We start from the raw sequence: 88,060 nt of genomic DNA on the forward strand, positions 1-88,060 counted from the left end.
GGCATGCCGCTGACCTATGGCAAGGACATGCAGGAAGACAAGGAATCCGTCTTCGACGCGGCAGAGACGCTCGACCTGATGCTGGCGGCGATGACCGGCATGGTGCGCGACATGACGGTGAACACTGCCGCGATGAAAAAGGCGGCCGGCGCCGGCTATTCGACTGCGACCGACCTCGCCGACTGGCTGGTACGCACGCTCGGCCTGCCGTTCCGCGAGGCGCACCATATCACTGGCCGGGCGGTGGCGCTGGCCGAGGACAAGAAGGTCGGGCTCGACAGGCTTTCGCTGCAGGATTTGCAGTCCATTCACCTCGGTATCAGCGCCGACGTGTTTTCGGTTCTGGCCGTGCAGAATTCTGTAAAGAGCCGCACAAGCTTCGGCGGCACCGCGCCGTCCGAGGTGCGCAAGCAGATCCGCTACTGGAAAAAGCGGCTCGCCAAGGCGTAAGACGCGGGGTGCAATGGCCGCAAAACTCGGCTAGAAGCGCTGCGGGCAACAGTTTCGGACGGATGACGCGATGACCGGAAGCAGGATTTTGGTGACGCTGACGCTGCTAGCGGCGATGGCGACCGTTGCGGCCTGCGGCAGGAAGGCTGCGCTCGATACGCCCTACGCGGCAGCCGTGCAGGCGCGCAAGGACGCCGAGAAGGCCAAGCAATCTTTGCCGCCGGAGCCGGAAAAACCTGTCGAGGACAAGAAATTCATCCTCGACCCGCTGCTCTGATTTTCGGACCGATCTCGTGAACCATTTCGACTACCGCGACGGCGTACTGCATGCCGAGGACGTGGCAATATCAGATATCGCCGCCAGTGTTGGCACGCCGTTTTATTGCTATTCGACGGCGACGCTGACCAGGCATTTTCGCGTCTTTGCCGAAGCTTTTGCCGGGCTCGACGCCCTCGTCTGCTATGCCATGAAGGCGAATTCCAACCAAGCTGTGTTGAAGGTGCTGACAAGGCTCGGCGCCGGCGCCGACGTTGTCTCGGAAGGCGAACTGCGCCGCGCTTTGGCCGCCGGCATTCCGGCAAGCAAGATCCTGTTTTCAGGCGTCGGCAAGACCGCGCGCGAAATGGATTTTGCGCTCTCGGCCGGCATTCTCTGTTTCAACGTCGAATCCGAACCGGAGCTGGAGCTGCTGTCGGCCCGCGCCACCGCGCTGGGCAAGATCGCGCCGATCTCGCTGCGCATCAACCCGGATGTCGACGCCCGGACGCACAAGAAGATTTCGACTGGGAAGGCCGAGAACAAGTTCGGCATTCCCTGGCAGCAGGCGCGGAAGGTTTATGCCCGCGCGGCTGAGTTGCCGGGCATCAAGATCACCGGCATAGATACCCATATCGGCAGCCAGATCACCGAATTGCAGCCCTTCGACGACGCCTTCGCGCTGCTGGTGGAACTGGTCGGCGCGTTGCGTGCCGACGGGCATGCCATTGAGCATATCGATGTCGGTGGTGGCCTCGGCATTCCCTACCGCGTCGACAACAACCCGCCGCCTTTGCCCGAAGCCTATGCCCAGATCGTCAGGAAGCATGTCGCCAAGCTCGGGCTGAAAGTGATGTTCGAGCCGGGCCGGCTGATCGTCGGCAATGCCGGTATCCTGGTCTCGGAGGTCATCTTCGTGAAAGAGGGCGACGCCAAGAACTTCCTCGTCGTCGACGCCGCGATGAACGATCTGATCCGGCCGACCCTTTACGACGCCTTCCACGACATCAGGCCGGTGGTGCAGCAGCCGGTCGCAGCACCGCGCATGAGGGTCGACGTCGTCGGCCCGGTCTGCGAGACCGGCGACTATCTCGGGCTCGACCGTGACCTGCCCAGGCTGAAAGCCGGCGACCTGATCGCTGTCGCCACCGCCGGCGCCTATGGCGCCGTCCAGGCCGGCACCTACAACACCAGGCCGCTGGTGCCGGAAGTGCTGGTCGACGGCGACCGCTTCCACATCGTGCGCCCGCGCCAGACCTATGACGAATTGATCGGGCTGGATTCGGTGCCTGATTGGTTGACCTGAGAGATACCTTGCAGCGCTACAGCCGGTGCTGGATGAGCGCCCTGGCCTCGGCGATCCTGTCCTCGTTCCGGCGATAGAATATCCACTGCTTGATACGCTTGCTGCGCAAAAGCCCTGCCTGGGTGAGCACGCGCATATGCTCGCTGAGCGTCGCCTGCGTGATCCCCAGCTTTTCCGCGATCAGCAGCGCGCAGACCCCGTCCTCGACCAGATCACCGTCCGCCTGCGGCGGAAAATGCGCGCGCGGGTCCTTGAGCCAATCGAGGATCTGCAGTCTGCGCTCGCTGGCAATCGCTTTGAAGACGTCGACCTCTTGCATTTAGGCACTTTGCCAAGTTACTAAGTAATGTCAACTCTGAATGTCAACTCTGGGAGTGAAGCATGCTGCATGGCCACACGATCACCCGCGAGCGCATTGCGGCGATGGAACCCCGCATCCGGCCCTTCGTGCGCCACACGCCGGTGCTGCGCGTCGACATGGCCGATTTCGGCCGCCCGCCTCTGCCTGTCGACCTGAAGCTCGAATGCCTGCAGCATTCCGGCTCGTTCAAGGCGCGTGGCGCGTTCACCAATCTCCTCGAACGGCCGGTTCCCGCAGTTGGCGTCGTCGCCGCATCGGGCGGCAACCACGGCGCCGCGGTCGCCTATGCCGCCATGCGGCTCGGCCATAAGGCGACCATCTTTGTTCCCGAAGTGAGCCCGCCGGCCAAGCTGGACCGCATCCGCGGCTACGGCGCCGAGTTGATCGTCGGCGGCGCCCGTTATGCCGAGGCGCTGGCCGCCAGCGAGAGCTTCGCCGAAAAATCCGGCGCGCTGCAGATCCACGCCTTCAACCAGGAGGAGACGCTGGTCGGGCAAGGCACGCTGGGCCTCGAGATCGAGGCCGACCTGCCGAAGCTCGACACGCTGCTGGTCGCTGTCGGCGGCGGCGGCTTGATCGGCGGCATCGCCGCCTGGTTTTCCGGCCGCATCAGGATCATTGCCGTTGAGCCGGAGGGTGCGCCGACGCTACACCGCGCTTTCGAGGCTGGCCGGCCTGTCGATGCCCCGACCGAGGGCATCGCCGCCGATTCGCTCGCGCCGAAGCGTGTCGGCGAAATGATGTTTCCTATCGCCGAGGCGTTCGTCGAGCGCTCGATCCTCGTCGGCGACGACGACATTATCGCCGCCCAGGCGGCGCTGTGGGACCGGGTGCGAATCATCTCCGAGCCGGGCGGTGCGGCGGCCTTCGCGGCGCTCCTGTCCGGCCGCTACAGGCCGGCTGTGGGCGAGCGCGTTGCCGTTCTGGTCTGCGGCGCAAACGCCAATCCAGCGAAATTTTGACAATATCCGGGGCATTATTGTTCACGTTTTGGGGAACCGCCTCGCCTTCGCCGTGTTTGTTGGTATCCTTAGGGCGACGTGCAGCCGCCTGAATGCACGACGTATGCGCTAAGATTTTGGGTCTTCGCATCGTGCTTCCCGAAAATCGACTTTTCGGGCCCATGCGATAGACTCGTGAGGTCCGGGCTATCCCGCCCGGCCAGGAAGGGCCGATGACGCAACGACCCGTCTTTACCAGCGATCGCAGCCTGGCCGGGCGCCTTGCCTTGAGCCGGCTGGCGACGCAGGTCTCGATAATCGTCGAGCGCGGCTGGCCGTTGCTGCTGCCGCTGATCATCGTCGCCAGCCTGTTTCTCAGTATCTCGTGGCTCGGTCTGTTCCCGCTTTTGCCCGATTTAGCGCGATTCGGTCTCATCACGGCATTCGGCGTCGCAGCGCTTGCCGCACTCTATCCATTGCGTTTCTTCCGCACGCCATCCAGTGCCGAGGTCGACCGCCGCATCGAGGCGGCCAACCGGTTGCTGCACAGCCCGGTGCAGGTCCAGACCGATCGCCCGAGCGGCAAGGAAAGCATTTTTTCGCGAGCCCTGTGGCGCGAGCATCAGCGGCGCATGGCGGACCGGCTGGGCGAGCTTGGCGGCGACGTGCCGCGCACGCGCGTCCCCGAGCATGACCCGTGGGCGTTGCGCGCCGTTGCGGCGCTTTTGTTGGTCACCGCCTTTGCCTTCTCCTTCGGGCCGTCGGGCGGCAAGCTGAGTGACGGGTTTGTTGCCCGTGCCGCGCGCGACGTCGTGCCGCCGCGCATTGATGCCTGGGTGACGCCACCGGCCTATACCGGCAGGCCACCAGTATTCCTCAACGCCCCTGTCCTTGCCAACAATGCCAATCAAGCGGCGCCGACCTTCACCGTTCCGGAGGGCAGCGACGTGTCGCTGCGCGTCACGGGCGGTTCGGGCGAGGAAACGCTGAGCTACGCCGACGCCGGCGGCAACACCCGCGCCATCGATCCGACCGGGCCGCAAGCCAAGCCAGAGGCAAATACTGCAACGCCTTCCACCGTGCGCCAGTTCAGCGGCAAGTTGACGGCCGACGGCATGCTGACGCTGCAATCCGGCGACGGCGAGCTCGGCCGCTGGGCCTTCGCCATAATCCCCGACAAGCCGCCGCAGATCCGCTTTGTCGGTGAGCCGAAACGCGCCGTCAACGGCGCCTTCGAGCTCAACTACCAGATCGACGACGACTATGGCGCGGCCTCCGCCAAGGCGGTTTTCGCATTGGCCGATCCGCAGGTGCCCAACGCGCATCCGCTCTATGGCCCGCCGGATATGCCGCTGACGTTGCCGCGCCGCGGCGGCAAGGCCAATGCCGCCAAAACGACGAAGGATCTGACCGACCATGTCTGGGCCGGTGGCAACGTCAAGCTGTCGCTTGTCGCCACCGACGGCGCCGGACACACGGCGACCAGCGAAACCAAGACGCTGGTGATGCCGGAGCGGCCATTCTCCAACCCCTTGGCGCGGGCCGTGGTCGAGCAGCGCCGCATGCTGGCGCTCGACGCCTATGCCAAGGACCGCGTCCTCGACCTGATGGATGCGATCACGCTCAGGCCCGAAGACACGTTCGACAATATGGCGCACTACCTCGCCATCATGAGCGCCCGCACCCGGCTGAAGATGGCCGACAGCGACGACCAGTTGCGCGACGAGGTCGCTTACCTCTGGGAGATCGCGCTCGGCATCGAGGAAGGCAATCTGTCGGCGGCGGAGAAGCGGCTGCGCCAGGCGCAGCAGGCGCTGCAGGATGCGATCAAGAACGGCGCTAGCGACCAAGAGATCGAGAAGGCGATGAAGGAACTGCGCGAGGCGATGAACCAGTTCCTGCAGGAATTCGCGGCGCGGGCGCAGCAGAATCCGAATGCGCCACAGATGCAGCAAAACGGCCAGGAACTGCGCCAGAGCGACATCGACCGCATGATGGACCAAATCGAGAACCTGGCGAAATCCGGCAATCGCGACCAGGCGCAGCAATTGCTGTCGGAGCTGCAGGACATGATGAACAATCTGCAGGCAGGCCGCCAGCAGCAAGGCGGCCAGCAGGACAGCGAGATGCGCCAGCAGATGGACAAGCTGGGCGAGATCATGCGGCGCCAGCAGGAGATGATGAACGACACCTTCCGTATGGACCAGATGCAGCGCGGCCAGCAACAGCGCGGGCAGAACCGCGACGAGCAACTCGGCGAGAACGGTGAGCAAGGCCCGATGGGCGAAGAGGGCAAGCCCAGCCCGGGCGACGACCGCGATCCGCTCGGCCGGCCGAAGCCGATGACGCCGCAGGAATTTGCCGATGCGCTGAAGCAATTGCAGGAAGGCCAGGGCAAGCTGCAGAGCGAGCTCGATCAATTGAGGAAGGGCCTCGAAGGCATGGGCCTCGACCCCAATGAGGGGTTTGGCGAAGCCGGCAAATCCATGGGCAATGCCGAACAGGCGCTCGGCGAGGGCGAGGGCGACCAAGCCGTCGGCCACCAGGGCCGCGCATTGGAAGCCTTGCGCAGGGGCGCCAAGGATATGATGAAGCAATTGCAAGCGATGCAAGGCGACCAGGGCGGCAACGGGCAGGGCGGACGCCAGCAGAATGCCGACCGTGACCCGCTCGGGCGGCCCCGCACCAGCGAGGGTCCCGATGACGGAAGTTCGGTGAGAGTGCCTGACGAGATCGACGTGCAGCGCGCGCGCCAGATCCTCGAGGCAATCCGCAAGCGGCTCGGCAACGCGCTCAGCCCCGATATCGAGCGCAGCTATCTGGAGCGGTTGCTGGAGCTGAAGTAAGGCTGCACTCTACATTTTTGGAAGATCGCCGTGCGCGGTCCTCCGTGGTGGCAGCTGTCGCCGGACCGAGCGACATGCTCTAACGGTTGGTGAACGCCTCGCGGATCGCCTCTTCCATGCCGTCGATCGCCTCGCCGGAAGCGTTCGGATTGCGCCGCAGCACTACGTTCGAGGAATCGATGTCGCCGAAGCCGTCGGCGGCCGTAAGTTCGCGGCAGCCGGCCGGAATGTTGCTGCGCGAGATCGGGGCAATCGCCAGCCCGGAGGTGACGGCGAGCCGCAGGCCGCCATTGGTATCGCTGGTGTAGGCGACACGATAGGCGAGACCGCGCTGTTCCAGCGACTTTATCGCGAAATCCTTGCACCAGCCGGCGCGGTTGTAGAGCGCGATCGGCACCGGCCGGTCCTCATGCATGTGATGCAGCTCCGACGTCACCCATACGGTCGGATCATGCATCAGCACCTCACCGCCCGAGAGATCCTGCCATTCGAACACCACCGCCAGATCGAGCTCGCCGGCGGCGAGCGCCGCGATCTGCGCACCGGAATGCGCGTAGCGGACGGTGATGTCGACCTGAGGATGGCGCTTGGCAAAGGCACCGAGCGCGCGCGACAGGATCGCGTGGCCATATTCCTCCGGGATGCCGATGCGCACCGGCCCGCCAAGCGGCGCCGCGACCATCGATGCCGCCGTCTCGTCGAGCAGCGAAACGATGCGCCTGGCGTTGGCGATGAGCTCGCCGCCGCGCCGCGTCAGCGCCACACCACGCGAGCCGCGCTCGAACAGGCTGTCGCCGACCATGCTTTCGAGCTTCTTCATCTGCATCGAGACCGCCGACTGGGTGCGGCCGGCCCGCTCCGCCGCCTTGGTGAAATTGCCGGTGTCGGCGACCGCGACGAAGGTGCGCAAGAGGTCGCTGTCGAGATTGGGTCGCATGTGCCCGCCATAAGAAAATCTGATTGCTGGCATCATTCCAATTCGTTTGCAACATGTCAAACGGCGGACGATAGTCGCCTCACCCATTGGATATGCGGCCGCGAAATCGGCCGCGGACCAATCAAAAGTCCTCACTCGTACCCGCTGCCCGAAACGGTGGCGGGTTCTTTTTACCCGGATGCAGGCCTGCTTCCGGCCGGCGCGCAGGAGACCGGAGCGCCCATGCAGAATCGGCTTGTGCTCGGCATCCTCAGCCTCTGTCTCGGCGTGTTGGTCTTTTCACTGCAGGACCCGCTGGTCAAGGCGGTGTCGAGCCGCTATCCCGTCACCGAGGTGATGGCGATCCGCTCGATCGTCGCCCTGCCGATCCTGGTTTTCCTCGTCCACGCCGACGTCGGATTGCAGGCGATCCAGTCGAAGCGGTTCGGCATGTTGACGATGCGCGCCTTCATCCAGTTCACCTCCTACACGGCCTACTATCTGGCAATCGCCGCCCTGCCGCTGGCCGACGCGGTGGCGCTCTATTTCATGGCGCCACTGTTCATCATGGCGCTGGCCGGCCCGTATCTCGGCGAACGCGTGTCCTGGCAGGCGCTCGCCACCGTCCTGGTCGGCATGCTCGGCGTGCTGGTGATGGCGCGCCCGGGTGCCGGCGTGTTCGACTGGGCGGCGCTGCTGTCGCTAGGCTCGGCTCTGCTCTACGGTTTTTCGCAACTGATGGCACGCAAGATCGGCGACACCGAATCCTCGACCGTTATGGCGTTTTACCAGAACGGCGCCTATCTGGCCGGTGCTGCCCTGGTGGCGGGGCTGTTTTGGCTGGCAGACATCGACCATGCCGTGCATCCGAGCCTCGAATTCCTAGTCCGGCCATGGGTCTGGCCGACGACGTCGGATCTGCTGAAGATGGGGGCATGCGGCTTCGTTGCCTCGGCCGGCATGATCCTGTTGTCGCAGGCCTACCGGTTGGCGCCCGCCAACAGTGTCGCCACCTTCGAATACACCGGCATCATCTGGTCGCCGCTATGGGGTTTTCTGTTCTTTGCCGAAGTGCCGCGACCGGCGACGGCGGCCGGCGCAGCCCTCATCATCGGCGCCGGCCTGTTTGCGCTCAATGCCAGCCGGCGCCGGAGCGGCGCGCCAGCCATCGCTGCGACCTGCGACCCTGCGTGAAGGCGGTCGGCCTTGGGCTTTAGGCGAAACAGGCGAGCGCCTGTTCGACGCGGGCGCGAATTTCAGCCAGCGTGAACGGCTTTTGCACGACATCGAGAATAACGCCGTCCAATTCCTCGGCGCGCTCGCGCTGATCGGCAAAGCCGGTCATCAGCATAATCTTCATCGCCGGGAACAGCGCCGCTGCCGCCTTGGCCATCTCGATGCCGTCCATCTCCGGCATGCGGATGTCGGACAGCACAAGGTCGTAGCCCCCTTGCGCCGCCCGGATCAGAGAAAGACCGTGCGCGCCGTCGGCGGCAATAGTGACATTATGCCCGGCGCGTTCGAGCGCACGGGCGGCGAGGGTGCGGACGGATTCATCGTCCTCGACGATCAAGAGCTTTGCCATGGGCAGGATATTTGGCGAGGAAAAGTTGATGTTTCCTGAAGGCGCTGAGTGTCGATGAGGCCTTTTCAGAATTCGCTCCGGCGAGTCAGATGGCGTGGTTTTCGAGAACCGGAGCGGAGCGGACGTTCGAGTCCGGGAGCTTCGCGCTTGATCCCGAACTCGGTTTCGATTTCGGAAAGCATCATGCGCAAAATCAAAAGTGCCACAGCGTCCTTTGCGCGTCCAAAGGACGCGCTGCGCTGCAGGAAGCGCAGAACACTGCGTCAGGTGGCCGCCGGAGTAGAATTATCAAAAAGGCCTCAAGCGTCGCCCTTGACCATGCCGACGAACGGCAATTCGCGAAACGCGTGGGCGACGTCCATGCCATAACCGACGACGAAATAATCGGGGCAGTCGAAGCCGACATAGTCGGCGTTGAGCGTGGTCTGGCGGCGCATGCGCTTGTCGAGCAGCACGGCGATGGCACAGCTCCTCGCGCCGCGCGACAGCATGAGGTCGCGGGTGAAGCTCAGCGTCTTGCCGGATTCGAGAATGTCGTCGATGAGAAGCACATCGCGGCCGGCGACCTCGTTGTCGATGTCGCGCAGCACCCTCACCTCACCGCTGGTTGTCCCGGCGCCATAGCTCGAGATGAAGATGAACTCGACCTCCGGCGACAGGCCGACATCGTGCATGGCACGGATAAGATCGGCGGCGAAGATGAATGATCCCTTCAGCACCGAGATTACCAGAAGGTCGTGGTAGTCGTGCCCGGCGATCTCCTTGGCAAGTTCCAGATTCCGCCGCGCGATGGCGGACGCCGAAAACAGGACTTCGATGTCCTTGCCGCGCACAACTGGCATTGGCCGCCTTTCCAGAAATGATCGCCTTGTAGGCGAAGCTGACCGAAAACGGTCTTCAACCCGTTTCTAGGCATGTCGAGCCGTCTGGCAAGGCCAAATCTTTGGCAGGGCGCCCGCGAACCGTCCCCTGCGCGTCGCAAATCGTTTATCTGGTGACCTGTTGATTTTCTGGCGCCGTTCTAACGAACCAGCGCATGGCCGCCCGAAATCCAGAAGGCGGCCAAGGCGGCACCGACGCCGGCAATCCAGAAGATCGGCCCACCGTGCACCCATAACGGCCGTTCGACGGCGGTTTCCGGCTTGCGCAACATGTCCATGCCTTCGATCGAAGGGGCGGAAATCGTGCGCGCAGGCGGCGGCGCAAAGTCTGGACGCGTAAAATGGCGGGGCAGCACCTCATAATCGGCATCGATGACGTCGGCGGTCACGTCGCGCATGATGCGTTCCGGCTCGGCGGCCGCATCGGTCATGATTTCGCCGGAAACCGGGCGCGCGGTTCGATCCTCAGCCATCGTGGCCCAACACTACGGCACCTGTTCGCTGTTCGTTTCTTTGGGTAAACGGAAATGGTTAACGCTTCCCCACCGGAACCCCTGTGACTCGTTTGAAAAGCCCCCAAATTAACCGTCGGTTAACCATGCCGGCCGATGGTCTTTCCACAGAAAGGGCTGGCATCTTGCCGCCGAGAATTTCAGGTCGTCGAAAGTGATCCGCTTCGAAAATGTCGGCCTCCGCTATGGCATGGGTCCGGAGATCCTCCGCGACATCTCCTTGCACATTCCGGAGCGCTCCTTTCAGTTCCTGAGCGGACCTTCAGGCGCCGGCAAGACGACGTTGCTGCGGCTTTTGTTCATGTCGCTGAAGCCGACGCGCGGCCTGATCACCATCTTCGGCAAGGACCGCTCGCGCATCTCGCGCACCGAATTGCCGCATCTGAGGCGCCGCATCGGGGTGGTGTTCCAGGATTTTCGCCTGCTCGACCATATGACCACCTACGAGAACGTGGCCTTGCCGCTGCGCGTGCGCGGCCGCGAGGAGGCGACCTACCGCACCGACGTCACCGAGCTGCTGAAATGGGTCGGCCTCGGCGAACGCATGCATGTGCTGCCGCCGGTGCTGTCTGGCGGCGAGAAGCAGCGCGCCGCGATCGCCCGTGCGTTGATCGAGCAGCCCGAGATCCTGCTCGCCGATGAGCCGACCGGCAATGTCGATCCACCGCTGGCACGACGCTTGCTGCGGCTGTTCATCGAGCTCAACCGGCTGGGCACTGCCGTGGTGATCGCCACGCACGACCTCGGCCTGATGGAACAGGTCGACGCACGGCGCATGATCCTGGCCGGCGGAAGGCTGGACATCTATGACTGAGCTCTCCGTCGAACACTTCGAGGGTCACGACGCCGCGGCGGCCAAGCCCCGCGTCCAGCGCAAGATGGCGCCGATCGTGCCGGCGCAGAACATCGCCGGCCGGGCGCTGGTGCTGGTCATCGCCATCATGACCTTTCTGTCCTGCCTGACGTTTGGCGCAGTCACGCTGGTGCGTGACACCGCCTCGGTCTGGGAGAACCAGATCTCGCGCGAGGCGACCATCCAGATCAAGCCGGTCGACGGCCTCGACATGGAGGCCGCACTTGCGCTGGCCTCGCAGATCGCCGGCGAATTCCCCGGCGTGAAAAGCGCCAGGATCGTCGACCGCGAAGCGACGGCCCGGCTGCTCGAGCCTTGGTTGGGCTCGGGCCTGAACATCGATGAGCTGCCGGTGCCGCGTCTGATCATCATCACCATCGACGAGAACAGTCCGCCCGATTTCGCCGCACTGCGCGCGGCGATCACGCCGAAGCTGCCGAGCGCCTCGCTCGACGATCATCGCACCTGGGTCGACCGGCTGGTTGCCATGGCCCGCACCACGGTAACGATCGGTATCGCAGTGCTGGCGCTGATGCTGTCGGCGACGGTGCTGACCGTGGTGTTCGCGACACGCGGCGCCATGGCCGGCAACGGCCACATCATCGAGGTGCTGCATTTCGTCGGCGCCGAGGCGCGCTTCATCGCGCGCGAATTCCGCCGGCATTTTCTGGTCACCGGCATGAAGGGCGCCGCGGCAGGCGGCGCCGCGGCAATACTCGTCTTCATCGTCTTCTCCTGGTGGTCGTCACGCAATATGGCGACGCCGCAGGCCGACCAGGCGACCGCCCTGTTCGGCAATTTCGCCATCGGCTCCGCAGGCTATCTCGGGGTCGCTGTCATGGTGCTGGTGATCGGCGCGCTGACCGCGGCAACCTCCCATTTCACCGTGGTTACCTATCTCAGCGACATCGACATTCGCCAGCCGGACGCCGGCTAAAGGATCGATCACGGATGAAAACGCATCGTCACGAAAATTGCATTTTTTTCCTACCAAAGGCCGTATTTCGGGATTAACCATTTCATGATGGACGTTCGGGACTCGACCGATACCGCTGGGTGCATGCCAGTGCTGGTTGCGCGTCCGCATGAATTCGCCGGGCCTGATGAATTTGCCAAGCCGGATCAATTCGCCACACACGGGCGGCTGCTGGCAGCCCGCTCCTTGCGACTTTCGGCCCTCGTTCTGCTCGCCCTTGTGGCGCTGTTTGTCGCCGGCTTCGGCTGGTTCGCCAACACCGTCAGCCGTCTGACGACGCCCGCCAATCCGGCAAGGGCCGACGCTATCATCGTGCTGACCGGCGGTCAGTCGCGCCTCGACGCCGCGATGGGCCTGCTTGCGTCCGGCAAGGGCGAGCGGCTTCTGATCAGCGGCGTCCATCCTTCCGCCAGCCGCCGCCAGCTTCAAGCCGCGACCGGCGGCGACAAGAGGCTGTTTTCCTGCTGCGTAGACATCGACCGCGCCGCGCTCGACACGATCGGCAATGCCGAGGAAAGCGCCAAATGGGTCGAGGACCATGCCTACGGCACGGTCATCCTCGTCACCAACAATTATCACATGCCGCGCAGCCTGCTGGAAATGGGCCGGCTGCTACGCGGCGCCAGGCTTGAACCTTATCCGGTGGTCAACACCAACCTCGGGAATGGCGGCTGGCTGACCAAGCCGGAAGCGCTGCGCGTGCTGTTCACCGAATACAGCAAATACCTGCTGGCGCTGGCGCGTGGCATCATGCCGGTGAAGCAACCGCCCAACAGCGTCACGCTGGCCGACGCCGCGGGCGGAAACTGAACGGCACCGGCAGTTTTTATTCCCTGGCTGTTGCACCCGAGCGCAAGCGCGCGATCTCCTGCTCAAGCCGTTCTATACGCCTGTCGCGTTCGGCCAGAGCCGCCGCCACATCGGCCGCTTCGAAACGCTGCGGGATGTGCTGTGAGCAATTGGAATCCCAGGCAGAAACGGTAAACAGGATGACCTGTTCGGGTCGCGCTTTGTAGTCTTGCGGCATCAGCTTTGCCATCAGTTCGGCATCGCCCTCGACGACCTGCGCTGTGCCCCAGATCTTGATGCGCTGCCGGTGGGCATAATCGATGAGGAACAGGAAAGCCTGTGGGTTGTCGCTGAGATTGCCTTGGGTGATGAACTGCCTGTTGCCGGAAAAATCGGCAAAGCCGATCGTCCGTTCGTCGAGCACCTTGAGGAAACCGGCAGGCCCGCCGCGATGCTGGATGTAAGGCTGCCCGTCAGCATTGGCGGTCGACAGGAAGACGCTGGTCTGCGCCTCGATGAAGGCGGCGAGATCGGGCGTGATTGCCGCCTGCCAGCCACCACGCTCCTCAACACGGGCATAGGCCTGGCGCGAGCCCTTGCGGGCTTGGATCGCCTTCACCGTCGGTGTGAAGGCAACATCGCTGGTGTGAGCGTTCATGAAGACCCTCCTCAACTTCCGAGCTGCGCTGCATTACTCACCAAAAGTAGATACTTCCATCTTCGAGAAGCAGATGCCATATCTGCGATGCGTCCTTCCATTCTTCGGAAGGGTCAATTTTTTCGGGAAAGTTATGGATCGCCTCCACTCCATGTCGCTTTTCGTTGCCGCGGTGGAGACAGGCAGCCTTTCGGCTGCCGGGCGTCGCTTCGGCATTCCGCTGACGACGGTCAGCCGCAAGGTTTCGGACCTGGAAAGGCACCTGAAGACACGGCTGTTCAACCGCTCGGCGCGGCAGCTGTCGCTGACCGATGCCGGCCACGCCTATCTCGCCGCCTGTCGTCGCATTCTCGACGAGGTCGGCGAGGCCGGGCGAATAGCCGCCGGCGAGTACAGCGCCCCGACCGGCGAACTGATCGTCACCGCGCCGATCGTCTTCGGCCGCCTGCATGTGCTGCCGGTCGTCACCGCCTTTCTCGCCGCCTACCCCGACGTGAGTGTGCGGCTGACACTCGCCGACCGGATAACCCAGTTGGTCGAAGAGCACATCGATCTCGCCATCCGCATCGGCGCCCTTGCCGATTCGAGCCTGGTCGCCGTCCGCCTGGGTTCGATCCGCCGCGTCGTTTGCGCGAGCCCGGCCTATCTCGCCGAGCACGGCACGCCGAAAACGCCGCAAGAGCTTGCAGCACACAGTGCGATCACCTTCGAAGGGCTCAACGCCTCCGCCTGGAGTTTCGCCACCGGCAAGGCCGAATTCACCGTACCGGTCCGCTCCAGGTTACGGGTCAACACCGCTGAGGCGGCAATCGATGCGGCGATTGCTGGCGTCGGCGTGACGAGGCTGCTTTCCTACCAGATCGCCGCCGCGGTTCGGTCGGGTACGCTGCGCCCCGTGCTGCAGGAGTTCGAGCCCGAGCCATGGCCGGTGAGCCTCGTCCACGCCGGCCAAGGGCTGCTGCCGGTGAAGCTGCGCGCGTTCCTCGACTTCGCGGCCCCACGCCTGAAGCAGCGCCTGCTGCAGGCGGCGTGGCAGGCGTGACGAAGGACGGCCTACCGCAAAACCGGGCCGATCGCCCGCCTCGCACCGTTTCCTTTTTGCCGGCGCTTGGTGTAACCAACGCACACCTCCTCACCGGGCACTTGCTGTATGCTCTATTTCCGCTCGCTGGCGTTCAATCTCGCCTTTTACCTCAATCTGATCGTCCAGATGATCCTCTGGACCCCGTATTATTTCCTGTCGCCGCGCCACCGCGCCTGGTTCGTGCCGAAATTCTGGTCGCGCACCAGCATGTGGCTCTACGACAAGATCGCCGGCACCAGAAGCGAGATCACCGGCCAGGAGAACCTGCCTGAAGGCTCCTTCATCCTGGCGCCGAAGCACCAGTCCTTCTGGGACACGATCGCTTTCCTGCCGTTCCTCGACGATCCCGTTTACATATTGAAGCGGGAGCTGACCTGGATCCCGTTCTTCGGCTGGTACATCTTGAAGATGCGGATGATTCCGGTCGACCGCGGCAGCCGCTCGAAGGCATTGAAGATGGTGATCGCCGCGACCAAACAGGAATTGGCGCGCAATCCCCGCCAGCTCATCATCTATCCCGAGGGCACGCGCCGGGCGCCGGGCGACGAGCCGGTCTACAAATACGGCATCGTCGAACTCTACGCGCAACTTGGCATTCCGGTGGTGCCGGTCGCTCACGTCGCCGGCCTCTATTGGCCGCGCCGCAAATTCCTGCGCTATCCCGGCACGATCAAGGCGCGCTTCCTGTCGCCGATCCCGCCCGGCCTCGGCAAGGACGAATTCATGCAACGGCTGATCGGCGAGACGGAGGCCGCCTGCGACCAGCTCCTCGTCGAGGCGTCGCAAACGCCGAACCCGCCGCCGATGCCGCCGACTGCGGTGAAAAGGCTTGGTGAGCTGGACGCGAAACCTGAATTGAAAGGCTGAGGCAACGGCCTCAGATGCCACAAGGGCTCACGGCAGGGCAGCCAGGGCGGCTGTTGCAACCAGCGTCACGGCAAACACCAGATTGATGATCCGCGAAGCCAGCGGTTTGCGCAGCAAACGTGCAAAGGCTGCGCCGGCGAGAAGCCACAAGAGATGAATGGCAACGATCATCAAGGTGAGAACCCCCAGCTTGGCTGAAATACCGAGACCGCCGGCGCCGGAAGACGCGCCGGCGAACACGGCGGCAATCGCCACATAGGCTTTCGGGTTGGCAACAGCCAGAAGAAACCCGCCAAGGAAAGTGGGAAGCGCCGCTCCACGGACGCGTGCCGTCAGTGGCGGCGCCGTCGCTATCTTGAACGCCAGGTAAAGGATGTAGGCTGCCGAGGCGACCGCCAGCAGCGCCGCGAGCGTCGGCAACGCGGCGAGAACGGCCATGATGCCCGTCGCCACCACCACGAGCACGAGGATCGTGCCAACAACGATCCCCGAGGCATAGCGGAGCGAATCCCGCAGGCCGAACGCGGCGCCGACCGCGGTGACGCTTATCGTCGCCGGCCCCGGGCTGCCCATGACGATGGCCGATGCCAGCACAAGCGCCAGCAATTGCTGCCATAGCTGCTGATCGAGAAGAACCTGTCCGGCCATGCGGCGTCCCTGCATCCTGTGACGATGTAGGACGGTAGGCAAGGCAGCGGTGCGGGTCTTGAACGATCGTGCGCGGCTATGCGCTGGCCTTGTCGAGCTCGGCGATATCGTCCGGACTGAGCTGCAACGACGCCGCACGCACCAGGCTGTCGAGCTGGCCGAGCGTCGTCGCGCTGGCGATCGGAGCGGTGACGCCGGGGCGCGCCATGACCCAGGCCAGCGCCGCTTCCGCCGGCTTGGCCGAATGTCTGGCCGACACGGCGTCGAGCGCTGAGAGAATGCGCATGCCACGCGCGTTGAGATACCCTTTCACACCGCCGCCGCGCGGGCTTTTGCCGAGATCGGCTTCGCTGCGGTACTTGCCGCTCAAAAACCCTTTGGCGAGGCTGAAATAGGTGATGACGCCGATGTCCTCGGCCACGCACAGATCACGCAGCGGACCATCGAAGAACGAGCGGTCGTAGAGGTTGTATTCCGGCTGCAGCACCTCGTAGCGCGGCAGGCCGCGCAGGCTTGCTACGTCGAATGCGGCGCGCAATTGGGCGGCGTCGAGGTTGGAAGCGCCGGCATAGCGGATTTTGCCCTTGTCGAGCAGTTTCTGGTAAGCACCGAGCGTTTCCTCATACGGGGTCGCAGGGTCGGGCCAGTGCGACAGATAGAGATCGACGGTATCGACCTGCAGCCGCTTCAGCGAGGCATCAATGGCCTTTTCGATATAGGCGGCGGACAGATCCCTTTTGCCCTGCCCCATGTCCGAACCGACCTTGGTGATGACGACAACCCTGTCGCGGTTGCCGCGGCTCTTCATCCATTTGCCGATGATGGTTTCGGATTCGCCGCCCTGGTGGCCGGCAATCCAGCGCGAATAGGAATCGGCCGTGTCGATGGCGTTGAGACCGGCGTCGACAAAGCGGTCGAGCAAGTCGAACGAGGTTTTCTCATCGGCGGTCCAGCCGAACACATTGCCGCCCAGAACCAATGGCGCGATGGATAGGTCGGTGCGACCGAGACGACGTTTCTGCAAGGCTGATCTCCATGGTGATTCATGCTGAGGCGGGTGGGAGCCGCCGACCGGGCTAACCTATGTCGCGCCATGGCAACGTCAAACGCATAGCCTCTTTTCCAACCCGCTGGCGCTTCACAAAACCGCGACCCGCCGCGCCGTGTCCGGCTTCCAAACCAGCCCCTCTGAGGAAATTGGCAAGTTTAGCACATAGATTGTCAAATCTGCCAATTCTGGCCTTTGCCGGCCGGCCATAAGTTCCGCGGCGCCGACGCAAATTTCGGCACGGTCTGGCCAAGCCCAGACTGTTTGCCCCGGATCGTTTGTTATGGAGACCGGCATGAAAGCAATTGTATTTGACGCCATCGGCTCGCCGCGCGACGTGCTCTACGTTGACGACCTGCCGATGCCGCGGATCGGCGATGGCGAGGTGCTGGTCAGGATGGTCTCGGCCTCGATCAATCCGGGCGACTTCCTGTTTATCCAGAACCTCTATCCCGAACCGAAGAAGCCGCATTTTCCCCAGCAGATCGCGGGAAACCATGGCGCCGGCATCGTCGAAGCCGTTGGCGCGAACGTTTTGCTGGAACCGGGCACGCTCGTCGCGTTCAGCTATTATGGCAGTTGGGCCGAGTACGCGGCCATTCCCGCCGAATGGCTGATCCCGTTGCCTGCCGGCTATCCGGTCGAACGCGCCGGGCAGATGGTGAACCCCATTACCGCGTGGGATCTGATGGTGGATTCCCGTGTGCGGCCTGGCCAGTGGCTGGCTGTCACGGCCGGCTATTCGTCGATTTCGACAATGGTGATGCAGTTCGCCCAACGACGCGGCATCAACGTCATCGCTCTGGTGCGGCGCTCGCACCAAAGCTTCGATCTGAAGACGCTTGGCGTCGCCGCCATTCTTGACCTTTCGGACTTGAAGGCAGGTATCCGGGAAGCTGTGATGGATATCACCGGTGGCGCCGGATTGAACGGGATTATCGACAATGTCGGCGGACCTGTCAGCGGCGAATTGATCCGCACCCTGGCGCTCGGCGGGCAGATGGTGATCAATGGCGGCATGAGTGCCGAGCGCTTCGAACTTCACAATTTCGATGTGTTGCTGAGCGGCGTCGAGATCAGGGCGAATATCTATCGCTACTTCTTTTCGCCGCCGGTCGAAGCCGAACGACCTGTGCTACGCGAGATCATCGACATCTTCGGCCAGCCCGGCTTCCACGTTCCTGTCGGCGGTCTCCGCCCGTTGACCGAGTTCAAGCTCGCCGTGGCAAACAGCCTGGATCGCGCCGATCTTGGCAAACAGATTTTCAGGATGTAGCCCGGACCACGACGCCGCAAGCATCATGGTCAACGACCAAAGAAGCTACGTCGCGACCCGTCTTGTCACCTCTTCCAGCCAGCGATCGCTTATACCCAGTGCTTCGAGGTGCTCCAGCGTGCTGAGCACGTAATCCTCATTCCTCCCCGACTGGCCGACGGCGCCGCGAACGACGGCTGCTGCCTCGGCGGCGTCGAGCGCACCGGCATATTGCTCATGGCTGCGGTCCACGACATAGGCGATGGCTTCGACCGTCTCGCCCCCATCCGTTTCACGCTTGTCGAGGCGAACGCTGAGCACACGCTCGAGATAGACGTTGGTGACCAGCTCGCGTTCGCGCAGATAGGTGATGACCTCGTTGCGCAGCTCGCCTGGAACCCGGAACGCCAGCCCGATGCAGGAGCCGCCGCGGTCGAGGCCGAGCACCAGGCCCGGCCGTTCGCGCGAGCCGCGATGCACGAAAGAATAGACGCAGAGCGAACGGCGATAGCCATGCAGGCGGGCACGCCGCGTCTCGACATGTGCGAATCCCGGCCGCCAGATCAGTGAGCCGTAGCCAAAAACCCAAAAATCGCCCATATCGCCAAGCCTGATTGTGACGAACCACCCCACCGGTGGTGTTTCAGTCCGTCTACCTGTTGTTGCCGAAAGCGACAGCCCGCCCGTGTCACCCGCGTTAACGAAAGCCGCAGCATGACGTCAAGTGACGAGCGCCCGCCGCCCAGCCAACGTCGCCGCCTGTTGTGGCTTGCCGCTTTCATCCTCGTGCTGTTCGGCATCTACAGCGCCGGCTGGTTCTACCTGGCGGATCTGGTCGAGAGCGCAACCGAAAGGGCGGTCGCCGATCTCGACGACAACGGCATCAAGGCCGACTGCGCCAATCTTGCGGTCAGCGGCTATCCCTTCACCTTCACCCTTTCCTGCGACAGTCTGGCTTACGAGGACGACAGCCGCAACGTCGCTGCATCGACAGGCAAAATCAACGCCGCCACGCAGATCACGCGGCTTCTGTCGCCTGCCGCCGAGTTCAGGGGGCCGCTCAGGACCTCTGTTCCCGGCATGACGCCGCTGTGGATCGACTGGGATGATCTGCGGGCCGACATGAAGCTGTCCTGGCCGCTGCCGGGGCGCCTCTCGCTGCAGGCAGAAGGCCTGTCCGGCCAGACCGATCCGGCGGACGACACCGATCCTGTCTCGCTGTTCAGCGCCGGAACCGCCACCGGACAATTGCGCCCAAACGGCCAGGACATCGACTATGCCGGCAATTTCACCGATCTCGAAATCGACGCAGAGGCCATCGGCGGGCGCGTCTTGCCGCCACTCGACGGCAGCGGCGACGTGACATTGAAGAACGGTGTGACGCTGATCAAGGCAAATCCGAAGAGCCTGCGCGGCCAGGCGGTCGAAATCCGCGAGCTCGATCTGTCGTCCGGAACTGCGCGCATCACCGTTTCCGGACCGCTGTCGGTCGACAATGATGGTCTCATAAATGCCGACCTGATGATCAAGCTCAATGATCCGAAGGCCGTGGCGGCAATCCTCGCCACCGCCATCCCCGAGCAGAAGAAAGAAATCCAGACCGGCTTCGCCGGACTGGCGCTGCTCGGCAACGCACCGTCGATGCCGCTGAAGATCGTCAAGGGCAAGGCCTCGCTCGGCTTCATCCCGCTCGGCAAGATCAAGCCGCTCGACTAGAGCAATTCCAGGAAATTGTGAACGGTTTTCCGTCCGGATTGCGTCAAACAAAAAGATAGACCGGTTCGGCGTTTCCGTGAAACGATGAACCGTTCTGGGGCGGTACGGCCTGCGATCGGCTTGCCGCGGCTTATCCCTTCGGCGGGTGTTCGACTGCCTGGCGGCCGAAATCCGGTACGTCGATGTCCTGGCCGGCCTCGATAATCGAGCGGCGGACAGCGCGGGTGCGGGTGAACAGGTCGAACAGCTTTTCGCCGTCGCCCCAGCGGATCGCCCGCTGCAGCGAGGATAGATCTTCCGAGAACCGCGCCAGCATTTCGAGGATGGCGTCCTTGTTGTGCAGGCAGACGTCGCGCCACATGGTCGGGTCGGACGCCGCGAGACGGGTGAAGTCGCGAAAGCCGGAAGCCGAGTATTTGATGACCTCGGACTTGGTCACCGACTCCAAATCGTCGGCGGTACCGACGATGTTATAGGCGATGATGTGCGGCAGGTGCGAAACGATGGCCAGCGTCATGTCGTGATGCTGCGGGTCCATCGTGTCGATGTTGGAGCCGCAGCGGCGCCAGAATTCCGAGAGCTTTTCCAGCGCCACGGGATCGGTGCCGGCCAGCGGCGTGAAAATGCACCAGCGGTTCTCGAACAGTTCGGCAAAACCGGCATCCGGTCCCGATTTTTCGGTGCCGGCCAAAGGATGGCCGGGGATGAAGTGCACGCCATCAGGCACATGCGGCTGCATCTGCGCGATCACCGATGCCTTGGTCGAGCCGACATCGGTGAGGATGGCGCCCTTCTTCAGCGCCGGTGCGATCTCCTGGGCGACCGTGCCTGAAGAGCCGACCGGCACCGAAACGATGACCAGATCGGCATCGCGAACCGCTTCTTTCGCATCTGTCGTGTAGGTGTCGCCAAGGCCGAGTTGGCTCGCCCGCTCCAGCGTCGCTTCGCTGCGCGTCGAAATGGCGACTTGACCGGCAAGTCCCTCGCGGCGGATGACGCGGGCCAGCGACGAACCGATCAGGCCGATGCCGACCAGCGCGATCTTTTCGAACATCGGTGAGGTCATGGTGCCCTAGCTTTTCAGGAATGTCGCGAGTGCTGCGACAACGCCGCGATTGGCCTCTTCGGTGCCGATGCTCATGCGCAGCGCGTTGGGAAAACCGTAGCCGGAAACGCGCCGCAATATGTAGCCGCGCGCACTGAGGTAGTCGTCGGCGGCCGCCGCCGAATGCTTTTTGTCTTCGGGAAAGTGGATCAGGATGAAATTGCCGACGCTCGGGGTCACCCGCAGCCCGAGCCCGGTCAATTGCTCGCTCAGCCAGGCCAGCCAGGTCTCGTTATGCGCGACGCTGCGCTCGATATGAGCGCGGTCGCGGATCGCCGCGATGCCGGCCTCGATCGCCGTCGCATTGACGTTGAAAGGCCCGCGCACGCGGTTGATCGCGTCGATGACGTGCATTGGCGCATAGATCCAGCCGATCCGCGCGCCACCGAGGCCCAATTTCGAGAAGGTGCGGGTCATGACCACGTTTTCCGCGCTGCCCACCAACTCGACGCCGGCTTCATAGTCGTTGCGCCGGACATATTCGGCGTAGGCGGCATCCAGCACCAGAAGCACGTTTCGCGGCAGGCCGGCATGCAGGCGGCGCACCTCCTGGAACGGCACGTAAGTGCCGGTCGGGTTGTTCGGATTGGCAAGGAAGATGATCCTGGTACGCGGCGTCACCGCGGCGAGGATCGCATCGATGTCGGCGCGTTCATCGGTCTCCTTGACCGTTACCGGGACGGCACCGGCCGACTGTATGTAGATCTTGTAGACCATGAAGCCGTGTTCGGTGATGATGGCTTCATCGCCGGGCGCGAGGTAGGTCTGCGCAAGCAGGCCCAGGATCTCGTCGGAACCGTTGGAGCAGACGATGTTCGCCGGATTGAGCCCATGCACCTCGGCGATCGCCTCCCGCAGGCGCCTGGCGCTGCCGTCGGGATAGACCGCGAGCTTGTCGGCGACCGCGCGCGCGGCCTCTATCGCCTTTGGCGAAGGACCGAGCGGGTTCTCGTTCGCCGACAGTTTGTAGACTTTGGCGACACCTTCCGGCGCCGCGCTCTTGCCGGGCACATAGGCTTCGATGTCCATGATGCCGGCGCGGGGCGTTGGACGTGTCTGATCCGGTGTCTGGCTCATTCCATGAAATCCGTCGAGGATGCCTCCATCCGGAGGCCGCAGCGGAAATACAAGCCGTGGCCAGGAATGTCGAGGGGCGGCAATTCGGGATCAAGAACTTGCCGTTGACGAAGCCATGCGTCAGTCCTAGAAGAGCATCGACAGTTCCGTGGTGATTTGGCCGGTCGGCTTGCAGCCACGTTAAACAACTTGCTAAAGGGCCGTTTGCATCTTGTAACCGGCTTTGCGAAGGCATGGCCGGTTTTTGTTGCCCAGACCGGTGGACAACTAAAGCCCGGGCAAGGAGATGTGATGGTCGCTTTGCGCGCTCGAAAAACCAACAACGAGGCCGACCAGCCGTCGAGCCCAGTGTTGCGTTTCGGCGCCGACAAGCCGCTCAAGCTCGACGCCGGCACGCTGCTGTCGCCGTTCCAGATCGCCTACCAAACCTATGGCACGCTCAACGACGCGCGCTCCAACGCCATCCTCGTCTGCCATGCGCTGACCGGCGACCAGCATGTCGCCAACACCAATCCGGTGACCGGCAAGCCGGGCTGGTGGGAAGTGCTGATCGGCCCCGGCAAGATCATCGATACCGACCGTTTCTTCGTCATCTCGTCCAACGTCATCGGCGGCTGCCTCGGTTCCACCGGCCCCGCCTCGACAAATCCCGCAACCGCCAAGCCTTACGGACTCGACCTGCCGATCATCACCATCCGCGACATGGTGCGGGCGCAGCTGATGCTGGTCGAGCATTTCGGCATCGAACAGCTGTTCAGCGTGCTGGGCGGCTCGATGGGCGGCATGCAGGTGCTGCAATGGGCCTCCAGCTATCCCGAGCGCGTCTTCTCGGCCCTGCCGATCGCCACCGGCGCCCGCCATTCCTCGCAGAACATCGCTTTCCACGAGGTCGGCAGGCAAGCGGTGATGGCCGACCCCGACTGGCATGGCGGCAAATATTTCGAGCACGGCAAGCGACCGGAAAAGGGGCTGGCGGTGGCGCGCATGGCCGCCCACATCACTTATCTGTCGGAAGCAGCGCTGCACCGCAAGTTCGGCCGCAACCTGCAGGACCGCGAAGCGTTGACCTTCGGCTTCGATGCCGACTTCCAGATCGAGAGCTATCTGCGCCATCAGGGCATGACCTTCGTCGATCGCTTCGATGCCAACTCCTATCTCTACATGACCCGGGCGATGGACTATTTCGATCTCGCCGCCGACCATGGCGGCCGGCTGGCCGATGCCTTCGCCGGCACCAAGACCCGTTTTTGCCTGGTCTCCTTCACCAGCGACTGGCTGTTCCCGACCGAGGAGAGCCGCTCGGTCGTTCACGCGCTGAACGCGGCCGGCGCCTCGGTATCGTTCGTCGAAATCGAGACCGACCGCGGCCACGACGCCTTCCTGCTCGACGAGCCGGAACTGTTCGCCGCCATCAAAGGCTTCATCGCCTCGGCGGCCCGGGCTAGAGGGCTCGGCGCATGACCTCGAAAAGTTGCACGCTTTTCGGATCAGGACCATGTGCCAGGCATCAGCGCATGACCCTGAAAAGTTGCAGACTTTTCGGATCAGGATCATGCGCCAGGCATCAGCGCATGGCCCCGAAAAGTTGCAGACTTTTCGGGTCAGGACCATGCGCCAGGCAGGAGCCGAGCCAATGAGCGTCAACCGCGCCCAGCGCGTCGACCTCGAAGTCGTCGCCGATCTCATCCCGCCGCAGTCGCGGGTGCTGGACGTCGGTTCCGGCGACGGCCTGCTGCTCGAATTGCTGCAGGCGACCAAGAAGGTCGACGGCCGCGGGCTGGAACTGTCGCAGCGCGGCGTCAACGAATGCGTGGCGCGCGGCCTGTCGGTCATTCAAGGCGATGCCGACAAGGACCTCCAATTCTATCCCGACAAGGGCTTCGACTTTGTCGTCTTGTCGCAGACCTTGCAGGCGACCCGCAATCCGAAGCTGGTGCTCGACGAACTGCTCCGGATCGGCAACCGCGCCATCGTCTCATTCCCCAATTTCGGCCACTGGCGGGTACGCTTTTCGCTGCTCTTCAACGGCCGCATGCCGGTGACCAAGGACCTGCCCTATTACTGGTACGACACCCCCAACATCCATTTCTGCACCATTCGCGATTTCGTCAATCTATGCGACGAGCTGGGCGCGACGGTGGAAAAGGCAACCGCGCTCGACGCCAACGGCCAGCGGATCGGCTTCTCGATGCCGTGGTGGTTCTGGAACTTTTTCGGCCAGCAGGCGGTATTTCTGCTGAAACGATAGGTTAACAGGCAGAAGCAACGAACCTCCGACCTCCGCAAAAAACCATATTTTCAGTTTTCCATTCAATGAAATTGCCCAGCATTCTTTGTTGCTTTAACAGGTCTCAAATGGGTTGGTTTGGGGGAAGCAATGAAGACGCTAGTATTAGCAACAGCTTTGATATCGGCCACTTTGATTTCTGGGTGTACGACATCGAAGACCGATTTCCAGAATGGACAAGTCGCGTTGAGCGGCAGCCCGGCGCTGAAGCGGCAGGCGATCCAGCGGTGCATGACCAAGTTCAAGATGCGGTTCGGCAAGGTTGAAAGGGCAAACCTCGCCGCGCTCATGAACGTCCCGGACGCCGGATTGGAACACACGTTCTGCACGCGATTGATGAACGGCTTCGCGAACGGGAGGATCAACTACTCGGATTATCTGGCTGCATTGTCGCACGGCGACATGTCCAACGCGATCAAGGTGCTGCAGGGGCGGTGAAGCTGCCGATGCAGACGCGATCCAAATTCAGTGTCGCCGGACAGATGGCGGCGCCATAGAAGCCGATCGTAGCCGATCATTGCCCTATTCAAGTACGTCGGTGGCCTTGTGCGGATGCGCAACGCCGTCGACAAGGACCACATCGGACTGAGAATTCTCGGTGCGCAGCGGCAAGATCTCCTGATAGGCGGCCGAGCGGTACCATCCGCGCGCCTGCTGCATGTCTGGAAATTCGATCATGACGAGGTGCCCCGGCCAGGTGTTTTCAACCACGTCCACCTCGCTGCCATGCACAATGAAGCGCCCGCCGAACGGCTCAAGCGTGGCATCGATCTTCTGCAGGTACTCGACGATCGGCGGCCCCGGCGTGACCTGGCGCATATGGGCGACGGCGTAGGCGGTCATGGTGTAACTCCTTGTGGTCGAAAGCCGGACAACCGGCTTGATGGGAGCAGTTTGCCGGGACGTTGCGCGCTGGTCGATTACCCCCGAGGTAATGACACCGAATACAAAACTGGCGCGCCGCTGCCGTCACCTGAAAGATATTTCTGCCTGGCACCGATGATTTCCGCCCACCTGCGCTGTCCTTATCGATGAGCGCGCCTGGATGGTCCGGCGGCCGGGAACAGAGAGGTGATCCATGGGATCGTTGCAAAATCAGAATGTCGTCGTCGTCGGAGGCAGCCGGGGTGTCGGCCGCTCCATTGCGGAGGTCGCCCTCAAGGAGAAAGCGACGGTGCTGGCGGTCGCCCGCGGAAAACAGGCCCTGGCGCAATTTGCCTGGGAGGTCTCCGGCGTGAAGACGCTCGCGATCGATGCGACGGTGGACTCCGCCCCCGATAAGGTCTTCGCCGCGCTTGAGCCGGACGTGCTGGTGATCTGCGCAGGTGCGCTGGCCCCTTCCGCGCCGGTGCATGAACAGAACTGGAAGGCCTTCTCGGCAAATTGGGACACCGACGTCAAGGCGTCGTTCCTGTTTTGCCGGGCTGCTCTGCGCCGTCCGCTCAAGCCGGGAACCCGGATCGTTCTGATCTCCAGCGGCGCGGCCTTGAGCGGTGGGCCACCCAATGCCGGCGGCTATGCCGGCGCAAAACGCATGCAGATGTTCCTGGCCGGTCATAGCCAGAAGGAGTCGGACCGGCTTGGCCTCGGCCTGCGCTTCATGGCGCTCGCGCCGATGCGGATCATGCCGGAGACCGGCGTGGGCAAGGCCGGCGTCGACAGCATCGCGGCCTATATGGGCATCCAGCCGGCGGACTTCATCGCCGCCATGACCGACATGCAGACGCCGGCCGATGTCGGACGGGCGGTGGTCGCACTCGCCACCGGCCAGCCGCAAGGCAGTTCCTTCATGGTGAGCGGGAGCGGGCTTGCCCCGGCCGCCTGAGGCGCGCGTAATGCAAACCTGACCCGGAACCCGAAAGTAGCATGACAGACGCTCAACCACCTCTGGAACCGGCACGCCAGCCGATCCTCGATCGGCTGGCCTTCGAGAAGGTCACGGCCGCGCATCGCCGCGAGCTCAAGCTGCATTGCTATCGCATGATGGGTTCGCTGCACGAGGCCGACGACCTCGTCCAGGACACGTTGCTTCGCGCCTGGCGCGCAAGGTCGGAGTTCGACGGGCGGGGTTCGGTTCGCGGTTGGCTCTATATGATCGCGACCAATGCTTGCCTTAACGCCATCAAGGCGAGGTCGAGGGCGCGTCGCATTCTCCGGGAACCCGGACGGCCGCCGTCGCACGGGGCGGCCATAGGCGGGCCCGTAGCTGACGTCGCGTGGCTGGAGCCCTACCCCGACGCCGAGCTTCCAGACATTGCCGGCAGCGAGCCAGGTCCGGAAGCCCGTTACGAGAGCCGCGAGGCCGTCCAGCTCGCCTTCGTCGCCGCTATCCAGGATCTGCCGCCCAGGCAGCGCGCCGCGCTGCTGCTTGCCGACGTCCTGGGATGGTCGGCCGTCGAGACGGCGCGTTTGCTGGGCGGATCGACGGCTTCGATCAACAGCGCGTTGCAGCGCGCCCGCGCAACGCTGGCGGCGCGCTATCCTGGCGGACGGCCGGCCAGCCGATCACGGCCCAACGCCGAAGAAGGCCTGCTGCTCGAACGTTACATGCAGGCCTGGCAGGCCGCCAATCTCGAAGGTTTGATCGAGCTCCTGCGTGAGGACGCCATCTATACCATGCCGCCTTGGCGCGAATGGTATCAAGGCCGCGAAGCGATCCGCGGTTTCTTCGAGACCGTCTGGCCGAGGTTCGGCGGCTTCCGCACGCTGGCCACCGCGGCCAATGGCCAACCGGCGGTCGGGGTCTATTCCCGCAGCCACGATGACCCGGCGTGGCGGGCCCATTCCCTGCATGTGTTCGAGCCAGCCGAGGGCGGGATCGCTTCCTTGACGATCTTCATAGGGCCGCTCGGCCCCAGCCTGTTCCCGGCCTTCGGCCTGCCACCGGCCTAGCTTACCCCCTAGCAAGCCTTACCGGTCGAGTTCCGGGAAATACGGGTCGGAGAAAAACCGCCGGTCGCGCTCGCCTTGCAGGCAGTCGATCGGTGCGTCGGTGCGGATCGTCCTCGGATCCTCCTTGGGATACTCGACGCCGCTGACCTCGAGGATCAGTTTGCGGCGAGTGGCGGTGGCGAATTCGGAAACCGCGTAGATCGGTAGCACGAACGAGCCCGGTCCGCCGGTGACGCATTCGGCATAATACCGGTCGAGATGGCTGAAGGTCGGTGACGGGCTGATCAGGATCGGCAACCCGTTGATGACGATGCCCTTCGCCAGCGCCGCATCGCGTGCCGTTGTGACCGGCAAGCCGGTGTTGTTTGGGCCATCGCCAGAGACGTCGATGACGCGGCGTTTGGCCACGAAGGCCGTGCCATCGAAAAGCTCGGCGCCGAAGGCCACGGCACCGGAAATAGAGGTGCCGCGAAAGCTCCTGAACGGGCGGGCCGCGATCTTGTCGGCGAAAGCGTTGGCGCTCTCCTTGCTGTCGATGACGTGCCAGGCAATGACCGCATCGTCGCGGATGGTGCCGGCCCATTCGAAATAGGCGATGGCGATGCGGCCGGAAGGGCCGGTACGCACGGCATTGATGAAGTCGGGATGTCGCAGCGCCGCGACATAGCCGGCGCGCTGCAGGGCAAACTCCCTTTCATCCATCGACTGCGAGATGTCGACGGCCAGCACCAGCTCGACGTCGACGGCAATGGCATTGGCGGGCGCGGCCACAGGTGCTGCCGGGGCACAGGCAAGGCAGGCGAGCAGGGCGAGAGCGTCAAGCATGGCCGATCGGAACGTTCCCATCTGAAACGATCGCGATAGTTTTTCGCCGCGATCGCGGCGAAATAAAGCTTGGCTTCTATTTCTTTCGGCGAGCCGAGGCGATAATCGGGGGCGGTTCGATGGCGCCTGCCCTGACACGGGCCGGCTTGAGGGGCGGTTGGCCGGCATCCTTGACGATGGTCAACGCTCGCGGGAAGAAGCGGGTATTGTGCTGGCCGCGGCCGATATTGAGGATCGCGGCGTCGGGAAGGCGCTTGTCCAGCATCGACAGCACTTGCCTCAGCGTCGCGCCGTCGAACGCGTCCAGCGCCTCGTCGATGATCACCCATTTCGGCCGTCGCAAGGCGAGCCTGGCAAAGGCCAGCAGACGCTGCTCGTCGTCGCTGAGCTCACGCTCCCAGCGCGCCGAGTGATCGAGCGAGGACGACAGGCGTTGCAGCCCGACATCGGCCAGCACCTCCGAAATCTCGGCATCGCTCGCCTCCGCCGCGCCGTCTGAATGGTTGAGCACCTCGCGCAGCCTGCCGAGCGGGAAATAGGGAGTACGCGGAACGAAGATCGGCGCTTCTCCGGCCGGCATGCCGATCCGGCCGCTGCCCCATGGCCACAGACCGGCAATGGCGCGGAAGAAAAGCGTCTTGCCGGCGCCCGGATCTCCGGTGATCATGACGCGGTCGCCGGCGCGGATTTCGACATGCGGCTCGGCAAGCTTGGTGCATCCGTCCGGCGAGGCAATCTCGAGCTTCTCGAATGTCAGGCTGCCGTCGGGATTTTCGCCGAACGAAATGCGCCTTTCCGTATCGTGCAGCGCGTCGGTGTCGCCGAGCGCGATGCGGAAGTCGGCGACCCGCATCAGCGTGGCGCGCCAATCGGCGATGCCGCCGATATTGTTGATGAACCAGCGCAGCGAGGAATGGACCTGGTTGAAGGCGCCGACCGCCATCATCAAGCCGCCAAAGCTGATATCGCCGGCAAAATAGACCGGGGAAGCGACGAGGATCGGCGCGACGACAGTGATCCAGCCATAGGTGTCGGTTACCCAGGAAAGATTGATCTGGGCGCTGTAGATGCGCCGCATGGCGCCCAGCACCATGCCAAGGTCGAATTCGAGCCGGCGCCTGGCATCGGCCTCGCCATGCGCAAGCGCGATGGCATCGACATTCTCGTTGACGCGAACCACCGAGGAGCGCAGTTCCGCCTCACGCGTATAGCGATCGTTGTTGAAGCGGATCAGCGGCCGCCCGACCAGCCAGCTCAACCACGAAGCTGTGCCCGCATAGAGGATCGCCGCCCAGACCATGTAACCGGGTATGGCCAGCGAATGGCCGCCTATGTGGAAGACGAAGCCGGAAGACAGCGACCACAAGACGCCAACGAACGAGGCAAGCAGGATGCAGGACTGCAGCAGGCCGATGCCGAGACCGGTCGAAAGGTCGGAGAGATGCCCGGCATCCTGCTGCAGGCGCTGGTCGGGATTGACGCCGATGGCGCCGGCATGGGTCAGCCGGAAGGCACGCGCCGGCCGCATCCATTCGCCGATCAGGTCGAGCGTCAGCGCCTCGCGCAGCTTCAGGCGAAGCATCTGGTCGAGCCAGGTCTGGCTGACATTGAGCACCACAAGCCCGCCGGCGATGCCGGCGAAGACCAGAAGCTGATGCAGGAAAGCCGGCATGTCGCGCCGCGCCAGCGCGTCGTAGAAAGGCTGGTTCCAGCGATTGAGCAGAACCTGCCCGATCGAGCTCGCCACGATGACGGCGACGATGCCGATCGCTGCCCAAAGCAATTGTTTTCGCACTGGCGAGGTGGTCAGCGCCAATTTGATTGTTGCCAGCTGCTCACGCAGGCTGCTGGCTTCGATCGACGTGGCAAGCTTCTGGGCGCTGGGCTCGACATCCGGATGATCAGCCATGAGTGGATCCTTGCATTCGGAAGCGGTGCTAAACCCCGGTCATAGGATCGACCGCATATGCCTTCAATCGGGCAGCGAACCCGTCCGCGACAGATAGGTGAGAAAAAGCCTGCGTCGGATCACGAACGCGTCATCCTGGCGACGCCGGACGTTCGGCCCCCGACAGCCGGCCAAGCGTCGGCGCGCCATGCGGCGAGAGAACCGGCACGAAGACGCGGCGGGAGGCGCGCTGCGCCACCGGGACGCCCTGATAGAGCCGCTTCTGCGCCTCGACAACGATGACGCCCGAAAAGATCGGCCAGAAGCGCCGGCCGGCACGCTCCAGCACATTGTGGAACTGCATCATGAAACGTCGCGGCGACGGCGGAAAGAACAGCGCATCGGACCACGCCGCCGGCGTGAAATTCGCTTCGCGCAGCAATTCGGTCAGCTGGCCGCGCGAGAACGGCCGGCCATTGCCGAAAGGCGTATGCTCGAAGCGCGCCCAGACGCCGCGCCGGTTGGGCACGACGATGACGACACGGCCGGCCGGCGACAGCACCCGCCAGATCTCGTTCAGCGTCTCGCGCGGGTTCTCGACATGTTCGAGCGAATGGACGAGCAGCATGCGGTCGATACAGGAATCGACCAGCGGCAGCTCCTCGTCGAAGACCAGGGCGGTCGCCGTCGGCCCCGTCGCCGGCCAGACCACCGCGCCCTGCGTCGCCGGCATGAAGGCAAAGACGCGCTCGGCATCGCTGCCGAAGCGCTCCAGCCATGGCAAGGTGTAGCCGAGGCCGACCAGCCGCTCGTTGGGCACAACAGCCCATAGCGAGGACAGCGCCATGGTGATCGAGCGTTCGGCCAGGCGCCCGAGCGTGGTCGAATAGAAGGAACGGAGGTCGACAATATCTGAATGCATGGGCGGAACGGTAGCTTCGAAGCAGTCCAAGTTCAACAAAGGCAGATGACATCGGCTGGCAGGCGCCCTATGTCTGCGCCTGTAAACGGAGAGATATGATGCCGGTCGAGATCGAACAATTCATGTGCCGCAGCGACAATTTCGGCGTGCTGGTGCATGACCCCAAAAGCGGCCAGACGGCGCTCATCGACGCACCAGAAGAGGCGCCGATCCTGGCCGCCATCAAGCGCACCGGCTGGACACCGACGATGATCCTGACCACCCACCACCATCTCGACCACGTCGAGGCCAATCTGGCGCTGAAGGAGCTTTTCAAGCTGCGCATCGTCGGGCCGGAAGCCGAAAAGGCAAAGATTCCCGGCATCGACGAAACCGTCGAGCAAGGCTCGGTCGTCCACCTCGGCGATGAGCGGATCGAGGTCATCGCCACACCCGGCCACACCGCAGGCCATGTCACCTATCACCTGCCGGCGTCAAAAGTGGCATTCGCCGCGGATACGCTGTTTGCGCTCGGCTGTGGGCGGCTGCTCGAATGCAAGCCGCCGGTGATGTACGAATCCCTGAAAAAGCTCGCAGCGCTGCCGGCCGAGACGGTCGTCTATTGCGGACATGAGTATACGCTGGCCAACGCCCGTTTCGCGCTGACCGTCGACCCGACCAATTCGGCGCTGAAAGAGCGTGCCGCCAAGATCGAGGCGCTGCGCGCCGACGGCAAGCCGACGCTGCCGACGACGATCGGCGAGGAACTGTCGACCAATCCGTTCCTGCGCTGGCACGATCCGGCGATCCGCAGGCATCTCGGCCTGGAAAAGGCCTCCGACGCCGAAGTGTTCGCCGAGATCCGCAAGCGCAAGGACAATTTCTGAGCGGCACCAGGAGCTAGGGCATGACCAGTTCCGCCGAAATCATCGCCCTGCTCGGCCTGAAGCCGCATCCGGAAGGCGGCTGGTATGCCGAAACCTTTCGCGACGGCGCGGCAGGCACGCGCGGCCATTCGACGGCGATCTATTTCCTTCTGGAGAAGGACCAATTGTCGGCCTGGCACCGGGTCAAGGACGCGGCCGAGGTTTGGCACTTCTATGACGGTGCGCCGCTGGCGCTGTCGATACATCGAGAAGGCGGTCCCGTCATCGAGGAGATCCTTGGCACGGCGCTTGCCGCAGGCGAGCGGCCGCAGATCGTCGTGCCGGCAGGCTGGTGGCAGTCGGCACGCAGCCTCGGCGAATGGACGCTGGTCGGCTGCACCGTGGCGCCGGGCTTCGATTTCGCCGCCTTCGAATTGGCCGAACCAGGCTGGCTGCCGGGCACGCCGTAGTGGTGAAGACCTGACGCTTGGTACCCAACGACAACAGCCGCTCAGGATGGAAAGCCGTCGTTCAGGTTGTCGCAAGAGTCACTCTCGAACCTCCAAAATTTTGCAACGGAAACTACCCTTGATATTCAGGGGGCGACCAATATGTCCCAACACTTAGGATTTCTGCGAAACTACCCGACGATGATCACTTGGCCGGTGATGGCCCCTTCCACGCTCTTCGCATAGGCGAGCCCCACCCGTTTCGACGAAACGGGCTCGTGACTGGGGAACCACTCGCCATATCTCGGCACGGACACGTCCAGAAGTCCGGGACTCACAACATTGATGCGAAGACCGCGCGGCATCTCGATCGCCGCACCAAGGACAAAACCGCCGAGCGCGCCGTTCGCTGTTGCCGCCCCTGTTCCCATCCGAATGGGATCGCGGTCGAGCACTCCGCTAGTCAGTGTGAACGAGCCGCCATCGCTGACAGTGGCCAACCCTGCCAACACCAGATTGACCTGGCCCATGACCTTATGGCGCAGGCCAAGCATAAACGTCTCTTCGGTGTACTTGCCAAGCGGCCCGAAATGGACATTGCCTGCGGTAGAGATGACGGCATCCACTTTGCCACATTTGGCGTACATGGCATCGAGCGATGCGCGGTCAGCCATATCAACCTGAAAGTCGCCACTAGAGCGGCTGGCCTTGATGATCGCGTGGCGGGAACCCAACTCGTCGCAAACCGCTTTGCCGATGTCACCTTCCGCGCCGACGACAATAATTCTCATGATATTTCTTCTGCCATCTCGTCATATCGTTTGAGCTTGTAGGCAAGGAGTTCGGCGCAGCCATCCAACGCAGCTCGCCGCTTGTCCAGATGCGCTGCGTGATCAAGAAGAACCGCTTTCCGTTCGGGCAGAGTCTCGCTGCCCCGCTGATAAAGCCGCGCAAAGTATCGCATCTGCTCCATGGGCATACCTGTCTCGCGCAGCGAGGACAGGAGTATTAGCCATTCGACATTCTCTGCCGAGAAGTCCCGCCTCCCGTCACGTCCTCGCCTGACCTTCGGAAGCAAACCCAATTTTTCATAATAGCGGATAGTGTCGATACCCAGTCCGCTTGTAGCTGCCGCCTCCGAAATGCGCATGTGTCGCCTACCCTGCCGATTGTGCGCTAGGCTACCAAGCTGGAGCAGCTCTAGGTCAAGCGAGAATTTTTACCCTCTGATCTGACGACCTCGAGGATTGCGTCACAAAGGCTTGCCCATGGGCACCAAGCGTCGGATCTTTCGCCGTTTGCAGGCCGGCATCATCTGAATATCGACATTCCTAGCCTAAAACGAAACCCAGGGTGATCGCCAGCTGGCCGGCGTAATACAGCGCCCAGACCGCATGGCGCATCCAGGCACGGTGCGGCGAGATGGCGGGCAGCAGGAACTTTTCCGCGGCAAGCAGCCCGTCGGACAATATGAGCAGGGCGACGCCACCGATGACCCAGGCACTACTCAGGGTAAGCGCGCCAATGCCCATGGCGAGGATTGCCGCCACACGAAGGCCTATCGGCAGGCGCAGTGCCGGGCCGACGCGGCGCCGGAGCGCGAAAATCATCGCCAGCGCCAACACGACCATCGCCAGCACGATCGCTGCCCGCCACGGCTCGGCCAAAAGCAGCCCGAGGCCGCCGCCGGCACGCAGGAACAGCACGACGTAAAGCACATGCGCGGCAAGAAAACTGGCCGCGCCGCCAAGAAATGCCTTCTCGCCGTCGCGCGACAGGAAGGCGTCGCCGACGGCGCTGACGCCCAGTGCGGCGACGAGCAGCCATGGGCCGCTCTGCTGCACGACCAGCACCGCCAGCATCGCCACCGCCAATGTCCTTGCCGCCGACCGCGAAAGACGCGGCGGCATGCCGAGGCTGAACGCATAGATCACCGCCGCCGCCAATGAAAACAGCAGCGTCGCATTGGCATTGGCATCGATGCCGCCGGGAAACGGCATCAAGCGTTTGCCTCGCTCGTGGCCCTCTTGCGCAGCAACAGCGATTTCGCCGCCAGTGCCGCGCCGCCGGTGATCAGCACGCAGGCGGCGAGGATGCGCCATGACGGCTCGGCGAAGCCGGCGGCGATCAGCACCAGTGTCGACAGCAGCGGCGCGGCGTAGCTTGCCGCCCCCAGCACCTGGATGTTGCCGCGCTTGACACCGATGTCCCAGGCATAGAACGCCGCCCCTACCGGCATCAGACCGAGGCCGAGCACGGCCAGCCACTGGCCGGCGCCGTTGGGCAGCACCGTTTCTTCCAGCAACAGATGGCAGACGAGCGAAAGTGCCGCCGTGGCGGCGCAGAACCAGGTGACGATGCTGGTCGGCACCGACGGGAAGCGCCGCGATAACAGCGAATAGGACGACCACAACACGGCACAGACGGCGGCCATCGCATAGCCGAAGGCATAACGTGCATCGAAGGCAAGTCCGCCGCCCTTGGTGACGATCAGGACCGTGCCGGCAAGGCCGAGCAGCGCGCCGACGATATGGTTCCAGGCCAGCCGCTCGCCAGGCATCAGCGCCGATCCCAGCACGATCAGCAGCGGCCACAGATAGGCGATAAGGCTGGCCTCGACGGCCGGCGCATTGCGCAGCGCGGTGAAGTAGAAGAAGTGGTAGCCGAACAGGCCGGCAATGCCGATCACCCAGACTTTGCGTGGTATTTTGACTTGGCGCGGTATCTTCGCGGCGCCATCGGCTGCCGGCATGAACAGCCGGGCAACCAGGCCGACGCAGGTGCCGATCGTAAAGGTGATTGCCGAAAGCAGGAACGGCGGCACCGAACCCGAAGCATCCGTAAACAGCGCCAGCAGCGCCCACATGGCGACCGCGGAGAAGCCGATCAGTGTTGCGCGCGCCATACCCGTCGCCCCGTGGCCCATTGGCGGCGCACCATCACGCCTATTCGTCTGCTTCGAACCGCTCCGCGCTGACCGTCAACGGGCCGATTTGCGTGCTGACCGTGGCGCGGATCGGCGCATATACGCCGCTTTGGCCGACCGGTGCAAACGTCACCATGATGCGGCTGCGTTTCTTCAGGTAGTTCAGCGCCTTGCGGTTCTTGCGGTAGCCGGCCACCGGCTCGAAACCCAGCCTGCAGGTGACCGTATCGCCCTCGTAGCCGGCCACCGAGATCGACCCTTTCGACTCGTAGGTCAGTTTCAGATCGGCACGCATTTCGCCGTCATAGAGCTTCACCGTGCGCCCGCAGACCTGGTCGAGGCTGTCGGCATGGATGACGGTCGCGGCCATCGGATCGAGGACGGATACGAGATCGCTGCCGACCAGCGGTATCCAATTCTCGGGATTGCGCTTCTTTGGCTCAGGCACGACCTTGGTCGAGGTGACCACGCCGTTGGCAAACTGGATGTCGATCATCGACGCCTTCTTGCCGGACGTGTAGTCGGCGCGAAACGCCTGCGGCTGCAACTGCTTGCCCGAAATCTTGCCCTTCGATGAGATCGTGCCTCGCGTATCGTCGAACAATGTGGCGAGCCCGGCGCTGGAGACGCTGCCCTCGATCGAATAGGTGTCGCCCTCGTAATGGCTGGAGAATTTCGCCTTGGCCACGGAAAGGCCGAGGAACGACACCGAATACTCGCCCGTGAAGGATTGCGGCTCGGCGGCCGAAACCGTCGTCGACAGCGCGACGGCGAACAGCACGACCAGGGCATGGAGGAAAGAACGAGGCATGGCGGGTCCTTGATTGTCGACCGGAGACGGGCGATCTGGCATGTCCCTGTGTGACCGCTTATAGGCTGAATTCCGGCCTTAATGTGAAGGCGGCGTCGGCAGGGAACGCTGGGGCTGGTCGGTGGGAGGTGACGGAAGCCAGAAATGAAAAACCCGCCTCGGCGGGCGGGTCGTCGGCGCGAATCAGCACCATACCCAAATTAGTAGCATAGCTGCCGGCACAAAGCAAGAACAAAATGTGGCGCTCGATGAATTTGTCGGTCTCCCCCTTGCGGAGGAGATGCCCGGCAGGGCAGAGGGGGTGGGAAGGATCGCCAAGATCCAGCTTATCCTCCCAGTGCCGAGAGTTTTGGCTGCAACGGAGCTAAGTCGGAGGGACAGCACCCCCTCTGGCCTGCCGGCCATCTCCCCCGCAAGCGGGGAGATCGGCAGCTTCGCCACTGGTGCTCATCTCTTGAAGGTGCAATTCCCTCTCCCGAACCAACCCCAAGCTTGACGCATCGGCGAAATGCAACTATGGAACGCCAACTTTTTCCATAAGGCCGCCTGACCGAAACCGCGCGCCACCCGGCGCGGGTCGAATGTTTGGCTAGGACCGAGAACCGAAGGTTAGTATCATGTCCCGCACCTGCGAACTCACTGCCAAGGCAGTCATGTCCGGCAACAATGTGAGCCACGCCAACAACAAGACCAAGCGTCGCTTCCTGCCCAATCTCGTCAATGTGACGCTGATCTCTGAAGCGCTGAACCAGAATGTGCGCCTGCGCATTTCGGCCAACGCGCTGCGTTCGGTCGAGCATCGCGGCGGCCTCGATGCCTTCCTGGCCAAGGCCGATGCCAAGCAATTGTCGCAGCGCGCCCGCCTGTTGAAGAAGCAGATCGCCAAGAAGCTCGCCGAACAGCCGGCCGCCTGAATTTTTCGGCGGCAGCCGCCTTCCAGGGCGTGATCCGAACTCCGGATCGCGTTCCGCTGGTTCCATTACCCAGGATAAAAAAATGATTTTCCTCTCGCGATACCTGCCCTTCGTGGCCGCCATGGCGCTCGTCGTCGTGGCCTCGAACATCCTCGTGCAGTTTCCGATGCAGGGCGCAATCGGCGGGTTGTCGCTGGCCGACATCCTGACCTGGGGCGCCTTCACCTATCCGTTCTCCTTCCTGGTCACCGATCTCGCCAATCGTCGCTACGGCCCGGCGGTGGCGCGCAGGATCGTCTTTGTCGGGTTCATGACAGCGGTGGTCTGCTCGATCGTCATCCCGCCCTTGCTGTTTCGCCACGGCCTGATCGAATTCGAGACCGCCGCCGACCGGCTGGTGCGTATTGCCGCGGCGTCGGGTGCGGCCTTCCTCACCGCGCAATTGCTCGACGTCACCGTGTTCAACCGACTGCGCCGGCAGAGCTGGTGGCGCGCGCCGATCGTCGGCACGCTGGTCGGCTCCGTTTTCGATACGGTTGTGTTTTTCACCGTCGCCTTCGCGGCGGCTTTCGCCTTCGCCGGGCCGAACGATGGCTTTGCGCTGGAGACCGCACCGCTCATGGGCATGCTGCCAGTCGAGACGATGCGCTGGATATCCTGGGCGCTCGGCGATCTCAGCGTCAAGCTGATCATAGCGGTGGTAGCGCTGATCCCTTACCGGCTGCTTGCCGCCCGCTGGAGCCAGCCGGCACTGGCGGCATAGAGCATGATCCCGAACCGAAGGTCCGCGTTAGCGAAAAGTGGGAACCGGTTTTCGGACAAGATCATGCTCAAAGACTATCGAGCATGATCCCCTGGCTTCAGCTGGACTCGGCAAAAACGCCTGACGGCGGACAGGAGCTTCGCCTGAAACGGCGCGGCGGCGAATTCTCGATCATGCTTGGCGCCAACGAGCTGATGAACAGTCGGCTCAGCGGTTCCGAAGAGGCGCTGGCCAAACTGTCCCGTCAAAGGATTGCCGGCCGCCGGAACCCAAGCATCCTGATCGGCGGCCTGGGCATGGGCTTTACCTTGCGCGCGGCGCTGGCCGAGCTCGGCGACGATGCGCAGGTCACTGTTGCCGAACTGGTGCCGGCAGTCGTGACATGGGCGCGCGGCCCGATGGCCGAGGTTTTCGACGGTTGCCTTGACGACCGGCGCGTCAGTGTTCACGAGACCGATGTCGGTCAGCTCATCCGTTCGCAAGCATCGGCCTGGGACGCGATCCTGCTCGACGTCGACAACGGTCCCGAGGGCATCGTCTACAAGGCCAACGATGCGCTCTACAGCGGCACCGGCCTCAACGCCGCACGCGCCGCGCTCAAGCCCGGCGGTGTGCTGGCGGTCTGGTCGCAGGGCCCTGACGCAGGTTTCACCCGAAGGCTCAAGCAGGCGGGCTTCACGGTCGACGAGGTTAAGGTGCGGGCTCACGGCAAGCGCGGCGCTCGTCACATCGTCTGGCTCGCGAGTAAAGCATAGCGGAAGCAATTCGGGCGGATTGCTGTTTGGGCTCCGCCCGGCATGCCGACACCTACTACTTCGCTTTCTGAAGCTCGGCCGCGAGCGCCTGCAGCAGCCCGCGCGTGCCCTCTTCGCGTCCTTGCGCTGAATCAATGCCATCGAAAAACGCACCCTGTTCGGTATAGGTCAGGCGAGTGCCGTCGCCGGAGGGTGCGAGCTCGACGGTGGTGAGCGACGCCGACAGCGGCTGCGGCCCGACCGCCATCCGGTAGGAAAATACGATGCGTCGGTCAGGGACGATGTCCTGGAACTGCGCATCGAGCCTGATTTCCGGGCCGCCCTGATAGCTGAACCGCGAAACCTCGCCGCCGCCGACATGGAAATCGAAGGTGAACTCGGCGATGGTGAAGCCGTCACCTTCGACGCGCCAGCGCCGCACTGTCGCCTTGTCGGAAAAGGCGAAGAAGACGCGCTCGGGCGATTGCGGATAGGTCCGCTCGATCGTGAAGGTCGAATGGATGACGGAGTGGTCGTTCACGGGCGCAATCTGGTTCATTTCTCTTCGTCCTTTTCCTGGTCGTGGAGTGTTGCGTTCGGTTGGTCAGTCTCCGCCAGAATCTGGCCGAGACGGTCGAGGTGGCGTTCGGCCGGCGTGCGGCGCGCGGCGATCCAGTCGGCGAGCGGGGCGAGCCCGCCGGGCTCGATCCGGCAGGTGCGCACGCGTCCGATTTTTTCGCTGCGGATCAGCCCGCACGCTTCCAGCGCCTGGAGATGCTGGAGCACCGCGGCGAAGGTCATGCCGAACGGCTCCGCCAACTGGCTGACGGTGGCCGGCCCGCGGCCCAGCCTTTCCAGGATTGCCCGCCGCGTCGGCTCGGCAAGAGCCCGCAGGATGCTGTCGATCTCGGAATAGTTAAGCATGGACTTGAGTATTTCGCCGATGACACAAATTGTCAAGCCACAACTAAAGTATTTTTGCAGATGGTGAGAGCCGGTTGGAAACGCGCGACGCGGGTCATTGCGAGGGGAAATCGCCATGGGAAATTGCATGCGCTGCGAAACGGCGCGGAAATGCCAGCATCGCCAACAGCCGATCAATGGCCGATCGCGCGTCAATCCTCGTGCAGGATGAATTCCAGATAGAGGTTGCGCTGCAGGATCGAGTGGTTGTCGTCGGACATCAGCGACACGATCAGCGCGCCGTCGTCGCGGGTCCAGACGTCGAGCGCTTCCATGTTGTCGATCTGGTAATCCATGTCGGCTTCAAGCAGCACCGGCCCGTCGGCGACGGCGCCCTTCTCGACGCTTTCGCCATAGATGCGCCGCAGCCGCATCTTGACGCCGCCGGCCATCGAAAAACTGCGCTCCAGAAGCAACAGGTCGCCATCCGGCAGGAAGGCGCCGTCGGTGATGTCGAAGTCGCCATTGCGCTTGACGGTGAAGACGCCCTTATGCGGCCCTTCGATGATCGCCGCGAAGATGTTACCGGCCTTGTCGAGGCTCTTTTCCGACACCACGACCAGCCCGCCCGCGTGCTGTCCGTAAGGATGGGCGCGGGCGACGGTCTCAAAGCCGCGATTGCGGCGAAGTTCCCAGGCCGGGATCAGGAAGTCCAATTGCTTGAACGGCGCCTTCATGTCGTCCGGATCGATCTTGACCTCTGCGATACGGTGATCGCGCTCGAAGCCGACCGTGGCGATGCCGTCCTGGACCGCGAGGCCTTCGGCATCGACCGCCCATTTCAGGTCGATGGCCTGGCCGGCAGCATCGACCATCTGCTGCATGCGAAAATTCTGAATGCCGGAAGGCCGCTTGTCGGCATCGTGGACAAGGGTGCCGAAGAACCAGAAGCCGGTATCGGCGACGCCGATGAAATCGCTGCCCGGCTTGAGGAACCGAAGCGCCGACAGCGCGCCGAAATCGCGCGTCGGCGAGGTCATTTCGAGCCCGCCGACGAATTCGAGCGGCCCGAACTGTTTGTCCGGCCGGCCGATATGGAATTCGCTGATCGGCCGTGCCGAGATTTCGGCCGGCTCGACCGGGGCCGGCCCGGCAGCGACAGCCGGCGCCAAACTGATGCCTGACAACGCAATGGCGGCCAAAAGCGTCTGCCAAAGGCCGCCGCGGGAAAAAATCATCCGGCGCGCCGCATGCCGCCGCGCCGCGTGTCGCGCACGGTTTCCTCGGCGAACAGCGAGGCCAGTTGCTCGGTCATGGCGCCGGCCAGTTCTTCGGCATCGACGATGGTGACGGCGCGGCGATAGTAGCGGGTGACGTCGTGGCCGATGCCGATGGCCAAAAGCTCGACCGGCGAGCGCGTCTCGATGAGCTCGATGATGGCGCGCAGATGCCGCTCGAGATAATTGCCCGGATTGATCGACAGCGTTGAATCGTCGACCGGCGCGCCGTCCGAGATCATCATCAGGATCTTGCGCTGCTCCGGCCGCGCGATCAGCCGGTTGTGCGCCCAAAGCAGCGCCTCGCCGTCGATGTTTTCCTTGAGCAGGCCCTCGCGCATCATCAGGCCGAGATTGCGGCGCGCCCGCCGCCACGGATGGTCGGCGGATTTATAGATGATGTGGCGCAGATCGTTGAGCCGGCCGGGGTTCGGCGGCTTGCCTTCCTTCAGCCATTTCTCGCGCGCCTGCCCGCCCTTCCAGGCGCGGGTGGTGAAGCCGAGGATTTCGACTGAGACGCCGCAGCGTTCCAGCGTGCGCGCCAGGATGTCGGCGCAGGTCGCCGCGACCGTGATCGGCCGGCCGCGCATCGAACCCGAATTGTCGAGCACCAGCGACACCACCGTGTCGCGGAATTTGGTATCACGCTCCTGCTTGAAGGACAGCGGCTGCATCGGGTCGATGACGACGCGCACCAGCCGTGCCGGATCGAGATAACCTTCTTCGAGGTCGAAATCCCAGGAGCGGTTCTGCTGCGCCATCAGGCGGCGCTGCAACCGGTTGGCCAGCCGCCCGACGACGCCGGACAGGTTGGCGAGCTGCTTGTCGAGGAAGGCGCGCAGCCGGTCGAGTTCCTCCTCCTCGCACAGTTCCTCCGCGCCTACGGTCTCGTCGAAGGCCGTGGTGAAGACCTTGTAGTCGATCTCTTTCGGCAGATTGGTGAAGGGATTGTCGTTGCGGCGCGCCTCGCCGGGCGTCTCCGCGTCGGCGTCGTCATCGTCGGAAAGGTCGTCGGCAGTGGCGTCGGAGGCCTCGGTCTCGGCCGATTGCTCGTCGTCGGACGATGCCTCGGTATCTTCGGACTGCGACTGCTCGGAGCCGGAATCGTCTTCGCCGCCCTCCTCGCTCTGCTCCTCGCCTTGCGGCTGGTTTTCGTCGTTGTCCTCCGAGTCTTCCGTCTCCTGGTCGTCGCCGAGTTCCTCGGCCATTTCCATGGAGGCGAGCATCTCGCGCACGACGCGGGCAAAGGCCTGCTGGTCGTCGAGCTTTGCCGACAGCCCGTCGAGGTCGGCGCTAGCCTTTTCCTCGACCCAAGGCCGCCAGAGATCGACCAGCCGTTCGCCGCTCTTCGGCACAGTGCGGCCGGTCAGCTTTTCGCGCACCATCAGCGCCAGCGCCTCCTCGATCGGCGCGTCGGCCTTGTCCTTGACGTCGACGAGGTTGGCCCGGGCGTATTTGTCTTCGAGCATCGAGCCGATATTGTCGGCAACGCCCTGCATGGCGCGGCTGCCGATCGCCTCGACCCGGGCCTGCTCGACCGCGTCATAGATGGCGCGGGCCTGCTTGCCTTCCGGCGCCAGCCTGGTGTGGATGCGCGCATCATGGCAGGCGCGCTTCAGCGCCATGGAATCGCCGAGCCCCCGGGTGATGGCGATATCGGCTTTCGATGCCTTCTTCGGCAGTTCGGGCAGCCGGGCGCGGCTGCCGGCCAGCGCCGGCCGGTCCTTGGCGAAGCCGACTTCGAGGTCCTTGTCGCCGGCGATGGCGCGCATGCAGACGGTAACCGCGCGCTTGAAGCTGTCGTTCTCAGCGCCGGTCTTGGATTTGTTTCGCGTGTTGTCGCCCGGACCCGCCATCGAGACTCTGCTTAGCCCAGCACCACATTGGCAGCCGATTCCGGCAGATCTTCGCCGAAGGCGCGCTGGTAGAACTCGGCGACCAGCGAGCGTTCCAGCTCGTCGCATTTGTTGAGGAAGGTCAGCCGGAACGCCATGCCGATATTGCCGAAGATCTCGGCATTCTCGGCCCAGGTGATGACCGTGCGCGGGCTCATCACCGTCGACAAATCGCCGTTGATGAAGGCCGAGCGCGTCATGTCGGCGACGCGCACCATCTTGTTGACGATCTCCTTGCCCTTGCCGTCGCGATAGTGCTTGGCCTTGGCCAGCACGATGTTCACCTCATTGTCGTGCGGCAAATAGTTCAGCGTGGTGACGATCGACCAGCGGTCCATCTGCGCCTGGTTGATCTGCTGGGTGCCGTGATAGAGGCCGGTGGTGTCGCCCAGCCCAACCGTGTTGGCGGTCGAAAACAGCCGGAAGGCCGGATGCGGGCGGATGACCCGGCTCTGGTCGAGCAGCGTCAGCCGGCCCGACGATTCCAGCACGCGCTGGATGACGAACATCACGTCCGGACGCCCGGCATCGTATTCGTCGAAGCACAGCGCAACATTGTGCTGATAGGCCCAGGGCAGGATGCCGTCGCGGAATTCGGTGATCTGCAGCCCGTCCTTGACGACGATGGCGTCCTTGCCGACGAGGTCGATACGGCTGACATGGCTGTCGAGATTAACGCGCACGCAGGGCCAGTTGAGGCGGGCGGCGACCTGCTCGATATGCGTCGATTTGCCGGTGCCGTGATAGCCCGACACCATGACCCGGCGGTTGTAGGCAAAGCCGGCGAGGATCGCCATGGTCGTGTTCTTGTCGAACAGATAGTCCGGGTCGATGTCGGGCACATGCTCGCTCGTCACCGAATAGGCCGGCACCACCATCTTGGAGTCGAAGCCGAATGTCTCCTTCACCGACACCGTGGTGTCGGGCAGGTTGGCGATGTCGCGATCGACCTTGTTCATCTCTATCAACGTCTCCACAAGCGAAACGCCGCGTTTCGCTGGCAATCGATTTTGTTCGGGGGCGGTCTTAGAGCCTTTTCCAACCTTATGAAAGTTGGAAAGCGACACGAACCGTAAGGTCGCTCAGCACAAACCTGCCTGCTTGAGCACGCGATAGGCCTGGAGCACATCGCGGAACCGGTCTTCCGAACCTCTGTCGCCGCCATTCGCATCCGGATGGTGGCGTTTCACAAGTTCCTTATAGCGCGCCTTGATATCCTTGCCAGTCGCCTTTGTATCAAGGCCAAGCGTTTCCAGTGCCTTGGCCTCAAGCGGCTTGGCCTTGCGCTCGCGTGCTTCGCGCGGGTCCTTCGGGCCTTTGAACAGATCGAACGGATCGCGCATGCGGTTGTAGTAGCCGGCGCGACCGGAGCGCGCCTGGGCGAAGTCGGGCGAGGAGCGTGTCGAAGCACCGTTGACGCCCATTTTCCAGGTCGGCCGGTGGCCGGTCATGGCCTCCTTCTGGAAGCGGGCAATCTCGGTGTCGGGAACGCCCGAGAAATAATTGAAGCCCTTATTGTACTCGCGCACATGATCGAAGCAGAACTGGAAGTACTCGCCTTCCTTCATGCGTCCGACCGGGGCGCGGTGGGTGCCGGCCTCCTTGCAGCCATCCCACTGGCAGATCGGCGAGCGCGACTTCAGCTCCGCGTCCTTCTCCGGGCGGATGCGAATCTTTTCGAAATATTTTGGGTACGGCTTCATCTCACCCATTTATGGGCTGTTCGCTGATGCGAAACAAGAATTGACATTTTCGCGATGATCGCCCTAACCGCTGAATCGCGGCATAAAACCGGCGAACGGCGAATTTTGTGCGATGACATAGATGTGGTGAAGGGAAGCGGCGATGTCCATACAGGCAACGATGGAAGACAAGCTGAAAAAGGCGTTTTCGCCGGAACGGCTGGCCGTCATCAACGAAAGCCATCTCCATGCCGGCCATCATCATCTGGATTCCGGCCATCACGCCACCTTCGACGGCACCGGCGAGACGCATTTCCGCGTCCGCATCGTCGCGCCCGCCTTTGCCGGCATGAGCCGCGTCGAACGCCACCGCGCCGTCAACGCATTGCTGGCCGAGGAATTGAAATCCGGCGTCCATGCCCTGGCGATCGAGCCGGCGGCGCCCGGCGAAAAGACCCGCTGGTAGTTGCCCTACCAGATTGTCTTTACATATCGATAGTCTCGCAGCTTGTGATCCGCGGTCACCAAAGGTGCCGCAAATTTTCGACTGGTCGCAACAATGATCCGATCAGCCGGATCCTTGTGAAACTCTCCCGGAAGTTCGGTACTAGTCACGGCGATCTCATTGTCGACGGAAATGAAGCTCAATTTTTCAAGCTTGCTGACCGTCGCCAGCCATTCACCCACATCCATCGATAGCAGGAGACGCCCCCTGGAAACCAGCATGGCGATTTCCCATGCTGATATCGAGGAGATCAAAATCTCGCCGCCTAACCTCTCCCGCTCGATTGCGCGAAGTGCTGGTTCTGAAAGCAGATCGGTCTCACCGCCGACCCAGCGGACGAGAACATGCGTGTCCAACACGATCAATTGCTGGCTTCCCAATCATCTTCGGCCACCGGATCCGTCGGGCGGTCGTAACGCAGGACAGACCCACGCAGCACCTCCAAAGGGTCGCGCGCAACCGATTCATAGCGTCGTATCTCTAATGTGGGCTGGCCGTGATCGGTCACAATGATTGGCTCGCCAGTCGTTTCAACCTGACGAAAATACTCGAGAGCCTTTGCCTTGAACTTCGATTTCGACACCTGCGCGGTCATGCGCCACCTCAATGAACAAAATTGCCGTTCACCATATAAGGTCAGATGTGACCACGGCCAATGACCATAGACACAAAAATCGCTTCGGCTTTAGCCGGCCCTCGTTCCCGCGTCTGCGCGCCCCTCACCTGCCTGCCGCCATCCAAACTGTAACTCAGCCGAGGCTCGCCCTCAGGAAAGCCATCACCGCGGCGGTCAACGCATCGCCTTCGGTGCCGAAGTCGCGATTGATCGACATGTGCGAATAGGCGCTGCCATCGAACAGCGTGACCCTGGTTCCGGTGGCGCCCAGACGCCCGGCAAAGGCCTGCGCGTCCGCCGCGCGGGTTTTCGCCCGCGAATAGGCGATGAACGTCGGCGGATGCTTGCGGCCGTCGACATAGGTGACCGGCGACAGCGCCCGCCACTGCGCCGGATCGGGAAAGGCGCGGGCATAGACCCCTGCCATGCCGCCGCTCCTGGCCAACGCCTCCAGATCATAGGCCCTGGTATCGTCGAGGACCAGCGCCGCGACGCCGGGCAGGCCGCCGCGCAGGCCGGTCAGCGCGACGAGATGGCAGCCGGCCGAATGGCCCATCGCGACGATCCGGTCCGGATCGCCGCCATGGCTGGCGATGTTGGCGCGGACGTAGCGATACGCCAGTTCGACATCGGCGGCCTGGGTGGCGACGTCGGCTTCAGGCAGCATCCGGTAGTCGATCGAGACGAAGCAGAAGCCATTGTCGAGCAGGAATTGCGGCTTGGAGTTGACGTTGTTGCGGTTGCCGACCCGCCAGGCGCCGCCATGGACGAAAAAGACGACCGGCAGGCCGCTTGCGCCATCGCGGGAATAAATGTCGAGCTTGGCCGGCCCATAGTCGAAGGTTTCGGGTGATGGCGGACGCAGCTGCAATGCCGCTGCAGCCTGACCCGGCAGCAGCGCCGCCATCGACACCAGAAGCAGGGTTCGCCGATCGATTGTCATAGACTCCTGACTGCCCACGGCTGCCATAAGGCGTGCACTGTCATTCGCCAAGCATCGCCGGCTTGATCCTCAGCCGCGCGATCCGATTCTTGTCGCGTTTCATGACGACGAAGCGCTTGCCGTGAAACGTAAAGGCCTGCTTTTCGTCCGGAATCGACTGCGCCTCGTGGATGACAAGGCCGGCAATGGTGGTGGCTTCCTCGTCCGGCAGGTTCCAGTCGAGCGCCCGGTTGAGGTCGCGGATCGACACCGTGCCGTCGACGACGACGGAGCCGTCGGCTTCCTGCTTGACGCCCTGGATGTCGATGTCGTGCTCGTCGGCGATCTCGCCGACGATCTCCTCGATGATGTCCTCCAGCGTCACCAGTCCCTCGACCTCGCCATATTCGTCGACGACGATGGCGAAATGCGCCTTGCGGCGCAGGAAGGCGTTGAGCTGCTCCTGCAGCGTCGTGGTGTCGGGCACGAACCACGGCCGCGACGCGATCTTCATCACGTCGATCCTGGAGAAATCATTGCCGACCTCGTTCAGCGCGCGCAGCAGGTCCTTCGCGTGCAGCACGCCGACGATGTTGTCGAGCGAGCCCTTCCACAGCGGCATGCGGGTATGCGGGCTCTGCAGGATCTCGCGCACCACCGCTTCCGGCGGGTCGTCGGCGTTGACCGAGCGCATATTGGTGCGGTGGACCATCACGTCCGACACTTCGAGCTCCTCAAGGTCGAACAGGCCGCCAATGCGGGCACGATCCTCGCGCACCACCTGGCCGTCGCGGCGGAAATCGTCGACGGCGCCACGCAGTTCCTCATGCGTCGAGCGCTGCGGCTCGATACGCTGCAACTCGTAGCCGAAGGCGGCGAACAGGTGCCGACGCAAGACGAAGCCCAGCAGGCCGAGGCCGGCAAGCGCAGCAGCCGCGATCCAGCCGGCCTGGCTCATCCCGGATGGTTCTCCCCGAGGAACGCCAGCACTTCCGAGGCCGGCACATCCCTGGCGATGAAGGCCTGACCGATGCCGCGCGTCAGGATGAAGGTCAGCGCGCCGCGCGACACCTTTTTGTCCTGGGTGATGAAGGAGAACAGCTTTTCGGCGTCAGGCAATTCGCCTGGAATGTCGGCCATGCACCACGGCAGGCCGACGACGCGAAGGTGCGCCTCGACGCGCGCCGCATCGTCGGGGCTCGCCAAATTGAGCCTTGAAGAAAAACGGTGCGCCAGCGCCATGCCGATGGCAACGCCCTCGCCATGCACCAGCCGCGTGCCGTCATAGCCGGTCGCCGCCTCGAGCGCGTGACCGAAGGTGTGGCCGAGATTGAGCAGCGCACGGTCGCCGGTCTCGAATTCGTCGCGTGCAACGACGTCGGCCTTGGCGCGACAGGCCTCGGCAATCGCTTTTGCCCGCTCCGGCCCGCCGGCAAACACGCGAGACCAGTTTTCCTCCAGCCAGGCGAAGAACTCCGGCCGGTCGATCAGCCCGTATTTGGCCAGTTCGGCATAGCCGGCGCGAAACTCGCGGATCGGCAGCGTGTCGAGCACTTCGGTGTCGGCCAGTACCAGCCTCGGCTGGTGAAACACCCCGACCAGGTTCTTGCCGCGCTTGCTGTTGATGCCGGTCTTGCCGCCGACGGAGGAATCGACCTGCGCCAGCAGCGAGGTCGGGATTTGCACGAAGTTCATGCCGCGCCGCGCGATGCCGGCGGCAAAGCCGGCGAGGTCGCCGATGACGCCGCCGCCGAGCGCGACGACGACATCGCCACGCTCCAGCTTGGCGGCCAGCACGCCGTCGACCACCTCTTCCAGGTGCGCAAAGCTCTTGGTCTTTTCGCCGGGCGGCAGCGTGATGACTGCATGTTGGATGCCACCGCTTGCCAGGCCGGCCGCAAGCGTTGCGAGATGCGCGCTAGCGACGTTTTCGTCGGTGACGACCGCCGCCCTTGTGCCCGGCAGACGGCGCGCAATTTCGGCGCCGGCGCGTGACAGCAGGCCGGGGCCGATCAAAATGTCGTAGGTACGCTCGCCAAGCCCGACTTCGACAGAGACCGTTGCATCAGCGCTCACGACCGCACCTCGTCGATGTCGGCAACGCCGAGATGGCCGCGCAGCGCGTCCACCACTTCGGCGGCAATGATCTCCTTGCGGTCGTCGCGGGTCGGCACGATGACATCGGCCGCGGCGTAAACCGGGTAGCGTTCCGCCATCAGCCGCTCCAGCACCCCCCGGGGATCGGCGCTTTTCAGCAGCGGCCGGTTCTGCTTCTTGGAAACGCGCTCCATCAACAGGTCGATCTCGGCCTTCAGCCAGACCGAAACGCCATGGCTGGCGATCGCCTCGCGCGTCTGCGCATTCATGAAGGCGCCGCCGCCGGTCGACAGCACCTGGGGCCCGTGCTCCAGCACGCGCAGGATGACGCGCTGCTCCAGTGCCCGGAACTCCGCCTCGCCATAGCGCTCGAACAGGTCCGGGACGCTCATGCGCGAAACACTTTCGATCTCCTGGTCGCTGTCGATAAAGGGTAGCGCCAGCATCGCCGCCACCTTGCGGCCGATCGCCGTCTTGCCGGCGCCCATCAGCCCGACAAAGACGATGGAACGGTCGCCCAGCCGGCCGAGCAGCGCGGCATGGCTCTCGCCCGGAGGGTTTGCTGGTAACGCGTTCATGTTTCTAGGGCCTCTTTGCCGGCGTATCGACATCAAAAGCCTGTTTGCGTCAAGCGCGGCGCGCCCGGGACCTGTTATCGGCTTCACCCTTGAATTGGTGGGATTGGCGTCTCATAAGGGCACAGGGTTGGAAATGCAGAACAAGACGACGGGCGAAAATTAATGCCGACACTGTTTCGCTTTGTCGTGACGCTCGTGATTCTGGCCGGCATTGTCTACGGCGCGATGTTCGCCCTGGTCATGTTCGTCGAGCCGAGAAAGGCGGAAATGAGCGTGCGTATCCCTCCGGAAAAGCTCAATCCCAAAAAATGAACAGCGCCGCCCGCATCGAAGCCTTTCTCGAGATGATGAGCGCCGAGCGCGGCGCTGCCGAAAACACGCTTTCCTCCTATCGCCGCGACCTCGAGGACGCTTCCGCCGGGATCGGCGGCGGGCTCGCCGCTGCCACCAGCACCGACATCCGTGCCTATCTCGACGACATCGCCGCGCGCGGCTTTGCCGCCACCTCGCAGGCGCGCAAATTGTCGGCAATCCGTCAGTTCTTCAAGTTCCTCTACGCCGAAGGCCTGCGCGGCGACGATCCGACCGGCACGCTGGACAGCCCGAAGAAAGGCCGGCCGCTGCCGAAGACGATGAGCGAGGCCGATACCGGCCGGCTGCTCGACCGCGCCACGCAGGAGGCGATCGACCCCTCGCTCAACGACGACGACAGCCTGGCGGCGCTGCGCCTGCACGCACTGGTCGAGGTCCTCTACGCCACCGGCCTGCGGGTTTCGGAGTTGGTCAGCCTGCCGGTGACGGTGGCGCAGCGCGACGACCGCTTCTTCATGGTGCGCGGCAAGGGCAACAAGGAACGCATGGTGCCGCTGTCGGCCAAGGCGCGCACGGCGATGCGGACCTGGCTTGCCGCACGGGCGGCGGTGCCGGCTCTTGCCGACAGCCCGTTCCTGTTTCCGGCCGCCTCCGAAAACGGCTATCTCTCGAGACAGGTCTTTGCCCGCGAGCTGAAAGGGCTTGCCGCGCGAGCCGGCATTGCCGCGGCGAAGATATCGCCGCATGTGCTGCGCCATGCTTTCGCCAGCCATCTGCTGCAGAACGGCGCCGATCTCAGGGCCGTGCAGCAGCTGCTCGGCCATGCCGATATTTCAACGACGCAGATCTACACCCATGTACTGGAGGAGCGGCTGGTGCGTCTGGTCAACGATCATCATCCGCTTGCCGACTAGGCGTCATGTCGCTATGTGAGAACGACGTTCCACCGCGCCCAGCCTGCATTTTCGGGCTTGCGTCAGTCATTGCCTTCCGACCTGCCGGTTCGCCCAAGAATGTACAATTACCTCGATTTCGAAAAGCCTGTGCAGGATCTCGAAGGCAAGATCCTCGAGCTGAAGAAGCTTGCCGAGAACGGTGAGGCGGTCGACGTCGGCGATGAGATCGCCCGTCTCGAGAAGCGCTCACGCGATGCGCTGCGCGACGCCTATAAGGCGCTAACGCCATGGCAGAAGGTGCAGGTGGCGCGCCATCCGGACAGGCCGCATTGCATCGACTACATCAAGGGCCTGCTTACCGATTTCACGCCGCTCGCCGGCGACCGCAATTTCGGCGAGGACCAGGCGATCGTCGGCGGCTTCGCCCGCTTCCGTGGCGAGCCGGTGGCGATCATCGGCCAGGAAAAAGGTTCCGACACGGCAAGCCGGCTGAAGCATAATTTCGGCTCGGTGCGGCCGGAGGGCTACCGCAAGGCGGTACGGCTGATGGAACTCGCCGACCGCTTCCAAATCCCGCTGCTGACGCTGGTCGACACTGCCGGCGCCTATCCCGGCGTCAACGCCGAAGAGCGCGGCCAGGCGGAAGCCATCGCCCGCTCGACCTCAGCCTGCCTTGGCCTGAAGGTGCCGTCGATCTCGGTGGTGATCGGCGAAGGCGGCTCCGGCGGCGCCATAGCGATCGCCACCGCCAACCGCGTCTACATGCTCGAACACGCCATCTATTCGGTGATCTCGCCGGAGGGCGCCGCCTCGATCCTGTGGCGCGACACCACCCGGTCCAGGGATGCTGCGACCAACATGAAGATCACGGCGCAGGATCTGCTGGAGCTGAAGATCATCGACGCCATCGTCGCCGAACCGCTCGGCGGTGCCCATCGCGCCCCCGAAACGGTGATTGCCGCCACCGGCGACCTCATCGCCAGGACGATGAAGGAATTTTCCGGCGCCAACACCGACTTCCGCGAGCATCGCCGCGAGAAATACCTGGCGATGGGCCGCAATCTGTAGCCAACGCAGGTGCGCGGCCTGAAATGTGACGGCGTGGAGCAATTTCGCCACAAAAATGCCGCTGCGTTCGTCACAGTGAGCTTGCCGTAGGGGACGCGCCAATTTCGTTTGGGGCAAGAGGGCTGCTTGGCGCAAGGTCGCTTGCGGTAAGGAATTTTCAAGGTTAACGGGCTTAAGGTCCGTCAGTGGTCAGTTTAGCAGCCGCGGCATCCGCGGCGCAGAGATGAAGACGATAGCCATATCCATGTTTGCCAAGCTTGCCCGCACCGGAGTTCTGATCGCTGCGATCGGCGTCGCCGGCTGCAATGATGCTTCGATGAAGGATTTTGCACCGCAGGCCAACAAGCCGCTGCCGGACAAGATCCTGGCCGAGATGAGGGCCAAGGGCATGGTCCGCACCTCTTCGGTGATGGCCCGCATCTTCAAGGAAGAAGGCAAGCTCGAAATCTGGAAGGCCAAGACCAACGGCCGCTACGACCTGGTCGCCAGCTACGACATCTGCAAATGGTCGGGCAAGCTCGGGCCGAAGTTCACCGAAGGCGACCGCCAAGCGCCGGAAGGCTTTTACACGGTCCGCCCGGCGCAGATGAACCCGCGGTCGAATTATCACCTGTCCTTCAACATCGGCTACCCGAACGCCTATGACCGCGCCAATGGCCGCACTGGTTCCAACCTGATGGTCCATGGCGCCTGCTCGTCGTCGGGCTGCTATTCGATGACCGACGCGCAGATCGAGCAGATCTACGCTTTCGGTCGTGACGCCTTCCAGGGCGGCCAGACCGAGTTCCAGATCCAGGCTTTTCCGTTCCGCATGACTGCAGCCAACATGGCGCGCTACCGCAACGACCCGAACTACGAATTCTGGAAGATGCTGAAGGTCGGCTACGACAATTTCGAAGTCACCAAGGTGCCGCCGAAAGTCGACGTCTGCGAGAAGCGCTACGTCTTCAACCAGGTTGCGGCCGACGGCTCGACCTTTAATCCGACCGGCGCTTGCCCTGCGACCACCCAGCCCGATTCACTGAAGAGCGCCATCAACGCCTATCAAAGCACCTATGAGGCGGCCTTCAACGGCGCCGTCAAGGCCAGCGTGCCGGCACCCAAGCCGACCATCGCCGGGATCAAGGAAGCCAGCATCGTTTCCGACTGGTCGAAACGGCGTGCCCGCGGCGAACGCGTGCCGATCGAGCCGCCGTCGCTCAACCCAGACGGCACGGTGACCGAGACGGCGCGCATGGGCCGCGTCGATTCGCCGGCCGGCCGCAAGATGGCGGCACTCGACGCCGAAAAGGCCGCCAAGCAGAAGGCCGAGGAACAAAGGCTAGCCGCCATTGAAGCGGCCAAGGCCGCCAAAGAGGCAGCCAAGGCGCAGGCGCTGGCCGAGAAGGAAGCGGCCAAGGCGCAGGCACTGGCTGAAAAGGAAGCTGCCAAGACCGCCGCCGAGATGCCTGTCGCCACCGCCACTGTAGCGCCATCGGAGGCCGCCCCGGCAGTCGAAACGCAGGCTGCGGACGCCGAAAGCACGGCGACAAGGTTGAAGAAAAAGCTGCTCGGCATGTTTGGCGGCTGAGCTTCATGCTTGAACAAGAAGATGGGGGCCAAGGAGACAGGCCCTCAACCAGCCCCGCCGCCGTCTACGACCTCAAAGGTCTGAACTGCCCGTTGCCCGCGCTCAAGGCCAAAAAGCGCTTGGCCGCAATGCCGCCGGGTAGCCGCCTCTGGCTCGAAACCACCGACCCCCTCGCCGTCATCGACATCCCCGCCTTCTGCGCCGAGAGCGGCCATCGGCTGATCGAAACGGCGGCAATATCGGGCGGCCACCGCTTCCTGGTCGAGCGCGGCGGCGGCCGAGCCTGGACTTAGCTCGTTCTGCTGACGGTGCGCTGCCCCTCATCTGCCTGCCGGCATCTTCTCCCCGTATAGTGACGGGGAGAAGGGGCTGGCCGCAACTTTGGCGCTCTTTCTGCGGCGCTGGAGATTGGCGAAATCGTCGACGAGAGCGTCCTTCTTGAGAAGATGCCGGCAGGCAGATGAGGGGCAGCGCGGCGTTCGACTTAAAACTGATGAAAGCCTCTACCGCCCGGCAATAGCCAGCGGGTTGCTTTCCAGTGCCGCGCGGTCCGGCGTGTCGATCGACGGCCGGTTGGTGAAGGCGGCGAACAGCCGGCGGATATAGTCTTCCGGCATGTCGAGCGTGATCAGCACCAGCCTGGTGCCGCGCTGGCTGTCCGGCCAAGCCGGCAGTTGCACCGGCGGATGCAGGATCTTCTGCACGCCATGGATAACCAGCGGCCGCGACGGGTCTTCTGCAAGCTCGATGACGCCCTTCATCCGCAACAGGCGCTCGCCATGCGCCGAGCGCAGCAGATCGAGGAACATCTCGATTGCCGAAAACGGCACCGGCCCGTCATGAACCAGCGAATACGCGCGGATGCGGGAATCGTGCCTGTGGCCATGGTCATGGTGACCGTGGTCGGCATGACCATGACCGCTGTGGTCATGGCTGCCAACATCATGGTCGTGGCCGGCTTCTTCGCCGAGCCAACGCTGCACATCGACGGATTTGGTGGCCGGATTGTAGAGGCCGCAATCGAACAGGGTCGCCGCGCTTGCCTGGCTCGCGTCGAGCACCACGGCGCCCGGGTTGATCTGCCTGAGCCGCGCCCGCAACGCCTCCGCGTCGCCTGCATCCGTAGCCAGGTCGGCCTTGCTGAGCACGATGCGATCGGCGACGGCCACCTGCTTCACCGCCTCGACATGGGCATCGAGCGTCGCATTGCCGTTGATGGCGTCAACCAGGGTGATGACGCCGTCGAGCCGGAAGGCCTGGACCAGGGCCGGGTGTGCCATGATCGACTGCAGCACAGGGGCGGGATCGGCGAGCCCGGTGGTCTCGACGACGACGCGGGCAAGCCGGTCGATGCGGCCGGTCTGCAGCCGGTCGACGAGATCGGCCAGCGTGTCGACCAGCTCGCCGCGCACCGTGCAACAGAGGCAGCCATCGGAAAGCTGGATGATGCCGTCGGACGCCTGCTCGACCAGAAGATGGTCGATCGCCACTTCGCCGAACTCGTTGATGATGACGGCGGTGTCGGCGAGCGCGGGATCCCGGAGCAGCCGGTTGAGCAGCGTCGTCTTGCCGGCGCCGAGAAAGCCGGTGAGCACCGAAACGGGGATCGGGAAGCCGGCCATACGGCTAGTTCAGCGCCTTGGCCGGCCGTTGGACCTGCGCGGCGGTGGTGGACCCGGCCACGGCCGGCTCAGCGCCGGCCGGCGGCGCCCGGTCCGGCCGCCATGTCGGCAGCGGCACGTCGGGATATTCCTGCCCGGAGGCATCGAGCATCGCCTTCGGCTTCGGCCCCGTGGCGCCGCCGAGGCCGACGGCGATCAGCGTCGGCACATGGTCGAGCTTTTCCTGATAGGGCGATTTCGGCACGTCCTTGCCCTTGTCGCCGACGGCGGGTGCGGCTTCCGACTGCTCCTCGACCGGCTTCTTCTTGCAGATCTCGTCGTTCATGTCGTTGGCCGACATGGTGTCGCCATAGGCAGGCAGCGCTGCGACCGTCAGCCAACTCGGGGCCGGGGTTGCAAAGCCCTGGTCGAGCAGTTTTGCCGCCGCCTCGGCGCGGGTGACGGCCGATTGCTCGCCGAGCACCACGGCGACCAGGGTGCGGCCGTTGCGGGTAGCCGAGCCGATCATGTTGAAACCGGACGAGCAGACGAAACCGGTCTTCATGCCGTCGGCACCCGGATAGCGGCCGATCAGGAGGTTGTAGTTGGAGATCGCCTTCTTGCCGACGGCAAGGCCTTCGATCGAAAACCAGGGGGCATATTGCGGAAATTCCTTGCGGATCGCCATCACCAGCAAAGCGAGATCGCGCGCTGTCGTATACTGGTCCGGCGAATAGAGCCCGTTCGGATTGACGAAATGGGACCCGCTCATGCCGAGCCTCCGCGCCTCCGCATTCATGCGTTCGGCAAAGGCCGCTTGCGAACCGCCGATATTCTCGCCGACCGCCATGGCGATATCGTTGGCCGATTTGACCAGCATCATCTTCAGCGCATTGTCCAGCCGCATCACCGAACCCGGCTTGAAGCCCATCTTGCTCGGCGGCTCGCCGGCGGAATGTTTCGTCACCTTGATCGGCGAATCGAGCTGGACCTCGCCCGCGGCAATCGCACGAAACGCCACATAGGCGGTCATCAGCTTGGTCAGCGATGCCGGGTACCAGCGCCTGAACGCCTCCTGATGCTGCAGGATCTTGCCGCTGTTCAGGTCGAACAGGATGGTCGGATTGGCCAAGGCAGGCCCGGCCAGCGCCGCAAGCACCACCGCGCCCGCCACCAACAGTTTGAGGAAATGCCTATAGCGCATCATGAAAACCGAAATAGCCTCTTGCCGCAGTCGCCCCTGGCTCCGTAAGATTTCGTTACACGATCGCCAGGATAATGGTCCGGCTCTCTGTTCCCGGACCACAGTCGCGGTGCTATTTACTCTATGTGACGTCAACATGGCAAAGTGCTGCCGATCACAATGTGGAAGCAGCAGCACAATGCAAAGCAGCGTGCATGGTTGCAGGGCAGCAGTCACAATTGCACAGCAGCAGGTCAAGACCGCCTGCTCCAACAGCGAAATGGAACCATCATGCCGATCCTGAACCGAGCCGCCGAAATGCAGGATGAGGTGGCCGGCTGGCGCCGCCATTTGCATCAGACGCCGGAGCTGAATTTCGACGTCTTCAAGACCGCCGCCTTCGTCACCGAGAAGCTGAAGGCTTTCGGCTGCGACGACATCGTGACGGGTTTGGGCAAGACCGGCGTCGTCGGCATCATCCGCGGCCGCCACGGCGAAGGCTCGACGATCGGCCTGCGCGCCGACATGGACGCCCTGCCGCTCAACGAGATCAGCGGCAAATCCTATGCCTCGACCGTCCCGGGCAAGATGCACGCTTGCGGTCATGACGGCCACACCGCGATGCTTTTGGGTGCCGCCAAATACCTCGCCGAAACACGCAATTTCGCCGGCTCCGTCGCGGTTATCTTCCAGCCGGCCGAAGAGGGCGGCGGCGGCGGCAACGAGATGGTCAAGGACGGCATGATGGAGCGCTTCGGCATCTCCAAGGTGTTCGGCATGCACAACATGCCGGGCCTGCCGGTCGGCCAGTTCGCCATCAGGCCGGGTCCGATCATGGCGGCGACCGCCGAATTCACCATCACCGTCAAGGGCCGGGGCGGCCACGCGGCGATGCCGCACGGCACCATCGATCCGATCGTCATCACCAGCCAGCTTGTCGGCGCATTGCAGACGATCGCCTCGCGCAGCACCGATCCGGTCGAGGCGGTGGTCGTCTCGGTGACGAAATTCCATGCCGGCGACGCCTATAACATCATTCCCGAGAGCGCCGAGATCGCCGGCACCGTACGCACGCTGAAGAAGGAGGTCGCCAAGAAGGCTGAAGAGCGCATCCGCGCGCTTTGCCAAGGCGTGGGCGCTGCCTTCGGCGCGACAATCGAGGTTGATTACAATGCCAACTACCCCGTCACCTTCAACCATCCGGAAGAGACGGTCTTTGCCAGCGACATCGCGGCCGACGTCGCCGGCGACAGCCATGTGCACCGCGCCATCCAGCCGGTGATGGGCGGCGAGGATTTCTCCTACATGCTGGAAGCGCGGCCGGGCGCCTTCATCTTCATCGGCAATGGCGATACCGCCGGCCTGCACAACCCGGCCTACGACTTCAACGACGAGGTCATCCCGCACGGCATGAGCTATTGGGTGAAGCTGGCGGAGACGGCGCTGGCGGCGTAGCCGTTCGGCATCGGCGGTGCGGCGACCGCCGCACCTCTGGGCGGCAAAATCGGGCAGGACATGTTCTGCTGGTCACTTCCGGCCGGACGACTTCCGGGCAAGGCCGAAGGCAATGCCCAGAGCAATACCTATACCAATGCCCGCAACAATGTTGTCCAACACGACGCCGATGGCCACGCCGATCACGACGCCGAGTGTGAGGTGTTTGGCATCCATTATGCCCGGTCATGTAGCGTGGAAGGGAAGAGCCGCAACCGCTACGGTCCGCTCTTCGGATCCTCGACCTCCAGCGCCTCCATAACCGGCGCCAGCTCATTGTCGTCGGCAGCCTGCGGCTCTTCGCCTGTCCTTGCCTTCTTCAGGGCTGCCTCGATCGCCTCCTGGATGTTGCCGAGCTCGTCTTCGCGAACCTCGTGGCCGTAGCCGGCAGCATCGGCATCCTGCTCGAATTGCTGCGCCAGGACGGCGACGCTCACCTCACTCTCGGCCGGCAGATTGCCGACATTCTCCTGCAGCCAGGTTTCAAAGAACTCTTTTGTGGCGCTCATGCGGTGTCTCCTTCGGGACACTAAAGCGCGCCGGCATCCCGAAAGTTCCGCTATCTTAACCGTCTTTGCACCGCTCGCCATGTCGGCTACGCAGGAACCCGCCGCTTCAACCAATCGACCATTAGCGTGGTGACTTCGCCCGGCTTCTCCTGCTGTGACCAATGTCCACAGCCGGCGACCACATGTTTTTCGAGATCGGCGATGTGGGCGTCCATTCCATCCATCATCGCTGGAGATAACACGACGTCGTCCTCAGCGCCGATCATGAGCGAAGGCACTTTTATCGTCTGGTCGACATTCAAGCCGGCTCTCCAATTGCGGGACAAGTTGCGGTACCAGTTGATGCCCGGCGTGAAACCGGTGCGCCCGAAGCTCTCGGCATAGAAAGCAAGCTCGTCTGGCGTCAGGATCAGCTCGCCGGGCAGCGTCTTCGGCTCCGGCTGCGAGAGCGCCTGTAGGAATGTCATGTGTCGGGCCTGCGGCGGCAGCTTGGCGTATTGCGCGGCGGTGATAATACCCTTGCGCATATTGCTCCTGAACACCCGCGCCACGTCGTGCGCCATCAAACGGTCCGCGAGATCACCATCTTCGAACATCAGCACATACATGTCGGGATTGTAGACTTCGCGCATCTGCGCGATCGGGTCTTTTGCCGGGTTGGCAACGAACGGCTTGTCCGGGGCGGTCAGCCCCTTGGTGAGGCTCGGATGCAGCCACAGCATTTCATGGGGAATGAATGGCGTGTTGACACCGATGACGCCAGTGACCCGGCTCTGATGCAAAAGCGGCATCTGCCATGCGACCAGGCCGCCCCAGTCATGGCCCGCGAACACGGCCTTTTCGACGCCGAGAGCATCGAGGAGACCGACGAGATCGCCGGTCAGGTGGACCATGTCATAATCCTCGACCTTGGACGGCCGGTCGGTCAGACCATATCCGCGCTGGTCGGGAACAATGACGTGGTAGCCGGCGGCCGCGAGCGGCGCGATCTGGTGACGCCAGGAAAAGGCGAGTTCGGGAAAGCCGTGCAGCAAAACAACCGCCGGTCCCTTGCCGGCTTCATAAACAGCCATATCGATGCCGTTGGAGCGAACGTATCGGACCGGCGGCATGGCCGGCGACGCGCCAAAGACCGGCAGGCAAGGCGCAAGAAGACTGCCGGCGGTGCCGAGAAGCACCGCCCTGCGGGAAAGGGTGATCATGGCAGAAGTTTCCTTAGCTGCTCGAATTCTGATCGAATGACGGCCGGGCAGGCCGAGACGTCTCGGCCGGCGCGGATCAGCACGAGAATGCCTTGGTAGAGAAGCAGAAGCCTGACGACGTGGAGATCGACCTGCCCTCCACCGATCTGGCGCTCCACGACCTGCCGGATGGCGGCTTCCAGCACGGCGAAGCCTTCCGCGAGACCTTCCGAGGCGACCGACGGTTGCGCACCGAACTCGACAGCAGCGTTCGTTAACAAACAGCCGAGGTCGCCGGATTCCGGGGCGGGCAGCAACAACGACAGGAACAACTGTTCCAAACCATCCAGATCGCTTGCTTCGCCGATGTAGGTCTCGATACGGTGTCGGATGACGGCATCGATATAGTGGCCGAAGGCCGCCCGATAGAGACCTTCCTTGTCGCCAAAGGCATTGTAGATCGAGCCAGACGTCAGGCCGGTGGCATCGCTCAGATCCTTGATCGAAATTCCCGCGAAACCGGCCCGTCGAAACGCGTTCATCGCGTCCCCCAGCACAGTGGCTTCGTCAAATAGTCGCGGTCTGGTCATGGAGCAACCCAATGTAAAATGATTATTCTAGAATGAGCATTTTACATCGCCAGTCAAGCGACTCTTTTTGCAAAGACAGCTCGATGGGCACACAGGCACGCCAACGATGCCAGGTTGCATCGCGATCTCCCGGAGCTTGGCCCCTCTGTGAGATTAAAAACCAGGCGGCGTTGGCGCCGCCTGGCCCGGCTGCTTACTGGCTGGCAGCAGTCGTCGGTTCGCACGACACGTTCGGGTTCATGTCGGCGAACGCGCCGGTCGGGTTGCCCTTCCAGGCCCAGACATGCAGCTCGTAAAACGGGCCGAGGCCATAGCGGTTGGGCGCGCTGTTGAAGTTGAACAGATGCCCATCGAGCGAGGCCGGGCCTTTCGAGGTGATGTATTCGACCGCGATCAGTTTTAGCGTGCCGTCGGCCATCGGCTCGTACATCACCGCTTCGGGCTTGGCGACATCGACAGCGTCGTCCTTGAGGTAGCCGGGATTGACGTAGTGGATGCCCATGGCGCCGCCGGTGATGCCGCTGGCGCAGGGGATCGGCGCATAGCCCTCGGCGGTCGCCGCCGCCACATTCTCGAAGCGGCTGTTGGCGGCGCGTACCTTGTCGGCCAGCGGATTGGGACCGGACGCGGGCGCTGCCTGATGCGCCTGCGCCAATGCAGTGCAGGCCGACAGCAGCGCCGCGGCAGCGAGGAATTTGTTGCGAAAGTTGATTGTCATAGTCATTCCATTCTTCTTGAAAAGCACAGCCCGGGCGGCCGCCGGAAGTAAGGAGGTCCGGCAGGTGGGCGCTGTGGCTGTTGTTGCTGGGAGATCCCTGTCCCGATGCGACAAATGCAGGGGAAGATCATCCCTTCGGCAGATACGGGATGGTTCCGGCCAGATCGGAGTTGTCGATCAGCTGGAAACGGCTGTCGCTGCCGCCCTGACGGGCCGAAACAAAGGGTGCGTAGGCGGGATCGTCGGTGAAGGCGCGCGCCGCGGCCTCGGTCGGGAACGCCATCAAGGCAATCAGCGTCGTGTCGAGCGGCTTGCCTTCGAGCGTCTTCACATTGCCGCTGCGCGACAGATATCTGCCGCCGTGCTTGTGAACGAGGTCGTGGACCGACGCGGCATAGGCCGGCATCCACTTCGGGTCCCTCACCTTGATGTCTGCGATAACGTAAGCGGTCATGGGTCATGTCTCCTGGTCGTGCACAGGGGTATCCCGTGCAGCGGCAGAGGGGTCGCATGGCAAGGCCGGCGCCAGCCAGTCCGCGATCTGTACTGGTGCGGCGAATTCGAAATTCGCATTCACTTGGAGCAACGCAGCGAGCGAATTTCGGATTCAAAAGCCACACCAGCAAGTGCTTGGATTTCCAGTATGGTTTTGGATTTGAAGTTCCTAACGCTGATGCCACCCAGAAAGCAGGAACTTCAAATCCACCACACTTGGGCCGGTACAGTTTCTGTACTCGCCGCACCGCTGGGAAAGGCCTATGCTCCCGGCTGAGTTTGAGGGGAAGGCAACATCATGACCCAGGCCGGATACAAGCAGTTCTGCCCGTTATCGATGGCCGCGGAGGTGCTGTGCACCCGCTGGACCATGGTTCTGCTTCGCGAATTGGTGGCGGGCTCGACCCGTTTCAACGATCTGCGCCGCGGCGTCCCCAAAATGTCGCCGACCCTTCTGTCGCAACGGCTCAAGGAGCTCGAGCTGGCCGGGATCGTCGAGCGCAAGGAGGTGCGCGGCGAGAAAGGCATCTTCGAATACCGGATGACCGAGGCAGGCAGGGATCTGCGGTCCGTCGTCGAGGCGATGGGCTTTTGGGGGCAGAAATGGGTCGAGTCGCGGCTGTCGCTGAAGAACCTCGATCCGTCGCTGCTGATGTGGGACATGCGGCGCAATCTAAACGCGTCGCCGCTGCCCGACGGGCGCACGGTGATACAATTTCTGTACCAGGAGCTCCCCGCCTCCAAACGGTCGTGGTGGCTGATCGTCGAGAAGCACGGCGAGGTCGACCTCTGCTGGTACGATCCAGGGTTCGATGTCGATCTCTACGTCTCGACCGACCTGCACACCATGACCGAAATCTGGATGGGGCTGATCACCGTCGAGAAGGCCGGGCCGAAAGTCATTCTGACGGGCGATCAGGATATCGCCCGCAAAATGCAGACTTGGCTGGGCCTGAGCCCGTTCGCTGTCGAACCCAAGCGAGCAGCCTAGCTGCCTCTTGGCGAAACGATCCGAAGCGGTTATGTGTCGGGCGCGATGGTCCCGTAGCTCAGTAGGATAGAGCGGCAGATTCCTAATCTGTAGGTCACAGGTTCGATTCCTGTCGGGATCACCAAGTTTTTCAAGCGCTTAGCCAACAAGCCGCCGTACTTTTTGGTAAATTAGTACGGCAATTAGTACGGCGAATTTCGCATGAACTTCGGCTTCAGCTGCTCAATCCAACCGAGTTGTGGATTTCCATGATTCTGGAATTGAGTAGATTGTTGGGACGGGCGGCCACCGATGTCGCTTCAGGTGGCGATTTGAGGTGGGGTCTGTCGAGACGCGATGCCGCGCCTCGGCAGGCATTGATTTTACGATGTTTTTTCTAGTCTAGGAGCCCACAGCGATTTGTATCACAGTTTGTATCTCAGTCCGTATCGCACGAGGCTGACCTAGCCACCTGGTAAAATGGCACGTCTTACGAGGCCTGAGCCGTAATCAATGTTGTCGTGCCAGCGCTACATACGGTCCCTTGCACGACAGCCATGGAGCCGAGAGCGGACTGGCAGCTCATAGGTGTGGATCACGGAAAAGTTCGCATTCGACGATTAAGAGCTGGATGACTGCTACCGCCCCCCATTTCCGACATTGATGGATGGGACGCGCGTCCCATAAGCAGCCAACGTCAGTGCCGAGGCTGCAAGGTCAAAGGGTGGCTTTCAGTAGGCCGGCTGTGGCTGCCCTCGAAAAATGCGGTACTGCAAGAACGAAATTTGTTGCCGAGGACCTGATCTGCAGCGCCATACTCTCACAGGGTCCTCAACTCCTCGTCGGCAATCGCGGCTTGGATCGATCGACAGATCTTTCAGCGAACCTACAAATTTGAAGGGGCGCGTACCGGCGCAACCTGATCGCCACGCTTCAGGAACGCGAGGTTGACCGTGCCGGTGGGGAACTGGCGGCGAAAAAGGCACTGCCGTTCCGAGCTGCCGCCGAGGGCGAAACCGTGACCGGCACCTTCACCGGGGCCGCGCAGCTATCCAGTGGCAAGTTCGCCATCGTCGAGAAGTCCCACGAGTTCACGCTTGTCCCGTGGCGGCCAGTCATCGACCGCCAGCTCGGCCGCGAGGTCAGTGGCATCGTGCAGGGCGGATCGGTGTCCTGGCAGTTGGGGCGGCAGCGGGGATTGGGGCTTTCGCCCTCAAACCCCTTGACCGACTTCACTGAGCACCCGTCGCAGCCATTGATGCCCTGGGTCGGCGTCGTGGCGCGCATGCCAAGTCTGCACCACTCGAAATGAAGGAATATCCAATGGCGGCGGAAAAAGTCGGAGCGGTAGCCGCCCTGCCAACGGTGCGAAGAGACGACGGGGTTCCGTTGCCACGAGCTCGGAGGCATCGACCAGCATCGGTGCCATCAAGAAGTGGCCGACCGTCACGACGACATTCCTCTTCAATCCTTTCTCGGTGAGCACAGCATCGACATAGCCGCTCGGATTGCCCTTCATCGAAACCTGAAGATGGCGCAGCGAGAGATAGCGGTCGAGGTCGAGACTATCGGCCAGATCGGTGTGATCGCCGCGGCCAGCGCAGATGAAGTCCTCTTCGTATAGCAGTTCTTCTCGCATATGGGTCGGCGGCTGGGGGAAGTTGCCGGCGATGAGTTCGACTGCGCCGTCGTCCAGCATCGGCAAACCGACGCTGCGGCTCGTGTTGCGGACCACCAGAGAAACGCCTGGTGCTTCGCGGCCGAGCCGTGCAGTCAGACGCGGTAGCAGCACGAAAGCGGCATAATCGGAGAGACCGACCACGAATTGCCGAGTGCTTTCGGTCGGATCGAACGAGCGCCCGCCGAGCAGGACGCCTTCAACCTGTTCGAGGATCGACCGAACACTCGGCGCAATGTCCTGCGCCAGTGGCGTCGGCGTCATGCCGCGCGGGGATCGGACAAACAGCGGGTCTCCGAACAGAGCCCGAAGGCGATTGAGCGAATGGCTGACCGCCGGCTGGGTCAGCCCAATCCGCTCGGCCGCGCGCGTGGCGTGCCCTTCGGCAACGAGGGCGTCGAAGACGACCAGCAGATTGAGATCGACGTTAGCGATATGAATCTTCTTCATCACGGCGATGCTAATAATGAATTTGATTTATCGCAATCGCCGATGCAAGGTCTGACCTGAAATAAAGCGGGGGCGGGCAGAGTTAGAGAACATGAGTGTCAGGTCCCACCACCGCAGCAACGGGAAGAGTAAGTTCTCGCCGACGCTTTATTGAGGCTGCCTTCATCGCAGCAAGTTCTTTCGCCATCAGTCGGAGCGGGCAAGCCATGGCCTCGGAAACTCATGAGGATCGATTTTCACGCGGCCTGGAGATGCTCCGCCGGATCGGCGGGGAGAATTTCGATGGACCGATCAATGCTCTGGCGGAGACCTCCGCCGATTTGTCGCGCTTCACCGTCGAATATCCCTATGGCGATGTGTTGTCCCGCCCGGGGCTGGATCTCCCGCTAAGGCAGCTCTGCACCGTCTCGATGCTGCTGGCCGACGGAAGCGCCCAGCCGCAATTGAAGTTTCATATCGCCGGCTTTCTCAATGCCGGCGGCACCCCCGAAGCGATCGTCGAACTGCTCTTCGTCTCGGTCGCGGTCCTGGGCTTCCCTGCAACCGTCAATGCCGTCGGCATCGTCCGGTCGGTATTCGCCGAACGCGAGCTGGCATTTCAGCCCATCAAGCCCGCGACGGGTGACGGAGCGGGACGCGGATGGGCCGGACGCGAGATGCTGGAGCGGCTCGTAGCGGGCGACGCCCAGGGCTATTTTGACCGCTTCGCCGGCACCGCGCCCGACCTCGCGCAGCTTTCGATCGATTTCGGGTTCGGGGAGGCGCTGGCTCGGGACGGCCTCGATCACAAGGCCAAGCTGCTCGCGATCACGATTTGGCTTTCCCGGTCCCGATCGACATAGGTCCGCGACCTTCGACCCACCATGAAGCATCGAATTTTCGACAGCGAATGTATAGCGCTTATCCGGCGCGCATGTCGCTCTGTTCGAGCCTTTGAACCCCGGCGCTGACCACGGATGTGCTGGCAGCATTGGGATCTTTCCGGTTCGGATGGAAAAGATGCAGGAGGGGGCGTCGGCGTGCTCCTGCGGAAAGCCGCACCCCCTCATGCAAACGCAGCCTCCCCGCGTGGGGAGCGCTTGCCTGCGCTACGGCGGCGGCTTTCCATGCGAGCCGCTTCAAAAATGATGCTGCGAAACGGCTCCGGCTTTATCCGACGAACGCCTCACGCATCCGAGCGAACATGCCTGGCTGTCTCCCGGCAATCGCCGCACGGATGTGACGGGCGGCCGTTACGGCGCTCACCGTCGCGCCGAAATGACAATAGCAGATGATCTCATGCAATTGCCTGTCGGTCAGTTCGAAGAACCGCTTCGCTTCGCCGTAGTTGTCGTTTTCCAACCCGGCGGCGCGGAGGACAGGATCCTCGAAAGCGACTGAGATCGGCGAGCCGTCGCCGCGCATGGCCCCGCGTGATCTAACCGGCTGATACTCGGTCTGGTGTAGCGTCGAGAGTCGCCGGTCAGGGTTCCGTTCAAGGAGCTCCGCCCAGCGTTCAAGACGTTCGCTGCGCGACATGGCCTGGCGCAGGTAGTCCTGATCGATCTCGGCGACGATCTGCAGTTGCTCAAGCGTCTGGTGCTTCATTTTAGCCTCCTATTCGGACGATAGTTGGCCCACCCATATCTTCTTATACCTGCGGCCAGCGTGACTCCGACCGATCGTGAAGTCCAATCACGATGATGCTGGGAGGGCTTCCCCCCCACGAAAATGCGGAGGCTTCGCAAAGATCCGGCCATTAATTTGGCGAACGCGGTCAAATGCGCGGCTGTTCGACGATGTCGGTCTGGAGTCCGTGCCGATCGAGGTGATCGACGGGCAGAGTCTGTGCTGGAGTAGCCCGGCTCCATCGCTGGCCGGGCAGCGGGATCAAGCGAGTGGCAGTTTAGCTTCGAAACCGCCGAAGGCCGGGCTGATGCGAGTTCTCCGCCCGGTCGTTGGGCCCTTGTGGCTCCAGTGTACGACTTCCGGCATGACCTGGCGCCTGGCTACTCCGTAGGATCGCAGTTTGTCCGTGTCGAAACCATTATCGAAGTTACCCGGCCCGATGGCGGAGTGTTGCGGATTGCGCGATCCAAGGACCGGTCCGTCCAACAACCAACAAGTTGCGCGGAAGCCATCTCAAAAACGGTCCAGGCTGTGCGTCGTCAGGATGGTAGCCGAACCAGCGAAACAGCCAATCAGGTGTCCCTTCCTTCGACCTTTAGAGACTGAGCAGTCAGCTGCCGCCAAGCGAGAATGACGATCGCTCTCACTGCTGCGGCGCTGGTATCGGTGTGCCGCCAAACCAACCAGCCGCATACGCAATCACGACCAATACCACGATCACGGCTACCACGCCGTACCAGAGGCGCCTGTCCTTGAGATCCATCGTTACCTCCTGCCCGCTACGTGTTGGCCACTGGGCGAATTCCTTGAGCCTTTAGCCGTCATTTCCCAGATGAGCGACCCATTTGCCGTCTGGCAGGCACACAGTAGGCTGGATAAGGGGTCTTTGAGAAGCGCGCAATACGACCGCGCCGGCATGATCGCCAGCGGCTGCGACCGGCGGCGGCAGGCGTGCTCGACGAGTGGCGTTGCGGCATGGATGTCAAAAGATCGGCGATGCCATCCAGCGCCTGTGTGATCGATGCGGCGCGCGTTATCCTGATCTTCCAGCACGGCTCCGCGCAGCCGCACCCCTCATTAGACCGTTTCGAGACGGCTGAACCGAACCGGGATGAGTTTGCGAGTCTTCAGTTGCCCTGCCGCATCCTTGTCGATGACCGTCAGAAACTGTGCATTTTCAGATCCCAAAGGCAGAACCAAGCGTCCTCCCGGCTTGAGTTGCTTCAGTAAAGCCGGCGGTGTCCGCTCAGCCGCCACCGTGACCAGGACCTTGTCGAATGGGGCGTGCTCAGGCCAGCCGCGAGACCCGTCTCCGACACGAATGCCGACATTGGAGAAGCCGAGACCCTGCAGGAGAGCCTCGGCATGGCTTGCGAATTCCTCGATGATTTCGACGCTCCAAACTTGCCCGGCAAGGTCCGCGAGGATTGCGGTTTGGTAGCCTAGGCCGGTGCCGATCTCGAGCACTACCTCGTGCGGTTGCGGCGCAAGGAGATCGGTCATGAGAGCAACGATGAAGGGCTGCGAGACGGTTTTATCAAAGCCGATCGGCAGCGGCATGTCTTGGTAGGCATAAGGCGCAACTGATGCTGGCACGAAGAGATGCCGCGGTATCCGCCTCATCGCCGCCAATACCCGCTCATCGAGCGCCGCCTTGCCAAGTTCATCGCTTGCAAGATCGGTGTGAATTGCAATCATCTCGACCATGTGCCTGCGTAGAACCGCGAGATGCTCTTCGTTCATCGGCTTCATGACGGTGGGGTGCTCCTCAACCAGTCTGCTGCCTCATAGCCTTATACCCTGTTCGTCTTGTCACAGTAACCATGTCGTCGAGAACGCGGCTTCGGTTGGGGCGGGTTGTACCGCCCTGCTATTTCGTCGCCGTCCTTGGTGCTCTCCCGTTCCTCGCACCGGGGTGGAACGGCGTGCGCATCAGAAGCTCGCCAGCCAGGCGACAACATCGATATAGCGGATCGCCAGCCAATTGAGCACCAATAGGCCGAAGGCCAAAACGACGCCGAACCCTGCGCTGTCGTTCACCGGCTCCATCCCGTGCTGATCGTGCGTGATCTGGCGATTGACGATGGCCGAACCTGGGCGAGCCAGCAGCGCGATTCGCGCTGCAGGCCGGCCATACAATAATCAGCGTTAGCCCGCGTGGCGCTGCTGAGAAGAACCGGAATTTCGTGATGGCTTGCCGCCGCCATTGGCGCGGCACTGGGGGACTGGCTGTCCTTCTGGATCGGCAAACGGCTTGGAAAGCGGGTTTCGCACTATTGGCCCCTCTCCTGTTCTTCGAGCGGTGGGGGGCCGCCGGCGCTTCTTCGGTCCCTTGCGTGCATCCGTACCCATGGTGGCGGGCATCTGCGCGATGCCCGCTCTGACGTTTCAGTTTGCCAATATCGCTTCGGCTCGCCGGAGTTCGTAGCCGACGTTGCACGGTTTTTCGACGTCACGAGAGGACACGTCTTGCTCGCCGGTCCCAAGACGATCGCGAGCGTTCCGGATTTTGCTCGCGCGGATCGGGAACTTGTCGTCGTTCGCTCCAGTATGGATCCCGAGGACACGCTCAAGCGCTTTGCCGGCCGTGTCGTCTTCATCGGCGGCGGTCCACCGGTCTGGGACGCCTACGCGCGCTTCGTCAGCCACTGGGATGTCACGCGGCTGCCCTATGACGGGCCGGCGGACCGCTGGTTCGATGCAAGATGGCTTACGGCGGGTGGCGAAGTTGCCAGAAATCACCGCGACCAATGAAGGCTCGGCTCGTATCGATCTGGGATTATTTAGACCACCTCGCGACTCAAGTTCCAGACCGCATTTTATGCAACTTTACATCGAACACAGAACCGACAGCGGTGCAGCTTGCAATTATTTCGCCGAACGGCGTCACACGGTGATGGTCGTGCAGCACCAGCCCGCGCACAAAACGATCGCGGACTCCTTCCTGCAACTGGTGCAATCCCCGAAAGTCCTGCGGAACCGTTTGCGGAGGCCTTCACCTCGATACCGACGACCCGACCGCGTCGATCCTCGATCACGACGCCGACCTCGTCCTGATTCTTGGTCCGGTAGTGTGAGAAAGACACCCGTCGCTCTGACCACCATGCGAGCTTCAGGAATTCCGACACCACGAACCTCTCGAGCAAAGCACCGAACCGCGATCGGTCCTACGTTCTTCGTCTACGGCCGCTCACAAGATTGTCAACAATCCGATAAAGTTTTGTTGACAGGTGATTGATTTGAGCCTTCACTCACAAAAATCCGCGTATCGGTCGAGTTCTGTCGCAACAATGCGCGGCCTCCAAAGGGGAAAGAACAATGATCAACAGACGTTCAATAATCACATCCGCGGCGCGCGGCGCCGTCTCCGCGCTGGCAATCATGGCCGGCGGCACAATAGCGGTGCACGCCGCCAACAAGGAACTCAAGATCGGCTTTGTCGGCGTGACGAGTGGCGCGGCCGCTGCGTGGGGCACATCCAACGTCCGCTCGATGCAGACGCGCGCCGCCTGGATCAACGAAACCGGCGGTGTGAAGATTGGTGACGAGACCTATGACGTCAAAATCGTCACCTTCGACGACCAGAAGGACCCGAAGCGGGCGATCGCCGGCATGGAGAAGATGGCCCAGGAGGGCATCCACTATGTCGTCGGTCCGAATGTCGACGACGGCGCGGCGGCGGTGCGTCCCGTGGCAGAATCCAAGGGCATCATCTATTTTCCCTACGCATTCCCGAAGGAACTCTACACCCCGCCGGCATCCAACGCCGTGCTCGGCATGATCGCCAACTACCAGTCGGCTCCGGCGATCTACAAATATCTCATGGAAAACAGGGGCGTGAAAAAAGTTGCCTTTGTCGCCGCCAACGAATCCGATCCGCTGAGCCAGCGGGATGGCGGTGTTGCCGCGGCAAAGGCGCTCGGGCTCGAGGTTGTGGCTGCCACGGATGTCTACCAAAACGATACCCGCGATTTCACGCCGGTACTGACGCCGATCGTTTTGCAAAAACCGGACCTGCTGGTGCTTTCGGGCGTCGCGCCGGGCAATGCGCCGCTGCTGATCCGCGCCGCGCGCGAGCTCGGCTACGAAGGCCTGATCTCCACCGAAACGGCGCAGGATGCCAAGGTGTTGGAAGAGGGCGCGGGCGAGTTGGCCAACGGCTTCATCTCGGTCGGCGGCGCATCGACGCCCGAAATCGCGTCCGACACGATGAAGGAGTTCGTCGAACGCTATACGAAAATGTTCGGCGAATACAATGACGAGTCCAACACCAAGGTCTACGCGCTCGAATACATCATCGAGACGCTGAAGGCGAACCCGGCCGCGATCGACAATGTCGAGGAGTTCAAGAAGACGATCGACACTTTCTCGGCGCCCAATCCCTATCTGAAGGACGATGCCAAGCTGACCTATGTCGGAATGACGTCGTTTGGCCAGAAGCGCCAGCTTTCGGTCCCGATGGTGGTCACGGAATACCGCGACGGCAAGTTCGAGACGCTCTTCGTCGCTCAAGTCGATTGACGCAACTGCACTGAAGCGGATTGCCGCAGAGACTCGAGCATTCGTCTTCAGCCTCTGAACGGCCGGAACCATCCTGATGGAACAAGTCATCGCCAACGGGCTTTATCTTGGCGCGCAATACGCCTTGATCGCGCTCGGTCTGACCCTGATCTTCGCGCTAATGAACGTGCTTAACTTTGCCCATGGGCAGATGTACGTTCTCGGCGGCTTCGTCACCTACACCGTCTATGGCCAGCTCGGCATGCCTTTCGTCGTCGCGCTCGTCGCGTCCGGGGTCACGCTGCTGGTCATTGGAGCGCTTGTCGAGAAATTCCTTTTCAGGACGGTGATTAAGCGAAGCGTGCGGGAGGAAAGTACGATGCTTCTCGCGGCGGCGGTCGCATTCTTCCTCGACGCCGTGATCCTCCTCCTGTTCGGCGAAAAGCAGCGCGGCGTGCCGAAGATCGTCAAAGGCGTCTTCGTCTCCGACAGCCTCATAATGCCTTACGACCGGCTGCTGGTCGGCGCACTCGCCATACTGTTCATCGCCTCCTTCGTGCTTTTCATGCAGTACAGCAAGCCGGGACGTGCCATGCGGGCGCTGGCGCAGGACCGGGTCGCGGCGCAGCTGATGGGCGTCGAGGTCGACCGCTATTCGATGATCGGCTTTGCGCTCGGCGCCATGCTTGCCGGCATAGTCGGGGGGCTGCTGGTCGCCATCACCGGCGTCAATTCGGGCATCGGCGGGCCGATCTCGATCAAGGCGTTCTTGATGGTGATGATCGGCGGGGCCGGCGTGGTCAGCGGAGCGATCGCCGGCGGCTTCATCCTCGGCATGATGGAATCGGTCGGCCTGACGGTGCTACGCCAATATGGCGACGTCACTTATCTCGTCATCTTCGCCGCGCTGATGGTGTTCCTGAGCATCCGCCCGAACGGGCTCATGGGCAAGCCGTGGGGATGATGGACATGAAGCGTACACGCAACATCCTCGTCGTCGCTGTCTTCCTGCTGGTCGTACTCGTCGGCGTGCCCTGGCTGATTGAGGCGACCGGTCGGCTCGACCTCTACTACACGCTGACCTCGGTCGCGCTGCTCAGCATCGCCAGCGCCGGGGTGTGGGTGACTTTCTACATCGGCCGCATAAATATCGGCCAGGGCGCCTTCGCGCTTATGGGCGGCTATGTTTCGGCCATTCTTGTCGTCCAGTACGGTGTGTCGTTCTGGCTGACACTGCCGCTGGCTGGGCTATTCTGCGCCGCTGCAAGCGTGCTGATCGGACTGCCCATCCTCAGACTTCGCGGCGTTTATTTCGCCATGGTCACGCTGGTTTTGACCGAAGTGGCGCGGCTGCTCGCGCTGGCGCTCCCGATCACCAACGGAGCCAAGGGCATGGTCAGCATTCCGCTCCCCGGCGGCATCTCGATCTTCGGGCTGACCATCCTTCCAGATTTCGCGGCGCTCCCCAATCCGCGTCCCGCCTTCTATCTGGTGTCGGTTGTGCTGATGGTGCTGTGCTTTGCGGCGCTCTACCGCCTAGTCCATTCGCGCATTGGCAAACTCTGCCAGTCGTTGCAGCAGAACGAGGAACTGGCCTCCTCGATCGGCGTCAACATCGCCTATCTGCGCGTTATCGCCTACGCCATCTCCTCATTCCTCGGCGGTCTCGGCGGTGCGATGTTCGTCGCCATCTCGCAGTCGATCTATCCGTCGAGCTTCACCGTCACCGACTCGGTGAACTTCATGCTGAACTGCTTCCTCGGCGGGCTCGGCCACGTCTTCGGGCCGATGATCGGCACCTTCGTGCTCTATTTCGGCTGGGATTTCCTGTTCGAGACCGGCGAGTTCCAGTTGCTGATCTTCTCTTCGGTGCTGATCGCGCTGATGCTGTTCCTTCCCAACGGCCTGCTCAGCCTCAGGCTGTTCGGCAAGAAGCAGGGCTAGGACCATGACTGAGCTTCTCCAGATCAAGGCAGTGACCAAACGCTTCGGCGGGCTGGTCGCGGTCAACAATGTTTCCTTCGCGGTCCGCGAACGCGAAATCCTCTCCGTCATCGGCCCCAACGGCGCCGGCAAGTCGACGCTGTTCAAGTTGATTTCCTCTTTCCTCAATCCGACCTCGGGCGAAGTGCTATTCCGGGGAGAGCGGATTTCAGGCCTGGCGCCGCATATCGTCGCCCGGAAGGGCGTGGTGCGCACGTTCCAGGAGACGACGATCTTCAAGGGCATGACGGTGCGCGACAATGTCATCATCGCGCATCACCTGCGTTCCAATGCCAGCCTTGCCGGCTTCTATCTCGGCACGAACACCGCACGGCGCGACGAGGATGAATTCGGCCGCTCGGCCGACGAGATCATCGACTTCCTCGATCTCGGCACGCAACGGCATGAGATCGCCAGCACGCTGCCGCACGGCCATCTGCGCGCGCTCGGGATTGCCATCGGGCTCGCTACCAACCCGACCGTGCTTCTGCTCGACGAGCCCTTCGCCGGCATGAACCATGACGAAACCGTGCGCGCGGTGGAGATGGTGCGCGGCGTGCGGAAGCGCGGCGTGACTGTCCTGCTGGTCGAGCACGATATGCCCGCCGTCATGAACATTTCCGACCGCATCGTCGTCCTGAACTTCGGTGTGAAAATCGCCGAGGGAACGCCGAAGGAAATCCAGGAGAACGAAAAGGTCATCGAGGCCTATCTCGGCGTCGAAGATGAGACGATCGGATTTTAGCCATGAGCGAACTGCTGAAAGTCTCCGACATCGAACTCTACTACGACCATGTCTATGCACTGAAGGGCGTGTCGCTCAACGTCAACGAGGGCGAGACCGTCGCGCTGATCGGCGCGAATGGCGCGGGCAAATCCTCGATCCTGCGCGCCATCACCGGCCTGAAGAAAGTCCGCAGCGGCGAGATTCATTTCCGGGGCCACCGCATCGACGGAACGCGCCCGGACGAGCTGGTCAGGATGGGCATCGCCATGGTGCCGGAGGGTCGGCGCGTCTTTTCCTACATGACGGTGCGCGACAATCTGATGATGGGCGCCTTCACCCGCACCGACAAGGCCGAAATCGCCAGGACGCTGGACATGGTGCTCGCGCGCTTTCCGCGCCTGAAGGAACGCTATTCCCAGACGGCGGGCACGATGAGCGGCGGCGAACAGCAGATGCTGGTGATCGGGCGGGCGCTGATGGCCAAACCGAAGCTTCTGCTGCTCGATGAACCCTCGCTCGGCGTCGCGCCGAAGCTCGTCCAGGACATCGCCCGCTCCATCGTGGCGATCAATCGCGACGAAAAGGTCAGCGTTCTCTTGGTCGAGCAGAATTCGCGCATGGCGCTGCGCATCTCGCAGCGCGCCTACGCACTGACGACCGGAAAGATCGCGCTGGCCGGACATTCGGCTGAGCTGCTTGGCGACGACCGGGTCAAGAAACTCTATCTCGGCGGCGAAATATGAAAGCGCAAATGGACATACTCGTCGTCAATCCCAACACCACTGCGTCCATGACCGAAAAGATCAGCGAGGCGGCGCGCGGCGCGGCTTCGGCCGGCACCAGGATCATCGCCGTCAATCCGAAGGACGGGCCGCCGAGCGTCGAAGGCTATTTCGACGAGGTCTTCGCCATCCCGGGAATGATCGGCGAGATCCAGAGATATCCGGCGGCGAGCGCCTGCGTCATCGCCTGCTTCGACGACACCGGCCTCGACGCAGTACGCTGCGTCGGCGAGATGCCGGTGGTCGGCATCGGCGAAGCGGCGTTTCACATGGCAAGCCTAATTGCCGGCAAGTTCAGCGTGGTGACGACGCTGTCGCGTTCGGTGCCGGCGATCGAGCACAATCTGGTGCGCTACGGCCTCGCCAGCCGCTGCGCTAGGGTGCGGGCAAGCGACGTTCCCGTTCTGGAGCTCGAAGTGCCCGGCTCCAACGCCCGCCATCGAATTTCGGAGGAGATCGAGCGCGCCATCCGCGACGACCGGGCCGAAGCGATTGTGCTGGGATGCGCCGGCATGGCCGACCTCGCCGCCGCGCTCAGCCGCGAACATGGCCTTCCTGTGCTCGACGGCGTCGCCTGCGCGGTACAACTCTGCGAGAGCCTCGTCAGCCTTGGCCTGTCGACCTCGAAGCGCGGCGGCTACCAGGTTCCACTCGAAAAGTCCTTCGCCGGAATCTTTGCGTCCTTTTCGCCCTCCGGCCGTGTATCCTGATGCGTGCAAAATTGTTGACATTCCCACACAGGATGTTCGATGTCCGGCCGGAAACGCGGTGTTCGCGCCGCTATGCGATCCGGCCGCCGGGACAATGAGACGATGGACCTGCTTGGACCAAAGACACGGGATGGCGACAAGCCGACGATGCGCTGGTTTCCGGTCTATGCCGGCCTGCGCGACGCCATCGTCAGCCACCGCCTCGCACCGGGCACAAAGCTGCCCGAGGACGAGCTCGCCTCGATCTATTCGGTGAGCCGCGCGGTGATACGCGCGGCGCTGCAGGCGCTGTCGCATGACCGCTTGGCTCGGCTCGAGCCGAACCGCGGCGCGTTCGTCGCCCAGCCGACCAAGCAGGAAGCGCGCGAGGTGTTCGAAGCGCGAGCGCTGATCGAGCCCAAGGTCGCGGCGCTTGCCGCCGAAGTGGCAAAGCCGGCCGAGATCGCGCAACTGCGGCTTCATCTCGAAAAAGAGCACGAGGCCCTGCATGCCGGCCGCGACAGCGACGCCATAATGCTGTCGGCAAAATTCCATGTCGGCATCGCTGAAATCGCCGGCCATTCGATCCTGACCGGCTTCGTCAAGGACCTGTTGTCGCGGTCGTCGCTGATCATCGCGCTCTACTGGCGCCGCCGCGACACCACCTGCGAAAGCCACGCCCATCACGCCCTCGTTGATTCCATCGAAAAGCACGACGCAAAAAACGCGTCCGACCTGATGCAAAGTCATCTCATCGACCTTCTGTCGGGCCTTGATCTGTCGCTTGGCGAGAAGAAGCCCGAGAGCCTGTCGGACATCTTGCGCTGATCTCCGCTGTCAAACTCTTCGCCGGAGTTCGCCTATGTCCGCACGTGCTGGGCGTGATCGAAGCAATGCATAGCATGCATCGGTCCATGAGGACTGCTTCTTCGTTCCTGCCGTCATAACAGTAGCGCTCGTTGAGTCCGCGGCGCTGCCCTCCAGCTTCGGCTACTCCTGCTGCCGCACAACGGACGGGCAATGCGCCGATCAGAGCTTGAGGCACGCAGTCGCAGCAAGGATTGGCAAACTGCCGGTTTTTCTTACGGCCTTTAGATACGACCTGATGCGATCGGTCGATGGCCCTCGCGAGAGGCCAGTTCCAGACTGTCTGTTTATGCGACTTTGGAAGCACAAAAGGGGAACATCTAGCGGCTTATGTGTTTTCGACGTCAACAGCCTCTGGCGGTCAGATCGGCGATCGACCGGCATTGTGAATGCCTGGAAGGGGCCGGAACCGGACTGTCAGCTTTCAAGATGACTGGACAAGATAGCCGGCCTTTGCGTCCAGCCTCGTCTGACCGCTGTGCGCCAGAAGCGACCTTTCGGACCACCGGGGCTAATGGACGACCTCCTGGCTTTGGCCGGGCGGGCTCGTCAGGGCGCCGCGATAGGTGTACAATTTTAGCCATGTTGGGTCCGGGGCCGGATGATGATCGTCCCTCCATTGAACCGGAAACTGCTGGCAATCCTTGCAGCGGATATGGTCGGCTATTCAACGGCGATCGAAATTGACGAAGCTGGCACCATCGGACGCCTGAGAGCTATCCGGGCCGACGTAACCGATACGGCGATCGCTCTGCACCAGGGTCGAATTGTCAAACTATTAGGAGATGGCGCACTTGTCGTCTTCGACAGCGTGGTCGATGCGGTGATCTGCGCAGCCGAAATTCAAAAAGCTGTGGCCGTTCGCAATGGTGGACTGCCGGAGCATGAGCGGATTGTGTTCCGCATCGGGATAAATCTTGGCGATGTGGCGCTCGTGGATGGCGATGTGTATGGCGACGGCGTCAATATCGCCGCTCGGTTGCAGCAACTCGCTGACCCGGGCGGCGTGATCGTATCGGGCACGGCCTTTGACCATCTGCAGGGCAAGCTTGATTGGCCCCTCGATTTCGCTGGCGAGCAGCAAGTCAAGAATATCAATCGCCCCGTGCGGATGTACCGGCTGAGGCTCGATGGCAAGCCGGCGCGCCGCCCGCTTCTCGGAATGATGCCGCGCTGGGCCAGGACGGCTGCGGCGGCCATCGTGGTGCTGGCTCTGGCGGGTGGAGGGACATGGTGGGTCTTTCAGCCTGCGCCACTGGGGGCCAAGCCGTCGATCGCGGTGCTGCCCTTCAATAATTATGGCGGCGACGGGGCCACCGGGCGTTTGGCCGATGGCCTCACCGAAGACATCATCACCGATCTCGCGCAGTTTCCCGAACTCGACGTCGTGGCACGCAATTCGACGCAAGCGTACAAAGGCAAGTCGCTGGATGTCCGCCAGGTCGCGAGTGCGCTCGACGTCGGCTATGTGCTGGAAGGCTCGATCCAGCGCCTGGGCGGTCGGCTGCGGATCACCGCGCAGCTGATCGATGCAAAAACCGGCAACCATCTGTGGTCGGAGCGATGGGACCGGCCTGCTGAAGACGTATTCGCCGTTCAAACCGAGATCGCCGAGCAGGTCACCAACCGCCTCGGCAACGGCGTGGGGCTGATTCAAGGCGCGGGGCGGGCTGCAGCGAAGCGTAAACGGCCGGACAACTTGACTGTCTATGATTACTACCTGCTCGGAACCGAAAGGATTGAAAAGATTACCGTAGCGGATGAGGAGGAGGCCATCAGGCTGCTCAACCTCGCTGTCGAGCTGGACCCGGGGTTCGCCCGCGCCTGGGTGGAACTTTATCATGCTCATAACATATTGGCTGGCTTCGGTATCAATCCCGAGAGCGAGATCAAGGCGGCTGCCGATGTAGCCGAACGCGCGGTGCGGCTCGATCCGAGCGACGCCGAGGCGCACGCCGTTTTTGGCATGAGCCTCAAAGACAAGGGCGACAACGCCCGCGCCAAGGTCGAGCTGGACACGGCCCTCCGCCTCGCTCCGGGTTCGGCCGAAATCCTGACATTCTATTCCGGCTTTGCGGCAGGCTTCGACGAACCCGAACGCGGCGCTCAGTTGGTCGACCAAGTTATACGGCTCGACCCGAATTACCCGATGTGGGCAACTGCTTTCTACTCCACTGCCTATTTTATGGCTGGTCGCTATGAGGACGCCTTGAAGATGCTGGAGCGCAAGACGCCCGATAACTACGGCAAAGGGGGTTGGGTGGTGCGTAGCAGCTCCTTTGCGGCTCTGGGTCGAATCGATGAGGCGAATGCTTCGGTCCGGGAAACCCTCAAACGGTATCCGGACCTGACCGTCGAGGGCATGGTCAATGAATTCAGCTTGAGCAAGACGGAGCGCGGTCGTTTCATCGAGACAATGCCGCTAGCCGGCTTCCCGGCGTGCGCCAAGACCGGGTCGCTGGCAAAACTCGCCAAACCTGTGCGGCTGCCGGAATGCGAGGCGGGGGAGGCGCAGCCTCTCGGGCAGCCATAGAACAAGCTCGGCGCAAAAGGGAGACGTGAGCCGCGAATCACCCCGGCACTGGCGGGCGCTGTCGCCGAAGGTTGGAGGCGATGACACATATGGTTGTGACGCCGCGCGAGGCTCCCGCTAGCGAACGAAGAACTCAGGGTCAAACGCTCAAGTGAGTATCCCTACGGTGGAAGCCGGCTGAGCAAGTGATTTTCTGAGCAGTGGCGATTATGTCAGGAATGGGCCGACAACGGATCGGCAGCTTCGAGCCCGTGGATATCGAAAGCGGACATTCACGTCGATGTGGGCATGATCATCATCTGACCCTGAACAGACTGGGAGCGAGGTGCCAAAAGCTTCAACGCCGAAGAGCGATTTAGGTCAAATCAGACGATCCTCATTACGACATCGATGTTGCCCCGTGTCGCTTTGGAGTAAGGACAAATCTCGTGCGCTTCATCCACCAGAATTTGTACCACATCGCGCTCCAGACTCGGCACGGCAATATCCAGTTGGACGCTAAGAAAGTGGCCGTTTTCTCCGTAGTTCAGATTCACCTCGGCCTCGATGCTCATCCCTGCAGGCAGCGCGATTTTTCGTTCGTGGGCCGCAGATGCGATTGCGCTTGCGAAGCTGGCCGACCAGCCGGCCGCGAGCAACTGCTCCGGATTGGTGCCGATGCGCGCCGATCCAGGCGTCGATAGCCAGATGTCCAGAAGACCGTCGGAACTGCGCGAGGCGCCATTTTCGCGACTGCCCGTGGTTGCGGTCCTGGCCGTATAGACAACCCTTGTGATGTGGCTCATGGGCATTCTTTGCTGGTAGCGGTAACCGCCGCTTCGGCGGTTGCCGCGAACTCGATCAGGCGTCGACTTCGACAACGGCATCGGCAAAGGCCTGCGGCGCTTCCTGGGGCAGGTTGTGCCCGATGCCGCCGGTGACGACCCGATGCGCGTATCTGCCCGGGAACATCGTGGCGTATACGCTGGCGTCCGGATGCGGCGCGCCATTGGCGTCGCCTTCGAGGGTGATCGTCGGCACGCCGATGACCGGTGTCTGCGCGAGTCGCTCCTCGAACGCGTCGTATTGCTGCTCGCCGGCGGCGAGTCCGAGCCGCCAGCGATAATTGTGGACCACAATGGCCACGTGATCGGGATTGTCGAAGGCTGCGGCGCTGCGCTCGAATGTGGCATCGTCGAAATTCCACCGCGGCGACGCGAGTTGCCAGATCAGCCTGGTGAAATCTCGTGTGTATTTCTCGTAGCCGGCGCGGCCGCGATCGGTGGCGAAGTAATATTGATACCACCATTGCAGCTCGGCCTTGGGTGGCAGCGGCAGCTTGCCGGCTTGCTGGTTGCCGATGAGGTAGCCGCTCACCGAGACCATCGCCTTGCAGCGTTCAGGCCATAGTGCGGCAATGATGTTCGCGGTGCGCGCGCCCCAGTCGCAGCCGCCAATCGTCGCCTTTTCGATGCCCAGTGCGTCCATCAGGGCGACAATGTCCGCGGCAATCGCTGACTGCTGACCGTTGCGCATCGTGTCGTCCAACAGGAATCGGGTCGTGCCGTATCCGCGCAGGTAGGGAACAATCACGCGGTGGCCTTTCGCTGCCAGCAGAGGAGCGACATCGGCATAGGTGTGGATGTCATACGGCCAGCCATGTAGCAGGATGACGGGCGGGCCGTCGGTCCGTCCAAGTTCCGCATAGCCGACGCTCAGCACGCCGGCCTCGATCCGCTTCAAGGGCCCAAAGGACGCCGCAGGCTCTCCAGTCGTCTGTTGCGCTTGTGCCGGGCCGATCAGGCCGAACTGAGTGGCGGCGACAGCCATCGCGGCGGCGCCAAAGAACCGACGGCGATCTTGGTCGATTTCATCGGGGATATTGAGCGAATGCATTTGGGAACCTCTATCCTTGCGCGGGCGATCAGCCGAACGTGAATGCAAAGACCTCCACGCCTGAGTCGAGAAACTCGATCTCGAACTGGCGATCGACGATGGGTTTCGATTGTCGGATCAGTTGGTACAGGCGCTGCTCTGTCACTGCGCCTTCGCCCATTTCATTGACGTCGATGCCGTGAGCCGTGCCTGGCGGCTGCCCGTCGATCAGCACGCGAAATCTCACAGACGTTCCCGGCGCTGCCGGACCCATGACCAGATGAAGGTCGCGCGCGTGAAAACGGTACGCGATGCGGGCATCGGACTTGTTCAGTACGGCGGTTTCTTTCCTTACCGTCCAACTGCCAGACAGCCCCCACTCATTCAGGCGTAGTCGCGCCGGCACGTCGTAGATGTGCGGCGCGTCCAAGACCGCTTCACCGCCGGAGGCAGAATTCTGGGTGCGTTCGTAGCCGAGATAATTTTCCGGAGACTTGAGGGTCTCCCAATCGGCCGCGGCCTCGATGCCGCGGGCATCCACCGACACAGGCTCACGGTCGAATCCGCCGGCGCCAGCCTCAGTCAGCAATTCCTGGATGACCATTTCCGACTGTTGGTATGAGCCCTCGCCAAAGTGGTGATACCGGACGCGTCCCCGCGAATCGACGAAATAGAGTGCCGGCCAGTACTGGTTGCTGAAAGCCCGCCATATGAGATGGTCGTTGTCGACGGCGATCGGGTAATCGATCCCCAGGTCTTTCACCGCCCGGTGCACGTTGTTCAGGTCTTTTTCGAACGAGAACTCCGGCGCGTGGATTCCGATCACCACCAAACCATGCTTCCGGTATTTCTCGTCCCAGGCCTGAACGTAGGGAAGCGTGCGCAGCCAGTTGATGCAGGTGTAGGTCCAGAAATCGATGAGGACGACCTTGCCATGCAAAGGCGACGCCGTCAGCGGCGGCGAATTTATCCACTCGTGCGCCACGCCAAGCGAAGCAAGCTCGGATTGACTCTCGAACTGGTCGGAGGAAAGTCCGTGAAGGAACGGAACCCTCATCGGTGCGGAGGCTATCGGCTGAGCCACATTCGTGTCTCCCAGAAAACTGGCAATCGGAGCCCCGATTGCCATTGCGAGCGCCACGGCGACGAGCAGCTTAATTGCTTTCATCGACGACGCCTTTTCAGTTTCGATCGATATCGCCGCGCAGACGGTTCAGCGGCGCGCTGCGCGCTGAATCCTTCAGAGCGGAAGCTCTTTGCCGGCCTGCTCAGCCACCATGTATTCCGCGTACCAGTCCGGCCAGTTCTCATCGCGCTGGCCGCCGTTGCGCTTCTCGTGCTCGCCGTGGGCCTCCGACGCGCGTCGCAGCGCGGCAACAAGATCCGCTCCGGAAGCGTAGGTCGTGGTGTCGATCCGGCCGGGAAAGCGGGTGGTGATTTCCTGCAGCAGCCATTCGTTGCCGTCCGGGTCCTTGAACGTCGCGAACGAGGAGTAGCTGCGCCGCTCGGGATCGCGCCCCTTGACCGCCGGCTTGCCGGGACCTGTGCGGTGAAACGCCTCGCTGACCTCGGCGCCGTGGCCAATGAGCTCGGCGCGCGCCGCCTCGATGTCCGACACGACAAGATAAAGTCCGCTTGCCGAGCCTGGCGCCGCCGTCGTGATCCCCGTGCCGAAGTGGATCGAGGCAGGCGAGCCCGGAGGTGTGAACTGCACACCCCGGAACGTATCGCCGACGACGAAATCGCCGTCGAGCCGCCAGCCCAGGCCGCTATAAAAGCTCTTGGCGCGATCGACGTCCGAGACGGGGATGACCACGACCTCGAGCTTCATGTCGAGCGCCTGCTTTTTGAGGGTCCCGGTCGCAGTTTCGCGCTTTTCGTCACTGGGCGTTTTCATGGTTTGAGACATTTGTCGTTCCTTTCGAGTGAGGTGGTTATTTGGTTTGCCGCAGCGGCCTGAACGCGGCGCGCAACTCGGCAGAAAAGAGCTCCGGCTGCTCCCACGCGGCGAAGTGGCCGCCTTTGTCGACCTCATGGAAGTAGATCAGGTTGGGGTAGGCGCGCCGGGCCCAGGTCTCGGGGGCCCGATAGCCTTCCCCCGGAAAGACCGTAATGGCCACCGGCAGCGAGACTTCGCTGGTCTTTTCAGGGCCGGCAAAAACGGGACTGCGCCCGCCGCCGTACTCCCAGTAAATTCGCCCGGACGAGGCGGCGGTGTCCGTCAGCCAGTACAGCGTGATATCGTCCAGCACCTCGTCAGGCGACCTTTCAGGGTCGCTTTTGTCGTAGGTCCAGCCCGAAAAGCCCGGATGCCCGAGCATCCAAGCGGCGAGCCCTGCGGGGGAGTCATTGATGGCGTAACCGACCGTCTGGGGTCGGGTGCCCATCATCGTGGCGTAGGATCTGTTCCCCATCTTGGCGGCCATGCTGAGCGCATCGAACGCCGCGCGCTCCTTGTCCATGAGCCCCGCCGGCGCCGGTCCGCCGGCGGCGAGCACCGCGGCAATCTCTGGCGGTACGACAGCCGGCAGGTTGACATGAATGCCGAGCAGGCCTGCCGGGGCCAGACGTCCCATTGCATTCGAAACGGGAGAGCCCCAGTCGCCGCCCTGGGCGACGTAATCTGTGTAGCCAAGGCGCTTCATCAGCTCTGCCCAGGCTCGTGCAATGCGGTCTGTACCCCAGCCAGTATCTGTGGGTTTGCCGGAGAAGCCGAAACCCGGCAACGACGGCAGTACGAGGTCGAACGCGTCTTCCGGGCTACCGCCATGCGCCGTGGGATCGGTGAGCGGGCCGACGGTCTTGAGCAGTTCCAGCACCGAGCCGGGCCAGCCATGCGTCATGATCAGCGGCAGGGCATTGGGATGTTTCGAGCGAACGTGAATGAAGTGGATGTCCACGCCGTCGATCGTGGTCATGAACTGGGGCAGGGAATTCAGCTTCGCTTCCGCTGTCCGCCAGTCGTAGGCCGTGCCCCAATACTCGACGAGCGGCCTGATCTTCGCGAGCTGTATGCCCTGCGACTGGTCATCGACCGTCTCCCGGTCGGGCCACCGTGTCTGCGCAATGCGACTGCGAAGATCATCGAGCGGCGCTTGCGGCACATAGACTTTGAAGGGCCGGATCGAGCGATCCTCGACCGGGTTGGCGGAGGCGGGCGCGGAAAGGATGCAAAGCCCGAATGCCAGCACGGCCGCCAGTTGGTCGAGCCTCATGGCTGCACCTTCTTGTCCGGAGTGTGGAACGTCACCGTTTGTTTGGTGAAGACTTTGCCTTCTGGATCCACCACCTCGATCAGCACCATGTGCTGGCCGCTTGGCATGCCCACCAAGATGATGGTGTTGCTCTGACCGTAGTCCGCCCACGCCCAAGGCAGGTCGTCGACGGTGACGTGCAGATGCCCGACCCGCGGAGACACGTTGCGCGCGACCGCCCCGCCCACAGGCAGGATGCGCAAGTTCTCCACCCGGTACGGGATGAACACGACGCCGCCGGCCAGCGGACCCGGAAGCGGCGGCTCCACGATCAGCTTGGGTGCGGGCTCGTTGTCGATGGGAACGACCGTGCTCTGGGCAAACGCGCCCGTGGCGAGCACGGTGCAAGCCGCGAGTGCGGCGAGCGTCTTGATGAGGGGGTTCATTGCAGTCGCTCCCTTCGGAGGTTCGCTACGCAGCTATCGCTGGGCGGAAGATGACGAGCGTCCGGCGCGCCATCCCCCGCCAACACGTCATGTCTGCAACGTCTTGAATGTTGCGCGCACCTCATCGGTGAAACTCTTCGGCTGCTCCCAGGCGGCGAAATGGCAGCCCTTGTCCGTGCGGCCATAGTGCAGAAGCTTCGGGAACGCGCGTTCGGTCCAACTCTTCGGTGCGGTGTAGATTTCACTGGGGTTCGCAGTCGCACCGACGGGAATGGTGATGCCCTTGGCGTCGAAGAAGCCGGCCTTCGCCGTTTGCGTATGTTCCCAATAGAGACGTGCCGACGAGATCGCCGTGTTCGTCAGCCAGTAGAAGGTGATGTTGTCGAGGATGTCGTCGCGGGTAAGGCCCTCCGGCTCTCCATCGAAGGAGCGGGCGATCAGCGCATAACTGTCCGCATCGTGATCGAGGATCCACGCCGCCAGGCCGGCCGGTGAATCGACGATCCCGTAGAGCGTTTGCGGACGAAGAGCCATCTCGTTGGCGTAGCCCAGGCCGTTTTTGTAGAAGAACGCTACCTGCTCGTAGGCACGCTTCTCGTCGGGGCCAAGATCAGCGGGGGGCGGACCGCCGGAGGCCAGCGCTTTCACGATCTCCGGCGGAATGGTCCCCGGCATATTCGTGTGGATGGCGACCAGCTCGGGAGGTGCGATCAGGGCCATCTGTTCCGTGATGAGTGCTCCCCAATCGCCGCCCTGCGCGACGTAGCGGTCGTAGCCAAGGCGTTTCATCAGCACGATCCACGCCCGCGCGATGCGCCCGGGATCCCAACCGGTTTCGGTGGGCTTGCCGGAAAAGCCGTAGCCCGGCATCGACGGGATCACCACGTCGAACGCCTCCGCCTCCGTGCCTCCGTGCGCAGTGGGATTGGTGAACGGGTCGATGATCTTCAAAAGTTCGATGACCGAACCGGGCCAGCCGTGCGTGATGATGACAGGCAGGGCGCCCTGATGCTTAGACTTCACATGGATGAAGTGGATGTCGAGCCCATCGATCTCAGTGACGAAATTCGGCAGCGCCTTCAACTGCGCCTCGCACTTGCTCCAATCGTATTCCGTTCGCCAGTACTGCATGAGCTTCTGCATTGTGGCGAGTTGCACGCCCTGCGTTGGCCCTACAGTTGCTGGGGTCGACCAGATCCGCCGGGACGCCTCGTCGGAGACGAGTTCGCGCTCGGGCCAGCGCGTGGCGGCGATGCGCCGGCGAAGCTCATTGATCTCCTCCTGCGGGAAACTGACGGAGAAAGGGCGGATGGCATCGCTCGTGGATGCGGCGGCCAATTGCGACGGGAGCAGGCTTGCCGCGCCGGCGGCGGCGATGCCGGCCGCCGCCGTGCCCAAAAGTCGCCGGCGATCCTGGTCGATTGCTTCGGAGGTTCTGGTCGTGTCCATGGGTCTCTCCTGGGTTGATGGGTTTGCGATCTATCTACGTAGCTTGAACTACGCCCAGGAGGCGGGATTAGCCCGTTATGCGTCGTGAGCTTGTGTTAGCCGCTGCCAGCCTGCCGCTTTTTTGAGCAGATAGGAGGCGCCTAGACTGTGAGACTCCCTATGGTGCAGGAGCGCTCCTTGACTTAAACTGCGGCGCTGGGTGCAGGCGGCTCCAAAAGAAGACGCCATGACGAAAACGGGAATACAAGCCAAAGACAGATTGTCGTTTGGCCCTTTCCATTTTGCTGCGGGTGAAAGGCTCCTGACAAGAGAAGGCGCTCCCGTAGAGTTGGGTTCGCGCGCCATCGACATTCTCATAGTCCTGACCTCTGCACCGAATGAAGTCGTCAGCAAGAAAGATCTAATGTCGCGGGTTTGGCCGGATGTCGTCGTCGAGGAAGGCAGCCTGCGGTTCCACATGACCGGACTGCGCAGGGCGCTGGGCGATGGAAAGGATGGCGCGCGGTACATCGCGACGCTTCCGGGGCGGGGCTATTGCTTCGTTGCGCCGGTTTTGCGATTAAACAGCCCACGCGACGAAGCCCTATTCATTGCCGCTGAGTTTCCGCACGCGAATCTTCCAAACCGCTTGAGCCGGATGGTCGGACGGGACGAGGATGTTCTTAAGCTGTCGGTGCAGCTGAATGCTTCGCGGTTCGTCACCATCGTTGGCGCCGGTGGCGTCGGCAAAACCACCGTCGCGATCGCAGTCGGGCATCACCTGATCGAAGCATTTTCAGGGGCGGTCTTGTTCGTCGATCTGGGAATGATCGGCGATCCCGGTCTGGTGACGACAGCCGTCGCCTCGATGCTTGGACTAACGGTTCAAACAGAGGATGCGACGCCCAACCTGATCGCTTACTTGCGCAACAAGCGGATTCTGTTGATCCTCGATACCTGTGAGCATCTCGTGGATGCGGTGGCGCCTCTGGCCTCGAGCATCGTCGATGCGGCGTCACAGGTCTACATCCTGGCGACGAGCCGCGAGGCGCTTCGGGTCGAGGGCGAACATATCTGCCGGTTGGATGCGCTTGCGTTTCCGCCCGACGAACCGGGGCTAACGGCGGCCATCGTCCAGACATTCCCGGCCACCCAGCTGTTCGTCGAGCGAGCGGTGGCAGGTGGCGCTCGTTTGGACATCGGCGACGCCGAGGCCTTGATCATCGCAAGCATCTGCCGAAAGCTTGACGGGGTGGCGCTCTCGATCGAACTGGCGGCCAGACGTGTCGAATCCTATGGGCTGCAGCAGACAGCCGCGCTTCTCGATCAACGCCTGACACTGCTGTGGCTCGGTTCACGGACAGCGCCGCCGCGTCAGCAGACCTTGCAGGCGACACTAGACTGGAGCTTTGGGCTCCTGACCGACGTTGAGCGCGTGGTGCTTCGCAGGCTCGCTGTATTCGTCGGTCATTTCACGCTCGATGCCGCCCTGGAGGTCGTGACGAGCGCGACCCTCGACCGATCGACCGTCCTTGGCGCCATGGACAGTCTTGTCGGCAAATCGATCGTGGCGACGCGTCCGGTTGGAGCAATGATGCGCTACAGGCTCCTCGATACGACGCGCGCCTACGTTCTCGACATCCGGATCGATGACGCCGAGGCTGCCGATCTGGCAGTGCGCCACGCCGCCTACTATCGGAGATGGCTGGAGCAGACCGGGATCGAGTGGCCAAGCCTGGCGACCGGTGAGGAGCGGGCGCCCCACTTCGCCGCCATCAACAATGTCCGGGCTGCCCTGGAATGGTGCTTCGGCGACAGCGGAAACGCCAACATCGGCGTCGGACTCGCCAGCGCTGTCGCGCCGGTTTTCCTGGCAATGTCCTTGTTGCCGGAGTGTCATCGCTGGTCTGAAAGAGCAATATTCGCTTTCGACGATGCCGCCCTTGGCGGACTTGACGAGATGCATCTTCAGGCAGCCCTCGGCGTGTCCTTCATGTTCATGCGGGGAGGACGCGACAGGGCGCGCGTAGCTCTGGAGAGGAGCCTGGCGATCGCCGAGCAGCGCGGCGATCCGCTGGACCGGGTGCGTCTGTTGGGTTCGCTCAACATGTTCCATCTGCGGACGGGCAATTTCGCAACCGCCCTTGAGTTTGCAAGGCGTTGTTCAGCCACAGCCGCGACCTTGGACGACTCGGTCGTCAACGCGCTGGCACACTCGATCCTGGGCATCTCGCTCCACCTGCGAGGCGACCTCGCGGAGGCCCGCGCAGAGCTGGAGGCGGCGCTCGACCGTGGGCCGCGCTCCCAGCGGACCACGACGATCTATCTGGGCTTCGAAGGCAAAATCCTGGCCAGGGCCATCCTGGCGAGGAACCTTTGGCTACAAGGCCATCCGGACCAAGCCATGGCACACGCCCGACAGGCCGTCGAAGAGGCTGCCGCCATGGATCATTCTCTAACGTTGGCGATTGCGTTGATCTGGGCGATATCGGTCTTCCTGTGGACCGGTGACCTGAAGAGCGCCGAGGCGTACATAGATATGCTCATCGCCCGCGCGGAATCCCATTCCATGACTCCGTACCTGCTGGTCGGTCGGGGCTTCAAAAGCGAAGTCGCGATCCGTCACGGCGATGCAAAAAGCGGCGTCGAGGGCCTGCAGACATCTCTTCGGAAGCTCCACGCGGCGCCTTATGAATTGCTCACGACGCCGCTCAACCTCTCGCTAGTTAGGGGACTGTCCGCGATCGGTCAGGTTGATGAAGCCATTGCGTTGATCGACGAGTCGCTTGGTCAAGTCGAAAAGAACGGCGACCAGTTGTACCTCCCGGAGTTGCTACGGATGAAGGGAAGCCTCCTTCTCCAGTCGGAGCGCAACCGTGATGAAGCTGCCGCCTACCTCATGCAGGCACTGGAGTTGAGCCGAAGTCAGCGCGCACGGGCATGGGAGTTGCGAACCGCAATCGACATGGCGACGCTGATGGCCGGGCGCGGGGAGATCAACAGCGCTCGCGAGCTCTTGCAGTCGGTTGCGGCGTATTTTGTGGAGAGCCTGAATACGGCGGATGTCGGGGCTGCCGAACACCTGCTGGCGACACTGAGGTAGAGCCTCAATGCCACTTCTCCTAATGGTGTCGTCCCCTCTCGGCGCAATTTCGACGGTGGTGTGGGCACTATTAATGTCGGCTTCGGGAGGACAGGAGTGGCTGGCTGAATGACCGACATGCTGAAGGGTTTCGGGTGCCGTCAGGCGTACGAAAGTCTCTCATGCAGGAACCCGCGGGCCGCAGACGACGGCCTATGGGGATTTGTGTTTCGGAGCGTGCCTGGGTCTGTCGCGAACTTCCGCATAGGATGCGGTGGGCATGGCGTGGAAGCGGCTTCCGGGCCCGGTCGCAGAGCCTGGAGCGTTGATTCCGACGGGATTGGTGTGCGTGACGACCGGCTCGACGGCAATGTGCACATAACATCCCGTTGACCGTCGCCGGCGTGGCGCGGTCGTACGAGCAACTTGGTCATGCCGGGTCATGAGGTGTTCTCCCGGTTCGGCGCTCGTGAGGTTGGCGGCGCACGAGGCTGGCACCACCGTTCGAACCTCTCGATGACCACCATGCGCCCGCCGCAGCAAGGGCAAGGCGGGCGAACGTCAGCCGGTTATGCTGAAGGGTTGTCTTCGGGTGGCGGAGCGACGTTCAGCAGTTCGCGCACGAGTGCGAGGCTGGCTTTGCGGGCGGAGCCGGCGAGCAGTCCATAGTGACGGATGCGCCGCGCATGGAACTGTCAGGAATTCTGTGCGCGAGGCCGGTTTCGTCATTGGCTGACGAACCTTTCGCCGAAGACGACGGCGAACTGGGTCTTGGCCTCGAACCATTCGCG

At 62.8% G+C, this 88,060-nt stretch carries 93 protein-coding genes, 1 tRNA gene, 4 pseudogenes and 1 riboswitch (1 of these 99 running past the window's edge); of the genes and pseudogenes, 44 read left to right on the plus strand and 54 right to left on the minus strand.

The window, feature by feature from the left end; translation table 11 throughout:
• The 3 genes from argH to lysA form a co-directional block, all read left to right on the plus strand.
• Positions 1 to 450 carry the 3' end of an argininosuccinate lyase gene (argH, locus tag NKH05_RS24630; protein ID WP_352495613.1) on the plus strand. It extends 951 nt beyond the left edge of the window, so only the last 450 of its 1,401 coding nucleotides appear in the window; the start codon falls outside the window, past its left edge; it ends in the stop codon at positions 448 to 450.
• 70 nt (positions 451 to 520) lie between these two features.
• Positions 521 to 727: a hypothetical protein gene (locus NKH05_RS24635; RefSeq protein ID WP_352495614.1), complete on the plus strand. Its 207-nt coding sequence runs from the start codon at positions 521 to 523 to the stop codon at positions 725 to 727.
• A gap of 16 nt (positions 728 to 743) precedes the next feature.
• Complete coding sequence (lysA, locus tag NKH05_RS24640) at positions 744 to 2,012, plus strand: diaminopimelate decarboxylase (protein ID WP_352495615.1); 1,269 nt, start codon at positions 744 to 746, stop codon at positions 2,010 to 2,012.
• A 16-nt stretch (positions 2,013 to 2,028) separates the two neighbouring features.
• Here lysA and NKH05_RS24645 read toward each other — a convergent pair whose 3' ends face one another.
• Positions 2,029 to 2,331, minus strand: a complete 303-nt coding sequence (locus NKH05_RS24645; RefSeq protein ID WP_352483516.1) for an ArsR/SmtB family transcription factor — start codon at positions 2,329 to 2,331, stop codon at positions 2,029 to 2,031.
• A 62-nt stretch (positions 2,332 to 2,393) separates the two neighbouring features.
• Here NKH05_RS24645 and NKH05_RS24650 point away from each other — a divergent pair, with 62 nt between their 5' ends.
• Together NKH05_RS24650 and NKH05_RS24655 are read left to right on the plus strand one after the other, a co-directional pair.
• The gene (locus tag NKH05_RS24650; RefSeq protein ID WP_352495616.1) at positions 2,394 to 3,335 is read left to right on the plus strand and encodes a threonine/serine dehydratase; all 942 of its coding nucleotides are present in this window, start codon (positions 2,394 to 2,396) and stop codon (positions 3,333 to 3,335) included.
• A 212-nt stretch (positions 3,336 to 3,547) separates the two neighbouring features.
• Positions 3,548 to 6,160, plus strand: a complete 2,613-nt coding sequence (locus tag NKH05_RS24655) for a TIGR02302 family protein (protein WP_352789538.1) — start codon at positions 3,548 to 3,550, stop codon at positions 6,158 to 6,160.
• Between the two features lie 79 nt (positions 6,161 to 6,239).
• Here the strand turns inward: NKH05_RS24655 and NKH05_RS24660 are convergent, their stop codons facing one another.
• Entirely contained in the window at positions 6,240 to 7,097 is an 858-nt protein-coding gene (locus tag NKH05_RS24660; RefSeq protein WP_023721091.1) for a LysR substrate-binding domain-containing protein, read from the minus strand.
• Between the two features lie 222 nt (positions 7,098 to 7,319).
• Between NKH05_RS24660 and NKH05_RS24665 the strand changes: the two genes are divergently transcribed.
• On the plus strand, positions 7,320 to 8,270 hold the full coding sequence (locus NKH05_RS24665) for a DMT family transporter (RefSeq protein WP_352483513.1): 951 nt from the start codon (positions 7,320 to 7,322) through the stop codon (positions 8,268 to 8,270).
• A 19-nt stretch (positions 8,271 to 8,289) separates the two neighbouring features.
• On the opposite strand, the gene NKH05_RS24670 is transcribed toward NKH05_RS24665, so the two are convergent.
• The 3 genes from NKH05_RS24670 to NKH05_RS24680 form a co-directional block, all read right to left on the minus strand.
• Positions 8,290 to 8,661 (minus strand): response regulator, encoded by a 372-nt coding sequence (locus NKH05_RS24670; RefSeq protein WP_023721093.1) that lies wholly within the window; start codon positions 8,659 to 8,661, stop codon positions 8,290 to 8,292.
• A 299-nt stretch (positions 8,662 to 8,960) separates the two neighbouring features.
• Entirely contained in the window at positions 8,961 to 9,503 is a 543-nt protein-coding gene (hpt, locus tag NKH05_RS24675; protein ID WP_023721145.1) for a hypoxanthine phosphoribosyltransferase, read from the minus strand.
• Positions 9,504 to 9,682: 179 nt separating this feature from the next.
• Positions 9,683 to 9,973 carry a hypothetical protein gene (locus NKH05_RS24680; protein WP_352591131.1) on the minus strand — a complete coding sequence of 97 codons (291 nt, stop codon included), beginning with the start codon at positions 9,971 to 9,973 and terminating at the stop codon, positions 9,683 to 9,685.
• Between the two features lie 235 nt (positions 9,974 to 10,208).
• Between NKH05_RS24680 and ftsE the strand changes: the two genes are divergently transcribed.
• The 3 genes from ftsE to NKH05_RS24695 all read left to right on the plus strand — a co-directional run bounded on the left by ftsE (position 10,209) and on the right by NKH05_RS24695 (position 12,693).
• Positions 10,209 to 10,868, plus strand: a complete 660-nt coding sequence (gene ftsE, locus NKH05_RS24685; RefSeq protein ID WP_023677923.1) for a cell division ATP-binding protein FtsE — start codon at positions 10,209 to 10,211, stop codon at positions 10,866 to 10,868.
• Positions 10,861 to 11,844, plus strand: a complete 984-nt coding sequence (locus tag NKH05_RS24690) for a cell division protein FtsX (protein ID WP_352495619.1) — start codon at positions 10,861 to 10,863, stop codon at positions 11,842 to 11,844. The genes ftsE and NKH05_RS24690 overlap by 8 nt, the downstream gene beginning before the upstream one ends.
• 84 nt (positions 11,845 to 11,928) lie before the next feature.
• Positions 11,929 to 12,693: a YdcF family protein gene (locus NKH05_RS24695; protein ID WP_352495620.1), complete on the plus strand. Its 765-nt coding sequence runs from the start codon at positions 11,929 to 11,931 to the stop codon at positions 12,691 to 12,693.
• Positions 12,694 to 12,709: 16 nt separating this feature from the next.
• On the opposite strand, the gene NKH05_RS24700 is transcribed toward NKH05_RS24695, so the two are convergent.
• On the minus strand, positions 12,710 to 13,330 hold the full coding sequence (locus tag NKH05_RS24700) for a pyridoxamine 5'-phosphate oxidase family protein (protein ID WP_352515876.1): 621 nt from the start codon (positions 13,328 to 13,330) through the stop codon (positions 12,710 to 12,712).
• A 133-nt stretch (positions 13,331 to 13,463) separates the two neighbouring features.
• On the opposite strand from NKH05_RS24700, the gene NKH05_RS24705 reads away from it, so the two are divergent.
• Both NKH05_RS24705 and NKH05_RS24710 read left to right on the plus strand, forming a co-directional pair.
• Positions 13,464 to 14,372, plus strand: coding sequence for a LysR family transcriptional regulator (locus tag NKH05_RS24705; RefSeq protein WP_352495621.1), 909 nt, complete (start codon positions 13,464 to 13,466; stop codon positions 14,370 to 14,372).
• Between the two features lie 108 nt (positions 14,373 to 14,480).
• Complete coding sequence (locus tag NKH05_RS24710; protein WP_023721099.1) at positions 14,481 to 15,281, plus strand: lysophospholipid acyltransferase family protein; 801 nt, start codon at positions 14,481 to 14,483, stop codon at positions 15,279 to 15,281.
• A gap of 27 nt (positions 15,282 to 15,308) precedes the next feature.
• Here NKH05_RS24710 and NKH05_RS24715 read toward each other — a convergent pair whose 3' ends face one another.
• A complete protein-coding gene (locus NKH05_RS24715; RefSeq protein ID WP_352495622.1) occupies positions 15,309 to 15,929 on the minus strand; it encodes a LysE family translocator in 621 nt (206 codons plus the stop codon).
• Positions 15,930 to 16,005: 76 nt separating this feature from the next.
• Positions 16,006 to 16,953 (minus strand): aldo/keto reductase, encoded by a 948-nt coding sequence (locus NKH05_RS24720; RefSeq protein ID WP_352856987.1) that lies wholly within the window; start codon positions 16,951 to 16,953, stop codon positions 16,006 to 16,008.
• Between the two features lie 319 nt (positions 16,954 to 17,272).
• Here NKH05_RS24720 and NKH05_RS24725 point away from each other — a divergent pair, with 319 nt between their 5' ends.
• Positions 17,273 to 18,253 carry a quinone oxidoreductase family protein gene (locus tag NKH05_RS24725; protein WP_352495624.1) on the plus strand — a complete coding sequence of 327 codons (981 nt, stop codon included), beginning with the start codon at positions 17,273 to 17,275 and terminating at the stop codon, positions 18,251 to 18,253.
• A gap of 45 nt (positions 18,254 to 18,298) precedes the next feature.
• Here NKH05_RS24725 and NKH05_RS24730 read toward each other — a convergent pair whose 3' ends face one another.
• Complete coding sequence (locus NKH05_RS24730; protein ID WP_352483506.1) at positions 18,299 to 18,832, minus strand: gamma-glutamylcyclotransferase; 534 nt, start codon at positions 18,830 to 18,832, stop codon at positions 18,299 to 18,301.
• A 114-nt stretch (positions 18,833 to 18,946) separates the two neighbouring features.
• On the opposite strand from NKH05_RS24730, the gene NKH05_RS24735 reads away from it, so the two are divergent.
• Entirely contained in the window at positions 18,947 to 19,948 is a 1,002-nt protein-coding gene (locus NKH05_RS24735) for a DUF2125 domain-containing protein (protein WP_352817685.1), read from the plus strand.
• A gap of 130 nt (positions 19,949 to 20,078) precedes the next feature.
• Here NKH05_RS24735 and NKH05_RS24740 read toward each other — a convergent pair whose 3' ends face one another.
• Both NKH05_RS24740 and hisC read right to left on the minus strand, forming a co-directional pair.
• Positions 20,079 to 21,014 (minus strand): prephenate/arogenate dehydrogenase family protein, encoded by a 936-nt coding sequence (locus NKH05_RS24740; RefSeq protein ID WP_352483504.1) that lies wholly within the window; start codon positions 21,012 to 21,014, stop codon positions 20,079 to 20,081.
• Positions 21,015 to 21,020: 6 nt separating this feature from the next.
• A complete protein-coding gene (gene hisC, locus NKH05_RS24745) occupies positions 21,021 to 22,130 on the minus strand; it encodes a histidinol-phosphate transaminase (protein WP_023721107.1) in 1,110 nt (369 codons plus the stop codon).
• A 138-nt stretch (positions 22,131 to 22,268) separates the two neighbouring features.
• A riboswitch (SAM riboswitch) is annotated at positions 22,269 to 22,346 on the plus strand.
• A 75-nt stretch (positions 22,347 to 22,421) separates the two neighbouring features.
• Here hisC and metX point away from each other — a divergent pair.
• Positions 22,422 to 23,591 (plus strand): homoserine O-acetyltransferase MetX, encoded by a 1,170-nt coding sequence (gene metX / locus NKH05_RS24750; RefSeq protein WP_292661143.1) that lies wholly within the window; start codon positions 22,422 to 22,424, stop codon positions 23,589 to 23,591.
• 172 nt (positions 23,592 to 23,763) lie between these two features.
• Positions 23,764 to 24,378, plus strand: coding sequence for a methionine biosynthesis protein MetW (gene metW / locus NKH05_RS24755; RefSeq protein ID WP_023721109.1), 615 nt, complete (start codon positions 23,764 to 23,766; stop codon positions 24,376 to 24,378).
• A 62-nt stretch (positions 24,379 to 24,440) separates the two neighbouring features.
• Here the strand turns inward: metW and NKH05_RS24760 are convergent, their stop codons facing one another.
• A complete protein-coding gene (locus NKH05_RS24760; protein ID WP_352483503.1) occupies positions 24,441 to 24,650 on the minus strand; it encodes a hypothetical protein in 210 nt (69 codons plus the stop codon).
• On the opposite strand from NKH05_RS24760, the gene NKH05_RS24765 reads away from it, so the two are divergent.
• A complete protein-coding gene (locus NKH05_RS24765) occupies positions 24,649 to 24,855 on the plus strand; it encodes a hypothetical protein (RefSeq protein ID WP_352483502.1) in 207 nt (68 codons plus the stop codon). The genes NKH05_RS24760 and NKH05_RS24765 overlap by 2 nt on opposite strands.
• An 84-nt stretch (positions 24,856 to 24,939) precedes the next feature.
• On the opposite strand, the gene NKH05_RS24770 is transcribed toward NKH05_RS24765, so the two are convergent.
• Complete coding sequence (locus tag NKH05_RS24770; protein WP_023721111.1) at positions 24,940 to 25,260, minus strand: DUF1330 domain-containing protein; 321 nt, start codon at positions 25,258 to 25,260, stop codon at positions 24,940 to 24,942.
• A 235-nt stretch (positions 25,261 to 25,495) separates the two neighbouring features.
• Here NKH05_RS24770 and NKH05_RS24775 point away from each other — a divergent pair, with 235 nt between their 5' ends.
• The gene (locus NKH05_RS24775; RefSeq protein ID WP_352483501.1) at positions 25,496 to 26,242 is read left to right on the plus strand and encodes an SDR family NAD(P)-dependent oxidoreductase; all 747 of its coding nucleotides are present in this window, start codon (positions 25,496 to 25,498) and stop codon (positions 26,240 to 26,242) included.
• 41 nt (positions 26,243 to 26,283) lie between these two features.
• Complete coding sequence (locus tag NKH05_RS24780) at positions 26,284 to 27,309, plus strand: RNA polymerase subunit sigma-70 (RefSeq protein WP_353026279.1); 1,026 nt, start codon at positions 26,284 to 26,286, stop codon at positions 27,307 to 27,309.
• 18 nt (positions 27,310 to 27,327) lie between these two features.
• Here the strand turns inward: NKH05_RS24780 and NKH05_RS24785 are convergent, their stop codons facing one another.
• From NKH05_RS24785 to NKH05_RS24795, 3 genes are all read right to left on the minus strand, one after another.
• Positions 27,328 to 28,134 carry a DUF1194 domain-containing protein gene (locus NKH05_RS24785; protein ID WP_352483499.1) on the minus strand — a complete coding sequence of 269 codons (807 nt, stop codon included), beginning with the start codon at positions 28,132 to 28,134 and terminating at the stop codon, positions 27,328 to 27,330.
• Positions 28,135 to 28,210: 76 nt separating this feature from the next.
• Positions 28,211 to 30,043: an ABC transporter ATP-binding protein/permease gene (locus NKH05_RS24790; RefSeq protein ID WP_023721115.1), complete on the minus strand. Its 1,833-nt coding sequence runs from the start codon at positions 30,041 to 30,043 to the stop codon at positions 28,211 to 28,213.
• Positions 30,044 to 30,173: 130 nt separating this feature from the next.
• Entirely contained in the window at positions 30,174 to 30,944 is a 771-nt protein-coding gene (locus tag NKH05_RS24795) for a class I SAM-dependent methyltransferase (RefSeq protein WP_352483498.1), read from the minus strand.
• A 98-nt stretch (positions 30,945 to 31,042) separates the two neighbouring features.
• Here NKH05_RS24795 and gloB point away from each other — a divergent pair, with 98 nt between their 5' ends.
• Both gloB and NKH05_RS24805 read left to right on the plus strand, forming a co-directional pair.
• A complete protein-coding gene (gene gloB / locus NKH05_RS24800) occupies positions 31,043 to 31,810 on the plus strand; it encodes a hydroxyacylglutathione hydrolase (RefSeq protein ID WP_353026281.1) in 768 nt (255 codons plus the stop codon).
• A gap of 20 nt (positions 31,811 to 31,830) precedes the next feature.
• On the plus strand, positions 31,831 to 32,259 hold the full coding sequence (locus NKH05_RS24805) for a cupin domain-containing protein (RefSeq protein WP_352483497.1): 429 nt from the start codon (positions 31,831 to 31,833) through the stop codon (positions 32,257 to 32,259).
• A 170-nt stretch (positions 32,260 to 32,429) separates the two neighbouring features.
• Here the strand turns inward: NKH05_RS24805 and NKH05_RS24810 are convergent, their stop codons facing one another.
• From NKH05_RS24810 to NKH05_RS24830, 5 genes are all read right to left on the minus strand, one after another.
• Positions 32,430 to 33,029, minus strand: a complete 600-nt coding sequence (locus NKH05_RS24810) for a short chain dehydrogenase (RefSeq protein ID WP_352856980.1) — start codon at positions 33,027 to 33,029, stop codon at positions 32,430 to 32,432.
• Positions 33,026 to 33,388 (minus strand): MerR family transcriptional regulator, encoded by a 363-nt coding sequence (locus tag NKH05_RS24815; protein WP_352495627.1) that lies wholly within the window; start codon positions 33,386 to 33,388, stop codon positions 33,026 to 33,028. The genes NKH05_RS24810 and NKH05_RS24815 overlap by 4 nt, the downstream gene beginning before the upstream one ends.
• A gap of 181 nt (positions 33,389 to 33,569) precedes the next feature.
• Positions 33,570 to 34,238 (minus strand): lysoplasmalogenase family protein, encoded by a 669-nt coding sequence (locus NKH05_RS24820; protein ID WP_352856978.1) that lies wholly within the window; start codon positions 34,236 to 34,238, stop codon positions 33,570 to 33,572.
• Positions 34,238 to 35,143, minus strand: a complete 906-nt coding sequence (gene yddG, locus NKH05_RS24825) for an aromatic amino acid exporter YddG (RefSeq protein WP_352495629.1) — start codon at positions 35,141 to 35,143, stop codon at positions 34,238 to 34,240. Before yddG ends, NKH05_RS24820 begins: the two co-directional genes overlap by 1 nt.
• 40 nt (positions 35,144 to 35,183) lie before the next feature.
• Entirely contained in the window at positions 35,184 to 35,975 is a 792-nt protein-coding gene (locus NKH05_RS24830) for a DUF3108 domain-containing protein (protein WP_352495630.1), read from the minus strand.
• A 617-nt stretch (positions 35,976 to 36,592) separates the two neighbouring features.
• Between NKH05_RS24830 and rpmB the strand changes: the two genes are divergently transcribed.
• The 3 genes from rpmB (at position 36,593) to NKH05_RS24845 (ending at position 38,407) form a co-directional block, all read left to right on the plus strand.
• Positions 36,593 to 36,889, plus strand: coding sequence for a 50S ribosomal protein L28 (rpmB, locus tag NKH05_RS24835; RefSeq protein WP_023721124.1), 297 nt, complete (start codon positions 36,593 to 36,595; stop codon positions 36,887 to 36,889).
• A gap of 82 nt (positions 36,890 to 36,971) precedes the next feature.
• Positions 36,972 to 37,652, plus strand: coding sequence for a queuosine precursor transporter (locus NKH05_RS24840; RefSeq protein ID WP_023721125.1), 681 nt, complete (start codon positions 36,972 to 36,974; stop codon positions 37,650 to 37,652).
• 83 nt (positions 37,653 to 37,735) lie between these two features.
• Positions 37,736 to 38,407 (plus strand): spermidine synthase, encoded by a 672-nt coding sequence (locus tag NKH05_RS24845; RefSeq protein WP_023721126.1) that lies wholly within the window; start codon positions 37,736 to 37,738, stop codon positions 38,405 to 38,407.
• Positions 38,408 to 38,462: 55 nt separating this feature from the next.
• On the opposite strand, the gene NKH05_RS24850 is transcribed toward NKH05_RS24845, so the two are convergent.
• From NKH05_RS24850 to NKH05_RS24875, 6 genes are all read right to left on the minus strand, one after another.
• A complete protein-coding gene (locus NKH05_RS24850) occupies positions 38,463 to 38,945 on the minus strand; it encodes an SRPBCC family protein (protein WP_352483490.1) in 483 nt (160 codons plus the stop codon).
• Positions 38,942 to 39,310: an ArsR/SmtB family transcription factor gene (locus NKH05_RS24855; protein ID WP_352483563.1), complete on the minus strand. Its 369-nt coding sequence runs from the start codon at positions 39,308 to 39,310 to the stop codon at positions 38,942 to 38,944. Before NKH05_RS24855 ends, NKH05_RS24850 begins: the two co-directional genes overlap by 4 nt.
• A gap of 191 nt (positions 39,311 to 39,501) precedes the next feature.
• Positions 39,502 to 40,527, minus strand: a complete 1,026-nt coding sequence (locus NKH05_RS24860; RefSeq protein WP_352591175.1) for an esterase-like activity of phytase family protein — start codon at positions 40,525 to 40,527, stop codon at positions 39,502 to 39,504.
• Positions 40,524 to 42,422, minus strand: coding sequence for a cobaltochelatase subunit CobT (gene cobT / locus NKH05_RS24865; RefSeq protein WP_353026284.1), 1,899 nt, complete (start codon positions 42,420 to 42,422; stop codon positions 40,524 to 40,526). The genes NKH05_RS24860 and cobT overlap by 4 nt, the downstream gene beginning before the upstream one ends.
• Positions 42,423 to 42,433: 11 nt before the next feature.
• Complete coding sequence (gene cobS, locus NKH05_RS24870) at positions 42,434 to 43,420, minus strand: cobaltochelatase subunit CobS (RefSeq protein ID WP_023721131.1); 987 nt, start codon at positions 43,418 to 43,420, stop codon at positions 42,434 to 42,436.
• A gap of 123 nt (positions 43,421 to 43,543) precedes the next feature.
• On the minus strand, positions 43,544 to 44,173 hold the full coding sequence (locus NKH05_RS24875) for a J domain-containing protein (protein WP_036238769.1): 630 nt from the start codon (positions 44,171 to 44,173) through the stop codon (positions 43,544 to 43,546).
• A 133-nt stretch (positions 44,174 to 44,306) separates the two neighbouring features.
• On the opposite strand from NKH05_RS24875, the gene NKH05_RS24880 reads away from it, so the two are divergent.
• Positions 44,307 to 44,609, plus strand: a complete 303-nt coding sequence (locus NKH05_RS24880; protein WP_023721132.1) for a BolA family protein — start codon at positions 44,307 to 44,309, stop codon at positions 44,607 to 44,609.
• Between the two features lie 5 nt (positions 44,610 to 44,614).
• On the opposite strand, the gene NKH05_RS24885 is transcribed toward NKH05_RS24880, so the two are convergent.
• The 6 genes from NKH05_RS24885 to NKH05_RS24910 all read right to left on the minus strand — a co-directional run bounded on the left by NKH05_RS24885 (position 44,615) and on the right by NKH05_RS24910 (position 48,861).
• Complete coding sequence (locus NKH05_RS24885) at positions 44,615 to 45,007, minus strand: type II toxin-antitoxin system VapC family toxin (RefSeq protein WP_245278670.1); 393 nt, start codon at positions 45,005 to 45,007, stop codon at positions 44,615 to 44,617.
• Between the two features lie 2 nt (positions 45,008 to 45,009).
• Positions 45,010 to 45,243, minus strand: a complete 234-nt coding sequence (locus NKH05_RS24890) for a type II toxin-antitoxin system Phd/YefM family antitoxin (RefSeq protein ID WP_023721134.1) — start codon at positions 45,241 to 45,243, stop codon at positions 45,010 to 45,012.
• Positions 45,244 to 45,397: 154 nt separating this feature from the next.
• The gene (locus NKH05_RS24895; protein ID WP_352483488.1) at positions 45,398 to 46,207 is read right to left on the minus strand and encodes an alpha/beta hydrolase; all 810 of its coding nucleotides are present in this window, start codon (positions 46,205 to 46,207) and stop codon (positions 45,398 to 45,400) included.
• A gap of 40 nt (positions 46,208 to 46,247) precedes the next feature.
• The gene (locus NKH05_RS24900) at positions 46,248 to 47,144 is read right to left on the minus strand and encodes an HlyC/CorC family transporter (protein WP_023721135.1); all 897 of its coding nucleotides are present in this window, start codon (positions 47,142 to 47,144) and stop codon (positions 46,248 to 46,250) included.
• Positions 47,141 to 48,262, minus strand: coding sequence for a 3-dehydroquinate synthase (gene aroB / locus NKH05_RS24905; RefSeq protein ID WP_352483487.1), 1,122 nt, complete (start codon positions 48,260 to 48,262; stop codon positions 47,141 to 47,143). The genes NKH05_RS24900 and aroB overlap by 4 nt, the downstream gene beginning before the upstream one ends.
• The gene (locus NKH05_RS24910; protein ID WP_352483486.1) at positions 48,259 to 48,861 is read right to left on the minus strand and encodes a shikimate kinase; all 603 of its coding nucleotides are present in this window, start codon (positions 48,859 to 48,861) and stop codon (positions 48,259 to 48,261) included. Before NKH05_RS24910 ends, aroB begins: the two co-directional genes overlap by 4 nt.
• Before the next feature lie 162 nt (positions 48,862 to 49,023).
• Here NKH05_RS24910 and NKH05_RS24915 point away from each other — a divergent pair, with 162 nt between their 5' ends.
• The 5 genes from NKH05_RS24915 to NKH05_RS24935 all read left to right on the plus strand — a co-directional run bounded on the left by NKH05_RS24915 (position 49,024) and on the right by NKH05_RS24935 (position 53,000).
• A complete protein-coding gene (locus NKH05_RS24915) occupies positions 49,024 to 49,173 on the plus strand; it encodes a hypothetical protein (RefSeq protein ID WP_023721139.1) in 150 nt (49 codons plus the stop codon).
• Positions 49,170 to 50,087: a site-specific tyrosine recombinase XerD gene (locus NKH05_RS24920; protein WP_352495633.1), complete on the plus strand. Its 918-nt coding sequence runs from the start codon at positions 49,170 to 49,172 to the stop codon at positions 50,085 to 50,087. The genes NKH05_RS24915 and NKH05_RS24920 overlap by 4 nt, the downstream gene beginning before the upstream one ends.
• A gap of 99 nt (positions 50,088 to 50,186) precedes the next feature.
• A complete protein-coding gene (locus NKH05_RS24925; protein ID WP_023721141.1) occupies positions 50,187 to 51,137 on the plus strand; it encodes an acetyl-CoA carboxylase carboxyltransferase subunit alpha in 951 nt (316 codons plus the stop codon).
• Positions 51,138 to 51,381: 244 nt separating this feature from the next.
• A complete protein-coding gene (locus NKH05_RS24930) occupies positions 51,382 to 52,707 on the plus strand; it encodes a L,D-transpeptidase family protein (RefSeq protein WP_352483562.1) in 1,326 nt (441 codons plus the stop codon).
• Between the two features lie 5 nt (positions 52,708 to 52,712).
• Positions 52,713 to 53,000, plus strand: a complete 288-nt coding sequence (locus NKH05_RS24935; protein ID WP_352483484.1) for a sulfurtransferase TusA family protein — start codon at positions 52,713 to 52,715, stop codon at positions 52,998 to 53,000.
• Between the two features lie 210 nt (positions 53,001 to 53,210).
• Here the strand turns inward: NKH05_RS24935 and NKH05_RS24940 are convergent, their stop codons facing one another.
• Both NKH05_RS24940 and NKH05_RS24945 read right to left on the minus strand, forming a co-directional pair.
• The gene (locus NKH05_RS24940) at positions 53,211 to 54,329 is read right to left on the minus strand and encodes a CobW family GTP-binding protein (RefSeq protein ID WP_352483483.1); all 1,119 of its coding nucleotides are present in this window, start codon (positions 54,327 to 54,329) and stop codon (positions 53,211 to 53,213) included.
• Positions 54,330 to 54,333: 4 nt separating this feature from the next.
• Positions 54,334 to 55,512: a D-alanyl-D-alanine carboxypeptidase family protein gene (locus tag NKH05_RS24945; protein ID WP_352483561.1), complete on the minus strand. Its 1,179-nt coding sequence runs from the start codon at positions 55,510 to 55,512 to the stop codon at positions 54,334 to 54,336.
• Positions 55,513 to 55,782: 270 nt separating this feature from the next.
• Between NKH05_RS24945 and NKH05_RS24950 the strand changes: the two genes are divergently transcribed.
• Positions 55,783 to 56,946, plus strand: coding sequence for a M20 aminoacylase family protein (locus NKH05_RS24950; RefSeq protein ID WP_352483482.1), 1,164 nt, complete (start codon positions 55,783 to 55,785; stop codon positions 56,944 to 56,946).
• Between the two features lie 72 nt (positions 56,947 to 57,018).
• Here NKH05_RS24950 and NKH05_RS24955 read toward each other — a convergent pair whose 3' ends face one another.
• The 6 genes from NKH05_RS24955 to NKH05_RS24980 form a co-directional block, all read right to left on the minus strand.
• Positions 57,019 to 57,162: a glycine zipper domain-containing protein gene (locus NKH05_RS24955; RefSeq protein WP_198023575.1), complete on the minus strand. Its 144-nt coding sequence runs from the start codon at positions 57,160 to 57,162 to the stop codon at positions 57,019 to 57,021.
• Positions 57,163 to 57,203: 41 nt separating this feature from the next.
• On the minus strand, positions 57,204 to 57,494 hold the full coding sequence (locus NKH05_RS24960; RefSeq protein ID WP_023722345.1) for a DUF768 domain-containing protein: 291 nt from the start codon (positions 57,492 to 57,494) through the stop codon (positions 57,204 to 57,206).
• Between the two features lie 86 nt (positions 57,495 to 57,580).
• Entirely contained in the window at positions 57,581 to 58,606 is a 1,026-nt protein-coding gene (locus tag NKH05_RS24965) for an alpha/beta fold hydrolase (protein WP_352483560.1), read from the minus strand.
• Between the two features lie 86 nt (positions 58,607 to 58,692).
• A complete protein-coding gene (locus tag NKH05_RS24970) occupies positions 58,693 to 59,217 on the minus strand; it encodes a TetR/AcrR family transcriptional regulator (RefSeq protein ID WP_051409761.1) in 525 nt (174 codons plus the stop codon).
• 241 nt (positions 59,218 to 59,458) lie between these two features.
• A complete protein-coding gene (locus tag NKH05_RS24975) occupies positions 59,459 to 59,983 on the minus strand; it encodes a hypothetical protein (protein WP_502896926.1) in 525 nt (174 codons plus the stop codon).
• Positions 59,984 to 60,110: 127 nt separating this feature from the next.
• Positions 60,111 to 60,437: a DUF1330 domain-containing protein gene (locus NKH05_RS24980; RefSeq protein ID WP_023677873.1), complete on the minus strand. Its 327-nt coding sequence runs from the start codon at positions 60,435 to 60,437 to the stop codon at positions 60,111 to 60,113.
• 339 nt (positions 60,438 to 60,776) lie between these two features.
• Between NKH05_RS24980 and NKH05_RS24985 the strand changes: the two genes are divergently transcribed.
• The 3 genes and pseudogenes from NKH05_RS24985 to NKH05_RS24995 all read left to right on the plus strand — a co-directional run.
• The gene (locus NKH05_RS24985; protein ID WP_023722341.1) at positions 60,777 to 61,469 is read left to right on the plus strand and encodes a winged helix-turn-helix transcriptional regulator; all 693 of its coding nucleotides are present in this window, start codon (positions 60,777 to 60,779) and stop codon (positions 61,467 to 61,469) included.
• A gap of 47 nt (positions 61,470 to 61,516) precedes the next feature.
• Positions 61,517 to 61,593, plus strand: a tRNA-Arg gene (locus tag NKH05_RS24990).
• A 762-nt stretch (positions 61,594 to 62,355) separates the two neighbouring features.
• Positions 62,356 to 62,649: pseudogene (locus NKH05_RS24995) on the plus strand (DUF3363 domain-containing protein); the annotation flags it as partial.
• Between the two features lie 12 nt (positions 62,650 to 62,661).
• On the opposite strand, the gene NKH05_RS25000 reads toward NKH05_RS24995, so the two are convergent.
• Positions 62,662 to 63,576, minus strand: a complete 915-nt coding sequence (locus NKH05_RS25000; protein ID WP_023722340.1) for a LysR family transcriptional regulator — start codon at positions 63,574 to 63,576, stop codon at positions 62,662 to 62,664.
• Positions 63,577 to 63,782: 206 nt separating this feature from the next.
• Here NKH05_RS25000 and NKH05_RS25005 point away from each other — a divergent pair, with 206 nt between their 5' ends.
• Positions 63,783 to 64,418 (plus strand): carboxymuconolactone decarboxylase family protein, encoded by a 636-nt coding sequence (locus tag NKH05_RS25005; protein ID WP_023722339.1) that lies wholly within the window; start codon positions 63,783 to 63,785, stop codon positions 64,416 to 64,418.
• Between the two features lie 307 nt (positions 64,419 to 64,725).
• Here the strand turns inward: NKH05_RS25005 and NKH05_RS25010 are convergent, their stop codons facing one another.
• The 3 genes and pseudogenes from NKH05_RS25010 to NKH05_RS25020 all read right to left on the minus strand — a co-directional run bounded on the left by NKH05_RS25010 (position 64,726) and on the right by NKH05_RS25020 (position 66,936).
• Positions 64,726 to 65,163, minus strand: coding sequence for a hypothetical protein (locus NKH05_RS25010; RefSeq protein ID WP_292659986.1), 438 nt, complete (start codon positions 65,161 to 65,163; stop codon positions 64,726 to 64,728).
• A gap of 304 nt (positions 65,164 to 65,467) precedes the next feature.
• Positions 65,468 to 65,592, minus strand: a pseudogene (locus NKH05_RS25015) (IS6 family transposase); the annotation flags it as partial.
• A 669-nt stretch (positions 65,593 to 66,261) separates the two neighbouring features.
• A complete protein-coding gene (locus NKH05_RS25020) occupies positions 66,262 to 66,936 on the minus strand; it encodes a protein-L-isoaspartate(D-aspartate) O-methyltransferase (protein ID WP_352495641.1) in 675 nt (224 codons plus the stop codon).
• 663 nt (positions 66,937 to 67,599) lie between these two features.
• Here NKH05_RS25020 and NKH05_RS25025 point away from each other — a divergent pair.
• Positions 67,600 to 67,938 (plus strand): annotated as a pseudogene (locus NKH05_RS25025) (diacylglycerol kinase); the annotation flags it as partial.
• 65 nt (positions 67,939 to 68,003) lie between these two features.
• On the opposite strand, the gene NKH05_RS25030 reads toward NKH05_RS25025, so the two are convergent.
• On the minus strand, positions 68,004 to 68,315 hold the full coding sequence (locus NKH05_RS25030; RefSeq protein WP_352495642.1) for a DUF4143 domain-containing protein: 312 nt from the start codon (positions 68,313 to 68,315) through the stop codon (positions 68,004 to 68,006).
• 187 nt (positions 68,316 to 68,502) lie between these two features.
• Between NKH05_RS25030 and NKH05_RS25035 the strand changes: the two genes are divergently transcribed.
• The 8 genes from NKH05_RS25035 (at position 68,503) to NKH05_RS25070 (ending at position 77,265) form a co-directional block, all read left to right on the plus strand.
• The gene (locus NKH05_RS25035; RefSeq protein ID WP_031195079.1) at positions 68,503 to 69,705 is read left to right on the plus strand and encodes an ABC transporter substrate-binding protein; all 1,203 of its coding nucleotides are present in this window, start codon (positions 68,503 to 68,505) and stop codon (positions 69,703 to 69,705) included.
• A 76-nt stretch (positions 69,706 to 69,781) separates the two neighbouring features.
• On the plus strand, positions 69,782 to 70,648 hold the full coding sequence (locus NKH05_RS25040; RefSeq protein WP_023722333.1) for a branched-chain amino acid ABC transporter permease: 867 nt from the start codon (positions 69,782 to 69,784) through the stop codon (positions 70,646 to 70,648).
• Between the two features lie 5 nt (positions 70,649 to 70,653).
• Positions 70,654 to 71,628, plus strand: coding sequence for a branched-chain amino acid ABC transporter permease (locus NKH05_RS25045; protein ID WP_352495643.1), 975 nt, complete (start codon positions 70,654 to 70,656; stop codon positions 71,626 to 71,628).
• A gap of 4 nt (positions 71,629 to 71,632) precedes the next feature.
• The gene (locus tag NKH05_RS25050) at positions 71,633 to 72,412 is read left to right on the plus strand and encodes an ABC transporter ATP-binding protein (protein WP_352495644.1); all 780 of its coding nucleotides are present in this window, start codon (positions 71,633 to 71,635) and stop codon (positions 72,410 to 72,412) included.
• A gap of 2 nt (positions 72,413 to 72,414) precedes the next feature.
• Positions 72,415 to 73,137 carry an ABC transporter ATP-binding protein gene (locus tag NKH05_RS25055; RefSeq protein WP_023722330.1) on the plus strand — a complete coding sequence of 241 codons (723 nt, stop codon included), beginning with the start codon at positions 72,415 to 72,417 and terminating at the stop codon, positions 73,135 to 73,137.
• Positions 73,138 to 73,145: 8 nt separating this feature from the next.
• Complete coding sequence (locus NKH05_RS25060) at positions 73,146 to 73,886, plus strand: aspartate/glutamate racemase family protein (RefSeq protein ID WP_352484980.1); 741 nt, start codon at positions 73,146 to 73,148, stop codon at positions 73,884 to 73,886.
• A gap of 102 nt (positions 73,887 to 73,988) precedes the next feature.
• The gene (locus NKH05_RS25065) at positions 73,989 to 74,693 is read left to right on the plus strand and encodes a GntR family transcriptional regulator (protein WP_023722328.1); all 705 of its coding nucleotides are present in this window, start codon (positions 73,989 to 73,991) and stop codon (positions 74,691 to 74,693) included.
• Positions 74,694 to 75,336: 643 nt separating this feature from the next.
• Complete coding sequence (locus tag NKH05_RS25070) at positions 75,337 to 77,265, plus strand: adenylate/guanylate cyclase domain-containing protein (RefSeq protein ID WP_353026289.1); 1,929 nt, start codon at positions 75,337 to 75,339, stop codon at positions 77,263 to 77,265.
• Between the two features lie 365 nt (positions 77,266 to 77,630).
• Here NKH05_RS25070 and NKH05_RS25075 read toward each other — a convergent pair whose 3' ends face one another.
• The 7 genes from NKH05_RS25075 to NKH05_RS25105 all read right to left on the minus strand — a co-directional run bounded on the left by NKH05_RS25075 (position 77,631) and on the right by NKH05_RS25105 (position 84,208).
• Positions 77,631 to 78,050, minus strand: a complete 420-nt coding sequence (locus NKH05_RS25075; RefSeq protein WP_031195077.1) for an Ohr family peroxiredoxin — start codon at positions 78,048 to 78,050, stop codon at positions 77,631 to 77,633.
• 55 nt (positions 78,051 to 78,105) lie between these two features.
• Entirely contained in the window at positions 78,106 to 79,074 is a 969-nt protein-coding gene (locus NKH05_RS25080; protein WP_502913263.1) for an alpha/beta fold hydrolase, read from the minus strand.
• 94 nt (positions 79,075 to 79,168) lie between these two features.
• A complete protein-coding gene (locus NKH05_RS25085) occupies positions 79,169 to 80,287 on the minus strand; it encodes a redoxin domain-containing protein (RefSeq protein ID WP_353026291.1) in 1,119 nt (372 codons plus the stop codon).
• 72 nt (positions 80,288 to 80,359) lie between these two features.
• Positions 80,360 to 81,016 carry a VOC family protein gene (locus NKH05_RS25090; protein WP_502900367.1) on the minus strand — a complete coding sequence of 219 codons (657 nt, stop codon included), beginning with the start codon at positions 81,014 to 81,016 and terminating at the stop codon, positions 80,360 to 80,362.
• 37 nt (positions 81,017 to 81,053) lie between these two features.
• A complete protein-coding gene (locus NKH05_RS25095; RefSeq protein WP_352791668.1) occupies positions 81,054 to 82,334 on the minus strand; it encodes an epoxide hydrolase family protein in 1,281 nt (426 codons plus the stop codon).
• Entirely contained in the window at positions 82,331 to 82,759 is a 429-nt protein-coding gene (locus NKH05_RS25100) for a DUF6130 family protein (RefSeq protein ID WP_352641810.1), read from the minus strand. The genes NKH05_RS25095 and NKH05_RS25100 overlap by 4 nt, the downstream gene beginning before the upstream one ends.
• 87 nt (positions 82,760 to 82,846) lie before the next feature.
• Positions 82,847 to 84,208 carry an epoxide hydrolase family protein gene (locus NKH05_RS25105; protein WP_352917689.1) on the minus strand — a complete coding sequence of 454 codons (1,362 nt, stop codon included), beginning with the start codon at positions 84,206 to 84,208 and terminating at the stop codon, positions 82,847 to 82,849.
• Positions 84,209 to 84,434: 226 nt separating this feature from the next.
• Between NKH05_RS25105 and NKH05_RS25110 the strand changes: the two genes are divergently transcribed.
• Positions 84,435 to 87,290 (plus strand): ATP-binding protein, encoded by a 2,856-nt coding sequence (locus NKH05_RS25110; protein WP_352484985.1) that lies wholly within the window; start codon positions 84,435 to 84,437, stop codon positions 87,288 to 87,290.
• Between the two features lie 419 nt (positions 87,291 to 87,709).
• Here NKH05_RS25110 and NKH05_RS25115 read toward each other — a convergent pair.
• Positions 87,710 to 87,949: pseudogene (locus tag NKH05_RS25115) on the minus strand (IS91 family transposase); the annotation flags it as partial.
• Positions 87,950 to 88,060: the final 111 nt, after the last annotated feature.

The sequence above is a fragment of the Mesorhizobium sp. M1399 genome (assembly GCF_040317735.1).
Classification (GTDB): Bacteria; Pseudomonadota; Alphaproteobacteria; order Rhizobiales; family Rhizobiaceae; genus Mesorhizobium.

Coding starts and splice junctions, on each gene's coding strand:
- NKH05_RS24635 (WP_352495614.1), top strand. CDS start 521: ATGACCGGAAGCAGGATTTTGGTGACGCTGACGCTGCTAGCGGCGATG.
- NKH05_RS24645 (WP_352483516.1), bottom strand. CDS start 2,331: ATGCAAGAGGTCGACGTCTTCAAAGCGATTGCCAGCGAGCGCAGACTG.
- NKH05_RS24650 (WP_352495616.1), top strand. CDS start 2,394: ATGCTGCATGGCCACACGATCACCCGCGAGCGCATTGCGGCGATGGAA.
- NKH05_RS24655 (WP_352789538.1), top strand. CDS start 3,548: ATGACGCAACGACCCGTCTTTACCAGCGATCGCAGCCTGGCCGGGCGC.
- NKH05_RS24660 (WP_023721091.1), bottom strand. CDS start 7,097: ATGCGACCCAATCTCGACAGCGACCTCTTGCGCACCTTCGTCGCGGTC.
- NKH05_RS24665 (WP_352483513.1), top strand. CDS start 7,320: ATGCAGAATCGGCTTGTGCTCGGCATCCTCAGCCTCTGTCTCGGCGTG.
- NKH05_RS24670 (WP_023721093.1), bottom strand. CDS start 8,661: ATGGCAAAGCTCTTGATCGTCGAGGACGATGAATCCGTCCGCACCCTC.
- hpt (WP_023721145.1), bottom strand. CDS start 9,503: ATGCCAGTTGTGCGCGGCAAGGACATCGAAGTCCTGTTTTCGGCGTCC.
- NKH05_RS24680 (WP_352591131.1), bottom strand. CDS start 9,973: ATGACCGATGCGGCCGCCGAGCCGGAACGCATCATGCGCGACGTGACC.
- NKH05_RS24690 (WP_352495619.1), top strand. CDS start 10,861: ATGACTGAGCTCTCCGTCGAACACTTCGAGGGTCACGACGCCGCGGCG.
- NKH05_RS24695 (WP_352495620.1), top strand. CDS start 11,929: ATGATGGACGTTCGGGACTCGACCGATACCGCTGGGTGCATGCCAGTG.
- NKH05_RS24700 (WP_352515876.1), bottom strand. CDS start 13,330: ATGAACGCTCACACCAGCGATGTTGCCTTCACACCGACGGTGAAGGCG.
- NKH05_RS24705 (WP_352495621.1), top strand. CDS start 13,464: ATGGATCGCCTCCACTCCATGTCGCTTTTCGTTGCCGCGGTGGAGACA.
- NKH05_RS24710 (WP_023721099.1), top strand. CDS start 14,481: ATGCTCTATTTCCGCTCGCTGGCGTTCAATCTCGCCTTTTACCTCAAT.
- NKH05_RS24715 (WP_352495622.1), bottom strand. CDS start 15,929: ATGGCCGGACAGGTTCTTCTCGATCAGCAGCTATGGCAGCAATTGCTG.
- NKH05_RS24725 (WP_352495624.1), top strand. CDS start 17,273: ATGAAAGCAATTGTATTTGACGCCATCGGCTCGCCGCGCGACGTGCTC.
- NKH05_RS24730 (WP_352483506.1), bottom strand. CDS start 18,832: ATGGGCGATTTTTGGGTTTTTGGCTACGGCTCACTGATCTGGCGGCCG.
- NKH05_RS24735 (WP_352817685.1), top strand. CDS start 18,947: ATGACGTCAAGTGACGAGCGCCCGCCGCCCAGCCAACGTCGCCGCCTG.
- NKH05_RS24740 (WP_352483504.1), bottom strand. CDS start 21,014: ATGACCTCACCGATGTTCGAAAAGATCGCGCTGGTCGGCATCGGCCTG.
- hisC (WP_023721107.1), bottom strand. CDS start 22,130: ATGAGCCAGACACCGGATCAGACACGTCCAACGCCCCGCGCCGGCATC.
- metX (WP_292661143.1), top strand. CDS start 22,422: ATGGTCGCTTTGCGCGCTCGAAAAACCAACAACGAGGCCGACCAGCCG.
- metW (WP_023721109.1), top strand. CDS start 23,764: ATGAGCGTCAACCGCGCCCAGCGCGTCGACCTCGAAGTCGTCGCCGAT.
- NKH05_RS24765 (WP_352483502.1), top strand. CDS start 24,649: ATGACCAAGTTCAAGATGCGGTTCGGCAAGGTTGAAAGGGCAAACCTC.
- NKH05_RS24760 (WP_352483503.1), bottom strand. CDS start 24,650: ATGCACCGCTGGATCGCCTGCCGCTTCAGCGCCGGGCTGCCGCTCAAC.
- NKH05_RS24770 (WP_023721111.1), bottom strand. CDS start 25,260: ATGACCGCCTACGCCGTCGCCCATATGCGCCAGGTCACGCCGGGGCCG.
- NKH05_RS24775 (WP_352483501.1), top strand. CDS start 25,496: ATGGGATCGTTGCAAAATCAGAATGTCGTCGTCGTCGGAGGCAGCCGG.
- NKH05_RS24780 (WP_353026279.1), top strand. CDS start 26,284: ATGACAGACGCTCAACCACCTCTGGAACCGGCACGCCAGCCGATCCTC.
- NKH05_RS24785 (WP_352483499.1), bottom strand. CDS start 28,134: ATGCTTGACGCTCTCGCCCTGCTCGCCTGCCTTGCCTGTGCCCCGGCA.
- NKH05_RS24790 (WP_023721115.1), bottom strand. CDS start 30,043: ATGGCTGATCATCCGGATGTCGAGCCCAGCGCCCAGAAGCTTGCCACG.
- NKH05_RS24795 (WP_352483498.1), bottom strand. CDS start 30,944: ATGCATTCAGATATTGTCGACCTCCGTTCCTTCTATTCGACCACGCTC.
- gloB (WP_353026281.1), top strand. CDS start 31,043: ATGCCGGTCGAGATCGAACAATTCATGTGCCGCAGCGACAATTTCGGC.
- NKH05_RS24805 (WP_352483497.1), top strand. CDS start 31,831: ATGACCAGTTCCGCCGAAATCATCGCCCTGCTCGGCCTGAAGCCGCAT.
- NKH05_RS24810 (WP_352856980.1), bottom strand. CDS start 33,029: ATGAGAATTATTGTCGTCGGCGCGGAAGGTGACATCGGCAAAGCGGTT.
- NKH05_RS24815 (WP_352495627.1), bottom strand. CDS start 33,388: ATGCGCATTTCGGAGGCGGCAGCTACAAGCGGACTGGGTATCGACACT.
- NKH05_RS24820 (WP_352856978.1), bottom strand. CDS start 34,238: ATGCCGTTTCCCGGCGGCATCGATGCCAATGCCAATGCGACGCTGCTG.
- yddG (WP_352495629.1), bottom strand. CDS start 35,143: ATGGCGCGCGCAACACTGATCGGCTTCTCCGCGGTCGCCATGTGGGCG.
- NKH05_RS24830 (WP_352495630.1), bottom strand. CDS start 35,975: ATGCCTCGTTCTTTCCTCCATGCCCTGGTCGTGCTGTTCGCCGTCGCG.
- rpmB (WP_023721124.1), top strand. CDS start 36,593: ATGTCCCGCACCTGCGAACTCACTGCCAAGGCAGTCATGTCCGGCAAC.
- NKH05_RS24840 (WP_023721125.1), top strand. CDS start 36,972: ATGATTTTCCTCTCGCGATACCTGCCCTTCGTGGCCGCCATGGCGCTC.
- NKH05_RS24845 (WP_023721126.1), top strand. CDS start 37,736: ATGATCCCCTGGCTTCAGCTGGACTCGGCAAAAACGCCTGACGGCGGA.
- NKH05_RS24850 (WP_352483490.1), bottom strand. CDS start 38,945: ATGAACCAGATTGCGCCCGTGAACGACCACTCCGTCATCCATTCGACC.
- NKH05_RS24855 (WP_352483563.1), bottom strand. CDS start 39,310: ATGCTTAACTATTCCGAGATCGACAGCATCCTGCGGGCTCTTGCCGAG.
- NKH05_RS24860 (WP_352591175.1), bottom strand. CDS start 40,527: ATGATTTTTTCCCGCGGCGGCCTTTGGCAGACGCTTTTGGCCGCCATT.
- cobT (WP_353026284.1), bottom strand. CDS start 42,422: ATGGCGGGTCCGGGCGACAACACGCGAAACAAATCCAAGACCGGCGCT.
- cobS (WP_023721131.1), bottom strand. CDS start 43,420: ATGAACAAGGTCGATCGCGACATCGCCAACCTGCCCGACACCACGGTG.
- NKH05_RS24875 (WP_036238769.1), bottom strand. CDS start 44,173: ATGGGTGAGATGAAGCCGTACCCAAAATATTTCGAAAAGATTCGCATC.
- NKH05_RS24880 (WP_023721132.1), top strand. CDS start 44,307: ATGTCCATACAGGCAACGATGGAAGACAAGCTGAAAAAGGCGTTTTCG.
- NKH05_RS24890 (WP_023721134.1), bottom strand. CDS start 45,243: ATGACCGCGCAGGTGTCGAAATCGAAGTTCAAGGCAAAGGCTCTCGAG.
- NKH05_RS24895 (WP_352483488.1), bottom strand. CDS start 46,207: ATGACAATCGATCGGCGAACCCTGCTTCTGGTGTCGATGGCGGCGCTG.
- NKH05_RS24900 (WP_023721135.1), bottom strand. CDS start 47,144: ATGAGCCAGGCCGGCTGGATCGCGGCTGCTGCGCTTGCCGGCCTCGGC.
- NKH05_RS24910 (WP_352483486.1), bottom strand. CDS start 48,861: ATGAACGCGTTACCAGCAAACCCTCCGGGCGAGAGCCATGCCGCGCTG.
- NKH05_RS24915 (WP_023721139.1), top strand. CDS start 49,024: ATGCCGACACTGTTTCGCTTTGTCGTGACGCTCGTGATTCTGGCCGGC.
- NKH05_RS24920 (WP_352495633.1), top strand. CDS start 49,170: ATGAACAGCGCCGCCCGCATCGAAGCCTTTCTCGAGATGATGAGCGCC.
- NKH05_RS24925 (WP_023721141.1), top strand. CDS start 50,187: ATGTACAATTACCTCGATTTCGAAAAGCCTGTGCAGGATCTCGAAGGC.
- NKH05_RS24930 (WP_352483562.1), top strand. CDS start 51,382: ATGTTTGCCAAGCTTGCCCGCACCGGAGTTCTGATCGCTGCGATCGGC.
- NKH05_RS24935 (WP_352483484.1), top strand. CDS start 52,713: ATGCTTGAACAAGAAGATGGGGGCCAAGGAGACAGGCCCTCAACCAGC.
- NKH05_RS24940 (WP_352483483.1), bottom strand. CDS start 54,329: ATGGCCGGCTTCCCGATCCCCGTTTCGGTGCTCACCGGCTTTCTCGGC.
- NKH05_RS24945 (WP_352483561.1), bottom strand. CDS start 55,512: ATGCGCTATAGGCATTTCCTCAAACTGTTGGTGGCGGGCGCGGTGGTG.
- NKH05_RS24950 (WP_352483482.1), top strand. CDS start 55,783: ATGCCGATCCTGAACCGAGCCGCCGAAATGCAGGATGAGGTGGCCGGC.
- NKH05_RS24955 (WP_198023575.1), bottom strand. CDS start 57,162: ATGGATGCCAAACACCTCACACTCGGCGTCGTGATCGGCGTGGCCATC.
- NKH05_RS24960 (WP_023722345.1), bottom strand. CDS start 57,494: ATGAGCGCCACAAAAGAGTTCTTTGAAACCTGGCTGCAGGAGAATGTC.
- NKH05_RS24965 (WP_352483560.1), bottom strand. CDS start 58,606: ATGCCGCCGGTCCGATACGTTCGCTCCAACGGCATCGATATGGCTGTT.
- NKH05_RS24970 (WP_051409761.1), bottom strand. CDS start 59,217: ATGAACGCGTTTCGACGGGCCGGTTTCGCGGGAATTTCGATCAAGGAT.
- NKH05_RS24975 (WP_502896926.1), bottom strand. CDS start 59,983: ATGACAATCAACTTTCGCAACAAATTCCTCGCTGCCGCGGCGCTGCTG.
- NKH05_RS24980 (WP_023677873.1), bottom strand. CDS start 60,437: ATGACCGCTTACGTTATCGCAGACATCAAGGTGAGGGACCCGAAGTGG.
- NKH05_RS24985 (WP_023722341.1), top strand. CDS start 60,777: ATGACCCAGGCCGGATACAAGCAGTTCTGCCCGTTATCGATGGCCGCG.
- NKH05_RS25000 (WP_023722340.1), bottom strand. CDS start 63,576: ATGAAGAAGATTCATATCGCTAACGTCGATCTCAATCTGCTGGTCGTC.
- NKH05_RS25005 (WP_023722339.1), top strand. CDS start 63,783: ATGGCCTCGGAAACTCATGAGGATCGATTTTCACGCGGCCTGGAGATG.
- NKH05_RS25010 (WP_292659986.1), bottom strand. CDS start 65,163: ATGAAGCACCAGACGCTTGAGCAACTGCAGATCGTCGCCGAGATCGAT.
- NKH05_RS25020 (WP_352495641.1), bottom strand. CDS start 66,936: ATGAAGCCGATGAACGAAGAGCATCTCGCGGTTCTACGCAGGCACATG.
- NKH05_RS25035 (WP_031195079.1), top strand. CDS start 68,503: ATGATCAACAGACGTTCAATAATCACATCCGCGGCGCGCGGCGCCGTC.
- NKH05_RS25040 (WP_023722333.1), top strand. CDS start 69,782: ATGGAACAAGTCATCGCCAACGGGCTTTATCTTGGCGCGCAATACGCC.
- NKH05_RS25045 (WP_352495643.1), top strand. CDS start 70,654: ATGAAGCGTACACGCAACATCCTCGTCGTCGCTGTCTTCCTGCTGGTC.
- NKH05_RS25050 (WP_352495644.1), top strand. CDS start 71,633: ATGACTGAGCTTCTCCAGATCAAGGCAGTGACCAAACGCTTCGGCGGG.
- NKH05_RS25055 (WP_023722330.1), top strand. CDS start 72,415: ATGAGCGAACTGCTGAAAGTCTCCGACATCGAACTCTACTACGACCAT.
- NKH05_RS25060 (WP_352484980.1), top strand. CDS start 73,146: ATGGACATACTCGTCGTCAATCCCAACACCACTGCGTCCATGACCGAA.
- NKH05_RS25065 (WP_023722328.1), top strand. CDS start 73,989: ATGGACCTGCTTGGACCAAAGACACGGGATGGCGACAAGCCGACGATG.
- NKH05_RS25070 (WP_353026289.1), top strand. CDS start 75,337: ATGATCGTCCCTCCATTGAACCGGAAACTGCTGGCAATCCTTGCAGCG.
- NKH05_RS25075 (WP_031195077.1), bottom strand. CDS start 78,050: ATGAGCCACATCACAAGGGTTGTCTATACGGCCAGGACCGCAACCACG.
- NKH05_RS25080 (WP_502913263.1), bottom strand. CDS start 79,074: ATGGCTGTCGCCGCCACTCAGTTCGGCCTGATCGGCCCGGCACAAGCG.
- NKH05_RS25085 (WP_353026291.1), bottom strand. CDS start 80,287: ATGAAAGCAATTAAGCTGCTCGTCGCCGTGGCGCTCGCAATGGCAATC.
- NKH05_RS25090 (WP_502900367.1), bottom strand. CDS start 81,016: ATGAAAACGCCCAGTGACGAAAAGCGCGAAACTGCGACCGGGACCCTC.
- NKH05_RS25095 (WP_352791668.1), bottom strand. CDS start 82,334: ATGAGGCTCGACCAACTGGCGGCCGTGCTGGCATTCGGGCTTTGCATC.
- NKH05_RS25100 (WP_352641810.1), bottom strand. CDS start 82,759: ATGAACCCCCTCATCAAGACGCTCGCCGCACTCGCGGCTTGCACCGTG.
- NKH05_RS25105 (WP_352917689.1), bottom strand. CDS start 84,208: ATGGACACGACCAGAACCTCCGAAGCAATCGACCAGGATCGCCGGCGA.
- NKH05_RS25110 (WP_352484985.1), top strand. CDS start 84,435: ATGACGAAAACGGGAATACAAGCCAAAGACAGATTGTCGTTTGGCCCT.